The organism is Arcobacter sp. CECT 8989, from assembly GCF_004116715.1.
Lineage (GTDB): Bacteria > Campylobacterota > Campylobacteria > Campylobacterales > Arcobacteraceae > Halarcobacter.
In genome coordinates, this window is the sequence record NZ_PDKE01000006.1 from 1 (window position 1) to 115,343 (window position 115,343).

120 protein-coding genes and 1 other RNA gene (1 of these 121 running past the window's edge) are annotated in these 115,343 nt (G+C 29.5%); 59 read left to right on the plus strand and 62 right to left on the minus strand.

Annotation, left to right across the window (positions count from 1 at the left end):
* Positions 1-347 precede the first annotated feature (347 nt).
* Both CRV02_RS06965 and CRV02_RS06970 read left to right on the plus strand, forming a co-directional pair.
* Positions 348-1,040, plus strand: coding sequence for a Bax inhibitor-1/YccA family protein (locus tag CRV02_RS06965; protein ID WP_129084178.1), 693 nt, complete (start codon positions 348-350; stop codon positions 1,038-1,040).
* Between the two features lie 32 nt (positions 1,041-1,072).
* On the plus strand, positions 1,073-1,483 hold the full coding sequence (locus CRV02_RS06970; RefSeq protein ID WP_129089722.1) for a thiamine-phosphate pyrophosphorylase: 411 nt from the start codon (positions 1,073-1,075) through the stop codon (positions 1,481-1,483).
* On the opposite strand, the gene CRV02_RS06975 is transcribed toward CRV02_RS06970, so the two are convergent.
* Positions 1,435-2,127: a methyltransferase domain-containing protein gene (locus CRV02_RS06975; protein WP_129089723.1), complete on the minus strand. Its 693-nt coding sequence runs from the start codon at positions 2,125-2,127 to the stop codon at positions 1,435-1,437. The two genes, CRV02_RS06970 and CRV02_RS06975, sit on opposite strands and share 49 nt — an antisense overlap.
* 71 nt (positions 2,128-2,198) lie before the next feature.
* On the opposite strand from CRV02_RS06975, the gene secG reads away from it, so the two are divergent.
* From secG to CRV02_RS07000, 5 genes are all read left to right on the plus strand, one after another.
* Positions 2,199-2,558, plus strand: a complete 360-nt coding sequence (gene secG, locus CRV02_RS06980; protein ID WP_129084175.1) for a preprotein translocase subunit SecG — start codon at positions 2,199-2,201, stop codon at positions 2,556-2,558.
* A gap of 166 nt (positions 2,559-2,724) precedes the next feature.
* Positions 2,725-3,282, plus strand: a complete 558-nt coding sequence (gene frr / locus CRV02_RS06985; protein WP_129089724.1) for a ribosome recycling factor — start codon at positions 2,725-2,727, stop codon at positions 3,280-3,282.
* Between the two features lie 2 nt (positions 3,283-3,284).
* On the plus strand, positions 3,285-3,893 hold the full coding sequence (gene pyrE / locus CRV02_RS06990) for an orotate phosphoribosyltransferase (protein ID WP_129089725.1): 609 nt from the start codon (positions 3,285-3,287) through the stop codon (positions 3,891-3,893).
* Positions 3,894-3,898: 5 nt separating this feature from the next.
* A complete protein-coding gene (locus tag CRV02_RS06995; RefSeq protein WP_129084172.1) occupies positions 3,899-4,384 on the plus strand; it encodes an RDD family protein in 486 nt (161 codons plus the stop codon).
* A complete protein-coding gene (locus CRV02_RS07000; RefSeq protein ID WP_129084171.1) occupies positions 4,385-5,476 on the plus strand; it encodes an MFS transporter in 1,092 nt (363 codons plus the stop codon).
* Here the strand turns inward: CRV02_RS07000 and CRV02_RS07005 are convergent.
* Genes CRV02_RS07005 through ectA form a run of 7 tightly spaced genes read right to left on the minus strand, consistent with a single transcriptional unit; the run spans position 5,473 to position 10,890 of the window.
* Positions 5,473-6,339 (minus strand): tetratricopeptide repeat protein, encoded by an 867-nt coding sequence (locus CRV02_RS07005; RefSeq protein WP_129089726.1) that lies wholly within the window; start codon positions 6,337-6,339, stop codon positions 5,473-5,475. The two genes, CRV02_RS07000 and CRV02_RS07005, sit on opposite strands and share 4 nt — an antisense overlap.
* Before the next feature lie 28 nt (positions 6,340-6,367).
* Positions 6,368-7,732 carry an aspartate kinase gene (locus tag CRV02_RS07010; RefSeq protein ID WP_129089727.1) on the minus strand — a complete coding sequence of 455 codons (1,365 nt, stop codon included), beginning with the start codon at positions 7,730-7,732 and terminating at the stop codon, positions 6,368-6,370.
* Between the two features lie 20 nt (positions 7,733-7,752).
* Entirely contained in the window at positions 7,753-8,400 is a 648-nt protein-coding gene (locus tag CRV02_RS07015) for a winged helix-turn-helix domain-containing protein (protein WP_129089728.1), read from the minus strand.
* Positions 8,397-8,705, minus strand: coding sequence for a hypothetical protein (locus CRV02_RS07020; protein WP_129089729.1), 309 nt, complete (start codon positions 8,703-8,705; stop codon positions 8,397-8,399). Before CRV02_RS07020 ends, CRV02_RS07015 begins: the two co-directional genes overlap by 4 nt.
* 2 nt (positions 8,706-8,707) lie before the next feature.
* Positions 8,708-9,103 carry an ectoine synthase gene (locus CRV02_RS07025; protein WP_129084166.1) on the minus strand — a complete coding sequence of 132 codons (396 nt, stop codon included), beginning with the start codon at positions 9,101-9,103 and terminating at the stop codon, positions 8,708-8,710.
* 3 nt (positions 9,104-9,106) lie between these two features.
* The gene (gene ectB / locus CRV02_RS07030) at positions 9,107-10,387 is read right to left on the minus strand and encodes a diaminobutyrate--2-oxoglutarate transaminase (protein WP_129084165.1); all 1,281 of its coding nucleotides are present in this window, start codon (positions 10,385-10,387) and stop codon (positions 9,107-9,109) included.
* Positions 10,388-10,401: 14 nt separating this feature from the next.
* Positions 10,402-10,890 carry a diaminobutyrate acetyltransferase gene (gene ectA / locus CRV02_RS07035; protein WP_129084164.1) on the minus strand — a complete coding sequence of 163 codons (489 nt, stop codon included), beginning with the start codon at positions 10,888-10,890 and terminating at the stop codon, positions 10,402-10,404.
* Between the two features lie 242 nt (positions 10,891-11,132).
* On the opposite strand from ectA, the gene CRV02_RS07040 reads away from it, so the two are divergent.
* Together CRV02_RS07040 and CRV02_RS07045 are read left to right on the plus strand one after the other, a co-directional pair.
* A complete protein-coding gene (locus tag CRV02_RS07040; protein ID WP_129084163.1) occupies positions 11,133-11,429 on the plus strand; it encodes a c-type cytochrome in 297 nt (98 codons plus the stop codon).
* 10 nt (positions 11,430-11,439) lie between these two features.
* Positions 11,440-12,717 carry an NAD(P)/FAD-dependent oxidoreductase gene (locus tag CRV02_RS07045; RefSeq protein ID WP_129089730.1) on the plus strand — a complete coding sequence of 426 codons (1,278 nt, stop codon included), beginning with the start codon at positions 11,440-11,442 and terminating at the stop codon, positions 12,715-12,717.
* Between the two features lie 25 nt (positions 12,718-12,742).
* Here the strand turns inward: CRV02_RS07045 and CRV02_RS07050 are convergent, their stop codons facing one another.
* From CRV02_RS07050 to CRV02_RS07060, 3 genes are read right to left on the minus strand one after another with little or no spacing between them, the layout of a single operon-like run.
* Complete coding sequence (locus CRV02_RS07050) at positions 12,743-13,483, minus strand: YaaA family protein (RefSeq protein WP_129089731.1); 741 nt, start codon at positions 13,481-13,483, stop codon at positions 12,743-12,745.
* A 19-nt stretch (positions 13,484-13,502) separates the two neighbouring features.
* Positions 13,503-13,916: a YchJ family protein gene (locus tag CRV02_RS07055; protein WP_129084160.1), complete on the minus strand. Its 414-nt coding sequence runs from the start codon at positions 13,914-13,916 to the stop codon at positions 13,503-13,505.
* 58 nt (positions 13,917-13,974) lie between these two features.
* Positions 13,975-14,226: a helix-hairpin-helix domain-containing protein gene (locus tag CRV02_RS07060; protein ID WP_129089732.1), complete on the minus strand. Its 252-nt coding sequence runs from the start codon at positions 14,224-14,226 to the stop codon at positions 13,975-13,977.
* Between the two features lie 126 nt (positions 14,227-14,352).
* On the opposite strand from CRV02_RS07060, the gene CRV02_RS07065 reads away from it, so the two are divergent.
* Positions 14,353-14,742, plus strand: coding sequence for a hypothetical protein (locus CRV02_RS07065; RefSeq protein ID WP_129089733.1), 390 nt, complete (start codon positions 14,353-14,355; stop codon positions 14,740-14,742).
* Between the two features lies 1 nt (position 14,743).
* On the opposite strand, the gene CRV02_RS07070 is transcribed toward CRV02_RS07065, so the two are convergent.
* Together CRV02_RS07070 and ung are read right to left on the minus strand one after the other, a co-directional pair.
* Positions 14,744-15,142: a DUF695 domain-containing protein gene (locus tag CRV02_RS07070; RefSeq protein ID WP_129089734.1), complete on the minus strand. Its 399-nt coding sequence runs from the start codon at positions 15,140-15,142 to the stop codon at positions 14,744-14,746.
* Positions 15,136-15,786: a uracil-DNA glycosylase gene (gene ung / locus CRV02_RS07075; protein WP_129089735.1), complete on the minus strand. Its 651-nt coding sequence runs from the start codon at positions 15,784-15,786 to the stop codon at positions 15,136-15,138. The genes CRV02_RS07070 and ung overlap by 7 nt, the downstream gene beginning before the upstream one ends.
* 76 nt (positions 15,787-15,862) lie before the next feature.
* On the opposite strand from ung, the gene CRV02_RS07080 reads away from it, so the two are divergent.
* Both CRV02_RS07080 and CRV02_RS07085 read left to right on the plus strand, forming a co-directional pair.
* On the plus strand, positions 15,863-17,050 hold the full coding sequence (locus CRV02_RS07080; protein ID WP_129089736.1) for a YbfB/YjiJ family MFS transporter: 1,188 nt from the start codon (positions 15,863-15,865) through the stop codon (positions 17,048-17,050).
* Between the two features lie 16 nt (positions 17,051-17,066).
* Positions 17,067-17,720 (plus strand): HAD family hydrolase, encoded by a 654-nt coding sequence (locus CRV02_RS07085; protein ID WP_129089737.1) that lies wholly within the window; start codon positions 17,067-17,069, stop codon positions 17,718-17,720.
* A gap of 5 nt (positions 17,721-17,725) precedes the next feature.
* Here the strand turns inward: CRV02_RS07085 and CRV02_RS07090 are convergent, their stop codons facing one another.
* Both CRV02_RS07090 and CRV02_RS07095 read right to left on the minus strand, forming a co-directional pair.
* Complete coding sequence (locus tag CRV02_RS07090) at positions 17,726-18,529, minus strand: DUF4405 domain-containing protein (RefSeq protein ID WP_129089738.1); 804 nt, start codon at positions 18,527-18,529, stop codon at positions 17,726-17,728.
* Between the two features lie 88 nt (positions 18,530-18,617).
* The gene (locus CRV02_RS07095) at positions 18,618-19,001 is read right to left on the minus strand and encodes a hypothetical protein (protein ID WP_129084152.1); all 384 of its coding nucleotides are present in this window, start codon (positions 18,999-19,001) and stop codon (positions 18,618-18,620) included.
* A gap of 191 nt (positions 19,002-19,192) precedes the next feature.
* Between CRV02_RS07095 and CRV02_RS07100 the strand changes: the two genes are divergently transcribed.
* A complete protein-coding gene (locus tag CRV02_RS07100; RefSeq protein ID WP_129084151.1) occupies positions 19,193-19,714 on the plus strand; it encodes a rhodanese-like domain-containing protein in 522 nt (173 codons plus the stop codon).
* A 26-nt stretch (positions 19,715-19,740) separates the two neighbouring features.
* Here the strand turns inward: CRV02_RS07100 and CRV02_RS07105 are convergent, their stop codons facing one another.
* Both CRV02_RS07105 and dksA read right to left on the minus strand, forming a co-directional pair.
* Positions 19,741-20,781: a CNNM domain-containing protein gene (locus CRV02_RS07105; protein WP_129089739.1), complete on the minus strand. Its 1,041-nt coding sequence runs from the start codon at positions 20,779-20,781 to the stop codon at positions 19,741-19,743.
* A 271-nt stretch (positions 20,782-21,052) separates the two neighbouring features.
* Positions 21,053-21,433, minus strand: a complete 381-nt coding sequence (gene dksA / locus CRV02_RS07110; protein WP_129084149.1) for an RNA polymerase-binding protein DksA — start codon at positions 21,431-21,433, stop codon at positions 21,053-21,055.
* 141 nt (positions 21,434-21,574) lie between these two features.
* On the opposite strand from dksA, the gene CRV02_RS07115 reads away from it, so the two are divergent.
* From CRV02_RS07115 to CRV02_RS07135, 5 genes are all read left to right on the plus strand, one after another.
* Positions 21,575-21,823, plus strand: coding sequence for a hypothetical protein (locus CRV02_RS07115; RefSeq protein ID WP_129089740.1), 249 nt, complete (start codon positions 21,575-21,577; stop codon positions 21,821-21,823).
* A gap of 86 nt (positions 21,824-21,909) precedes the next feature.
* Positions 21,910-22,329, plus strand: a complete 420-nt coding sequence (locus tag CRV02_RS07120) for a MarR family winged helix-turn-helix transcriptional regulator (protein WP_129089741.1) — start codon at positions 21,910-21,912, stop codon at positions 22,327-22,329.
* A gap of 56 nt (positions 22,330-22,385) precedes the next feature.
* A complete protein-coding gene (locus tag CRV02_RS07125; protein WP_129089742.1) occupies positions 22,386-22,640 on the plus strand; it encodes a hypothetical protein in 255 nt (84 codons plus the stop codon).
* 158 nt (positions 22,641-22,798) lie between these two features.
* Positions 22,799-24,937 carry a diguanylate cyclase gene (locus CRV02_RS07130; protein WP_129089743.1) on the plus strand — a complete coding sequence of 713 codons (2,139 nt, stop codon included), beginning with the start codon at positions 22,799-22,801 and terminating at the stop codon, positions 24,935-24,937.
* Positions 24,938-25,126, plus strand: a complete 189-nt coding sequence (locus tag CRV02_RS07135) for a hypothetical protein (RefSeq protein ID WP_129089744.1) — start codon at positions 24,938-24,940, stop codon at positions 25,124-25,126.
* 611 nt (positions 25,127-25,737) lie between these two features.
* On the opposite strand, the gene CRV02_RS07140 is transcribed toward CRV02_RS07135, so the two are convergent.
* Positions 25,738-26,973, minus strand: a complete 1,236-nt coding sequence (locus tag CRV02_RS07140; RefSeq protein WP_129089745.1) for an NAD(P)/FAD-dependent oxidoreductase — start codon at positions 26,971-26,973, stop codon at positions 25,738-25,740.
* A 282-nt stretch (positions 26,974-27,255) separates the two neighbouring features.
* On the opposite strand from CRV02_RS07140, the gene CRV02_RS07145 reads away from it, so the two are divergent.
* The 9 genes from CRV02_RS07145 (at position 27,256) to CRV02_RS07185 (ending at position 36,244) form a co-directional block, all read left to right on the plus strand.
* Entirely contained in the window at positions 27,256-28,524 is a 1,269-nt protein-coding gene (locus CRV02_RS07145) for an O-acetylhomoserine aminocarboxypropyltransferase/cysteine synthase family protein (protein ID WP_129089746.1), read from the plus strand.
* An 11-nt stretch (positions 28,525-28,535) separates the two neighbouring features.
* The gene (locus CRV02_RS07150; protein WP_129084140.1) at positions 28,536-28,949 is read left to right on the plus strand and encodes an Rrf2 family transcriptional regulator; all 414 of its coding nucleotides are present in this window, start codon (positions 28,536-28,538) and stop codon (positions 28,947-28,949) included.
* A gap of 18 nt (positions 28,950-28,967) precedes the next feature.
* Entirely contained in the window at positions 28,968-29,894 is a 927-nt protein-coding gene (cysK, locus tag CRV02_RS07155; RefSeq protein ID WP_129089747.1) for a cysteine synthase A, read from the plus strand.
* A gap of 36 nt (positions 29,895-29,930) precedes the next feature.
* Complete coding sequence (locus tag CRV02_RS07160; protein ID WP_129084138.1) at positions 29,931-30,155, plus strand: DUF2061 domain-containing protein; 225 nt, start codon at positions 29,931-29,933, stop codon at positions 30,153-30,155.
* Positions 30,156-30,166: 11 nt separating this feature from the next.
* Complete coding sequence (locus CRV02_RS07165; protein WP_129084137.1) at positions 30,167-30,862, plus strand: phosphoadenylyl-sulfate reductase; 696 nt, start codon at positions 30,167-30,169, stop codon at positions 30,860-30,862.
* A 70-nt stretch (positions 30,863-30,932) separates the two neighbouring features.
* The gene (cysD, locus tag CRV02_RS07170) at positions 30,933-31,856 is read left to right on the plus strand and encodes a sulfate adenylyltransferase subunit CysD (RefSeq protein WP_258239014.1); all 924 of its coding nucleotides are present in this window, start codon (positions 30,933-30,935) and stop codon (positions 31,854-31,856) included.
* Positions 31,856-33,316 (plus strand): sulfate adenylyltransferase subunit CysN, encoded by a 1,461-nt coding sequence (gene cysN / locus CRV02_RS07175; protein ID WP_129089748.1) that lies wholly within the window; start codon positions 31,856-31,858, stop codon positions 33,314-33,316. The genes cysD and cysN overlap by 1 nt, the downstream gene beginning before the upstream one ends.
* A gap of 3 nt (positions 33,317-33,319) precedes the next feature.
* On the plus strand, positions 33,320-34,876 hold the full coding sequence (locus tag CRV02_RS07180; protein ID WP_129084135.1) for a nitrite/sulfite reductase: 1,557 nt from the start codon (positions 33,320-33,322) through the stop codon (positions 34,874-34,876).
* 66 nt (positions 34,877-34,942) lie between these two features.
* A complete protein-coding gene (locus CRV02_RS07185) occupies positions 34,943-36,244 on the plus strand; it encodes an aminotransferase class V-fold PLP-dependent enzyme (RefSeq protein WP_129089749.1) in 1,302 nt (433 codons plus the stop codon).
* Here the strand turns inward: CRV02_RS07185 and CRV02_RS07190 are convergent, their stop codons facing one another.
* The 9 genes from CRV02_RS07190 to napA are packed head-to-tail and all read right to left on the minus strand — an operon-like array spanning position 36,245 to position 43,830.
* On the minus strand, positions 36,245-36,691 hold the full coding sequence (locus CRV02_RS07190; protein ID WP_129089750.1) for a PAS domain-containing protein: 447 nt from the start codon (positions 36,689-36,691) through the stop codon (positions 36,245-36,247).
* A 5-nt stretch (positions 36,692-36,696) separates the two neighbouring features.
* On the minus strand, positions 36,697-37,074 hold the full coding sequence (locus CRV02_RS07195) for a chaperone NapD (protein WP_129084132.1): 378 nt from the start codon (positions 37,072-37,074) through the stop codon (positions 36,697-36,699).
* Positions 37,071-38,018 (minus strand): WD40 repeat domain-containing protein, encoded by a 948-nt coding sequence (locus CRV02_RS07200; RefSeq protein ID WP_129089751.1) that lies wholly within the window; start codon positions 38,016-38,018, stop codon positions 37,071-37,073. Before CRV02_RS07200 ends, CRV02_RS07195 begins: the two co-directional genes overlap by 4 nt.
* Positions 38,011-38,271, minus strand: coding sequence for a hypothetical protein (locus CRV02_RS07205; RefSeq protein WP_129084130.1), 261 nt, complete (start codon positions 38,269-38,271; stop codon positions 38,011-38,013). Before CRV02_RS07205 ends, CRV02_RS07200 begins: the two co-directional genes overlap by 8 nt.
* A complete protein-coding gene (locus CRV02_RS07210; RefSeq protein WP_129084129.1) occupies positions 38,272-38,757 on the minus strand; it encodes a ferredoxin-type protein NapF in 486 nt (161 codons plus the stop codon).
* Between the two features lies 1 nt (position 38,758).
* The gene (locus CRV02_RS07215; RefSeq protein ID WP_129084128.1) at positions 38,759-39,388 is read right to left on the minus strand and encodes a nitrate reductase cytochrome c-type subunit; all 630 of its coding nucleotides are present in this window, start codon (positions 39,386-39,388) and stop codon (positions 38,759-38,761) included.
* Position 39,389: 1 nt separating this feature from the next.
* Positions 39,390-40,205: a quinol dehydrogenase ferredoxin subunit NapH gene (gene napH / locus CRV02_RS07220; RefSeq protein WP_129084127.1), complete on the minus strand. Its 816-nt coding sequence runs from the start codon at positions 40,203-40,205 to the stop codon at positions 39,390-39,392.
* On the minus strand, positions 40,198-40,992 hold the full coding sequence (napG, locus tag CRV02_RS07225; RefSeq protein WP_129084126.1) for a ferredoxin-type protein NapG: 795 nt from the start codon (positions 40,990-40,992) through the stop codon (positions 40,198-40,200). Before napG ends, napH begins: the two co-directional genes overlap by 8 nt.
* A 27-nt stretch (positions 40,993-41,019) precedes the next feature.
* Positions 41,020-43,830, minus strand: coding sequence for a nitrate reductase catalytic subunit NapA (gene napA / locus CRV02_RS07230; RefSeq protein ID WP_129089752.1), 2,811 nt, complete (start codon positions 43,828-43,830; stop codon positions 41,020-41,022).
* Positions 43,831-44,183: 353 nt separating this feature from the next.
* Between napA and CRV02_RS07235 the strand changes: the two genes are divergently transcribed.
* Together CRV02_RS07235 and CRV02_RS07240 are read left to right on the plus strand one after the other, a co-directional pair.
* A complete protein-coding gene (locus CRV02_RS07235; RefSeq protein ID WP_129089753.1) occupies positions 44,184-44,846 on the plus strand; it encodes a Crp/Fnr family transcriptional regulator in 663 nt (220 codons plus the stop codon).
* The gene (locus CRV02_RS07240) at positions 44,847-45,824 is read left to right on the plus strand and encodes a type IV pili methyl-accepting chemotaxis transducer N-terminal domain-containing protein (RefSeq protein ID WP_129089754.1); all 978 of its coding nucleotides are present in this window, start codon (positions 44,847-44,849) and stop codon (positions 45,822-45,824) included.
* Between the two features lie 7 nt (positions 45,825-45,831).
* On the opposite strand, the gene CRV02_RS07245 is transcribed toward CRV02_RS07240, so the two are convergent.
* Positions 45,832-47,886 (minus strand): PAS domain-containing sensor histidine kinase, encoded by a 2,055-nt coding sequence (locus tag CRV02_RS07245; protein WP_164968973.1) that lies wholly within the window; start codon positions 47,884-47,886, stop codon positions 45,832-45,834.
* A 338-nt stretch (positions 47,887-48,224) separates the two neighbouring features.
* Here CRV02_RS07245 and CRV02_RS07250 point away from each other — a divergent pair, with 338 nt between their 5' ends.
* Positions 48,225-49,184, plus strand: coding sequence for a metallophosphoesterase (locus CRV02_RS07250; RefSeq protein ID WP_258239249.1), 960 nt, complete (start codon positions 48,225-48,227; stop codon positions 49,182-49,184).
* Here the strand turns inward: CRV02_RS07250 and CRV02_RS07255 are convergent.
* A complete protein-coding gene (locus CRV02_RS07255; protein WP_129089757.1) occupies positions 49,181-49,816 on the minus strand; it encodes a Crp/Fnr family transcriptional regulator in 636 nt (211 codons plus the stop codon). The genes CRV02_RS07250 and CRV02_RS07255 overlap by 4 nt on opposite strands.
* Positions 49,817-49,890: 74 nt before the next feature.
* Here CRV02_RS07255 and CRV02_RS07260 point away from each other — a divergent pair, with 74 nt between their 5' ends.
* From CRV02_RS07260 to CRV02_RS07275, 4 genes are all read left to right on the plus strand, one after another.
* On the plus strand, positions 49,891-50,331 hold the full coding sequence (locus tag CRV02_RS07260; protein WP_129089758.1) for a bacteriohemerythrin: 441 nt from the start codon (positions 49,891-49,893) through the stop codon (positions 50,329-50,331).
* Between the two features lie 5 nt (positions 50,332-50,336).
* On the plus strand, positions 50,337-50,675 hold the full coding sequence (locus tag CRV02_RS07265) for a nitrous oxide-stimulated promoter family protein (RefSeq protein ID WP_129089759.1): 339 nt from the start codon (positions 50,337-50,339) through the stop codon (positions 50,673-50,675).
* A 355-nt stretch (positions 50,676-51,030) separates the two neighbouring features.
* Positions 51,031-53,325: a cache domain-containing protein gene (locus tag CRV02_RS07270; protein ID WP_129089760.1), complete on the plus strand. Its 2,295-nt coding sequence runs from the start codon at positions 51,031-51,033 to the stop codon at positions 53,323-53,325.
* Positions 53,326-53,339: 14 nt separating this feature from the next.
* Complete coding sequence (locus CRV02_RS07275; RefSeq protein WP_129089761.1) at positions 53,340-53,705, plus strand: response regulator; 366 nt, start codon at positions 53,340-53,342, stop codon at positions 53,703-53,705.
* 30 nt (positions 53,706-53,735) lie between these two features.
* On the opposite strand, the gene CRV02_RS07280 is transcribed toward CRV02_RS07275, so the two are convergent.
* Both CRV02_RS07280 and typA read right to left on the minus strand, forming a co-directional pair.
* Positions 53,736-54,152: an Hsp20/alpha crystallin family protein gene (locus CRV02_RS07280; RefSeq protein WP_129089762.1), complete on the minus strand. Its 417-nt coding sequence runs from the start codon at positions 54,150-54,152 to the stop codon at positions 53,736-53,738.
* Positions 54,153-54,555: 403 nt separating this feature from the next.
* Positions 54,556-56,376 (minus strand): translational GTPase TypA, encoded by a 1,821-nt coding sequence (typA, locus tag CRV02_RS07285; RefSeq protein ID WP_129089763.1) that lies wholly within the window; start codon positions 56,374-56,376, stop codon positions 54,556-54,558.
* A gap of 146 nt (positions 56,377-56,522) precedes the next feature.
* Here typA and CRV02_RS07290 point away from each other — a divergent pair, with 146 nt between their 5' ends.
* Positions 56,523-57,440 (plus strand): glutaminase, encoded by a 918-nt coding sequence (locus tag CRV02_RS07290; RefSeq protein WP_129089764.1) that lies wholly within the window; start codon positions 56,523-56,525, stop codon positions 57,438-57,440.
* 47 nt (positions 57,441-57,487) lie between these two features.
* Here CRV02_RS07290 and CRV02_RS14810 read toward each other — a convergent pair whose 3' ends face one another.
* The 6 genes from CRV02_RS14810 to CRV02_RS07315 form a co-directional block, all read right to left on the minus strand.
* Entirely contained in the window at positions 57,488-57,640 is a 153-nt protein-coding gene (locus CRV02_RS14810) for a hypothetical protein (RefSeq protein ID WP_164968974.1), read from the minus strand.
* A 102-nt stretch (positions 57,641-57,742) separates the two neighbouring features.
* On the minus strand, positions 57,743-59,317 hold the full coding sequence (locus tag CRV02_RS07295; protein WP_129089765.1) for a PepSY domain-containing protein: 1,575 nt from the start codon (positions 59,315-59,317) through the stop codon (positions 57,743-57,745).
* A 1-nt stretch (position 59,318) separates the two neighbouring features.
* Positions 59,319-59,630, minus strand: a complete 312-nt coding sequence (locus tag CRV02_RS07300) for a hypothetical protein (protein ID WP_129089766.1) — start codon at positions 59,628-59,630, stop codon at positions 59,319-59,321.
* 101 nt (positions 59,631-59,731) lie between these two features.
* The gene (locus CRV02_RS07305; RefSeq protein ID WP_129089767.1) at positions 59,732-62,080 is read right to left on the minus strand and encodes a TonB-dependent receptor domain-containing protein; all 2,349 of its coding nucleotides are present in this window, start codon (positions 62,078-62,080) and stop codon (positions 59,732-59,734) included.
* 75 nt (positions 62,081-62,155) lie between these two features.
* Complete coding sequence (locus CRV02_RS07310) at positions 62,156-63,004, minus strand: FecR family protein (protein ID WP_129089768.1); 849 nt, start codon at positions 63,002-63,004, stop codon at positions 62,156-62,158.
* On the minus strand, positions 62,997-63,470 hold the full coding sequence (locus CRV02_RS07315; RefSeq protein ID WP_129089769.1) for an RNA polymerase sigma factor: 474 nt from the start codon (positions 63,468-63,470) through the stop codon (positions 62,997-62,999). The genes CRV02_RS07310 and CRV02_RS07315 overlap by 8 nt, the downstream gene beginning before the upstream one ends.
* A 344-nt stretch (positions 63,471-63,814) precedes the next feature.
* Here CRV02_RS07315 and yedE point away from each other — a divergent pair, with 344 nt between their 5' ends.
* Complete coding sequence (gene yedE, locus CRV02_RS07320) at positions 63,815-65,011, plus strand: selenium metabolism membrane protein YedE/FdhT (RefSeq protein WP_129089770.1); 1,197 nt, start codon at positions 63,815-63,817, stop codon at positions 65,009-65,011.
* A gap of 9 nt (positions 65,012-65,020) precedes the next feature.
* Positions 65,021-65,260 carry a sulfurtransferase-like selenium metabolism protein YedF gene (yedF, locus tag CRV02_RS07325; protein ID WP_114840391.1) on the plus strand — a complete coding sequence of 80 codons (240 nt, stop codon included), beginning with the start codon at positions 65,021-65,023 and terminating at the stop codon, positions 65,258-65,260.
* Between the two features lie 75 nt (positions 65,261-65,335).
* On the opposite strand, the gene CRV02_RS07330 is transcribed toward yedF, so the two are convergent.
* From CRV02_RS07330 to CRV02_RS07340, 3 genes are all read right to left on the minus strand, one after another.
* Positions 65,336-67,693, minus strand: coding sequence for a TonB-dependent siderophore receptor (locus tag CRV02_RS07330; RefSeq protein ID WP_129089771.1), 2,358 nt, complete (start codon positions 67,691-67,693; stop codon positions 65,336-65,338).
* An 83-nt stretch (positions 67,694-67,776) separates the two neighbouring features.
* Positions 67,777-68,769 carry a FecR family protein gene (locus tag CRV02_RS07335; RefSeq protein ID WP_129089772.1) on the minus strand — a complete coding sequence of 331 codons (993 nt, stop codon included), beginning with the start codon at positions 68,767-68,769 and terminating at the stop codon, positions 67,777-67,779.
* Positions 68,766-69,239, minus strand: coding sequence for an RNA polymerase sigma factor (locus CRV02_RS07340; protein WP_129089773.1), 474 nt, complete (start codon positions 69,237-69,239; stop codon positions 68,766-68,768). The genes CRV02_RS07335 and CRV02_RS07340 overlap by 4 nt, the downstream gene beginning before the upstream one ends.
* Before the next feature lie 174 nt (positions 69,240-69,413).
* Here CRV02_RS07340 and CRV02_RS07345 point away from each other — a divergent pair, with 174 nt between their 5' ends.
* On the plus strand, positions 69,414-70,019 hold the full coding sequence (locus CRV02_RS07345; protein WP_129089774.1) for a trimeric intracellular cation channel family protein: 606 nt from the start codon (positions 69,414-69,416) through the stop codon (positions 70,017-70,019).
* Here CRV02_RS07345 and CRV02_RS07350 read toward each other — a convergent pair.
* The 6 genes from CRV02_RS07350 to ruvC are packed head-to-tail and all read right to left on the minus strand — an operon-like array spanning position 70,014 to position 73,928.
* Positions 70,014-70,931, minus strand: a complete 918-nt coding sequence (locus tag CRV02_RS07350) for a diguanylate cyclase (protein WP_129089775.1) — start codon at positions 70,929-70,931, stop codon at positions 70,014-70,016. The two genes, CRV02_RS07345 and CRV02_RS07350, sit on opposite strands and share 6 nt — an antisense overlap.
* Position 70,932: 1 nt before the next feature.
* The gene (locus tag CRV02_RS07355) at positions 70,933-71,553 is read right to left on the minus strand and encodes a chemotaxis protein CheX (protein WP_129089776.1); all 621 of its coding nucleotides are present in this window, start codon (positions 71,551-71,553) and stop codon (positions 70,933-70,935) included.
* Positions 71,546-71,917, minus strand: a complete 372-nt coding sequence (locus tag CRV02_RS07360; protein WP_129089777.1) for a response regulator — start codon at positions 71,915-71,917, stop codon at positions 71,546-71,548. Before CRV02_RS07360 ends, CRV02_RS07355 begins: the two co-directional genes overlap by 8 nt.
* 52 nt (positions 71,918-71,969) lie before the next feature.
* A complete protein-coding gene (purN, locus tag CRV02_RS07365; RefSeq protein ID WP_129089778.1) occupies positions 71,970-72,545 on the minus strand; it encodes a phosphoribosylglycinamide formyltransferase in 576 nt (191 codons plus the stop codon).
* Positions 72,546-72,578: 33 nt separating this feature from the next.
* Positions 72,579-73,457, minus strand: coding sequence for a DMT family transporter (locus CRV02_RS07370; protein WP_129089779.1), 879 nt, complete (start codon positions 73,455-73,457; stop codon positions 72,579-72,581).
* Between the two features lie 3 nt (positions 73,458-73,460).
* On the minus strand, positions 73,461-73,928 hold the full coding sequence (ruvC, locus tag CRV02_RS07375; RefSeq protein ID WP_129089780.1) for a crossover junction endodeoxyribonuclease RuvC: 468 nt from the start codon (positions 73,926-73,928) through the stop codon (positions 73,461-73,463).
* 191 nt (positions 73,929-74,119) lie between these two features.
* On the opposite strand from ruvC, the gene dnaA reads away from it, so the two are divergent.
* From dnaA to CRV02_RS07400, 5 genes are all read left to right on the plus strand, one after another.
* On the plus strand, positions 74,120-75,427 hold the full coding sequence (dnaA, locus tag CRV02_RS07380) for a chromosomal replication initiator protein DnaA (protein WP_129089781.1): 1,308 nt from the start codon (positions 74,120-74,122) through the stop codon (positions 75,425-75,427).
* A 166-nt stretch (positions 75,428-75,593) separates the two neighbouring features.
* A complete protein-coding gene (gene dnaN, locus CRV02_RS07385) occupies positions 75,594-76,664 on the plus strand; it encodes a DNA polymerase III subunit beta (RefSeq protein WP_129089782.1) in 1,071 nt (356 codons plus the stop codon).
* A gap of 20 nt (positions 76,665-76,684) precedes the next feature.
* Positions 76,685-79,006, plus strand: coding sequence for a DNA topoisomerase (ATP-hydrolyzing) subunit B (gene gyrB, locus CRV02_RS07390; RefSeq protein WP_129089783.1), 2,322 nt, complete (start codon positions 76,685-76,687; stop codon positions 79,004-79,006).
* A gap of 60 nt (positions 79,007-79,066) precedes the next feature.
* Complete coding sequence (locus CRV02_RS07395) at positions 79,067-79,600, plus strand: hypothetical protein (protein ID WP_129089784.1); 534 nt, start codon at positions 79,067-79,069, stop codon at positions 79,598-79,600.
* Between the two features lie 62 nt (positions 79,601-79,662).
* A complete protein-coding gene (locus CRV02_RS07400) occupies positions 79,663-80,058 on the plus strand; it encodes a DUF3010 family protein (protein WP_129089785.1) in 396 nt (131 codons plus the stop codon).
* Here the strand turns inward: CRV02_RS07400 and zupT are convergent.
* The 4 genes from zupT to CRV02_RS07420 are packed head-to-tail and all read right to left on the minus strand — an operon-like array spanning position 80,055 to position 83,303.
* Positions 80,055-80,894 (minus strand): zinc transporter ZupT, encoded by an 840-nt coding sequence (gene zupT, locus CRV02_RS07405; RefSeq protein ID WP_129084088.1) that lies wholly within the window; start codon positions 80,892-80,894, stop codon positions 80,055-80,057. The genes CRV02_RS07400 and zupT overlap by 4 nt on opposite strands.
* 2 nt (positions 80,895-80,896) lie before the next feature.
* Positions 80,897-81,748, minus strand: a complete 852-nt coding sequence (locus CRV02_RS07410; protein WP_129089786.1) for an NAD(P)-dependent oxidoreductase — start codon at positions 81,746-81,748, stop codon at positions 80,897-80,899.
* A 38-nt stretch (positions 81,749-81,786) separates the two neighbouring features.
* Complete coding sequence (locus CRV02_RS07415) at positions 81,787-82,416, minus strand: LysE family translocator (protein ID WP_129089787.1); 630 nt, start codon at positions 82,414-82,416, stop codon at positions 81,787-81,789.
* 59 nt (positions 82,417-82,475) lie between these two features.
* Positions 82,476-83,303 carry an AraC family transcriptional regulator gene (locus CRV02_RS07420; protein ID WP_309109250.1) on the minus strand — a complete coding sequence of 276 codons (828 nt, stop codon included), beginning with the start codon at positions 83,301-83,303 and terminating at the stop codon, positions 82,476-82,478.
* A 281-nt stretch (positions 83,304-83,584) separates the two neighbouring features.
* Here CRV02_RS07420 and CRV02_RS07425 point away from each other — a divergent pair, with 281 nt between their 5' ends.
* Both CRV02_RS07425 and CRV02_RS07430 read left to right on the plus strand, forming a co-directional pair.
* Positions 83,585-83,917: a hypothetical protein gene (locus tag CRV02_RS07425; RefSeq protein WP_129084084.1), complete on the plus strand. Its 333-nt coding sequence runs from the start codon at positions 83,585-83,587 to the stop codon at positions 83,915-83,917.
* Between the two features lie 134 nt (positions 83,918-84,051).
* Complete coding sequence (locus CRV02_RS07430; protein WP_129084083.1) at positions 84,052-84,381, plus strand: hypothetical protein; 330 nt, start codon at positions 84,052-84,054, stop codon at positions 84,379-84,381.
* Here CRV02_RS07430 and CRV02_RS07435 read toward each other — a convergent pair.
* Both CRV02_RS07435 and CRV02_RS07440 read right to left on the minus strand, forming a co-directional pair.
* A complete protein-coding gene (locus tag CRV02_RS07435; protein WP_129089789.1) occupies positions 84,370-85,233 on the minus strand; it encodes a DMT family transporter in 864 nt (287 codons plus the stop codon). The two genes, CRV02_RS07430 and CRV02_RS07435, sit on opposite strands and share 12 nt — an antisense overlap.
* A gap of 2 nt (positions 85,234-85,235) precedes the next feature.
* The gene (locus tag CRV02_RS07440; protein WP_129089790.1) at positions 85,236-86,255 is read right to left on the minus strand and encodes an NAD(P)-binding domain-containing protein; all 1,020 of its coding nucleotides are present in this window, start codon (positions 86,253-86,255) and stop codon (positions 85,236-85,238) included.
* Between the two features lie 151 nt (positions 86,256-86,406).
* On the opposite strand from CRV02_RS07440, the gene queF reads away from it, so the two are divergent.
* Together queF and CRV02_RS07450 are read left to right on the plus strand one after the other, a co-directional pair.
* Positions 86,407-86,784: a preQ(1) synthase gene (queF, locus tag CRV02_RS07445; protein WP_129084080.1), complete on the plus strand. Its 378-nt coding sequence runs from the start codon at positions 86,407-86,409 to the stop codon at positions 86,782-86,784.
* An 11-nt stretch (positions 86,785-86,795) separates the two neighbouring features.
* Positions 86,796-87,413 (plus strand): DNA-binding protein, encoded by a 618-nt coding sequence (locus tag CRV02_RS07450; RefSeq protein ID WP_129089791.1) that lies wholly within the window; start codon positions 86,796-86,798, stop codon positions 87,411-87,413.
* A gap of 21 nt (positions 87,414-87,434) precedes the next feature.
* On the opposite strand, the gene ffs is transcribed toward CRV02_RS07450, so the two are convergent.
* Positions 87,435-87,531: signal recognition particle sRNA small type (ffs, locus tag CRV02_RS07455), an RNA gene on the minus strand.
* Positions 87,532-87,686: 155 nt separating this feature from the next.
* On the opposite strand from ffs, the gene CRV02_RS07460 reads away from it, so the two are divergent.
* Both CRV02_RS07460 and CRV02_RS07465 read left to right on the plus strand, forming a co-directional pair.
* Positions 87,687-88,589: a DMT family transporter gene (locus CRV02_RS07460; protein WP_258239250.1), complete on the plus strand. Its 903-nt coding sequence runs from the start codon at positions 87,687-87,689 to the stop codon at positions 88,587-88,589.
* On the plus strand, positions 88,586-89,008 hold the full coding sequence (locus CRV02_RS07465; RefSeq protein ID WP_129089793.1) for a YqaA family protein: 423 nt from the start codon (positions 88,586-88,588) through the stop codon (positions 89,006-89,008). The genes CRV02_RS07460 and CRV02_RS07465 overlap by 4 nt, the downstream gene beginning before the upstream one ends.
* On the opposite strand, the gene CRV02_RS07470 is transcribed toward CRV02_RS07465, so the two are convergent.
* From CRV02_RS07470 to CRV02_RS07485, 4 genes are read right to left on the minus strand one after another with little or no spacing between them, the layout of a single operon-like run.
* Positions 89,001-89,594, minus strand: a complete 594-nt coding sequence (locus tag CRV02_RS07470) for a TetR/AcrR family transcriptional regulator (protein ID WP_129089794.1) — start codon at positions 89,592-89,594, stop codon at positions 89,001-89,003. The two genes, CRV02_RS07465 and CRV02_RS07470, sit on opposite strands and share 8 nt — an antisense overlap.
* Positions 89,595-92,702, minus strand: coding sequence for an efflux RND transporter permease subunit (locus CRV02_RS07475; RefSeq protein WP_129089795.1), 3,108 nt, complete (start codon positions 92,700-92,702; stop codon positions 89,595-89,597).
* Positions 92,703-92,704: 2 nt separating this feature from the next.
* Complete coding sequence (locus CRV02_RS07480) at positions 92,705-93,790, minus strand: efflux RND transporter periplasmic adaptor subunit (protein ID WP_129089796.1); 1,086 nt, start codon at positions 93,788-93,790, stop codon at positions 92,705-92,707.
* On the minus strand, positions 93,787-95,010 hold the full coding sequence (locus CRV02_RS07485; RefSeq protein WP_129084073.1) for a TolC family protein: 1,224 nt from the start codon (positions 95,008-95,010) through the stop codon (positions 93,787-93,789). The genes CRV02_RS07480 and CRV02_RS07485 overlap by 4 nt, the downstream gene beginning before the upstream one ends.
* Positions 95,011-95,112: 102 nt before the next feature.
* Between CRV02_RS07485 and CRV02_RS07490 the strand changes: the two genes are divergently transcribed.
* The 4 genes from CRV02_RS07490 (at position 95,113) to CRV02_RS07505 (ending at position 101,565) form a co-directional block, all read left to right on the plus strand.
* The gene (locus CRV02_RS07490) at positions 95,113-95,589 is read left to right on the plus strand and encodes a MarR family winged helix-turn-helix transcriptional regulator (protein ID WP_129084072.1); all 477 of its coding nucleotides are present in this window, start codon (positions 95,113-95,115) and stop codon (positions 95,587-95,589) included.
* Positions 95,590-95,695: 106 nt separating this feature from the next.
* Positions 95,696-98,353, plus strand: coding sequence for a transporter substrate-binding domain-containing protein (locus CRV02_RS07495; RefSeq protein ID WP_129089797.1), 2,658 nt, complete (start codon positions 95,696-95,698; stop codon positions 98,351-98,353).
* Between the two features lie 73 nt (positions 98,354-98,426).
* A complete protein-coding gene (locus CRV02_RS07500) occupies positions 98,427-99,377 on the plus strand; it encodes a substrate-binding domain-containing protein (RefSeq protein WP_129089798.1) in 951 nt (316 codons plus the stop codon).
* Positions 99,364-101,565: a PAS domain S-box protein gene (locus CRV02_RS07505; protein WP_129089799.1), complete on the plus strand. Its 2,202-nt coding sequence runs from the start codon at positions 99,364-99,366 to the stop codon at positions 101,563-101,565. Before CRV02_RS07500 ends, CRV02_RS07505 begins: the two co-directional genes overlap by 14 nt.
* Here the strand turns inward: CRV02_RS07505 and CRV02_RS07510 are convergent.
* Positions 101,562-102,284, minus strand: coding sequence for an RluA family pseudouridine synthase (locus CRV02_RS07510; protein ID WP_258239251.1), 723 nt, complete (start codon positions 102,282-102,284; stop codon positions 101,562-101,564). The genes CRV02_RS07505 and CRV02_RS07510 overlap by 4 nt on opposite strands.
* A gap of 329 nt (positions 102,285-102,613) precedes the next feature.
* Between CRV02_RS07510 and purB the strand changes: the two genes are divergently transcribed.
* The 3 genes from purB to CRV02_RS07525 all read left to right on the plus strand — a co-directional run bounded on the left by purB (position 102,614) and on the right by CRV02_RS07525 (position 107,455).
* Positions 102,614-103,945: an adenylosuccinate lyase gene (purB, locus tag CRV02_RS07515; RefSeq protein WP_129084068.1), complete on the plus strand. Its 1,332-nt coding sequence runs from the start codon at positions 102,614-102,616 to the stop codon at positions 103,943-103,945.
* A 29-nt stretch (positions 103,946-103,974) separates the two neighbouring features.
* Positions 103,975-106,359, plus strand: a complete 2,385-nt coding sequence (locus CRV02_RS07520) for a ribonucleoside-diphosphate reductase subunit alpha (RefSeq protein WP_129089801.1) — start codon at positions 103,975-103,977, stop codon at positions 106,357-106,359.
* Positions 106,360-106,435: 76 nt separating this feature from the next.
* Positions 106,436-107,455 (plus strand): ribonucleotide-diphosphate reductase subunit beta, encoded by a 1,020-nt coding sequence (locus CRV02_RS07525; RefSeq protein WP_129089802.1) that lies wholly within the window; start codon positions 106,436-106,438, stop codon positions 107,453-107,455.
* 145 nt (positions 107,456-107,600) lie between these two features.
* Here CRV02_RS07525 and CRV02_RS07530 read toward each other — a convergent pair whose 3' ends face one another.
* From CRV02_RS07530 to CRV02_RS07545, 4 genes are all read right to left on the minus strand, one after another.
* The gene (locus CRV02_RS07530; RefSeq protein ID WP_129089803.1) at positions 107,601-108,434 is read right to left on the minus strand and encodes a hypothetical protein; all 834 of its coding nucleotides are present in this window, start codon (positions 108,432-108,434) and stop codon (positions 107,601-107,603) included.
* A 446-nt stretch (positions 108,435-108,880) separates the two neighbouring features.
* Positions 108,881-111,205, minus strand: coding sequence for an EAL domain-containing protein (locus CRV02_RS07535; protein ID WP_164968975.1), 2,325 nt, complete (start codon positions 111,203-111,205; stop codon positions 108,881-108,883).
* Between the two features lie 50 nt (positions 111,206-111,255).
* Complete coding sequence (locus CRV02_RS07540; RefSeq protein WP_129089805.1) at positions 111,256-112,110, minus strand: sulfurtransferase; 855 nt, start codon at positions 112,108-112,110, stop codon at positions 111,256-111,258.
* A gap of 91 nt (positions 112,111-112,201) precedes the next feature.
* Positions 112,202-112,861 carry a response regulator transcription factor gene (locus CRV02_RS07545; protein ID WP_129089806.1) on the minus strand — a complete coding sequence of 220 codons (660 nt, stop codon included), beginning with the start codon at positions 112,859-112,861 and terminating at the stop codon, positions 112,202-112,204.
* 45 nt (positions 112,862-112,906) lie between these two features.
* On the opposite strand from CRV02_RS07545, the gene CRV02_RS07550 reads away from it, so the two are divergent.
* The 3 genes from CRV02_RS07550 to CRV02_RS07560 form a co-directional block, all read left to right on the plus strand.
* The gene (locus tag CRV02_RS07550) at positions 112,907-114,094 is read left to right on the plus strand and encodes a HAMP domain-containing sensor histidine kinase (RefSeq protein WP_258239252.1); all 1,188 of its coding nucleotides are present in this window, start codon (positions 112,907-112,909) and stop codon (positions 114,092-114,094) included.
* 62 nt (positions 114,095-114,156) lie between these two features.
* Positions 114,157-114,537, plus strand: coding sequence for a FixH family protein (locus CRV02_RS07555; RefSeq protein WP_129089807.1), 381 nt, complete (start codon positions 114,157-114,159; stop codon positions 114,535-114,537).
* A gap of 41 nt (positions 114,538-114,578) precedes the next feature.
* A protein-coding gene (locus CRV02_RS07560; RefSeq protein WP_164968976.1) for a TolC family protein crosses the window boundary here: on the plus strand, positions 114,579-115,343 show its 5' portion. Its footprint extends 408 nt past the window's final position; only the first 765 of its 1,173 coding nucleotides appear in the window; its start codon is at positions 114,579-114,581; the stop codon falls past the right edge of the window.

Consider the following 115,343-nt stretch of genomic DNA (forward strand, 5'->3'; position numbering starts at 1 on the left):
TATTTACAAACCTTCTAAATTTTAAAAGATCTCCCATTCCTTCGCAACTCTTTCAACCATTTTTGATGTCGTTCCTCTGAAATTGGACGGGAATTATAATAGATTTTTCTCCTCTTGTCAAGGGTTTCTTCTTAATTGAAGCTTAAATTTTGAAAGTTTTTTACTTTTGCTCTTTTTTATGTCTTTTTTTCTATTCATATATATATGTATCCATAATATATACACATAAAATGATTTAAAATATAGTATGTGAACAATTATTCATTATAATGTAACATTAGTATTAAATATTAAAGTAAATATTAAGACTAACATTATAAAATATCAAAAAATTAGAAAGGATTGAAATGTATAACAGAGATTATCTTTCACAAGAATCATCTCAATACAACTCGCAAGATGCATCAAAAGCTTCGTTAATGAGCTTCTTAAAAGCAACTTACCAGTTATTTGCTGGTTCATTATTAGCTGCTACAGCGGGAGCTTATATCGGTCTTGATATGGTTTCTATTATTGCAAGCTGGTATTGGGGACTAGTAATATTAGAATTTATATTACTATTTGCACTTTATGCAGTAAAAAATAAGCCAGGTATTAACCTAGCTGTATTATTTGGATTTACTTTCTTAAGTGGTTTAACTATTACTCCACTATTAAGTAAAATTTTAATGATGCCTGCTGGTGCGTCAATTGTTGCTCAAGCATTTTTAATGACATCAGTTGCATTTGGTGGAATCTCAATGTTTGCAATGACAACAAAAAGAGATTTTTCTTCAATGGGTAAAATGTTATTCATTGCATTAATTATCCTTATTGTTGGTTCTATTTCAAACATCTTCTTCCAATCTCCACTATTACAATTAGGGATTGCAGGTGTTGGTGCATTACTATTTTCTGCTTTCATTCTTTATGATACACAACAAATCATCAAAGGTGGATTTGAAACTCCAATTGAAGCAGCAATTGCACTTTATTTAGATTTCTTCAACTTATTTGTATCTTTATTACAAATATTTGGAATCTTAAACAACGACGACTAATAAACTAGCCTTTTAGGCTAGTTTTACTACACATGACTGACAATAACAAAACTCTTAGATTAATTGATGCAAACCTTAATAGACTTAAAGAAGGTATTAGAGTAGTTGAGGATATCTTTAGATATAACTATGATAATAAAGAAATAGCATTAAAACTTAAATCACTTAGACATCTTTGTAGAGTTAATAACTATATTGAAGTATTAAGTACTAGAGATGTAAATAATGATGTATTAAGAGAATCTATTAAAAGTGAACAAAATAGAAGTGATTTGAACTCTATTTTAATAGCTAACTTTAAAAGAGCTCAAGAAAGCTCAAGAGTTCTAGAAGAGATTACAAAGCTAACATCTATTGAAGATAGTGAAAACTTCAAATATATAAGATATGAACTTTATAATTTGGAAACAGTCTTAATAAATATAACTTCAAACTCTAAATAGTTTAAATTATACTCTTTATAAAGTCTTTTAGCCTCTTTAAAAGATAAAGAAGCATTAGGACTAACTCCTGATTTTTTAATATAATCAAATAAATCTTTTTTATTGTTAAATTCCAATTTATAAAGAATTGTTTCAAACTCACATTCAAAATATTTTGAAAATGCTTCTTTTATAGAGTCTTCATCTAATATTGGTGATTTTGTATTTGTAATACTTTGAATTGTTTTAAAAGTGTTTGAAGTAAACAATACTGCATTTATTTCATCGGTAATGTTACTTAGGGTTTTTATAATCTTTGATAAGTCTTTTGACCACTGTAAAGCAGAAGAAGATAAAACGATATCATATTTATCATTTTTGATTTCATTTAAAAACTCATCTGTATCAAAATCAAAACACTTTACTTCTATATTCTTAGATTTTGGATGAAGTTCACACATTGATTTTGAAGCATCAATTGCTTTATAAAAATCTAATTCCCAATTGATATGATTAAATACTTGTCCAGACCCACAGCCTAATTCTAGCACTCTTTTAGGTTGAAACTTTAATTCACGTACAAGTGATTTTGCAACAATTTGTTGAATAATATTATGATTTTTATATTCGTTTGCGTATTTTGAAAATTGGTTTTTAGTAGACATATTTATATTTTAACTTTTTCTTAATAAGTTTTAGGTAAAATACCTACCATTTTTTTAAAAGGGAATTTAAAATGACATCTACACTTTTAATAGTTCAGTTTGTATTAGCAATTATCATAACTATAACTATTTTATTACAAAAAAGTTCTAGTATCGGACTTGGAGCATACAGTGGAAGCAATGACTCTGTATTTGGTGCTAAAGGACCAGGAAACTTCTTAAGCAAAGCGACTATGACGTTAGGACTTCTTTTTGTTATTAATACAATTGCATTAGGATATATTTACAATCAACAAAAAATGGAAAGTGCTGTGGACAGTGTTAAAACAGACACACTTATTCCAAGCGTACCAACAGAAAATAAAACAACTGCACCTGCTGCACCAACTAATGCTGCACCTGTAGTTCCTACAATTCCTGAAAGTAAATAATTTGTTTTAAAATGGAGTATCTTTTACTTCTAAAAAACAAACCTTTAACTACTAACTTTTTTAAGTTAGTAGCTTTCAAATTTGACTCAATAAATCAATATATAAAAGGTTATAATGGTATAATCTTTTACAAATTTCAATTAGATAAACAATCAAGGAGAATACAATGTTAGAAGAAATCTATGAAGAAACTAAAGATCATATGGAAAAGTCTATTGAGGCTTTAAAAAGAGATTATAAAACTTTAAGAACTGGAAAAGTTAACACAAATATCCTAGAAGGGATTTCAATTGATTATTATGGAAACCCTACTCCACTTAACCAAGTTGGTTCAGTAACTGCAACTGATGCTACAACAATTGTTGTTAACCCTTGGGAAAAGAATCTTCTAGGTGAAGTTGAGCAAGCAATCAATGCTGCAAACATTGGTGTAAACCCAAATAATGATGGTGATGTAATTAAATTATTCTTCCCTCCAATGACTGTAGAGCAAAGACAAGAGAGTGCTAAACAAGCTAAGGGTATGACTGATAATGCAAAAGTTGCTATTAGAAATGTAAGAAAACACTCAAATGATAAAGTAAAAGCTTTACATAAAGATAAAGAGATTACTGACGATGAAAACAAAAAAGCATTAGACGAAATTCAAAAAATTACTGATTCTTATGTTGTAAAAGCTGATGAGACTTTAAAAGCAAAAGAACAAGAAATTTTAACGGTATAATTATGAACGTAGAACAAATTTATAGAGATGCTAATGCCCTTTTAGAAGGACATTTTAAATTAAGTAGTGGTAACCACTCACAGTTTTATTTACAATCAGCAAAAGTTTTAGAAGACCCTAAAACGGCAAAGCTTCTAGCTGAAGCTTTAGCTGAACAAGTTAAAAACTCTGGAATCAAAGTAGATGCTGTATGTTCTCCTGCACTTGGTGGACTAGTTGCTGGTTTTGCACTTGCAACTGCACTTGATGTAAGATTTATCTTTGCTGAAAGAGTTGATGGTGAAATGACTATTAGAAGAGGTTTTGAAGTACAAGAAGGTGAAAACTATGTTATTTGTGAAGATATTATCACAACTGGTGGTTCAGCTCTTGAAGCAGCAAAACAAGTAGAAAATGATGGTGGAAATATTGTTGCTTATGCAGCTTTAGCAAATAGAGGTTTCTGTTCTAGAGAGGGTTCTGATTCTGAACCTAAAGATAACTGTAAACTACCATTAGATAAGCCACTTTTTGCATTAGATGACTTTACTTTTGAAATGTATTCTCCAGAAGATTGTCCTTTATGTAAAGATGGAAGTGAAGCATATAAACCAGGAAGTAGAGGAAACTAATCTTCATGGCAAACAGATGGCGAGATATAAAACAAGGAAATGTTTCTAAAGAGTCTTCTTCAACTACAGAAGAGATAAAAGACTCTTTCGCCTCTGCACCAATTGGCAATAGAATCAAAGCATTTATCGTTGATATGTTTATGATAATGATGCCAATTATGTATATAACTACTTATTTAATCATGGATGGAAAAGATGATTTCCAAGGAAGTGATGAAGCAAGATGGATTACAGCTTTAGTTTTTGGTCTTATAATTGTTCTTTTTTGGATAGTTAAAGGGCAAACTCCTGGTTTTAAAGCTTATTCAATCAAACTAATTGATGATAATACTAAAGAAAAAATATCATTACCAAAAGCAATTCTTAGATATATAATATTTCTAGTTTCTGCAACTACGATACTTTTAGCATTTTTACCTTTTTTCAGAAAAGATAAAAAGACTATACAAGATTTACTTACCAAAACAACTGTTATAGAAACAAAAGAATAAATGCTTTTCTTTAAACTCTCTGCATTTTATTTTTTCTATTTTGCAGCGGTTGGAGTATACGTAATATTCTTACCAAAAGTTTTACATGATATTGGCTATTCAGCTTTTGAGATTGGTGTAGTATTTGCAATTGCACCACTAATGAAGTTTATTACTCCATTTTTATTTTTAAAACATATTACATTAAATCAAAATGTATTTAAAACAGCTCTACTCTTATCTGTAGCTTGTTCTTTAATGCTTTATGTAACTTTAGAGAATCTTTATTTACTAATGATAAATAATGCTGTTTTAGCAGCTTGTTTATCTATGATATTGCCTTACTTAGAAGTTACAGCAGTGAAAGTACTAGGAAAAGGAAGATATGGTAAATCAAGGCTTTATGGCTCAATTGGTTTTATGATTATATCACTTGTACTAGCACAGTTTCTTACAAACCCATATGTTGCTCTTCATTACTATTTAACAGTGAATGTACTAACTGTACTATTTGCCTTCTTATTGCTTAGATATGATGATGTAAGCCATGATGAATCAAAGTCTAATAGTGAATTCTCTTTCTTTAAATATTGGCCTTTTTGGATAAGTCTATTTTTTATGCAATTAAGTTTTGGTGCTTTTTATAACTTCTTTACTATTTACGAAACAGAACATGGTATTAGTCTTGAAATGACTTCTTATCTTTGGTCTTTTGGTGTTATATGTGAAATATTTATTCTTTATTTTCAAGGACCACTTTTAAAGAAAAATCTACTTGCTTTAATCAAGTTTTCTGTAGCAGTGACAGCACTTAGATGGTTTATTGTTTATATGTATCCAGATAATCTGACACTTACTTTTATAAGTCAAGGTATCCATGCCTTTTCATTTGGATTATTCCATAGTGCAGTAGTGATTTATCTATACTCACTATATGAAAATAAAAAACTTGCTCAGCAGTTTATGTTTGGGGTAGCTTATGGTTTAGGTGGTTTTTTAGGAGCTTTACTTGCAGGTTGGCTTTATGGTGAGAATTTATTCCTTTACTCAACTATTTTTGCTTTATTTTCTTTACTGTTTTTATACAGTAAAAGACTTCCTAAAGAAGTCTAAACTGTTGCTTTTAATTTAAGTATATCTTGAACTTTTTCATTGCTAAGTAGAGTTTCAAACTCTTCATCATTTTCTATTTCTTCAACATACTGTTCATTTAAGTCAATTGCTTTTTCTAAATCTAAAATTGCATTCTCTTCTTGTCCTAGAACAGCATAGATTTTAGATCTTTGATAATAAGCATTTGCATATGAATTGTCTATCTCTAAAGCTTGGTTTGTAAGGTTTAATGCCCAATTTGCTTCACCCATATCTAAAACAGCATCTGCTTTGTAAGTTAAGGCTTCTACTTCATCAGGTCTAATATTTAAAATCTCATCATAGATTTCAACCTTACCTGCAGGAGTTGACTCCTGACTTGATCTAAGCCATAAAGAGTGAATTGTATTGGTTACCTCAATCTCATGTTGATTACGTTTTACTTGTTTAGACCTATTTTCTAAATCTCTTTCAAAATTTAAAAGTCTCTCTTCATACTCTTCAATAATCTTTGATGTCTTTTCATCAATCATATTTTTTACTTTTTCATTTGTATCTTTAATTGATGTCCATCCAACAATTACAAGTAAAGACGTAGCAGCGGCAATAATATAGAACATATTATTAATAGTTGAAGTTGCATAATTAACTACATTGTTAGACATAGTAATCTCTTTTTTTGCTAAAGTTTCATGTAATTCAACTTTTAGATTTCTGTTCTCTTCTCTTAACTGCTTAATTTCATGTAAAATATAGTTCTCTACAAATGGGTTATACAAAGGCTTTTCTAAATTATTTATCCTATCTTGAACTTTTTCTTCTTTTGTTGTTGTAGCAAAAGTTACACTAACTATGACAAATAATAGCAAAAATACTTTTCTCATCTAAATCCTTTGTGGGGTAAATTTTCCCCTAAGATAACATTTTTTTATATAAAGTTTCCAAAGCTATGTCAGAAATATTTTGAGATACACCAATATGGAATGAAATTTTTGAAGGACTCATATCAAACATCTCAAAAGACATGTTCTCTTCTTTTAATGCTGTAATTGCATCTACTATTGCAAATGCGTTCTCTCTTAAACCAATTCCTACAAGAGTAATGATTGCTAAGTTGTATGTAACATAGATATTATCAGTTTTTAGTCTTCTTTCAATCTCTCTTCTTAGATTGTTAATATTACCTTTTAAATCTTCTTGGTCAACTAAAATAGAGATATCATCTCTATCTGTAGGATAGTGATAAGTATTTATTCCAAACTCACTAAAGATTTTAAGAAGTTCTGCTGTAAAACCTATTTCATCAGCTAACATATCTTTTTGTAAATGAATTGCAGCCATATTATCAAGTTTTGCAATACCTACTAAGTCTTCCATAGGTACTCTTTCATTTAAAATAAGTGTACCTTCATGTTCTGGATTATTTGTATTTCTAATATTAATTGGTATTTTACTTTTTTTACAATTTAACATTGCATTAAAATGGAATACGTTAAAACCTTTAGAGCTTAATAGTCTTAACTCTTTAAAAGTAAGTCTAGGAATAACATTTGCCCCTTTAATCACTCTAGGGTCAACTTCATAAACTCCATTTGTATCAGTCCAATTCTCATAAATATCTGCATCTAAAGCATAAGCTAATTCTCCACCAGTAAGATCACTTCCACCTCTACTCATAACAGAGATTTCTTTATCTTCATTTATTCCATAAAAACCAGGCACTAAATAGTAATCAGCCTTTTCAAAATTGAAGTACTCACTAATATTTTTGTGAGTTTTCTTAGAAACTTTTCCATCACAATATTCAGATGTTAAGATAAAACCAAAATCTTCAGGAAGCATTAGTTTTATATTTAAACCATTTTTTCGCATAAACTCAGTTATAAGTTTTGCATTATAGTGCTCTCCTCTTGATAGAAAAAAGGCATTTCTTTTTTCACCTTTTAAAGAGTTATTATTTAAATCTTTTACTAGGGAATCAATAATAGGCTTACTATCTACTTTTAAATCTTTACAAAGTTGCTCAAACTTATTGATAATTGCATCAAAACTATCTTTTGCAGATACTTCTATTTTTTGTTCACAAAAATGATTTCCATCAGTTGAAAGGTTTAGTAAGTGGTCAGTTATTTTTTCATTGTGAGTGTCATCTCTACCAGGTGCAGAAACTACTATTACTTTTCTTTTTTCGTCGCTTTTAATAATATTAAAAACTTTTTTTATCTGGGAGGCATCTTTTACTGAACTTCCTCCAAATTTACATACTTTTACATTCATTTTTCTTATTTCCTTATAAGTTAAATACTTACCTTATAGCCTCTATGTCTAACTGTTTCAATAAAGTTCTCATCAAACTCTTTTTTTAGACTATTTCTAATTGAGTTAATATTAACCTCAATCACATTATCTGATACCATCTCTGGTTCATCCCAGTTTGCTTGTAGTAGTTCATCTTTTGAGATTGGTGCTCTATATCTATTTTTTATTAGATAACTCAAAATAGAAAAAGACTTTCCTTTAAATACAACTTTTTTGTCATCACTTACTAAGGCTTTTTCCTCTAAGTTAGCTTTATAGTTGTCTTTATAAAAAAGTTCTTTTTTAAAGTTATCCCTATGGATTGACTCCATTTTTGCTAAGATATATTCATTGGAAGTTGGCTTTTTTAATACTGAAATTGCACCTTTTTTTAATAGACTTAACTCTAATTGTTTAGTGTAATCATCTACTAAAAATACTACTGCTGTTACTCTATTATCTATATTTCTTAATATCTTTTTACAGTCAAAGTAATTATTACAATCTACAATTACTAAATTGTAATATCTTACTTCACTGTGATATATTGCATCACTTATATCTTCTGCAATATCTACTATATATAATTGCTCTTCATCTATATAATCTAATAGTTTTTCATCCAAGTTATATGTTAATAGTCTCATTTAATATATACACTCCTAACCACTTCATCATCTCTTTTTAAAATTAGAGTATTATCTTCTTCTATGGCTAATGAGTCAATAAAAAATGTTTCAATATAGTCATAATCTTGAAAAAATTTATCTATTAGAGTTTTAGCAATATCAAAAGAAGAGTCTTTGCTTAGCTCGATAATTAAGGCATTGTCATTTAAAACGATTTTTTGATTAATCACTTTAAACTCTTCAAAGCTATAGATGAACTTTATAAATTCAAATTTCTTTTCCCTTGATATATTTAAATAGTTTTTAATATAGATAAATCTCACAATTAGTCCTCTAAAGGATATACTCCATTTTCATCATGGTGCTCAGTTCCTTTAATAGGAGGATTGAATACACAAATAAGTCTCATGTCTTCACTTCCACCATAAAGGTTATGGTCATCATGATTGTTTAAAGCATACATAACACCATCATAGATGTCATGTACTTCACCTGTTGCTAAATCTTCAATTTTTCCATTTCCAGCTACACAATAAACTGCTTCTAAATGGTTTTGGTAATGGATATGTGTTTTTGTATTTGCTTTAATAATTGTTTCGTGAAATGAGAATCCCATGCCTTCATCTTTTAAAAGCATTCTTCTACTAACCCATTGTCCACCTTCAGCAAATACTTCTCTTTCAGTTCCCATTACATCTTTTTTAATATCTTTAACAATCATCTCTTAAAACTCCCCTGTTAATTTTTCTTTCTTTTCTTTTACTAATCTTCCAACTGCTTTATCAAATCTTTTTAGACCTTCAAGAAGAGTCTCTTCATCAATAATTAATGGTGGTAAGAACTTAACAATTTGGTCTTCACTACCACAAGTTTCTACAATAAGCTTCTCTTCAAATGCTAAAGAAGAAAGTTCTCCTGCAACTGAGTTATCATTTTTAATATCAAATGCATATGCTAAACCTCTACCTCTAACAACTACTTCTAAATCATCTTTATATTTATCAGCTATTTTTTGAAGCTCATCTTTAATCACTTTTTCTTTGTACTTAACAGCATTTGATAAGTCATCATTTTGCCAATATTGCTCAATTGCAACTTTTGCAGCAACGAATGCTAAGTTGTTTCCTCTAAATGTACCAGTATGCTCACCAGGTTTCCATTGGTCTAAATCAGGCTTTAATAATACAAGTGCCATTGGTAAACCACCACCAATAGATTTTGACATAGTTACGATATCTGGGTTAATTCCTGCAAATTCAAATGAGAAGAATTCACCACTTCTACCATTACCAACTTGAATATCATCAATAATTAATAAAATGTCATACTCTCTACAAATTGACTCAAGCTCTTGTAACCACTCTTTAGATGCAACATTAATTCCACCCTCACCTTGAATAGTTTCAACAATAACAGCTGCTGGAATATCAACACCACTACTGCTATCTTCTAAAAACTTTCTAAAGTATGCCATTGTATTCATATCTCCAAAGTAACCATCAAAAGGCATAAATGTAGCATTTGTTCTACTAATATAACTCTCATCTCTATAGTCGTTGTTTCCAGTAACAGAAGATGAACCTTGAGTTAATCCGTGGAAACCATTTGTAAATGAAACTACGTTTGATCTTCCCTTTACAAGTCTTGCAAGTTTTAAAGCTGTTTCAACTGAGTTTGTACCAGTTGGCCCAGTAAATTGAACTTTATAATCAAGGTTTCTTGGTACTAAGATTGTGTCTTGGAAAGTTTGTAAAAACTCTTTTTTTGCACTTGTTGCCATATCAAGTCCATGAACAACACCATCTTTTTGAATATACTCAATTAATGCAGAACTAATGTGGTCATTATTGTGTCCATAGTTTAATGTTCCAGCTCCTGCAAAAAAGTCAATAAAGTCTTCACCTTGTTCATTTGTTAAAATAGCTCCCTTTGATTTTTCAAAAATTGTTGGGAAACTCCTAATATAACCTCTTACCTCTGATTCTAAGTTTTCAAAAATTCTCATCTTCTCTTTTTCCTTTATTTTTTAAACGGTCCTATTTTATATAGAACCTCTTCTTCATGTTGATTAGTAAAATCACTAGCTTCGAAAAACTCCATACTATTCATTTGAGTTTCATAATGATTTGCAACTTTTTCAAATACCCTAATAGATGAATTATTACTAGGAGATACTGTTGTATGTAAATAGTTTACATTTAAATCCTCTCTTTGAATTATGTCCATAATTAATCTTCTTGCTAAATCATTTCCTCTAAAGTCTGAGTCAACTGCAACCTGCCATATAAACAGAGTATTTGGCTCATTTGGAATCATATATCCTGATACAAAGCCAATTACTTTATCTTCATATGTTGCAACTGAACAAATATCACGAAAATGTGTAGTTTGTAACAAATAAAGGTATTCAGAATTTACATCTAACACCTTAGTACTTTTCACAAGTTCGTAAATTTTCTGTGCATCTTTCTTGGAAGGTTTACAAATATTTATTTCACTTTTTGACATTTGTCTTTCCTTAAAATATTTTATTGACATAAAAAATTTTACATATAATATGTATTTTTTTTACATCTTATGTGTAAATTTATAACATATAAACCTTAGATAAAACTTAGACGAATGGTAACACCTCAAAATATATCAATATTTATAGCCTAAAATTAATTTTTGCTTAAGAAAAAATAAATATTATTATTTAAGAGCTTTATTTTTGAGGTTCACTAAATCACACACTAAAAGGGGCACAAATGAAAAAGTTATTCATAGCACTATTTTGTCTATGTAGCTTCACTTACGCTGTAGAGTACGATGCTTTACAAGGAAAGATGTTATCTCTATCATGTGCATCATGTCATGGGACTGATGGAAAATCTACAACTATAACACCATATATAGCTGGTATGAGTAAAACAGTTATGTATCAAACGTTACTTGCTTATAAAAATGGGGAAAAGACAGGAACAATGATGCAAAAACATGCAAAAGGTTTTACTGATGCTGAGTTAGAACAAATCTCTTATTACTTTTCTAAAGTAGAAAGATAAAGGATTGAACATGATGAATAGAAGACATTTTAATAAAGTACTTGTAGGATCAGTTGCACTTTCATTTGCTGCTTGTAGTAGTATCACTAGTGTTTCTTTACCTAAAGATAAAAAAAGAGTTGTTGTAGTAGGAGGTGGTTTCGGTGGAGCTACTGCTGCTAAATATCTAAAAAAATTCTCTCCTGAAACAGAAGTAATCTTAATTGAACAAAACAAAGAGTATTACACTTGTCCATTTGGAAATACTGTAATTGCAGGACTTAATGATATTGATTATATTAGACATGATTACAAAACTTTAGAATCTAAATATAAAGTACAAGTTATCCATGAAAAAGTAAAAAAAGTTGATGGAGCTACTAATTCTGTAATCTTAGAAAATGGTGATGTTATTCCTTACCACAGAGCAATCGTATCACCAGGGATTGATTTCAAATATGAAAAAGGTTATGTAGAAGGTTCTGAAATGTATGCTCCTCATGCATATAAAGCAGGTGCTCAAACTACACTTTTAAGAGAACAACTTGAAGGAATGAATGATGGAGGAACATATGTAATGGTTGCCCCAGCTAATCCATTTAGATGTCCTCCTGGTCCATATGAAAGAATCTCTTTAGTTGCACACTATTTAAAAACTCATAAACCAAACTCTAAAATCATCATCTTAGACCAAAAGAATAAATTCTCTAAACAAGGTCTATTCCAAGAGGGTTGGGAAAACCTTTATGGTGATATGATTGAATGGAGAAGTGCAGAGTTTGGAGGAAAAGTTATCTCTGTTGATCCTAAAAAATTAGAGATTACAACTGAAGATGAAGTTGTAAAAGCAGATGTTCTTAACTATATTCCTTCACAAAAAGCTGGACAACTTGCATTTGATTCAGGACTTACAAAAGGTGATTGGTGTCCAGTTAACACTAAAACTTTTGAGTCAAGACTTGTTGAAAATGTACATGTAATTGGAGATGCGTCAATTGCAACAAAGATGCCAAAATCTGGTTTCTCTGCAAATTCACAAGCTAAAATTGCAGCACTTCAAATCACAAGATTATTGAAAAATAAACCTGTAGTAAACCCACCAAAACTTGCAAATACTTGTTATAGTTTAATTGCACCAAATTATGGTATCACAGTTGCTGCTGTTTATGAAGCTCACGAAGATGGAATTAAAACTGTTCCAGGAGCGGGAGGACTAAGTCCTATGGGTGCTGATGATTCATTTAGAGCATTAGAAGCAGAATATGCTGTAGGTTGGTATCAAAACCAAACTGCTGATATATTTAAATAATAAGAAGTACTCATAGGAGTACTTCTTAATCCTCGATACTCATTATAAGTAGTTTCACGTTTTTCTTTTCTTGAATCTCTTCAAGCTTTAATCCAGGAATTTGCATTTGCATAAACTCACTATGATTTTTTATATCATTTTTTGCTATTTCTTGTAAAAGTTTTCCTCTATAAAACTTAGCCCAGTGAGAAACAACTTTCCCATCTTTTATAAATTTAAATGTCAAAACATTTGCTTTTTTTACTTTATAAAACTTCTCATAAAAACCTGCTCGTAAATCAATCACTTCTTCACCAACAAACTCATCTAAACTATCTGAAAAGTTCTCTAAATAAAATTTCTCAACATTTATATTAGGAAGTTTTGAACCTTGCTTATATTTATAGTCAGGTATTAAATCATTTGCTTTTATTGGACCAAAAAGATTTGAGAATAATAATACATTTTCATCTATATACTTTTGCGTTTTTTCATCTAAGTTTTTATAATCTAAAGCATCAAAAGCAACACCTTCATATCTATTGATAGCTTTCATAGTTGGCTTATTTTTTAAACTCTCTTTGTATTTTTCCACTTCTTCTAGCTTTTTTAAACCAAACCATTTAGATAGTTCTTCTATTGTTAAACTAGAAACATACTCTTCGTAAGTATTAAAAATCTCTTCTCTTTTTTCAAATAACTCTTCTAAAAAAAAGTTCTCTTTACAAAAAGGTTTGTTTTCTCCACCACTATTTTTTGTCTCTGCTGGAGCTAATAAAATCTTCATATATCTTTACCTTTATAATTTATTGTACAAATTCTCCACTATGATACAACCATCTTCCATCTACTTTTAGGAATTTACTTTTTTCCACAAAAGAAGAATCAATCGCACCTTGAAATATAGTGGCTTTAAAAGTCACATAAGATACCTCTTGACCATCAATAAAGTCTAATATCTCTAACTTTCTAAAGTCACTATACTTTGAAAAATTGTTTATTGAGTCTTTCCAACCTTGAATATCAGTTGTATATTCTGCATTATCTCTATGAGTAGTTGAAATAATATAGTCTTGATTGTTTGCAACATAAGCACTATATCTTGATTTCATAAGCTCTAATGCAGTTAAAGGAGTTTCACCAAAGTGAAATAGTCTACAGCATTTTTTATACTTTTTTAAGCTCCCACATGGGCAAAAAGAATTCCCAGAAATTTTCATACCAAACTCCTTTTTAGATAGTATTTTAGCAGAAAATTTCCTAGGTTTTAATATATAGCTACTTTTTAGCTTCTTTAACTTTTACATCTTTTTCAATATTTTTAATCAAACCTTTTCCAAAACCTTTTAAAACTAATAAATCTTTAGGATTATTAATTTTTTGTTTTTTTCTAAAGTCAATTATCATTGAAGCCTTTTTCTCTCCAATTCCTTTTATCTGCATCAACTCCTCTTTACTTGCGCTATTTAAGTCAATTGATGCAAATAACAATGCACAACTCAACATTAGTCCTAAGAATATTTTTTTCATTTCTTGCTCCTTTAATATAATAAATTAAATTATATATAAATAATATTTAATTTTATTTAAACTGCTCATTAGTAAAGTATAAACTCAAATATAATAAAATCTTTTAAATCAAAGGGGAAAGACACAATGGGACAAATACCACTAGAGTTAATATCTAACTTCATATCAATGGTTATACTAATCATGATATTTGTAAAATATTATCAATACAAACAAAAGTTAGATGTATTAAAAGGTTTAGATGACCTAAAAAACAAGAAAAAACTTACAGCAGATGACAAATCTTTTATAAGTTCAAATCTAAAAGATTATCAAATTCTTTTTGCAAGGGATGAGCAAAGAGTTAAACTAGCATATCCAATTTTTATCTTAGTTGCTGGTATTGTTTTAGCATTTTTAGAGTTCAAAGAAGCGATGATTCACTTAAATGTTATTGTTGTTGCATTTATTTTTATGCAAGTAAACAAAATTCATAATAGAAATTTCGTTAACTTACTAACTAAACTAAACAAATAAGCTAGATTAAATTTTTTAATCTAGCCCCTTTATCTTCAATACTTACTTCAAATTCACATTCATATAAACTGTTTGTTTTTAAGAACTCAATTAGTTGCTCAATAGTTTGCTCATAGTTTTTACAATAGATATAAAACTTCATGACTCCCTCTTTTATATCAACTGCACAAAGCTTTAAAAAGCTTTCTTCTTCAAGTTTTTCTAAATGATTTTTTTCAAAGGCTGTAAAAAATGCTAAACATGCAGGGTCTGGAAACATAATATCATCTGCCACATGGAAGTTATGTTTTACTATGACTAAGGTCTCAAAACCTTCTAAATCAATATCTTTTTTAACTCTTAATAACTGATTTATACTATCAGTTGTCACTAATTCCCAAGTATCTTCATTTATTACCATTGTATTTGCTCTTTATTGTTTTGTTTTAAAATCTCATTTGTTTTTGAAAAATGTTTACATCCAAAAAATCCTCTATAAGAAGATAAAGGACTTGGATGAGGCGCAGTTAAAATATGATGTTTTGTTTCATCAATTAGTTTTCTTTTTTTAATAGCAGGAGCTCCCCAAAGTATGAAAACTATATTTTCACATGATGATGAGATATATTTAATAATATTGTCAGTGAAAGTTTCCCAACCCATTTTGTGGTGGGATTTTGGTTTTGCTTCTTCAACTGTTAGAATTGCATTTAATAAAAGAACTCCTTGTTTTGCCCAAGGAGTCAAGTCTCCATCTAAACAAATAGAGTCATTTCCTAAATCCTCTTTTATCTCTTTTAAAATATTTTGCATAGAAGGAGGGTTTTTAATATCACTTGGTGTTGAGAAAGAGAAACCTTGTGCTTGTCCTTCTCCATGATAAGGGTCTTGTCCTAAAATAACTACCTTTAAATCCTTTAAAGGCGTTTTCTCAAAAGCATTAAAAATTAACTCTTTTGGTGGAAAAATCTTTTTTGTTGCATACTCTTTTTCTAAAGAGCTTTCTAAACTTTTATAATAATCTTTATTTTTTTCAATATTTAAAATATCATCCCATGTGTTCATAATCTACCTTTAGTTATAAAAGAGTATTATTGCAGATTAAATTTAAAAAAGCCTATTAGAGAAGATAAAAAATAGAATGAAACCATATATAAAATCAATTATCGCATCATTTTTAGTAATTTTAGCCTGTTTAGGTTTTGGAAGATTCTCTTTTGGAATGGTTCTACCAAACTTGCAAGAAAGTCTACTTCTTAGTTCTTCACAAGTAGGTTTTATAGGAACTGCAAATTTTATTGGATATTTTATTGGAATATTCTTTGCAACCTTTTTATATAGAAAATTTTCTACTCATAGATTAATCTTTACAACTATTTTATTACAAGCCTTTTCCATGTTCTTAATGACCCTTACAAATGACTACAAACTTGTATCGTTTTTTTATTCTTTTAGTGGCTTCTTTTCTGCTATTTCAAATATTGCTATTATGGCTTATATTTCAAATGTTATTCCTAAAAATATTAGGGGAAAAGCTTTAGGGATAATTGTAAGTGCAAGTGGTTTAGCCATAGTATTAAGTGGTCAAATAGTTCCTTTTACGCAAGATATTGTAAAAGATGTTCCTTGGGAAACAGCATGGATGATTTTTTGTTTAATCCTTGTAGTTGTTGCTTTTATGTCTCAACCTGGAATAAAGAAACATGCTGCACACAATATAAGTGATATCACCTTTAAAACTAAAGAGTTTATTACTACAACAAGCTTTTGGAAGATTGCATTTGTTTATATAGTGTTTGGTTTTACTTACTCTATTTATGTAACCTTTTTTGTAAGCGCTGTAATGCAAAAGTATGAATTATCAACACATATTTCAGGGAACTTTTGGACTTTACTTGGATTTATGAGTATCTTCTCTGGCTTTTTATTTGGAACACTTGCTGATAAAATAGGAGCATACAAAACATTGATTTTTGTATTTGCTTTACAAACAATAGCTCATGGAAGTTTAGCTTTTAGCCTTCCTTCTTTTTCTATTTGGGTTTCAGTAATTTTATTTGGTATCTCTGTTTGGAGTATTCCTTCTTTGGTAACTTTACTTTGTTCAATAGAGTTTCATGGAAGTAAAACAGCAAAAGTCTTTTCCCTTGTAACTATTCTTTTTGCAGTATTTCAAGCCTTTGGACCATTTGTTGCGGGAGTAGTTCACGATATCACAAAAGACTATTCTGATATATTTATGATTACTTCACTTTTAGCATTAATTACAGTTTTTATCTCTTTTATATTTTCAAAAGATAAAATATCTTCTAATATAATAGAAAAATAAACTATGAGGAACTACTTTGAAAAATAATGGATTTATATTTGACTTAGATGGAACACTAATAGATTCTTTAACAGATATTGCACTTTGTTCAAATATTGTTTTAAAAGAGTTTAATCTACCAACCCATGAAATAGCAGCTTACAAATATTTTGTTGGTGGAGGTGCAGAAGTTTTAGTTAATAATGCTGTACCAAAAGATTCTACTGAAGAATTAAACAGAAAAGTTCTAGAAAGATTTAAAGAAGTATATGACCAAGAGTTACACGATAACACAAAGCCTTATGATGGAATTTATGATTTACTAGACCTTTTACATGAAAATGAGATAAAAGTAGCTGTTTTATCAAATAAACCCCATGAGTTTACAATCAAATATGTTGATGAGTTTTTTCCAAAATATTCAAATATCTTAGAGGTACATGGTTCAAAAGAGCATGTTCCTAAAAAACCCCACCCAAGTGCAGCTATAGAAATTGCAAATGCTTTAAATTTAGAGTGTGAAAATATCTATTTTGTGGGAGATAGTGATGTGGATATGCAAACTGCAAAAAACTCAAATATGAAAGCAGTTGGTGTATCTTGGGGATTTAGAGGTCCAAAAGAGTTGATTGAAAATGGAGCCGACCATATAGTTGAAACTCCAATTGATATCTTTAAACTACTGAAATAGAAGAGTTAAAACCCTAACTCTTCTATTACTTCTTTTGGTGTTTTTCCTATACTTTCACATAAGCTTTTAAACTTATCCTCACCTTTTGCATCTATTCCTAAAACTTTTAATTTAGCTATTAACTCTTCTGTCTCAATACCTAAATCATTTGCTATTTGTGAAATATTTTTTCTTCCTAAGCCAGAAAGTGAATCAGACTTTTTAACACTAACTTTTTGTTTTTCACTTAATATTGAGAAAACTTTTTGAGCACTTATGTTATTGTTTTTAGCAATATCTTTTAAAGTATCCATTTCATTAGCTTCAATATTTTTTGATTTTAAAATAGCCAAACTTTTTTCTAAATCAAAGTCTACTTTTAAAGCAAACTCTTCTAAAGTATCAAGTTCTGCATGGGAATATGGAGCTTTTTCATACTTTTGCTCCCATGAGTTTTTTATATCTTCACCAAAATCTATAAATGTAGAAAACGGTGATACTTCATTTAAAGTTCCTACTAAAAAAACAAGTGTAATCACAAAAGCTACAGCCATCTCTTTTGTAAATACAACTACTACTTTTGCTTTATTTTTCATATAACTAAGCATAGGTTTCCAGTTATAATATATATGTAAAATAGTAGCTACAATAAATAGAACCATAAAAGTTGAGTGTACTTGTGCATACTCTTCTTTTCCTAATCCTAATATTTCCCAGTTAGACCATTTTGCAACTCTTCCAGGAGGAGAGATAAACAACATGATTCCAGTGTAAGTCATAAGAATCATTGACAATAACATTGTTAAAGATGTGATTTTTTTAAGACTCATAATAAACTCCTTCATACTATAAGTTTATTATATTCCAATCTATTTAAATAAGTGAAATTTTTATGTAAGTTTTTGCTTGAGCTAGATGTTAAACATCTAACTCAAAGAAAGTTTCATCAATCTTTTTATACTCAGCAACTGAGCAAGTGATTTTAATTGCATTGTCATAGTCTTCAAAGTACTCTTTGAAAAGCTTCTTAAGCTCTGTAATGTTTGCAGTTCTAAAAACGAAGTAACCTACAATATTTTTACCTCTTTTTCCTGCTTTTTCTATTCCAAAACTATCGAATTTCCACTCTACACCTCTTGAATAAAAAAATACCTCTTCAAGTCTTTTCTCTAATTCACTTCTAACGTGATCATTATACTCTTTTAGGTGAACATAAAAAGCTACATTCACATTGAATGCATCCTGTACAAGCTTCTTTTCAAACTTTGTTTCAGGTGTTTTTGTTAAATCTGTATTATCCATTTTGTTCCCTATGTCATAAAATAAAATATGTAATTATAGTACATCTGAATAAAGAACAAATAAAAAGAAACTCTTTTTTATAGATATATAACTACAGTTAATAATTATCATAATTCATGTTAAGTTTTTTTTAAGCATAAGATAAATAACTATAGATTATAATTCTATAAATAAAATCATAAGGAAAACTAATGAAATTAAAAGCACTTTTATTAACTTTAGCCCTTGCAACAAGTTCAATGTTTGCAGCAGAGTTTGTAGATTACAACAAATTAAGCTCAATGCTTAAAAAAGAGAATAAAGCAAACGGTACATATGCAACAACAGAAGATGTAAAAAAAGCTTTAAAAGCAAAAGATTGGTTAGTAGCAGATGTAAGAACAATGGAAGAGTGGGCAGCTGCACATATCAAAGGTTCAGTTAGAATTGGAAGACAAGCACCAGAAAAAGGTTTAGCTTTACACGCTTTAGATATGGATGATAACTTTATCAAACAAAATGTGATTATCGTTTGTAACTCAGCAGCTAGAGCTTCAATTGAAGCAGAAACAATCAGAAAAATGGGATTTAAACAAGTTAAAGTTTATGATTTATACTCTTGGATTGATGAGTGTAATCCTGTAGTTACAAAATATACAGTAAAAAAAGACAAAGGTGGAACTGGTCTTAAATTTGGTAACTTCTTTGCAGAACACTGTAAAGAGAAGAAATAATATCTAAAGGAATTTTCTCCTTTAGATTACACTCCTATTTTTCTAGCATTTTTCATTTGCATTTTTGCAACTTCTCGTAAATCAACATTACTATCAAGTTCATCTACAATCTCAGCCCCAAGTAAAGACTCTAAGGCATCTTCTAAAGTTACAACACCTTCAGTTTGCTCATAATTGTCTGTTACAATAAATAGATGCTCTTTTTTTAATAAGAACATATCAATAAGTTTAGAAATAGAGATATTTTCATTTACTCGAAGAACTGGCTTTATTAAGTCTTCTTTAGTTTCATAATTGTCTTCAAGCATTTCATGGAAATACTCTTTTGAAATAACTATTCCTACAATATCATCAATATCTTCATCATAAACAGGAACCCTTGAATACTCTTTGAACTTTTCTAAATCAACTTTTGTTCTATCATTAAAGCTATCTAAAAAATCATTTCTTTGTACAGAAAAAACTACAGACCTTGGAGTAAAGACATCTTTTACCTTTATCTCATTTAGATTTAAAAGGTTTTCAATCATAACTGTCTCTTTTACTCTTAATACACCTTTTTTCTCTGCGATTGTAGCTGTTGCTAAAATCTCATCTTTTGTCATAGTCTCTTTTTTTGAAGGAGTTATAAAAGTAGTGATTTTGTTCATAACGATTAAAATAGGATAAGTAATAAATACTAAGCCTTTAATAGTTCTAGTTGCAAAACCTGCTAAACCTTTCCAATAATATGCACCTAAAGTTTTAGGAATAATCTCTGAAAATACTAAAATCAAAATCGTTAAAACAGCAGAGATATAAAACATATACTCTTCACCAAACATTTTTGCAGCCTCAGCACCAACACCTGCTGCACCTAAAGTATGAGCAAAAGTGTTTAAAGTAAGAATTGCTGCGATTGAAAAGTCTATATTCTTTTTTTGATACTCCATTAAAGAACCAAGCTTCTTTTTCTCTTTTTTTACTACCTCGATATGAGAATCAGTTATTGAAAGAAGTACAGCCTCTAAAATCGAACAAAGAAAAGAGACTCCAACTGCTATCAAAAAATATATTGTCATCAACATCTGTTAAATATCCTAATTGTTTTAATATTTTTGCTAATTATATACTATTTTTTAGAAAAATAAATTTTTTCTTCAATATTGTAATGATAAATTAAGTGGAAAATCATTTTTATAAGGAAAGTCAATAATATTTTGACTAAATAAGAATAAGGAAATTCATCACGAACTCATCTGGAAGCTAAATAAATGAGTTCGTGAAAAACTCCCATTAAAGAAGTCCTTATCCAAGAGAATAGAAAACTAAGCCCTTGGATATGAGAAGTTTGAGTAATTAAACTGCTTTTTTAACTTTCTCTTTTTCAATATAGTCTCTACAATCTATACAATACATTGCATGAGGCTTAACTCTTAATCTTCTAATAGTAATTTCAGAGTCACACATTTCACAAAGTCCAGTGTACTTTCCTTCTTCAATCTTTCTAAGAGCATGATTTATTAAATTTAACTCTTTTAATTGTTGATTCTTGATATGTACATCTGTAGAGTAGTCTCTACTTGCTGCTGCGAAATCACCTTCATCGTTTAAATCCATTTCACTTAAATTTAAATGTTCATTAGACAGATTATTAAGTGTTGACTCGATTGTCATCTTGTTTTGTAATAAAAGACTTTTAATCTCTTCTATTTGTTTTTTATTTAAACTTTTTGGCATGTTTTTCCCTAAAAATATTTTTCTTAATTGTACCGCAACACAGTTGCAAATAAATAGCATTGTTATATTTTTTTGCTTTATTTATCATAAAATATAAGATTGTGTATAATATCAAATAAAAATAATCTTTAAAGAGTTAATATGGATAAAAAATATACACCTGTACCTTGTGCATTTTATGATGAGTTTGAGGTAGCCGCTGTTAAAGGGCAAATTTGTGAAATTGTTTATTTAGAAAATGATGTAGAAAAAATAATCAAATCAAAAATAATTAATCTACAAACAAAAGACAAAGAAGAGTTTGTGATTCTTGAAAATAATCAAAAAATTAGATTAGATTTTATACAACTCTTTAATGGAGAATCTCCAAAAAATAAAAAATATTGTTAAAAGATTTGATACTTTTCCTTAAACTTGCTTAAGCTTCAAAAAAGGTTGCATATGCAATAATTGTATATGCAACTAAAAGGAGCCTTATGAATTATGCATTAAAAGACTCTATTGCTTATCGACTTATCAGAAGTTCGAATAGCGTTGTTAATAGTTTAAATAAAATACTTTCAGCTTATGATATTACTATTGAACAACGTGCGACGCTAGAAATCATTAAATATGAACCAAACGTTAATCAAACGAAAATAGCGCAACTTCTTGGTAAAGATAAAACAACGATAAGTCGTTCATTAAACTCTTTAGAAAAAAAAGAGTTGATCACTAGAGAAAGTGATACCCAAAATGACAAAAGAAGCAATAAGATAAAGCTAACAAAAAAAGGTGAACGAATTTTAGAAGAAACTCTTCCTTATGTAACCGATTTCAGGGAAGGACTTAATTCTAAAATCAGCGAAAAAGAGCATGAACTTTTTTTTGAAATATTAGATAAACTCGAACTCTAATAAATGTATATTTATAAAAGTCCTTTTGAGTGTGCTAAAAATTGTAAGGAGTAGATATGAATAATTATGTACAGGTTTCATGCGATTTATATGACATGTTTGAGGAAGCGGCAAGTAATAGCGTTAATTGTGAGATAACATTTTTAAAAGAAAAAGAAGAAGTGACTGTTACTTCTAAAATAGTGGACATAAGAAATGTAAGTAACAGTGAGTTTATGGAAACTGCAGATGGTACTGTAATTAGACTTGATAAAATTGTGGAGTTTAATGGTAGAGCAACTGCTGATATTAATTACTATCAACACGCATAAATTTTTTTACCTAATTCCTTGACTATATAGTCAAAGAATTAGATTTTTGTACCCGTCAAAATAAACAACCTACTCTTCCTTGTGAGTAGGTATGTTTTCTCTTCTAAGCATCTTCATGTATAATACCTAATATCATTTTTTAAAATCTAAGGTCACCTATGAAGACACTATTTTTTTGTATTCTATTTTTTATTTCTATTCAAGCTGTTGCAAAACCTATAGTATTTACTGAGGAAGAAAAAGAGTTTATAAAAAACACTCCCCTAGTAAAAGTTGGGATGATGCCTGATTTTACGCCTTTTTCATACTATATAAAAAATACACCTGTAGGCTTTGAACATGAATTACTAAATATCTTATCTCAAAGAACTGGACTAGTATTTGAAAAAGAGTATGCTAAATGGACAACTATTTATACAGCCTTTAAAAACAAAGAAGTAGATGTAATAACAAGTATTTCACATAAAAAATATAGAGAACCTTTCACTACTTTTACAAGCTCTTATTATGATATTCCTATTATGATTTTTGTTAGAGATGATTTTGGTGAATATCTTGGAATAAAAAGTTTAGAAGGTAAAAAAGTTGGTGTTTTAAAAGATGTATTTTATATAAAAGAGCTTCAAAAAATTGACAATATAAATTTAGTATATTATGACACCTATGAAGAACTAACAAAAGATTTAGTCTTTGGGAAGATTGATGCTTTAATGCAAAATCTTACAAATATAAACTATCTAATCAAAAAAAACCTATACTCTAACCTAAAACTTGCCAGTGAACTTATCTTACCAAATACAAAAAAAGAAGACCTAAGACTAGGTGTAATTCCTGAAAAACCAATTTTGAGTTCAATTTTACAAAAGGGATTAAACTCTATTACAAAAAAAGAGAAAGAAGCTTTAGTAAATAAATGGATTGGTTCTATAAAAGAGTATAAAGGTGGACATATTGAGCTTAACAAAGATGAAAGAGCTTATTTAAATACAAAGACTATCAAGTATTGTATAAACCCTGATGGTTTACCTTTTGAAGGTCTAAATGAAAAAAATGAACACTCAGGGATTAGCTCTGATTATTATAGTTTATTTGAAAATATTTTATCTGCAAAGTTTGAGCTTGTAAGAACAGAAAACTGGAATCAGTCAATAACTTTTATCAAAGAAAAAAAGTGCGATATGTTGGCTCTTGGGATGGAAACATACGAAAGAAAAAAATATCTAAACTTCACAAGCAACTATTTAAATGTACCACTTGTAGTAGCTACAAAAGTTGATGTACCCTTTATAAACCATATCCTTGATTTAGAAGGAGAGAAAGTTGGTATCATAAAAGGTGATGCTTTTGTGAAAATTTTAAGACAGAAGTATCCATCCCTTGATTTAGTAGAAGTTGAAGATATAAATGAAGGTCTTGACAAAGTTAAAAGTGGAAAGCTTTTTGGCTTTATTGATACCCTTGCTAGTATTGGATATGAGTTTCAGCACAAGTATTTTGGGGAACTTAAAATTGCAGGAAAGATAAATGAAACTTTAGAACTATCTATGGCAGTTGTAAAAGAGGATGAAGTTTTATTAAACATCTTACAAAAAGCTATAAATAGTATGACAAATGATATGCACAGAGAAATCTTTAGCAAATGGATTCCAATAAAATATGAAAAAGGTGTAAACTATGAACTTGTATGGAAGATTGCTATTGGTTCTTTGATAGTTATTCTTTTAGTTGTTTATTGGAATAGAAAAATCATAAAAACAAATAGGCTTTTAGAAGAAGCTCAAAAAGATATAGAAGAGAAAAACAAAGAGCTAAAAAAACTTGCAACGACAGATAAACTAACAAACCTATACAATAGAAGAAAGATAGAAGAGCTTTTAGAGTTTGAGATAAATAGAAGTGAAAGGTTTAATCACAACTTTGGTTTAGCAATAGTTGATATAGATAAGTTCAAAGAAGTAAATGACACATATGGTCACCAAGTTGGTGATAAAGTATTAAAAGAGCTTGCAAATATTCTAAATACAAATAGAAGAAAAACAGACTTTGTAGGACGATATGGTGGAGAAGAGTTTGTAATCATCTGCCCAGAATCAGATGTACAAGGAGTGATTAAACTAATGGAAACCTTTAAAGAAAAGATTTGCAACTATAAGTTTTCTAAAGTAGAAAATAAAACTGCAAGTTTTGGGGTAACCATGTCTCAAAGGGGTGATACTATTGAGTCAATTCTAAAAAGAGCAGATGATGCACTTTATCAAGCCAAAGACAATGGTAGAAATAAAATTGAGTACAAATAAATGACTATAGAACAAAGATTTTTACAAAAAGCTGTTAAAGATAAAAACTATGTTAGCTTTTCATATGAGAGTAAATCATATAAGAAAGTTAAACCTTTAAAAATAGAAGAAAATATTTTACATAGTGACTCTGGAAAGTTTGAGATTGCTAAACTTTCTAGAGTGCAGGTTTTGAAAGATAGGTTTTAGGGCATACTATTTTCTTTTTATAAAGAAAAAGTATCAAAAAGAAAAGCGTTCGCAAAGATGAAAAATGATGCTATAAAATCTACAAAACCCTAAAAATGAAAAACTCGGCTAAAGCCTCAAACAGTTTCATTTTTTGACGGCTTTTTTAATATTTTACTTAACGCCATTTTTCAAATGCTCACACTTGAACATATCAATTTATATTTGTTAAAAGTTAAGATTCTTGAATTTTTGAAATATTTTTTTAATCACTTTATTATTTCTCAAAATACTTATTAAGTTTATAATAATTACATAATTATCTATTTCAATAACTCCTTCTAAATAGCTCATAAAGAATAAGATGCATACTAATTTCATTCTATTTTCCTTTTTTATTGCTATTTTATAAAGATTTTTTATTCTGTATGTGAAGTTAAAACTAATAAAAAGAAATTCAGAAATAGATATTGAAACTAGTTCTATAATATATTTATTTATAAGTAAAGTTTAGTCCCTAAAATAGTAAATTTTTGTAAAGGTCAAGGCAAGCAGTAAAAAATATTGTAGGAGTTTAGTAAACTAAATGACTATAATATTTTTTACAATAACGTAGAGATTTGCAAAAAGAACTATTTTCCCTTCGCTAAACTTTTTCCAGCAAGGTAACCTGAAGCCCAAGCAAACTGAAGATTATACCCTCCACGGTTACCTACAATATCAAGCACCTCTCCAGCTAAATAAAGCCCCCTACACTTCTTACTCTCAAAAGTTTTATCATCAACTTCATCAGTTCTAACTCCACCGCCACTAGCTTCTGCATGTTTGAAACCTTGAGTATCAATAACTTTCATTCTAAGATTTATAAGAGTGTTTACTATAGCTCTAATATGTTTTGCATTTACATCAATAGCTTTTATTTCACTATCTACTTTTATCATATCAAGGATTACTGGAACTAGTTTATTTGAAACTACTCCACTAAGGATATTTCCTAGTTTTTCATTTGGTAAAGACTTCACTAAAGACTCTATCATTCCTAAAACTTCATTTCTAGTTTGTTTTGGGAAAAGATTTATAGCTATTTGTACATCTTGATATAAAGACATTGGATAAACAGCATATTGAGAGATATCTAAAATAGCAAAGCCAGAAACCCCATACTTAGTAAATAAAACATCTCCTAGGATTTCATTCTCTTTTTGCCCATCTATATATAAAGTAACTTGTGACTCTTTTTTTACCCCTTGAAGTCTAGCTTTATGTTCAAAGTCTGTTTGTAGTCCCACAAGTGAAGGATAAGTTATATTTGAAGAGTGTCCAAAGCTAGTTGCAATATCCATTCCTATTTCCGTAGAGTTTAACTGTGGAGCTGCAGCAAGTCCAGAACTAATCAAAACTTTATCATAATCTTTAAACTCTTCATCCTCTGAATTAAGTATAAATTTCTCTTGCTCTTTTCTAATCTTTACTATTTTAGTATTGCCAATAAAATTTAAACCCAAGCTTTCTAGTTTAGATTGTAAAAGAGTAGTTACAGATTTTGCTTCATTTGACAAAGGATATACTTTACCATCTTCTTTAACATCAAGTAAAAGCCCAAGTGATTTACTAAACTTTTTAAAATGGTTAAAATCAAACTGCTTTAAACAGTAGCTAGTAAAAGAAGGATTTTCTCCTATATAGTTAGAAACTTGTGCATTTATATTTGAAATATTACATCTTCCATTTCCACTTGCAAGTATCTTTTTTCCTATGGCATTATTAATATCAAATAGGTCAATTTCAAGACTTGGATTTTCACTTTTTGCTGTAATTGAAGCTATTAAACCTGCTGCTCCTGCACCTATTATTGCAATCTTACTCATTTAGTACTCTTTTTTTTCAAATTTTTTTTATTATGATAAATATTATTTATTACAAAATGATTTTTATATCTTGATAGATACTTATAACTTTGATATAATGGGGATTATATCAAATATTTTCTTAACATCTTAATCAATCCATACTAAGTTAATCAACTATAATTCACAGCCCAGATATAAAGCCTATTTGATTAATCACTATTAAAACACTTGACTTTAATTTAAAAATATTATACAATTTCACTACAAAATAAAAAAAGACAATTTTATAAAGGAAAAAAAATGCAAAAAGAAACAATTGCAGTTCATGGAGGTTACAACAACAAAGAAGGTTGGGGTACGATGTCTGTGCCAATCGCACAAACAACTGCTTATGCATTTAGGGATGCAGAACACGCAGCAAACTTATTTGCATTAAAAGAGTTAGGTTCTATTTATACTAGACTTACGAACCCTACTACTGATGTATTAGAACAAAGATTTGCACAACTTGAAGGTGGAGCAGCTGCTATTTGTACAGCAAGTGGTCAATCTGCAATCTTCTATGCTATTGCAAATGTTGCTGAAGCAGGTGATAATATTTTAATCTCAGACAAACTATATGGTGGTGCAGTTACTTTATTAACTCACACTATCAAAAGATTTGGGATTACTGCAAAAGTATTTAAAAGTGCTGATGCTAGTGATTTAGAAGAGCAAATTGATGATAAAACAAAAGCTATCTTCTTTGAATCATTATCAAACCCACAAATTGCTATTGCAGACGTAGAAAAAATTGTTGAAATCGCTAAAAGAAATGGTGTTTTAACAGTTTGTGATAATACAGTTGCAAGTGCAGCTTTATTTAACCCAATTTCATGGGGAGTAGATGTAGTTGTTCACTCAACTTCTAAATATACAAACGGTCAAGGTACTGCTGTTGGTGGTATTGTTGTTGAAAGAGATGGTTTAGCAGAATTTTTCAAAGAAAATGCAAAAAGATATTCACACTTTGTTGAGCCAGATGAATCATATCATGGATTAGTTTATGTTGATGTTCCTCTTCCAAACTTTTGTTTAAGAATTAGATTAAACCTTTTAAGAGATATTGGAGCTGCACAGTCACCACATAACTCATGGTTACTATTACAAGCAATTGAAACTTTAGATATTAGAATGGAAAAACATTCAAACAGTGCTTTAGAAGTAGCTAAATTCTTAGAGTCTCATCTAAAAGTTAAAGCTGTTAACTACCCTGGATTAGAGTCAAATGCAGACTATGACAAAGCACAAAAATATTTCAAAGATGGTAAGTCTTCTGGTCTTATCTCTTTTGAAGCTGAATCTTATGAAGCAGCAAAAACAATAATTGACCAAGCTAAGTTATTTAGTGTTGTTGTAAACATTGGTGATTCTAAGTCGTTAATTGTACACCCAGCTTCAACAACTCACTCACAAATGAGTGAAGAAGAGTTATTAAAAGCAGGTGTAAATCCTACTACTGTTAGGTTATCTATTGGATTAGAAAATCCAAAAGATTTAATTGAAGACTTAGAGCAAGCATTAGCGTAAGGATAACAGTAATGCCTCTAATTTCAACAAAAGGTGTATATGGTCTAACAGCCATGTATGAATTAAGTAAGCACGAAGATGAATCTCCCATGCAAATCAAGGAGATTTCATCAAATGCTAATATTCCACAAAACTACCTTGAGCAGTTACTAGGAAAGCTTAGACGAGCTGAACTAGTAAAAAGTATCAGAGGAGCAAAAGGTGGATATGTATTAGCTCAGAAGCCTGAAGATATTTCAGTAAAGGATATTTTAGTTGCCCTTGAAGGTGATTTAAAAATCATCGATAGCAAAGCTGATAACCCGATTTTAAATATCTTCTTTGATGATGCTAAGAAAAGCACAAAAGAACTGTTTGATATCTCACTAGCAAAACTAGATGAATATCAAGACAAATATAACGAATTTTTACATTACAGTATATAAATAGAAAGGATATAAAAAATGAAATTTGCAAACAATGTTACAGAATTAATTGGAAATACACCTCTTGTAAAGTTACAAGCAGCGAGTGAAAAAAGTGGAGCTACAGTTTTAGGAAAATGTGAGTTTATGAACCCAACTCATTCAGTAAAAGATAGAATTGGTACAAACATGATTAAAGCTGCTTTAGAGCAAAACTTAATCAACGAAAACACAACAGTTATTGAGCCAACATCAGGAAATACTGGTATTGCTTTAGCTTCTGTTTGTGCAGGACTTGGAATTAAATTAATCCTTACTATGCCTTCATCAATGAGTATTGAAAGAAGAAAATTATTAAAAGCTTTAGGTGCTGAATTAGTACTTACTGAGCCAGAAAAAGGAATGAAAGGTGCTGTTGAAAAAGCAAATGAATTAGCTGAAAAAACTGAAAACTCATTTGTTCCTCAACAATTTGCAAATGGTGCAAACCCAGATATTCACAGAAAAACAACTGCAAAAGAGATTTTAGATGACACTGACGGAAAAGTTGATATTTTAGTTGCAGCTATTGGTACAGGTGGTTCTATCACTGGTATTGGTGAAGTATTAAAACAACACAACCCTGATATTCAAGTAATTGCAGTTGAGCCAGAAGCTTCTCCTGTATTAAGTGGTGGTAAACCAGGACCACACAGAATTCAAGGTATTGGTGCTGGATTTGTTCCAGATGTATTAAATACTACTGTTTATGATGAAGTAGTACAAGTTTCAAATGAAGATGCAATTGCAGCTTCTAGAAATTTAGCTAGCAGTGAAGGTCTATTAGTTGGTATCTCAGCTGGAGCAAATGCATTCATTGCAGAGCAAGTTGCAGCAAGACCAGAAAACAAAGGTAAAGTAGTTGTTACTATTCTTTGTGATACAGGAGAGAGATACTTAAGTGTTGGTCTATATGACGAAGAGTAAAACTCTCGTCATATACAATAATTCTATGGGGTAAATATGGCAGAAAAAGCTTACAGATCAGTTGTAAAAACTGTCTCTTGGCGTACAGTTGGAACGCTAGATACAATCATCATCTCTTATTTTATTACAGGTAATTTAGGAATGGCAGCTTCAATTGGTTCAATTGAACTTGTTACTAAAATGATATTGTATTACTTCCATGAAAGAGCATGGAATAAAATTTCCTTTGGAAAAACTAAAGAACCTGATTATCAAATTTAAAAAAGGCAATTATGGACATCAATGATTTAAACCAAAAGTTTCAAAACTCAACTGCACAAGAGATTACAGAATACTTCATAAAGGAGTATGGACAAGATGCTGCTTTATCAAGTAGCTTAGGTGCAGAAGACCAAGTTTTAACAGACATGGTTCTAAAAGTAGATAAAAGTGCAAATATCTTTACACTAGATACGGGAAGATTACATCCTGAAACATATGATGTTATGGATGCTACAAACCTAAAATATGGTGTTAAGTTAAATGTTTTTTTCCCTTTAAATGAAAAGGTAGAAGAGCTTTATCAAAAACAAGGTATCAACGGACACTTTGAGAGTATTGAGAATAGAAAAAATTGCTGTAACATTAGAAAAATGGAGCCTCTTAGACGAGCACTTAAACCTTTAAAGGTTTGGATTACAGGTCTTAGAGCAGCACAAAGTGTTACAAGAACAGATATGCCAGTAGTTGAATATGATGAAAACTTTGAAGTAATCAAAGTTAATCCTCTAATCAACTGGAGTGAAGAAGATGTATGGAACTACATTAAACAAAACAATGTTCCATATAACAAACTTCATGACCAAGGTTTCCCTAGTATTGGATGTGCACCCTGTACCAGAGCCATTAAGGATGGTGAAGATATTAGAGCTGGAAGATGGTGGTGGGAAAACCCTGAGCATAAAGAGTGCGGATTACACGCAAAGTAGTTAAATGTAGATGAATTCAAACTTTTAATTTGAGGGAATCTAAAACAAAAAATTAATGGGACGAGATATAATGAGTGAAATAAATATAAGTACTGAAAGACTTACACATTTAAAACAATTAGAAGCTGAATCAATGCATATTATGAGAGAAGTAATAGCTGAATTTTCAAATCCAGCAATGCTTTACTCAGTAGGAAAAGACTCTTCTGTAATGCTACACATTTTACAAAAGGCTTTCTATCCAGCACCGCCACCACTTCCTTTAGTACACGTAGATACTAAATGGAAATTTAAAGAGATGATTGAATTTAGAGACAGACGAGCAAAAGAAGTAGGAATGGAATTAATCGTTTACTCTAATCCAAAGGGAATCGAAATGGATATTTCTCCATTTGAACATGGTTCTGCTTTACATACTGATATTATGAAGACTCAAGGTCTAAAACAAATGCTAGATATTCAAAAGTTTGATGCAGTATTTGGTGGGGCTAGAAGAGATGAAGAAAAATCAAGAGCTAAAGAGAGAATTTACTCATTTAGAGATGAAAACCACAGATGGGACCCAAAAAACCAAAGACCAGAGTTATGGAATATCTATAACGGTAGACACACAAAAGGTGAGTCTATTAGAGTATTCCCATTATCAAACTGGACTGAGCTTGATATTTGGCAATATATCTATTTAGAGCAAATACCTATTCCTGACTTATACTTCTCAAAAGAAAGAGAAGTAGTTGAATACATGGGTACAAAAATCATGGTAGATGATGAAAGAATGCCAGAAGAGTTAAGAAAGACTGCTAAGAAAGAGAAAGTGAGATTTAGAACACTTGGATGTTATCCACTAACAGGAGCAGTTGAAAGTGAAGCAACTACTTTACCTGAGATTATTCAAGAGATGTTAGTTTGTACAACATCTGAAAGACAAGGTAGATTAATTGATAGTGATGGTGACGCATCAATGGAGAAGAAAAAACAAGAGGGGTATTTTTAATGGCACACCAATCAGATTTAATTGCTGAAAATATTGAACAATATTTAAAAGAGCATGAACACAAAGAGATTCTTAGATTTATTACTTGTGGGTCAGTTGATGATGGTAAAAGTACTTTAATTGGAAGACTTCTTTATGATTCAAAAATGATTTTTGAAGACCAATTAGCATCTATTGAAAAAGACTCTAAAAAAAGTGGTACAACTGGGGATAAAATTGACCTTGCACTTTTAGTTGATGGACTAGCAAGTGAGCGAGAACAAGGTATTACTATTGATGTTGCTTATAGATTCTTCTCAACTGATAAAAGAAAGTTTATTATTGCAGACACTCCAGGTCATGAGCAATATACAAGAAACATGGCTACAGGAGCTTCAACAGCAGACTTAGCGATTATTCTTATTGATGCTAGACAAGGTGTTTTAACTCAAACTAAAAGACACTCTTATATCGCTTCATTATTAGGAATTAAAAACCTAATTGTTGCTATTAATAAAATGGATTTAGTTGACTTTAGCAAAGAGAGATTTGAAGAGATTAAAAAAGATTATGAAGAGATTATTCCAAATCTTCCTCATAATGAAGATATCAACTTTAACTATATTCCAATCTCTGCATTAGATGGAGATAATATTGTTTCAATTTCTCCAAAATGTTCTTGGTATAAAGGTCTTCCATTAATGGGATTACTTGATAGTGTAGAGATTCACCATGATGAAAATGATGACTTTAGATTACCAGTTCAATATGTTTCTAGACCTCACTTAAACTTTAGAGGTTTTTCTGGAACTATTGCAAGTGGTAAAATATCTGTTGGTGATGAGATTACAGTTTTACCATCAAGAAAAACATCAGTTGTTAAATCAATTGTTTCAAATGATGTAAAAGACTTAAGACCAATTGGAAAAGATGAAACTGTTGAGACTATTGAAACAGCATATGCACCAATGGCTACAACAATTACATTAAAAGATGAAATTGATATTTCAAGAGGAGACATGATTGTAAAATCAAACTCTATTCCTCAAGTTTCAAACAAACTAAATGTAATGGTAGTTTGGATGGATGAAAAACCAATGGAGTTAAATAATAGCTATATTATTAAAAGAGCTACTTCTGTTATAAATGGTTCATTTAAAGCAATTGAATTCAAAAAAGATATCAATAGCTTTAAAGAGATTTCAACAGATAGCCTTGAATTAAATGATATTGCAAAATGTTCATTATCTTTAGATAGACAAATTGCTGTTGATTCATACTATGAAAATAGACACACTGGAAGTTTTATTATCATTGATAGATATACAAACTCAACAGTTGGTGCTGGTATGATTGTAGATGCAGTAGAGACTCAAGGTAAAGAAGAAGAGTTAAGAGAGTATACAAAAGCTGAAATAGCTTTAAACCAATACATTAGAGATAACTTCCCTGAGTGGGGATGTAAAGAGATTTTAGGATAACTCATGGCAAAAGAAACTAAAGCACAAAGAGTAGAGCGTATAAAAAAAGAGAAAGATGGTCTTGATGTACTTCAAGACATCTATCTTTATGCAGTTACAGGTGAAGAAGTAGACCCAGAAGATATTGATAGATTTAAATGGTACGGAATGTACACACAAAACAAAAATCTACAAGCAGATGATGATAACACTTTATATTTCATGCTTAGAGTTAAACTTGAAGGTGGTCAATTAACACTTCCTCAACTAAAAGTTGTATCTGAGATATCTGAAAAATATGCAAGGGGAACTGCTGATTTTACAACAAGACAAGATTTACAGTTTCACTTTATCAAAGTAGTTGATTTACCAGAAATCTTTAGACTACTAGATACAGTAGGATTATCATCTATTTTTGCAGCAGGAGATGTTCCACGAAACGTTGTATCATGTCCTATTAATGGTATTGACCATGAAGAAATCGCTGATGTAAGAGAAACAGTTGATAAACTAAATGAAGCATTTAAAGGAAATAGAGTATTCTCTAACCTTCCTAGAAAATATAAAGTTGGTGTAAATGGATGTTCTAAAAACTGTATGCACCATGAAATCCAAGATGTTAGTTTCAATGCTGTAAAACAAGAGAATGGAAGAATCCAATTTGCAGTAAGTGTTGGTGGTGGTTTAGCTTCAAATAAAAGAGTTGCTAATCACATTGGATATGTTACACCATCACAAGTTGTTCCAGCAGCAAAAGCTATTACTAAAATCTATAGAGACCATGGATTAAGAGAAAAAAGAAATAAAGCTAGACTTGGACACTTAATTGAAGAGTGGGGAATTGAAAAGTTTGTTGAAGAGTTACAAGCTTCTTTAACATTTAAAATCAAAGAACCAAATGAGATTGAATATACAAACTCAAGATTTAGAGAGCACTTTGGAATTCACCAAAGTAAGCAAAAAGGTAAAAGCTATATTGGGTGTGCATTAAACTCTGGACATATTGGGGTTGAGGGATTAAATGACCTAATTGAACTATTTGAAAAATATGGAGCAACTGCACTTAAATCTACAGTTACTCAAAATATTATCATCTTAGATGCAAATAGCGATACTGCTGAAGAGTTTGCTAAAGAGTTAGAGAAAGTTAATATTTATCCATACCCATCTAACTTTAGAGCAAGAGTTCAAGCATGTACAGGTATTGACTTCTGTAAATTTGCAATTTCGGAAACAAAAGGTGTTGCAAAAAGATTAGTTGACCACTTAGAAAACAAATTTCCTGATTTTGGAGAAAGAGTTTCTATTTCTGTAAATGGTTGTCCTAACTCTTGTGCTCACCCACATATTGTTGACCTTGGTTTTATGGGAACAAAAGTTAAAAAAGATGGAAAAACTGTTACTGGTTTTGAACTTCTTGTTGGTGGTTTCCTTGAAGGTGACAAGTCTCAATTTAACCAAAAAACTGGAATTAAATTTGCAGTTGAAGATGTAAATGAAAATGTTGAAGAGATTATAAATGAATATATAGCTTCTGAACATTCTTCATTCCATGATTTCATCATTACAAAAGCGAAATAGTAGAAAAGATTAAATTCTTTTCTATTATTAATTAAACATATAATCTAAATAAGTTAAAATTATTTAATGAAAAAAGATATCTACAGACCATTTTTTGATAAAAATACCAATACATTAGATTTTATTAGATACAACACTATAGGTAAGAACAAAAGCGATTACTTTGACTATACAGCTTCTGGACTTGCGTTTAGACAAATAGAGAACCGTATCAGAGATGTGCTTGAAACATATGCTAATACACACTCTAAAGAGTCTTTAAATGCAAATATTACAAACCAATATTATAATGAAGCAATAGAAAGCCTAAGCAATAGTTTAGAGCTAAATGAAGAGTTTGCTATTATTCCTTCTGGATGTGGAGCAACATCTGCAATAAAGAAGTTCCAAGAACTACTTGGTGTTTATATTCCACCAGCAACTTTAAAAAGATTTAAAATAGCTGTTGCAAAAAAGAAATTACCTCTTATTATAGTTGGGCCTTATGAGCATCACTCAAATGAAGTAAGTTATAGAGAAGCCCTTTGTGAAGTTCAAAGAATAAGACTTACTGATGAAGGTTTAATTGACCTTAGACAACTAAAAGAGATTTTACAAGAGAATCGACATAGAGAGATTATTGGATGTTTTTGTATAGCTTCAAATGTTACAGGAATCATAACACCATATGAAGAGATTTCAAGACTATTAAGACTTTATGGAGCAACGGTATGTTTTGATGCAGCAGCTAGTTCTTCATATATGAATATCCCTTGTGAATTATATGATGCCCTTGTAATGTCTCCCCATAAACTTCTTGGAGGTCCATCAAGTTGTGGAGTTCTTGCTATTAGAAAATCATTAGTTGATGAAACTTTAGCTCCAACTTTTGCAGGTGGTGGAACTGTAGCTTATGTAAATGCTCAAGTACAAGAGTATGAAAAAGATATTAGTGCTAGAGAAACAGCAGGAACTCCTGGGATTTTACAACTTATCCGTGCAGCACTTGCATATCAACTTAGAAATGAAATAGGCTTTGAGTTTATAAAAGAGCAAAAGAAACAACTTCTTTCTCACTTACTAGAAGGTTTAGAAAAGATTGAAGGAATTACAATCTATGGTAATAAAGAAGAAGAGAATATAGGAATTGTCTCTTTTAATATTGCCAATTTAAACCCATATAAAATATGTGAAAAACTATCTTCAAATAGTGGCGTTCAAACAAGAGCGGGATGTTCTTGTGCAGGACCATATGGACATGATTTATTAGGTAAAACTTCTAAAGAAGAGTTAGAAGAAAAACCAGGATGGCTTAGAATTTCTGTTCACTATTCACAAACAAAAGAGGATATTGATAGATTAATAGAGGCTATTAAAAGCTCTCTTTAATTAAGAGATATATTTAATAATTCGAATATTATCTCTATCAATATTTCTATATTCATCATATAGACTTTGATATTTTAGTTTTTCTTTGAAAGTAATTGGTGTTCTAATTGATTTATACTCAACTAGTTTATCATCTTTATAAACACCACTAATTGTGGCGTGAACCCAATAAAAACCTTTGTCTTTTCTAAGGTTTTTTATTACGCCTTCCCATTTTTGTTCAGTTTTTAGAGTATCCCATAAGTTTTTAAAAACTCTTTTAGGCATATCTGGATGTCTAAGTATATTATGAGATTGTCCTATTAACTCATTTATTTCATAGCCAGAGATATTTGCAAAAGCTTCATTTGCATATGTTATCTTCCCTTTTAAATCAGTTCGAGAAATAATTAATTCATCTTCTGGGATTTCTGTTTCAATTAAAAACTCACTCTCTAAAAACTCCATGATTTCTACCTTTTATCAAACTCTTTTGCAAAGCCTTCAAGATCTTTTTTCTTTAAATCACCTCTATACACAATTTGGTCAGCAGGAATATCTTCATTTAACATTTTTGGAACAACATCTGCATCATTTAATACATCCATATGTTCATCTAACTCATCCTCACTATAAGCCATTTGCATATCTGCACTTACAATATGAGGAATAGCTTCTATAACTCTTAGTTTTTCAAGCTCTTCTTGTACACCATTTCCTTCTATTGTAACGATAACTCTTCCTACCTCATCATGAAGATGATATTCACACACTTCACATTTCTTTAATGCTTCTACAACCTCATCTAAATACTCTGGTCTTGTTTGAACTACGATACTTGAAATATTCATTTTAATCTCCAAAAATTTATTGTTTGACTATCACTACTTGCAAAAATCTCTTTATCTGATATGAATAGAATCTGCGTCAAAGTAGCATCTTGTCCAATTAGTTTATATAAATACTTTTTACTGCTTGTATTAAACACTAAAATTTCATTCTCCTCATTATATGCAATTGCACCATACTTAGCATTTTTACTTAAAGCGCAACTATAAAGAAGAAAATCAAAATTTAGTGCATATGAGCTAAAACTATCATAGAAAACTGCTTTTCTATCTTGTCCTGCTGTTAATACTTTTCCTTTTTTGAAATCTAATTGATAAACCCTATCTAGATTTAAAGCCTTTAATCTCTTCTCAACTACCAAATCACTTGTTTTTAATACTCTTATTACTCCACTTTCATCTGTAGTAATTAACTTACTTCTATTCTCATTTAATGCAAAATGGGAAAAAGAGGATTGACTAACTTGTGTTAGAACTGTTACCTCATTTTTTTCTATATCAAAGATTCCAAGCTGATTACTTAGTAATGCAAATACTACTCTTGTATCACTTATAAAAGATGCCTTTTGAATAAAAAACTTTTTCTCTATTCCTATTAGCTTCTTTAACTCTTCATTTTCATATATCCAAAGATTTCTATATCCTTTCATACCTTGAGTTACTATTAGTATTTTATCTTCTATTAAATCTATAGAATAAACCTTTGCAGGAATTGTATCTCCCATAAAGTCTTTTATCTTTGGAAGATTTATTGTCTTAATTATCTTTTTCTCTTTAGTATCAAAGATTTCTACAGTTCCATTAGCTGTCCCTGTATATAAAAGTTCATCTTTATACACTATTCCTTGAACTGCACCTGTTGCTTTTAAAGAGTATGTAGGAGTTACTTCCTCTAAAGCAAAAGATGACACTACTAAGATAAAAAAAGATAAAAAAAGTTTACTCATCTAAATCCAAGTCCTCTTTTATTTTTGCCATTTGTTGATGTAGTTCATAAAAGTGTTCATCTGTTACATCATCATCTTTTGACCATTGAACTTCTATATCTGAACCATAATCTTCACTCATAAGAGCTAACTGTTTTGAGAAGTCTTCCATATCTTGACAGATAACTTGTCTTGTATCTTCTGTATCAGTTAATCTAATAACCCAAGTATCATTATCTGACTCTTCTACATTTGCTGTAAATATTGCTGGCATTTACACTCCTTTTAATATTATTGCATCACTAGGGCATACATTCAAACAAAAACCACAGCTTGTACACTTATCCTCTACAATAGAAGGTCTAAACATTCCTAGAAACTCTATTGCATCATCTAAGCAAGGGTCTTTACATGAAAAACACATTGTATTGTGCCAACTTAAACACTTAATCATATCAATCTCTACTTTTACAGGTATCTTCTCTTTTGAGTCTTCTAATAAAACTCCATACTCACAGGCTTTTGCACATTCGCCACAGTAAGTACAACCACCTTTAGAAAAATCAATATGAGGTGTTTTATCTTCACCCATTACAATTATATCTTCTTCGCACAAAGTAACACAAGGTGCATCACAACTTGGGCACTCTTTGAGAAAAAGACTCTTGTCTTCATTGTATGGTAATCTTATAACTTGCTCTTGTTCTTCTTTTTTATTAAAAGAAGAAGCAAGAGAGCTAAATAACTCTCTTCTTCTCATATTACTCTACTAAAGTATCTAAACCTTCAGTTAGACTAGTTCCAGTCCATGAAGATTTTTTTGCTCCGTCTTTACTTGTATAATCAGGAGTAAATGTATTACCTACTAATTCTCCCTCACTTTGAGGAGCATGACATTGAGAACAGTTGAATCTTGAATTTGATAACTGATGCATCTCATTAATAGTCACATAGTCCATTTTCTCTGTTGAAGTATTTTCAACAAGTTTACCATTTTTAACGATATCACCATTTTTAGTTAATGACGTATCAGGTCTAAAATTAATCATGTGTGATTTTGGATACGGTAAAGCTCCAAAAGACTCTGCCACACCTGGAGTATGACAAGAGATACATTGATTATTATTAACTGTAATTGGAAGCATTCCATCTACATCATGGGGAATCATTGGCGGAGCATCTTGGAATGCTCTATCAATAGTTTTTGACGTACTTGGAGCTGCTTTACTATATTTTGTTTCATCTGGCGTTACTTTGTCTTCACTATAAAGGTCAACTTTTCTAAGCCCTAAAGACTCTTCACTAATTGTAGGTTGAGCTGTACTACACCCTACAAAGATTAAAAAGGAAGAAGTTGCAAGACCAATACTAATTTTTGTGATTAGTTTCATTTTATTTCTCCTTGTTTTTTTGCTCTATTAAATTTCTTATTGAGAAGTTTAGTGCATCATCATCACAAACTTCTACACATCTAGCACAATTTGTACACTCGCCTGAAAGAACTTGTTCACTTGATTTTCCAACCATAAAAAGTACTTGGCTTTCTGGACAAACCTCTTTACATTTCATACATAAAGTACATTTACTTTCGTTATGTTCAACACGAACTAGACTATATTTACCCACTATTGAGTAGAAGGCTCCTAATGGACAAACATGTCCACACCATCCATTTTTTAAAACAAAAAGGTCAAAAAGAAAAATTATAAGTACCGCTGCCCATCCAAGGCCCATACCAAATATTATTCCTCTGTGTAACATAGAGATTGGAGAGATAAACTCAAAAGCAGGAACTGCTAAAATAAAAGATATCACTAAACTAAGGCCTAATACCCAATATCTAATCGTTCTACTTGCAGGCTGTCTTTTTTGAATTTGATTAAACCCTAATCTTCTTCTTAAGAAGTTAGATAAATCAGTTACAATATTCATTGGACAAACCCATGAGCAAAATACTCTTCCACCAACTAAAGCATAGAAAATAAAAATTATCAATGCTCCTATAAATATATCAGAGGCAACCACTGCTCCTGAGAAAAACATCTGTAATACAGCATAAGGGTCACTCAATGGAACCTTATCAAATAATACAGAAGTACTTAGATTACCAGTTAAAACACTCCATCCCCAAATGTTTGCTGCTACATAAAGGAATAGAATCGATACTTGAACTACTCTTCTTTGGATTAAATATTTATTCTTAATCATCTAGTAATCCTTCCATATCATTTAAAGAATCAACTGCTTTACGCTCACTAATGTCAGTTTTTGTAATTTCACTAGTAACGTTTTCTAATCTTTTCTCATCTGCTTTATCCCAACCTTTAATATAATAATCCCCTACTTTTCCTAAAGCAACTTCTCTAGGAAGAACAAATATGGCTGCTTTCTCTGTAACACAAGCTTTTTCACAAAGACCACATCCAGTACAATAATCACTATTCACAACAGGTTTCATAAAAGCATGTTTTCCTGTTCTTTCATTTTTAGTGTACTCAATAGTAATTGCTTCACCTAAAATAGGACAAGCTCGATAACAGGCATCACACTGAATTCCCCAAAAGGCAATGCAGTTTTTAGAGTCAACAACTGCAACTCCCATATCTGCCATATTTATATCTAGTTTATTATTCTTACTAACCTTAGTTATATCTAAGGCATCAGTTGGACAAACTGGAACACATGGTATATCTGGACACATATAACATGGTATATCTCTTGGAGTAAAATATGGTGTACCTAAAGGCTTATTATCACCTGGCTTTGCCAACTTTAATGTATCATAAGGACAGGCTTCAACACACATACCACACTTAATACATGTTTTTAAAAAGTCCTCTTCATCTAAAGCAGCAGGAGGTCTTAGTGTTAACTGAGATGCTGTCACCTCATCAACATAAGCACTCCAAGTTAAAGCACCTAAAGTTGCTAATCCAAAGGCTCTTGCTATATTTAGAAAGAATCTTCGTCTATCACTTACAACTTCTTTTTTCATTTTTTACTCTTTTTGTTTCTTTTGTTTTTATACTTTATATACGTTTACTGCACATTTTTTAAAGTCTGTCTGTTTTGACTGCGGACAAGTGTAGTCTGCACAAACTTTATTAATAAATACTTTTTCATCAAACCATGGAACATAAACAAGTCCTCTTGAAGGTCTGTTTCTTCCTCTTGTTTCAACTCTAGCTTTAACTTTTCCTCTTCTAGACTCAACCCATGCTAACTCACCTTGTTTAACACCAAATTTCTTAGCGTCTTCTGGGTGAATATAACAAAGTGCTTCTGGAACTGCTCTATATAGTTCAGGAACTCTCATAGTCATTGTTCCACTATGCCAGTGTTCTAACACTCTACCTGTACTCATCCATAATGGGTAAGTTTCATCTGGAACTTCTGGTGGATCCATATATGGTCTAGCAAAGATTTTTGCTTTATTTTTTAAAGCTTTTTTAGTTTTGTCTTTAATACCATTTAAGTCACCTTGAGGTAACGCTTTTGCTAATTTACCATAGAATGCAAACTCAGTGTGTCCTGTTTCTTTACCATATTTTTTAGCATATGGGTCATATTTAGCATTAAATCTCCATTGAGTCTCTTTACCATCAACAACTGGCCATTTAAGACCTCTTACTCTGTGATAAGTATCAAAGTCTGCTAAATCGTGCGCATGTCCTCTACCAAACCATGCATACTCTTCAAATAGATATTTTTGAATAAAGAATCCATAACCTTCCCAAACTTTTCCATCACTACCTTTAACATTTCTGCTATCACCTAGTGCTTCTGAGTTATCAAAACCTTTTTGGATAGGATCTTCTAAATCAACTTTATATGATTTTGCTTCTTTATTAGCAAATAGGATTTCATACATTGTAGTATCTTCGTTATATCCCATTTTTTTAGCTTCTGCAATTACATTTGGAAGTTTTTTACCATTTCTTAGAGTATATTCACCCCAAACATCTTTTACAGTAAATCTTTTTGAAAGCTCAACCCATTGCCATGTATCAGACATTGCATCACCAATTGGTAATACTTGTTGTCTCCAATGCTGAGTTCTTCTTTCAGCATTTCCATATGCTCCCCATTTTTCATAAATCATAGCAGACGGTAAAATAAGGTCAGAAACTTTTGCAGAGATACCAGGGTATCCATCTGAAGTTACAATGAAGTTATCCATTTGTCTTGCTGCTTTAATCCAGTGAGATGCACTTGCTGTATCTTGATAAGGATTACATACATTCACCCATGCAAATTTAACAACACCATCTTCAATATCTCTATGGATTTTCATAATGTGTTGATTTCCAACAGGGTTTAATGTATTAGCAGGAATTTTCCATTTGTTTTCAACAATTTTTCTATGTTTACCATTTTTTACCATCATATCAGCTGGTAATCTGTGAGTAAATGTTCCAACTTCTCTTGCAGTACCACAAGCAGATGGTTGACCTGTAAGTGAGAATGCACCAGAACCTGGCTTAGCTTGTTTATTTAATAAGAAGTGAACATTATATGCTAAAGTATTTACCCAAGTACCTCTTGTATGTTGGTTCATACCCATAGTCCAGAATGATACTACTTTTCTATTTTTTTCAATATATAAGTTTGCTAATTTTTGAAGTTTTTCTTTGAACTGCTCAATTGGCTCATCAGGATTACCTTTTGAGATTTTTGCTACATAATCTACATCATATGGCTCTAAGAATTTTTTATACTCTTCAAAAGAGATTTCCCAGTGTTTTAAACCAGCTGGTTTATTAACCATTTTATCTCCAGCTTTATACCCATAAGGTTGAAGTGCAGGAGCTTCTGTTTCAGATACAACTTTTTCCATCTCTTTTGAGATAGTTTCCATCTCTTTATCTGAATATTTACCCTCTTTGATAGACTTTTCATCTGATCTTCTCATACCATAACCCATATTTACTGGGCTAGCTGCAAATACAATATGCTTTTTAACAAAATCCCAGTCAATAGCTTCTGGATTATTATATACAATCTCTCTTGCTATATAATTCCAAATTGCTAAGTCTGTATTAGGAGTGAAAATGATTTCTATATCAGCTAAGTCAGAAGTTCTATGTCTATAAGTAGATAAGTTTACAACTTGAACTTTATCTGGATTTGAAAGTTTTCTATCAGTTACCCTTGACCATAAAATTGGGTGCATCTCTGCCATATTTGAACCCCAAGATACAACTGTATCAGTAAGCTCAATATCATCATAACATCCCGAAGGCTCATCAATACCAAAAGTTTGATAAAAACCAACAACCGCAGATGCCATACAGTGTCTTGCATTTGGATCAATAGCATTTGATCTAAATCCACCTTTCATCATCTTTTGAGCTGCATACCCTTCCATAATAGTATACTGACCAGAAGCAAACACGCCAACTCCCTCTGGACCACTCTGTTTTAAAGCTTTTTTGATATGAACTTCCATCTCATCAAAAGCTCTTTCCCATGATACAGGAGCAAATTTTCCATTTTTGTCAAACTCACCCTTTGCATTCATTCTAAGTAATGGTTGCTTTAATCTATCTGCACCATACATGATTTTTGCATTAAAGTAACCTTTAATACAGTTAAGTCCTCTGTTAACTGGTGCTGCAGGATCACCTTTTACGGCTACAATTTTTCCATTCTTAGTTGCAAGCATAATTCCACAACCTGTACCACAGAATCTACATGCTGCTTTATCCCATCGCCAACCTTTTTCAGCATTTGTTGCTGATGCTTGAAGCTGCGAAGGAACATTCATACCTACAGCTGCTGCTGCTGAAGCTGCTGCGGAACTCTTAAGGAAATCTCTTCTTGAAAGTGCCATACTCTCCTCCTTTGAATTTTGTTTTAATTTCTAAACATTTCAATTCTAGCACTAAGAAAAACATAGTTCATTGACTTGTGTCAATTTATTTTACATTTTTCTTAATACAATTACTAAGTTATAAATTTTATTTATTTTTAATATTATCAACTTGCTAATTTTTAAATTATTTTGTAAAATATATATAACTTTAGGCTGTATTTACTGGTGTTTAAAAAATTATTTTTGTAATAAGTTTGTGATTTCAGCTCTTATTTTAGGGACTTACAGACTATTTTTTTGATTAATATCAATTATATTATAAAAAAGTTTTTATATACTAATAGGGTTGAAAATAATCAGGTGTATTAAATATGATAAATTCGAAAGAAATTTTTAAGAACATTAATCTGTTTTCTCATTTAGAAGATAATGAAATAGAGAGTTTGATAGAAATATCCTCTATCTCCAAATATGACAAGAACTCTATTTTATATTATGAGACAGAAAATATGGATAAACTTTTGTTCCTAATAGAAGGACAATTAAAAGTTTATAAAATTGACAAATATGATAATGAAATCTTTTTATACTATATCTATCCAAATAGTATGATTTCAGAGTTATCTAATTTAAATGAAAATAAAATTCAATGTTTTTCAAATGCTGAGTTTGTGGATGATAGTTTAATATTATCTATAGACTATGAAAAGTTTAAAAAAATGTTCTTATATGAAAATGAGTTTATTTTAAAATTTATTGAAGAGCTTATATATAAAAACCAACAATTACAATGTATTGTAAATAGAGAGTTGGTTTTTGATGCTACTTCAAAGGTTGCATTTATGTTGATTAACGATTTAAAAATGTTTAACCAGTTGAAAAGAACAGAGGTTTCTCTTTTGTTACACATACAGCCAGAAACTCTATCAAGAGTACTAAAAAAGCTAAGTAGAAGTGAAATAATAACAATTGAAAAAGGGAAAATAATCATTAACAATGAAGAAGAGTTAAGAAGTATTTACTTAGGAATTTAAATGAAACAAGTTAGTGTAAGTCAAAAAATCAAAATTATTGGTGCACTATTAATTTTATCAATCTTTACAGTTATCGTTGTAACTATATTTTTAAATCAAAAAAATGTAAAAGATGCAACAATAGTTAATATTGCGGGTAAACAAAGAATGTTAACCCAAAGAATCACTAAAAATATCTACTTTTTATATCAAAATAAAGAAGATAATTTTACTGAAATAGACAATGCCGTAGAGCAGTTCAATTATGGCTTAGGTACTTTAATAAGTGGTGACAAACTTTTAGGTATATCTGCTGCTCCAACAGAAGAGCTTAAAGCTCAGATGACAAAAGTAGTAATACTATGGACAAGCTTCGAAAAAAACGTTAGAGAGTTCAAAGAAGCCCTACTTAAAAATGATATTCAAAAGTTAAATTCAACAATAAAGTTTATAAATAATAACAACAATAAACTACTACAAGAAGTAGACCAAGTGGTTACTCTTTATACTAAATATATTGAAGAGAAAACTGCCTTTATTAAAAAGTTTCAGTACTTAGCATTTACCCTATTACTTTTGCTTGCAATTTATTCAATAATTCAATTAAGACAGATTGAACAAAATGCAAGGGAGTTTATTGAGAAATCTAAAAAAATCTCTTCTGGGGATATTAATGAATTAACGCCAATAAATATCAATACAGAAAAAGAGTTTGTAGAAGTTGCTGATAATATGAATAATTTTATTAACAAAGTATCTTCTGCAATGAACTACTCTCAAACAGCCTTAGAACAATCTAAAAAAGCTTCTCAAAAACTAGAGAGTTTAACAGAAGAGTTTGATGACTTAATTAATGAGTTTGAAAATAAATCTGATGTTATAAAAGGTTTAGATAGAAGTGAAGATATTATGATTGAATCAACGGAAGATTTAATTAAAACAACAAAAAGATTACAGTCTTTAAAAACTCAACTAGATAGTCTTATTAAAAAGCTTTAGTCTTCTTCTAAAGCTTTTTAAATTTAATAGTAAACTTAGCACCCTTATACTTTTGACCTTCATGCTCAAACTCTTCATTCATAACATCAATTTGTGCTTTATGATGATTTACTAAAATATCGTGAGATAAAGAAAGACCTATTCCTGTACCAACACTTTGATGTTTTGTAGTAAAGTATGGTTCAAAAATTCTTGGAAGAATTGATTTATCAATTCCCCCTGCATTATCTTTGATTTCTACACTTAAACCATCTTTACTCTTTCTTGTAGAAATTAAAATTATTCTAGTAGTATCACTTACTAAACGCTCTTTGATAGCATCTGTAGCATTGTTTATGATGTTTAAAAAAGATTGAACTAATTCATTTTTATAACCATATACTTTTAAATCTGATTTAAAATCTGTTAGCACTTCAATATGATTGTTTTTTAAACTTGCTTCATTTAAAGAAAGAGTTTTATTTAAAATATAAATTATTGTTGTCTCTTCTCTTTGTTTATCATCTTTAATATAAGCTCTAAAATCATCTATTGTTTCTGATAGATATTTTGATTGACTGATAATTGAATCCATTGCTTTATTGAAAGTTTTATCATCAAGTAAATCTAACTCTTTTTGAAGTTTAACTCCACTTGCATTTGTAGTTATTACAGTTAAAGGTTGTCTCCATTGGTGAGCAATATTTCCTATCATTTCACCCATTGAAGCTAGTTTTTCTTGGGACTGTAAGTTTTTTACTTGTGTAATATCCCTTGATGTTAAAATTAATCTTTTTTTATCAGACATAAGTGCTATATTCATACTTGATAATAAAGTTTTCCCACCTTTTACAATACATCTTTTCTCAAAGTTTTCTATATGTCCATTTGCAAAAACTTCTGCTAAAGCTTGCTCTGTAGCTTCAATATCTTCTTCAAAGGTTAACTCTAAACAACTCTTTTGAAGAAGTTCTTCTTTTGTATAACCTGTCATTAATAAATATGCATCATTAAAGTTTAAGAAGTTTGTATCTAAATCAACAATTGCAATTGCATCATTAGAGTTTGAGAAAATCTTTTCAAACTCATCTTTTTGTTCTTCTATTTTTTTCTCTGCTTCTTTTTGTGAGCTAATATCTGTATGAAAACCTATCATTCTTATTGGTTTATTATTTTCATCAAATACAGTTTTACCACGGTCTAAAATCCAAACCCAGTGACCATCTTTATGTCTCATTCTATGAATATTTTCATAATACTCAGTTACTCCATTTAGATGCTCGTGTAAATCTTTTTCTGCTTTAGGGAAGTCATCTTTATGAACTCTTGAGGCCCATGATTCAAAACAATTTTCTAACTCATCTTCTTTAAAGCCTAACATCTCTTTCCAAGTTTTAGAAAAAATCACTTCATCTGTTTTAATATCCCAATCCCACAAACCATCTTTTGTGGTATCCATTGCTAACTCAAATCTTTCATTTGTTTCATGGAGTTTTTTATTCATATTCTGAAGTTTTATAGTTAAGAGTTTTTTCTGCTTTAAAAAATAGATTAGGATAAATACCCAAATGATTAGCAAAACTAAACAGGCTAAGAAAATATTTGTAATATTTTGCTTTGATTCTTCTATTTGTGCAGTTTGAAGTTTTACTTGCTCTTCTAAATTTTCATTAAAGTAATCAACTGCATATTTATCTTTGTACTTATTAATTATTGAAAAAAGTAGTTCCTGATTTTGGTAAACAATAGGAAAAGAGTAAACCTCTACTTTCTCTACTTTTTCATCCGCAACTTTATGTTTAAAGATAAAATAATTTCTATTCTCTTCTTTAGCTTTTTGCATCTCTTCTTGTACTTGCTCTTTAGAAAAAGCATTTATATCTTTAATATTTAATGATTTTAGTTTTGAAAGGCTTAGTCCATAAAACTTAGCAGCAAACTCATTTGCCTCAATAATCTCTCCATTTTTTGGATTGATTATAAGTATTACTGTATTATTATTTTTCAAAAAAGAGTCTAGACTTACATGCTTAGAAAATAGTATGCTCATACAAAGGAATAAAGATAATAATATTTTTTTCACAGCTTTCCCTTTCATTGAGTGTTTATAAATTATAGTTAATAAAAACTAAAAATTTGTTTCTTTTTTTGAGAAAGAAAATCAAATATCTAAAATTTTGTAATAAAAAAGTATTATTTTTATACTTTAAAACCTTTAGTTTTATTAATTGAGTATTAAAAAAACATTTGTATAATCCTGCTATGAGATTTATTATATTTGCAACAATTTTTATAAGTGTTATGACCCTTTTAACACTTCTAATTTCAAGAAGGTTTATTAAAAAACTACACTTTTCAAAAAAGACAAAACTCTACTTAAATATCTTTTTAGCTATTAATCTTTTAGGGGTAGTAGCCTATATGTTTGTACGATATAACCCAAGTGTTCCAAACTGGGCATATTTTCTTCTATCTTTACCAATTGGTATTATTTTTCTTCTTTTTATAGCAACTATTTTTTATGAAGTTTTTGCTCTTTTAATTAATAAATCAATTAAAGATGAAAGCAGAAGAGACTTCTTTAAAAGAGGTTTAGATTTTACAGCTGTAGCAGTTGCTGGTGGAGTAAATGCAAAAGCAATGTACAATGCTAAACATATAGAACTAGAAAAGGTTGAAGTTAAAATAAAAAACCTAAAACAAGAGTATAAAATAGTTCAATTAAGTGATATTCATATTGGAGGCTTAGTAGATAAAACTTTTATAGCAAACCTTGTAAAAAGAGTCAATAGTTTAGATGCTGATATTATTGCTATAACAGGTGATTTAGTTGATACAAAAATAAAATATGCAAAACCTGCACTTGATGAACTAAAAAATTTAAAATCAAAATATGGAACATATTTTATTATTGGTAACCATGAATATTTCCATGATGTTGCAGCAATTATAAAGTATGTAAACTCTTTAGGAATAAAAACTTTAGAGAATGAAAATATTTATATTGGAGAAGAAAATAGAGGTTTTTATTTAGCTGGAGTATATGATATCTTTGGAAATAGAGTTAATGCTTATATGCCTGATTTAAAAAAGGCTTTACAAAGAACTGAGAATTTCCCTAAAGTACTATTAGCTCACCAACCAAGATATATAAAAGAGATAGATGAAAAAGTTGATTTAGTATTAAGTGGTCATACCCATGGAGGACAAATAGCACCTTTTAATTTATTAGTAAAACTTCAACAACCTTATGTAAAAGGTTTAAATAAACACAACGAAGATACACAAATTTATGTAAACAAAGGAACTGGTTTCTGGGGACCTCCAATGAGATTAGGAGCTAGTTCAGAAATAAGCGAGATAAGAATTATCCCCGCTTAAAAAAGAGCTCTAAGAGCTCTTTCATCTTTAATTTCAATTTTACCTTTTTTGTTTTCTAGTACTTCATCTTTTTTTAGTTTTGCTAATTTTCTTGATAAAGTCTCTTGTCTTATATTTAAAAGTTCTGCTATTTTTATCTGCTTTAAACTACTTATTTCAGTTTTATTATCATAAATAAACTTTGCAATTTTTGCATCAACATCTTCTATCATATTTGTGCTAATAAATAGTTCTAAGGCTTTGATTTTTTTAGTTAGGGATTTTATAAAAATAAGAAGAAATTCATTTTTTTGTAAAAAGTACTCTTCAAACTTTTTATAATCTATAAATATTATTTTTGAGTCCATTTCACATCTACAGTTTGCTGGATAAGGAATATTTTCATAGTTTGCAAGCTCTGCTATAAAAGATGCAGCTTTTATATTATGAATGGTTACCTCATTGTCTTTAAAGTCATGTCTATAAATCTTTACACAACCACTTATTAATAGTAAAAGATATTTTGATTCATCACCTTTATAAAATACTAACTCATCTTCAGTAAACTTCTTTTCAAAACTAATACTCTCTAGTAGTTCTAGATCTTTTTTATCTAAACTATTAAATAAATAAAACTCTTTTAATTTGCTCATTTCTCTTGATTCCAATCAATGATTTATTTACTATTTTATGCAAATATTTTGAAAATAAATTTAAAGAGGCTTTTATGCTAATAAATAAAGATAATTTACCCCTAGTTGCAGAAGATTTTATGAATGATGTGCATTATGAAGATGTTGATATTATAAATGATTTATATGAAAAACTTTTAAACTATATTGATGCAGAAACAAAAGAGAATAAAAATATTGTTATAGATGCTTACCAAAATTGGTATGACCATACTGTTTCACACTTTAAAGGCGAAGAAGACAAAATGATTGAACTTAACTTTCCTCCTTACATGATGCACAAAGGAGAGCATGAAAAGTGTTTAGAACAAATGAGACAAGTGTTAGATTACTTTATTAAAAATGATGATAAAGAGTTTTTAAAAAGCTATTTAGAACTTGATTTAATAAACTGGTTAGTAAACCATATTCAAACTATGGATACAGTTACAGCTATGTTTTTTAAAACTGGAATGAGCCCTTGTAGCGCACACTAAATATTATGACCACTGAGAAATTTGATTCTGAAATAAGAACATTAAAAAAGTTCTTTGAATATTATTGTGAAAATAAACATGAACAAAGCAAACTATATATAAAAAGTGTTGTCTATAAAGAACACACTTTTGTATATGAATTTAATGTTTGCGAAGAGTGTGCAAAAGATATTAGCTATAGTATAAACAGGTTAGAGGGGTGTATCCACGAAGAGAAACCAAGATGTAGAAAGTGCCCAAATCCTTGCTATGAAAAACCTATGTGGAAAAAACTTGCAAAAGTAATGAAATATGGTGGAATACATTTTAAACTTGACTCTATTAAAAAATCACTTTTCTCATGATCTGTCTTTACTTCTTAAATAAGAAAAACCTTCAATAACTACTAAAGATATTATAACTGCAACTGTTAAGTTGAAAAATAAATCTAATGTAAAAAAATCAAACATAATAAATACCTTAATTGATTATTTTCTTAATTTTAGCATAACACTGTCTCAAAAATGTCTCATTCAAATAATTTATTTATTTTTTTTCATTATTTAATAAACTTCTGGTTTATTTTCTTCTTTTTATATTATTTTTTTATACAATTGTTCAAAATTAAGGTTTTTCTCAACTAGGCTTTAAATTTTTTTAGTAGAATTATTAGTTATTAGTAACTTTATTATAAATTCTATTAATTGACTAGGAGTATGCATGAAAAATCTGACAATAAAAAACAAGTTACTCATAATAGTAATCTCTACTATTATAACGGTATCGGTTATCTTAGCTATTAAAGCTATTTATTCGATTAATCACATAAGTAAGCAAAATATTGAAAAATATACAAAAGATGCTTACAAAAATAAAGAGCTAAATCTAAAAAATTATGTCTCTTTAGCTATGAATACCCTTCAAGATGAATATAATAATATGGAATCTGAGGGAATTAGTGAAGAAGAGGCAAAACAAAATGCCCTTAAAGCCATTGAAAAAATCAGATATGGTAAAGAAGGGTACTTTTGGATTAATGACCTTGAGTTAAATATGCTAATGCATCCAGTTTCAAAATCTCTAGTAGGAAGAAATGTTTCTGATGTAAAAGACCCTGAAGGTAAATACTTTTTTAAAGATATTAAAAAACTAGCTAAATCTCAAGGTTCTGGTCTTATTACTTATGTATGGGATAAACCAGGTTTTGATAAACCGCAACCAAAATATACTTATATAGAAGTATTTAAACCTTGGGGATGGGTTATTGCAACAGGAAGCTATCTTGATGATGTAGAAAAGAGTGTAGCTCAAATGCAAGCTTCATCAGAAGAAGATACAGCAGATGCTATTTTACTTATTTTTGTTGGAGTACTTATCCTTACTATTGTTATTTCTACAATTGTAGTATTTATTGCAAATAGAATGATTGTTAAGCCTCTTTCAAAATTAACAGGAACAGTTAAAGCTCTTACAAAATTCTCAAGTGCAGACCAAAAAATCAATATTGATTCAAAAGATGAAATTGGTGATTTAGCTAGATACTTTAATGAATACCTAGAGTCAATTAGAAGAGTTACAGCGCAAGATCAAAAAATTGTAGAAGAGAGTGAAAAAGCAATAGAAATGGTTAGAGCTGGTTTCTTTGCTTATAAAGTTGAAAGTGATTCAGAGAATAGATCAACTAATGATTTAAAAAATACAATTAATGTTTTAATTGATGAATTTAAAGACCACTTAGGTGAAATAAATAAGGCTTTAAATGAGTACTCTAAAGGTAACTTTGAGTATGACTTTGATGTTAAAAATGTAAGTGGTAACCTAGGTTCAGTTGTTAGAGGAACAAAGTCAATTGGTGATAATGTATCTGAAATCTTAGCTACTATTATGACAAGTGGTGAAAAACTTGCAAATAATATTGAGATATTAACTTCTTCAGCTACTTCTTTATCAGACTCAGCAAATGCACAAGCAGCTTCACTTGAAGAGACTGCTGCTGCTGTTGAAGAGATTAATAGTAATATTCAAAATAGTACTCAAAACATGGATAAAATGAAAGAGCTTGATGATGTAGTTATGAACTCAGCTCAAAAAGGTCAACAACTAGCTCACCAAACTGCAACTTCTATGGATGAGATTAACACAGAAGTTGAATCAATTGCAGAAGCAATTACTGTTATTGACCAAATTGCATTCCAAACAAATATTCTTTCACTAAATGCAGCAGTTGAAGCAGCTACGGCAGGTGAAGCAGGAAAAGGTTTTGCTGTTGTTGCAGGTGAGGTAAGAAACTTAGCAAGTAGATCAGCAGAAGCAGCAAAAGAGATTAAAGACTTAGTTGAAAAAGCTACTTCAAAAGCAAACAATGGTAAAAATATTGCAGATACAATGATTAAAGGTTATGATGAACTTCAAGGTGCCATTGTTCAAACTAAAGAGATTATTGATAATGTAGCAAATGCTTCAAAAGAACAAGGTTTAGGAATAGCACAAATTAACGATGCAATTACTATCTTAGATAAAAACACTCAAGAAAATGCAAGTGACGCCACTAGCATTGCTTCATTAGCCTCAGAAGTTAAAAACTTATCAAACAACCTAATCTCTGTTGCTAAAAATGCTAAATTTAAAGATTCTGCTAGAAAACAGATTGCAGATATAAATTTAGTACATGAATTAAATAACTTAAAATTACAACATATTTTATTCAAAGAAAATAACTTTGCAAGAATTTCTGAAAATGCTAAAATTACTGTAGTTGATGAAACTCAATGTAATTTAGGTAAATGGATTATTCAAGCAGAAAGAGATGCTAAGTCATTTACTAAAACTGCCAACTGGCAAGCACTAAAAGATGCCCATAAAAGAGTTCACGGTGGAGTTCAATGCTTCTTAGACAAAAACTTAGAGCATGCACCAAATGATCAATTAATTGAGATTGGAAATGGTGTTGAAACGGCAACAGCAGAAGTATTCCAAACACTTGATACTGTAAAAGTAGAAAATGCTAATTTATAAAAAGAAGGATTAATATGAAAAAAATAGCAATTATAGATGATGAAACTTCAATTTTAGATATTTTAGAAAGATTTTTATCAAGAAAAAACCTTTTTGAGATTGACACTTTTGAAAACCCACTTACTGCACTTGATTCTATTCAAAAGAAAAATTATGATTTAATCCTTTGTGATATCATGATGCCTCAAATGAATGGAATTGAGCTTGTAAAGAAGATTAAAAAAATTAGACCAACTCAAAAAATCATTATGATTACTGCTTTCTCAACAGAAGACAAGATGATTGAGTGTGATGGAATTGGAGTAGATGATTATTTAACTAAGCCATTTATTTCAATGAGAGATGTAGAAAATAAGGTGCTTGACGCAGTAAACTTATAATAAGTATATAAGAGGAAGAGACTCTTCCTCTTATTTTATTTCAATTGATTTTTTACTATTTAGTTCCTCTTTTTTAGGAATGATAACTTCTAAAACACCATTATCACTTCTTGCCTCAATATTTTCAATATCTATATTTTCTGGAAGTGTGAAACTTCTTGTAAACTTACCAAATGATGTTTCAACTTTATAATAATCTTCTTCTTTTACTTCATCTTTTGTTTTTCTTTCCCCAGAGATAGTTAACACATCTTTATTAATGTCAACTTTTATATCTTCTTTTATTACCCCTGGTAAATCCACATCTATATGATAAGCACTTTCACCTTCTCTTGTATTAACAATAGGAACAAAACCATTTACCGACTCATTATTACTTGGGTAATTATAAAAATTTCTTTCTAAATCTTTAAATTGTTTAAATGGATCAAACTTTGTAAGTAGCATTTTTGACTCCTTTTTAATATATTTATTAAGATTCTTGATAATTATCTTATCAAGTTAATGAAATTATATCAAATATTTTTAGCACTTGTCAAGAGCTAGTGCCAATATTTTTAGCAATTTATATTTTTAAGTGCTAATTTGCTACTGCTATAAATGTTGTAAATATTGTTAATACATAGATAGTTACAACTATTACATAATCTTTTTTATTTGTATTAATATTGTTCATTTTTTCTCCCTTTCAATAGGAGAAAAAAATCCCCCTATTAATTTATTTTATTTTTATAAGCTAGTTTCCACATATCATCGGATGACATATATATTTTTCCTTTTGGTTTTTTAGACATAAAAAAAGGGGAAGAAGCAAAAGCCTCTTCCCCTTTGAAATAAAAGTTTTAAACTTCTATTCGTCTGCGTACTTAGCTTTCTTTGCCGCTCTTTTTCTAACTGTTGGGTCTAACTCTCTTTTTCTAACTCTAATGCTTAAAGGAGTTACTTCAACAAGCTCATCATCTTCAATCCACTCTAATGCATTTTCTAATGACATCACTCTTGGTGGAACTAATTTGATAGCATCATCAGCACCCGAAGATCTAACGTTTGTTAATTGCTTACCTTTAATTGGGTTAACATCTAAGTCGTTAGATTTTGCATGCTCACCGATTACCATTCCGTTATAAACTTTATCTTGAGGTTTAATATACATTACACCTCTATCTTGTAAGTTAAAGATTGAGTAACCTAATGCTTCACCATTTTCCATAGAAACTAGTGCTCCATATTTTCTAGATTCAACTGTTCCAGAATGTGGTCTAAACTCTAAGAATGAGTGGTTCATAACACCCTCACCTTTTGTATCAGTTAAGAACTCAGTTCTAATACCAATAAGTCCTCTTGCAGGAATTTCAAATTCTAATCTTGTAAATCCAGCACCCATTGGTACCATGTTTGTCATATTAGCTTTTCTTTTTCCAAGTTTTTCAATAATTGTTCCAGAGTAATCATCTGGAGTATCAATTACTAGGTGCTCAAATGGCTCCATAGTTACACCATTTTCTTCTCTTGTAATAACTTCTGGTCTACCAATTGAGAACTCAAAACCTTCTCTTCTCATGTTCTCTGCTAAAATAGTAATTTGAAGCTCACCTCTTCCGTTTACTTTAAATTTACCTTCACCAATTTGCTCATAATTCATAGCAATATTAGTGTTCATTTCAGCTGCAAGTCTTTCATCAATTTTATTTGAAGTTACAAACTTACCTTCTGTTCCTGCTAATGGAGAATCATTTACCGCAAAAGTTACAGAAAGAGTTGGCTCTTCAATGTGCATTGGGTCAAGTGGCATTGGGTTAGCTGGGTCGCAAAGTGAATCACCTACATCAATTGTTTCAAATCCAGCAACAGCACAGATATCACCTGCACCAGCTTTTTCTACTTCAATTCTCTCTAAACCTTTAAATCCAATAAGTTTAGTTACTCTACCTTTAACTTTTTCACCATCTGCTTTACATAAAAGAACTGTTTCACCTTGTGAGATAGTTCCATTAAAGATTCTAGCAATACCAATTTTTCCAATGAAGTTATCATAATCAAGAGTAAATACTTGAAGTTGTAAACCTTCTTCTTCACTTCCATTTGGTTTAGGAACTTCTGAAAGAATAGTTTGAAATAATGGTTGTAAATCTTTCTTTTCATCTTCTAAAGCATGCATTGCATAACCATCTCTAGCTGCTGCATAGATTACTGGGAATTCTAGTTGCTCTTCAGTAGCACCCATTTGATCAAATAGGTCAAATACTTCATCAACAACTCTATCTGGCTCACCAGCTGGTTTATCAATTTTGTTTACAACAACGATTGGTCTATGACCTAATTGAAGTGCTTTTTTTACAACGAATTTTGTTTGAGGCATAACCCCTTCTTGTGCGTCAACTAGTAATAATACTGAGTCAACCATCTTAAGAACCCTCTCAACTTCTCCACCAAAGTCAGCGTGCCCTGGAGTGTCAATAATATTGATTCTTACACCTTCGTAATCAATAGCAGTATTTTTAGAAAGAATCGTAATTCCTCTCTCTTTTTCAATATCATTGCTATCCATTACTCTTTCGTCAACTTCTTGGTGAGCTGCGAAAGTTCCTGATTGTTTTAGTAACTCATCAACAAGCGTCGTTTTTCCGTGGTCAACGTGTGCAATTACAGCAATATTTCTAATGTCTCTCATTTACTCTCTTTATGATAATTTTTCGCGATTATACTAAAAGTTTGCTTAAATTTTTGATAAGTTATAAAATTAGTTACAATTACACCACAAAGAGACACCTTTTATACTCTAAAATATTATACTATTTTGTAAAAACAGGAAGAATAATGAACTATCAAACTGTTCTTGAAGAGATTAAAGAAGAAATCAGACCCTATTTAAATAAAGGAACTGTTGCTAATTATATACCTGCATTAGCAAATGTTGCAGAAGATGACTTTGCTATGAGTATTATTGAAATAGATGGAAGTGAACACCATATAGGTTCATATAAAAAGCCTTTTTCAATACAAAGTATCTCTAAAGTTTTCACTTTTACCTTGGCTTTAGATATTTATGGAAAAGATTTATATAAAAGAGTTGGTCATGAACCATCTGGAAACCCATTTAATTCACTGATTCAACTTGAGTATGAAAAAGGAATTCCAAGAAACCCTTTTATAAATGCAGGTGCAATTGTTACAACAGACTCTTTAGTTTCAAAATATAAAGAAAATACATTTTCAACTCTTTTAGAGTTTATTAAAAAAGTTTCAAATGATGAGAATATAGCTTTTAATAAAGAGATTTTTAAATCAGAACTTGAAAGCGGTTATAGAAACTTTGCTTTGATTAATATGATGAAAAGTTTTAATAACATTGAAAATCATACACAAGAAGTAATAGAGACTTATTTTAAACAATGCTCAATAATGATGAATACAAAACAACTTACAAAATCAATGTTATATCTTGCAAATCATGGAGTTATTCCAAATACAAACTCTGAAATTATCACCCAAGCACAAGCAAAAAGAATAAATGCAGTAATGCTAACTTGTGGACATTATGATGCTTCAGGAGATTTTGCTTTTCATGTGGGACTTCCTGGAAAAAGTGGTGTTGGAGGAGGAATTGTTGCTGTAGTTCCACAAAAAATGGCAATATGTGTTTATTCCCCAAGACTAAATAAACATGGGAACTCACTAGTAGGAACAAAAGCTTTAGAACTATTTACAACAAAGACTCGTTTATCTATTTTTTAATTTTGATAAAGAAGAGATTTTTCTCTTCTTTTATTTATGATTTTTGATTAACTTTTAATTGCACCCTCTTTTGGAATATCTACAGTAATTTCACTCTTTTCAGAAAGTCTTTTTTTATATAAAACATCTCCTCTTACAAGTGATTCTAGTCTTACTTGAGCTCCTACAGTTTTTTCACAGGTATTAAACTCCCCTAACAATTGTCATAGTTCTATCTTCATTGTCCATTACATTCATTAAAATTGAGTGTACACTTAAGTTTAGTGCCATAAATAAAAAAGCTATTATAAATTTAATTTTCATTACTTGTCTTTTTGGTTATTTTTATTATTAGAAAAAATTAGTTTAGATTCATCTCTGTTTTTTGGTATTTTAAAACTTATAAATAGAAGTATTGCTCCAAATAAAAATAGTGTTAAATCCACATTAAAAATGATATACATATTATTTGCAAGTAACTCAAAAGGAGTAAATCCTGTTGCATATAAGTGTACAAATGGAACTATCATAAATAAAATACCTCCTAAGGCAAAGAACTCCCTTGCTGCTTTATATGAACAAATTCTATAAAAAGCCCAAGTTAAAGTTGCTAACCAAGATACAAAAAATAAACCTTTTTGCCAAAATAGTCTATCTTGCATATCAAAAGGAAGAACATATTGTAGAATAAAAATAAACCCAGTTGCTGGTAAAACACCTAAAAATACTGCTAATGAAACTTTTGAGAACCAGTGATAAAATGGAATATTGTTATCAAACTTTTTAGCTCTTTTTTCAAGCCAAAGCATCACACCAAAACCAATTCCAACTCCACAAATAGCCATTAAAATAGCAATGACTATTCTAACAAATAAATCAACACCAAAAAGAAGGTGTAGGAAATATAAACTATCTGCAAACATGGCTCCCCATGTTGCATCAAGTACTCTTTGATGAGCAATTAAAGAGCCATCTACTCCACTTAATACTACTGTTGGGTCATTATAAACACCATTTAAAAATGGATAGTTTGAGTTATAACCTTTTATTTCAAACTGTGCTGAACTATCTTTCCAATTAATTAGTTTTATCACTTGGAATTTAATATCAGGATTTACATCTTGGGCTTTTTTAATTAATTCACTAATTTGCATCATCCTTGTTGCTTGACTATTTAGTTTTACAACTTCTCTTTTTGGTTTTAAAACAGAACCTACTGCTTGCCAAGTATTTGAAATTTCACCTTTTGAAGAAAGGTAAGTCATTAAATGAGAACTTTTGTACCCTATATTCATATATGCACCAGTTAAAATAACTATGACAAAAGGGGCAAAGAACCAAATAAATATTTTTCTATGATATTTTGAAAACTTTCCTTGCTGATTTTTGGCGGTATTTTTATATTTCAAGGTCATTACTTGAATTATTCCCCCAATAATTAAAAACATAACTGCAACGGCTACAAAGCCAAAAAAGATAATTCCTGGAAGCATAAAAGGTTTTCCATAGTGCATATAATTTAAAAAACTTGCTAACTCAGAGTTCCCCTCATCTTCAATTTCTTCCATAGTTCTTGGATTAAAAACAACTGATTTTACAAATTGGTGTTTTATTCTTAAAGCTGGGTCTTCCCAATATCCTGGAAGCCTAATTTGAATATTATTAGTTGGGAAATCAGGATTAGAGATAACAGAGTCTACCATTTTTGAGTAATCAATTTTAATAATATCTGCTACTTCAAAATGCCTTGAAGGCTTTTCCCATGTTTTTATATATGGTAAAAAAATTGCAAAAAGACCAAAAAATACTGATATATACATAAAAAGTGAAATGGAAATACCAACGGCTACGTGAACTCTTTGTAATCTTTGTTTAAATAGTTTTGATACACTTTCCATCTTAGACCCCTAACATATGAATAATAATTACAATTGCAAAAATTGAACTTGGAATAAGTACTCTTTTTAATGCAATTAATTTTGTATAAGATAAAGAAATCCAAAAAGCTACTATTGACCAAATAAATGTTCCTAAATATAAAGGAACTAGCATTGAGTCACCTAATGGTAATGGAGTAACAATCACAAGAAAAGTCATAGCTAAATAAGTAAGAACTAAGCCACCTAAGATAGAACAAACTGTTCTAAATAGACCAATTTTTTTCCCACTATCTTCTGGAGTGGAAAGATAGTTATACAACTTTGAATACAAACCTAAAAATCCTTTTATTAATTTGAGTAATAAGAGTTATTCTTAATAAGTAAAATAAAACTAGAAAAACTGTTGTTTTCTAGTTTCAATTATTACAAATTTTAAAATTTAAATGAATAACCTAAAGTGATAGTTCTTCCTCTACCTGCTGCATATCTATCATCATGATTCACTGCACTTTGAGAGTAATAAGTTACATACTGTTTATCAAATAAATTTGCAATACCAAGACTTATTGTAGTATCTTTAGTTAGGTTATAACTTGCAGCTGCATCAACTAATGTATAACCGTTAAACTCTTTTTTAGAATCCTCAAATGTTCTATCAAAATTATGATTTATTTGAACATGAGTTGAAAGTTTATTATTTACTTTTGAAGACCATTTTGCTAACAACCTATTAGGAGCAATATCTAAAGCACCTAGTTTTGCATCTAAAGAGTTATCTCCATCACTATCATATTTCCCTTTACTATATGAATATAAGAAGTTTAAGTTATTTGCTTCATTTAACTTAAGACCTAAACCTAAATCTAAACCTCTAATTTCTGTTTTTTGTCTTGATAAAAGATATTGTCCATCTGCATTTGGATATACCCTAGATCCAAAGTTAGAGCTTGATTGAAATACAGAAGCTTCAAAATCAAACATACCTTTTTTTGCTCTAAGACCAATTTCATAATTATCAGTAATAATTGGTTTTAAATTTTCAAAAGAAGATAATGAAACTCCAGGAGTATTAATAGATCTTAGGGCTCTTCCTACATCTGGAAGTGAAAAACCTTCAGAGTAACTAGCAAATACATTTATACCATTTTGAAAGTCATATACAAGCCCAGCATTATATAAAAGTTCATCTACTTCTATTTCTCCACCCTGAACAGCTACATTGTTGTATCTATGTACTGTTTTATAAGATTCTACTTCAATCTCACCCTTTTCATATCTAGTTCCAGCATGAAGTGTTAAGTTATCAATAAGCTCATACGAAACCATTAAAAATGGTGAAATAGAGTTATAGTCAGATTTTGGAACATAAGTTCTTCCTGTTTGGTATAAATCTTGTAAAGTCTCATCAAACAAAGTATCAAATCCAAAAGTAAGTCTTAGTTTATCATCTAATAAACCATCTTTATTAAGTGTTAATTTTGAACCATATTTTGTTGATTTTACTCTTGATTGATCATAGATAGTTCCATGAGGTCCTAGACTTGGGTCTTGAAAAGAGCTACTATTTGTTGCACCAAATAGACCTTCATATCTTTGATTAAAAACCATCGTAGAAAGATTCATTCCAAAAAAATCACCATTGTTATAAGATAATTTTGTAGTAAGAGCATCATTATAAGGAGCATCACCTTCTGGTGTATCTTTCCTTGATGTTGTTAAAATATTGTTATCCTTATCTCCTGAAACAGTTACATAATTATGTTTGTTTTTAATATTGTATTTATTAATTAAGAACTTTACATTTTGGTCATCATCTATCCAGTAACCAAGTTTTGCCATAATATCATAAGATTTTGAATTCATTAGGTCACCTTGAGTATTATCAACACCTACTGGGTCACCATTTCCATCTAAATATAAACCTTGGTCTTCATATGAACCACTTAAGAAGTAATCGAAACTATCTTTTTGACCACCTAGAGAGTATCCTACTCTATAACTTGCCGTTTCACTTTTTACTTTTGAAGTTGGAATTACTGTTTGAATATCAATTCTTTGAGTAAAAGAGTCTTTTTCAGGCTTTTTTGTAACAATATTGATAACACCCCCAACTCCTGCTATACCGTTTGTGGCAGTTGCTCCATTTATAATTTCAATACTTTCAACCATTTTAAAATCAATAGTATGAACCTCTCTTCCTGTTGGTCTTAAAGGGTTTGATTGAGGTACTCCATCAATTAGAATTAAAGGGGCTCTTCCTCTTATTGTCTCTCCATTTCCATTCATTTTTTGTCTACTTGGACTATATGAAGAGATTAAACTTCCTAAAATATCAGAAGAGTTACTTGTAATTGCTAATTGTTCCTCAATTTGCTTTTTATTTAATACTTTAATACTTGCAGGTGATTCATCAATAGAAAGATTAGTTCTTCCTGCTTCAATTACATCAATTTCACCTAAGTCATTTAAAGATATGTTATTACTTAAAGCTTTTTTTCTAATAACAATAGTGTTATTTTTTATAACTGCTTCTAAACCTGAGCCTTTTAAAAGCTCTTTTAAAGCTTTTTCTACACCTTCAATATTTTGAATAGAGTTAGATTTTTTTCCCTCTAAAACTCTTTCATCTACAAAATAAGGCATCTTTGAGATTTTTGAGACTTTTTTTATGGCATCTTCTAATGAATTAGTTTTTATAGTATAAACTTCACTAGAAAAAAGTGAACTTGCAAGTATCATTGATAGTGATGATACTATAAGAGCTTTTTTACTAAAATTCATGTTTTTCCTTAGTTTTAATTCTGAGAATCATTCTCTTATATGGAAGTCGTAAAAGAGAAAAAAACAGGACACTTTTTATGAGAAATTTTTTAAAATTATTCTTTGTTTTTTGATCTTTTCTATTTTTATGGGATAAATAAGAGGTAAAAGTTCAAGAAACTTATTAAACTCTTCAGTAGTAAAATCTCCAGTAATAGGGTAGGTATCATTTGTATTTAATTTTAATTCAATCTTTTCTTCTACATATTTTGAAAATGTATTAATTACTTCATTTAAAGGAGTTTTTCTAAATTTTAATTTTTTGTCTTTCCATAGAGCAATTATTTGAGTATCTTTTTTATATAACTTATTAACTTTTCCTTTTTTTGAAATTTCTAAAACATCTCCTTTTTCTAAAAGTGCCAAAATAGTTGAGTCTTTAGAACCATACTGAATTTTAACTTTTCCTTCTAATACTGAAACTTCTGTTTTATCTTTCATTTTATTAACTTCAAATTTTGTTCCAACTACTTGAACTATTAGCTTATCACTTCTTACAAAAAATGGTCTTTGTTTATTTGATTGAACATCAAAAAGAGCTTTACCCTCTTTTAAAATAATTTCACGACTATTTGAATTATATAAAACATCTATTTTTGATTTTGCATCTAAACTTATTTTAGAATTATCTGGCATTTGGATATTTTGTACAACTTTATAGTTTGAACCAAAGGAGTTTATATATTTTTTCGAATCTTCATTAATTGAGAACATGAAAAAAAGTAAAAGAAAACATGCTACAAGTGGAGCAAGAATTTTCAATTTTTTAATACTTTTTTCCCTTTTTAAATCAGCTAAAATCTCTTTTTCTGCATTATCTATATATGAAGCTGGGATATTATCTAATAAAGCTTTGAACCTTTTATTTTTGTCTATATTATTCACAATTTCCCTCTTTTAATTCATCTTTTAGTTGAATAGTTGCTCTTGTAATGTGTTTTTCAACGGCACTTAAAGATAAATCCATTAAGTCTGCAACTTCTTTTTTAGAGTATCCTTTTAAAACATGTAAAATAAAAGCTTGTTTTCTTTTTTTTGCCAGATTATCTATTTTAGACATTAATTGTTGTGTTTGATTATCAAGGATTATTTTCTCTTCAGTTTTATTCTCATCTTGAACAAACTCTTCTTCATTAAAACATACTTCATTTATATTTTTATTTTTTCTAATTTGATCAATAATTACGTTTTTTGCAACTCTATATAAAAATGCTCTCTCATTTTTTATTGCATTTGCATTTGAACTTTGTATGACTCTAGTAAATGTTTCTTGAGTAATATCTTCAGCTATTTGTTTTGAAGAAACCTTCTTTTTAACAAATGAAAATATCTCTTTGTAGTATCCTATCATAATTTATTTTGCTACATTCCTTAAACAATAATGAGAATTATAATTATAAATAACAGAAGGAAAGCTTAAAGGGAAATAAATTTTTCAGTTATATTATTTTAAAAAATATATTTACTCTTTACAATCTCTTTTTTAATAGTATCTTCATAAATTAAATTGGTAAATTATTTTTTACCATTTTATTTTGAACTAAAGTTACATTTGCTAATATTACATTTCAGGTTTGTGGTACAAACTGACATCTTGATGCAACTCCTTCAAGTACTGTCTTACTTTTATATGGTTAGAAACTTTTACTTTAAACCATACATTTCAAAATTATTTTTTCATTGTTAGGAGAATACATGAACTTTTGGCAAGGTTTCAAAAGAGATTTTTTAGTTAAATTTTGGGCTCCAATTCCTGCAGTAATCACACTTGGAATTTTATCAGCTTATTATTTTGGACTTACAGGAACTTACTGGGCTGTAACTGGTGAGTTTACTAGATGGGGTGGACATGCATTAGAAGCCTTTGGTGTAGATTTATCTACTTGGGGATATTACAAAATCATGAATATGGATGGTAATATTTTTACAAGAATAGATGGTGTAATGATTATTGGTATGTTTGCAGGTTGTATAGCAGCAGCATTTTGGGGAAATAATGTAAAACTTAGAATGCCAGCAAGTAATATTAGAATCTTTCAAGCACTAATTGGTGGTATTATTGCAGGATTTGGTGCAAGACTTGGTATGGGTTGTAACCTTGCAAGTTTCTTTACTGGTATTCCTCAATTTACATTCCATGCTTGGATGTTTACTATTGCTATGATTGTAGGTGTTTATTTAGGTGCAAAGTTTTCTTTACTACCTTTTTTCCAATCTAAAATCAGACTTCAAAAAGTGTCTTGTACTAAACCTTTAGAAAAAAATGAGTCTAAAGTAAAAAGTCTATTTACTCTTGGTTCTTTTGTTTTTATTGCAATTATTATTTGGGCTTTATATCTAATCTTTGCACAAGGAAGTACAAAACTTGGTATGGCAATGTTATTTGGTAGTGCCTTTGGCCTAGCAATTGCAAAAGCTCAAATTTGTTTCACATCTGCATTTAGAGATATCTTTACAACAGGAAGAAGTGAATTAGCTAAAGCAATTATTATTGGTATGGCAGTTGCAACACTTGGAGTATTTTCATATATTATGATTGGTCAACCTCCTAAAATCATGTGGTCAGGACCAAATGCTATTATTGGTGGTATTCTTTTTGGTTTTGGTATCGTTTTAGCTGGTGGTTGTGAATGTGGTTGGATGTATAGAGCAGTTGAAGGTCAAGTTCATTTTTGGGTAGTTGGTATTGGAAATGTTATTGGTGCAACTTTACTTGCATTCGTTTGGGATGACTTATCTTTAGAGTTAGCTACAAGCTGGCCAAAAATCAACTTACTTGAAGTATTTGGAAATTATGGTGGTCTATTCTTAAACTATGGATTACTAATTTTACTTTTCGCACTTATTTTAGTGTTAGAAAAAAGATATTTAAATAAATCAAAAAACAGATAAGGATAAAAAATGAATAGTGAAGAAATTATTCCTGATTACAGACTTGATATGCAAGGGGAACCTTGCCCATATCCTGCTGTAAATGCTTTAGAAACTATGAAAGAACTAAAAGAAGGTGAAATCCTTGAGATAATCAGTGATTGTCCACAAAGTATTAATAATATCCCTGCTGATGCAAGGAATCATGGGTACAAAGTACTAAATGTAGATAGTAGTGGTCCTACTATTCGATACATTATTCAAAAATAATTTTGAATATATTAAAACATATAAGCCACGAGTTTTGTAAATCATAAAAGAAGAGAATTTTTCTCTTCTTTTATATTAAAATTTATAGTTTAAAGAAGCTGTGATTTTTCTAGGTTCTCCATATACATATTGAGTACCATATGGAAAATTAATATAATATTTTTTGTCAAAAAGATTTTTTACATTTAATTGTGCACTCAAATCTTTTGAGAAATCATATTTTAACATAGCATCAACTGTTACGACATTTCCTTCTTCTAATTTAGGTAGTGTAGCTGTTTGTGCATATATATCACTTTTCCATTTAACTGTTCCAGCTATAGTAATATCATCTATTTTATATTTTGTAGCTATTTTAGCTTCTGTTCTAGGAGCTATTGTATTTACATCTCTCCCATTTGCATCTACAGCATTAAAGTGAGAAAAAGCAAAATTTATATCAATATTATCAGTTGCTTTTCCAAGTAATTCAAACTCAATTCCCTTACTTACCACCCCTTCTGCAGCGGTATATGAATCTATAGTTGTTCCTCTTACTTTATTTCCATCTACTTGGGCAAGATTATCTTGCTCAATTCTAAAAAATGTTAAAGAAGAAATTAATCTTTTATCTAAGTATTCACCTTTTAAGCCAATTTCAAAATTTTTTCCCTCAATTGGATCTAACTGATTTCCACTTTGATCCATCTCATCTTGTGGTTTAAAAATATCTGTATAACTAATATAAAGGGAATGATTATTATCAAAATCATATACTAGTCCTAAATAAGGAGTTAAAATATTATTATGTTTATAAGAAATTGCTGCATTATATTTTCTTTCTCCTTTTGAATATTCTCCATTTGTTAATCTTACACCTGTAATAAGTTTAATATCATTACTTAAAGAGAATTTACCTGCTAGATAAAGAGCTTCTTCTTTTGAATTAGTATGATACATTACATAAGGTTCACCTGTTGCAATATATTTTGGAATATTTGGATTAAAATTATGAACATTAGCTGATAGGTTATTTGCTTTTGATCTATTTGAATTATAGTAACCTCTTTTATTTTGAGAGATACCTGTAATTATTTCATGCTCTTTGTTAAAAAGTTCAAAAGGTATAGAAGTGTTTAAATCAATATTAGATGATTTGTTTTTTATCTCTCCAATCCAGCCATAATATGGTGCTATTCCAGTATTACTATCTGGTAAGAGAGTATAGTAATAACCTAAAAGAGCCATCATTGCATCAGTATATGACTCTGAATGTGAATAACTTAAATTTAGTTCTATATCATTATCAAATATATGGTTAATGTCTGCAAAATAAGTCTTTGTAGTTGTTGGCATACTAGCCCATTTTGGTGCAAAAGAAGTAGATCTATCAAAGTTTGTTTTCTTATAGCTATCTTTATAAAAAGCAACTATTCCACCATAAGTTGCAGCTGTTGCCTTATCCTTTTGATAAGATGCACCTACAGAGAAAGTAGTATTATCAGTAATATCAGCATTAACTACCGTATATAAAACTTCTCTTTCCTTTTCATAATTATCTCTAAATGACTCTTTATCTTCTTTTGCTGCAATGAATCTTCCTCTAATAGAGCCATCATCAACTAAAGGAAAACTCAAATCTAGAGCAGTTCTTTTTAAATCCCAAGAGCCATACTTTAAGTTCAGGTTACCTTTAAACTCCTCTGAGTTTGCTCTCTTTCTAACAAGGTTAATACTTGCAGCAGGACTTCCTGAACCAGACATTAGTCCGTTTGCTCCTTTTACAACTTCAACTCTATCATAAATTATCATATCTTGTTGCATTTCACCTTCATGATTTGTTGCAACACCATCAGTTTGATAATAATCAACTTTAAACCCTCTACTTGTAATCCATACTCTTTCACTATCTTCTGTTTCAACATTTAAACCAACTACACTTTTTGCAATATCATCAAATGAATTAATATCATTATCTAGCATGTTCTGTTTCGTTACAACTGTAATACTTTGTGGTGTATCTTTAATTGATAAATCAAGTTTTGTTGCAGTTTTCATAGAATTAAATATATATGAGTCTGTTCCCTCAGTAGTATTTATAGCACTTTCTACAATATCAACTTCTCCAAGGCTGTTATCTATATTATTGTTGTTTTCACTTGTTTCTTCTATAATAACAATTGCATCTTTTTTAATAACTGCCTTTATTCTAGTACCTTTGAAAAGCTCTTCTAAGGCATTTTCTAAACCTTCAACGTTTTTTATGTTATTTGTTTTTTTGACTTCTAATAATTTATCACTTGCGAGATATGATAAATTTGATTTTTTTGATATAATTTCCAAAGCCTCTTTTAGAGTTTTGTTTTGAATAGTATATACTTCTTGGGCAAATAAGTGCGTACTAAGGACAAAAACTAAACTTGAGGCGACTATTGCGCTTTTTTTGAAATACATTTCCTTTTTTCCTTTTATTGATGTTGAGAATGATTATCTCTACTAATAATACGAAAAAAGTTAAGTTTTGTGACATCAATTTTTTAATTTTTTGAAATTTTTACTAAATTTCCTTCTTTTAGTACTTTTAAATTGTAAATCAACTCTATTGCTTCAAAAAAACTATTATAATGTAAAGTAGAAAATTTTCCTGAAATTTTAAGTTGAGAAAGCTCATAATTTTCAAACTTTATATCTAGGTTTGCATATCTTTGAAAAATTAAAGAGGCTTCTTTTAAAGTAGATTTATTAAAGTTAATAATGTCATTTTTCCATGAGGCAATTATATTTGTTTCAATTTTCTTGAAACTTAATACTTTTCCTAAATTATTAATTATTAAACTATCATTTTTTGTAAGTTGTAAAATTGCTTTTTTATCTCCATTGGAATTATAGATATGATTAACTCTTACTAATCCTTCTAAAACATTTACTTTTGTTAAATTGTTCTCTTTTACTACTTCAAACTTTGTTCCAAGGACTTCTATTAAAGTATTATTTGATTTAATTAAAAAGGCTCTTTTTTTATCTTTTGCCACATCAAAAAAGGCTTTTCCACTTAAAAGTTCTACTGTTCTTTCACCTTTATAGTATACTACTTCTATTTGAGATTTTATATCTAAGTCAATAGAAGAGCTATCTGGAAGTGCAATATTAATGATTTTGTTATCCACACTTACATATGTTTTTGTAAAAGTTGGTTTGTAGTATGAATTTACTTCAAAGGCTGAAAATGCTAAAGCACAGCTTACTATAAATGAAGCTACCATATATTTATATTTAGAAAAAAAGCTTTGCTTTTTCTCTTTTTTAAAAGAGTCTAACTCATCTTTTATCTCTTCATCCATCTCTTTTAAGAACTCATCATCTAAGCTCATAAAATTAGAAACAAGCTCTTTATTTTTTTCATAGGCTTTTTTGTGATTTTTATTTTCTAACCATAGATTTAATTGCTCTTTTTCTTTAGAACTTAGACCTTCGTTTTCTTTAATTATCCAGAAGTTTGCTGTTTTATCTATTTCATTTTGTAAATTCATTGGTACTCTTTTTGCATATCTTCTTTAATTTTCAAAGTAGCTCTTGTTATATTTTTTCCAGCAGCATTTACTGTAATGTTCATTATACTTGCAATCTCTTTTCTAGAAAAGCCTTTATAATAGTGTAAAATAAAAGTCTTTTTCATTTGAGTAGGAAGTTTTCTAATAGAGTCTTTTAATCTTTCTTGCTCTTTTTCATTGTAAATAATCCATTCTGTACTCTCTTTTTCACAAGATGAATGCTCTTCATCCTCATAAGTGGTTTGTATTAAACCTTTCTCTTTTCTAGCTTTATCAATAACAAGATTTTGTGCAGTTCTATATAAATAGGCTTTAGGTATATTAGTAGTGTTATTGCCATTTAACTCTAATACTTTTGTATAGGTTTCTTGGGTTAAATCTTTGGCTAAAGTTTTATCACCCGTAAGTTTTAACAAATAATAAGATATCTCATCATAGTATTCAATCATAGAAAATACAAACCTAAGTTTTAATTTTGATAATCAATCTTATAAAATATTTTGCCTTTAAAACTAATTAAATGTAACAGTAATATACAAAGAGACTTAAAAAAGAATTTTAAATTTACTGTAATTTCTTTAAAAGAGCACATTGAGTATAATACCTTTTAAAAAAGAAGAAGTATGACTCCTTTAGAAATTGCTGACATAATTGGTATTATCTCATTTGCTCTGAGTGGTTTTTTAATTGCTGTACACTATAAGCTTGATATTTTAGGTGTATTTATCTCTGCATTTTTAACTGCCCTTGGTGGAGGAATGATAAGAGATGTAATTGCCAATAAAACACCTTATGTTTTAAGTGATAATCTCCCTATTATCTTAGTTAGTTCAACTCTATTTTTATCATTTATATTTAAACTTCACAAAACAACTGACCTTGAAGGTAAAACTTGGTTTATTATCTCTGATGCTATTGGATTAGTATCTTTTGCTATTACAGGAGCACTTATAGGTATAAATGCAGACTTCAACTTCTTAGGTGTATTGATGCTTGCATTTTTAACAGCTGTTGGTGGTGGTACGATTAGGGATATTTTAATAAATAAAGTTCCATCTATTTTAGTTTCAGAATTTTATGGAACTGTGGCAATTATAGTTGGTCTTATAACTTATTTCTTATATTTAGGTGGTATTTCATCAATTATTACTCTAACCATTACATTTATTTTTGGAGTAACACTAAGACTTCTTGCATATTACAAGAAGTGGAGTTTGCCTAAACTATAAAGAGTTTACAACCTCATTTCTTCCATGTTTTTTTGCAATATAAAGTAAGTCATCGGCTCTTTTAAGTGTTGTTTCAATTGTTTCATTATTTTTTTGATTTACAGTTGCAACACCAAAACTAGCAGTAATATCAACTTCTTTATTCTCTACCTTGATAATTGTATCTTCAATTTTTACTCTCATCTTTTCTGCAATAGTTGTGGCTTCATCTAGCTTAGCATTTATAAGTAAAATAATAAACTCTTCCCCACCAAATCTAGCTACAATATCGCTTTTTCTAATACTGCTTCTAAAGATATTTGCAACTTCAATTAAAACCTCATCACCAACATTATGTCCATAGGTATCATTGATTTTTTTAAATCTATCAATATCAATTGCTATAATACTAATATCTTGTTTATTCCTTTTTGCCAACTCTAAAGCTTTTTCAGAGTATTCATTAAAATATCTTCTATTATAAACTTTTGTTAGATAGTCTTTATTTGTTAAGTCAATCAACTCTTTATTAGCTCTTTCAAGTTTTAAGTTAATTTCACGTAAAGCTGTTTTATCATAGATATATAAACAAACTATTTCTTTATCTAAGTCATAAGGAACTATAGTTACATCTTGTTGCATAAAGTCATAATTTGCATTAATAGAGTTAATTTTTATTTTTATTAAGTGTTTATGTGGATCAACATTAAAATATGAAGGATTTTTAGTTACAAGGGCTGCTTTTACTTTTCTTTTTAGCTTTTTTTCATCTATATATGGAAACTCTTTACAAATATTTTTATTTTCAATTTCATCTTTTAAAATATTTGTTCTTATCTCTAGCCATCTATTCCAAGCTAATATATTTAGGTTTTTATCAAGAATTATAATTCCATTGTCGATTGTATTAAATACGGTATCATTAAATTTCATATTAAAACTCTTCTAATACTTTATTTAAAGCTTCTTTTAAAAAGATAGTAGCTTCATCTTTTGAAAGAATTAATAACTCTCCACTAATATTTTGTTCTTTAAAAATTATATCTGTTGAGATGATAATGATATGGTCATACTCATTTATATAACTTCTATAAAATGATTCAGAATTTTTCACTATCTCTACTTGAGGTGGCGAAAATGATATACTAGTCTCTATAAGTCCTGCTAACTTACTTAACGTAGTAGAAGTTATGATATTTGAAATCTCTAAAATCACATCTTTTAACTCATCATCATCTTTAACTTCTTCTTCATCCAAATCAAACTCTAAAGCTAAGTTTTCAGTTGATTTTCTATCAATAACAAACATTGTTTCACCACAAAAAGAACCACTAATAAGCTGGTTTGTAATGAAATACTCTTTTTGAATATTTAGTTTTTCTTTTAAATAATCTTTAAACTCTTTAGTTGTTACTGTTTTGATATTAGGAATAGATAAAGTTGCTTCTTTATTTATAATATCAGCAATAGCTGCTGTTGCTGAACCATATGAAATATTCATTAGTTCTTGTAAACAATCTTTCTCTTCTTCATTAAATTGAGCAAAATTAGACATTTATTAATCCTAGCTTTTTTAACATTGATTCTAAATTATCTTGGTTAATTGGTTTTTTGATAAAACCTTTAGCTCCATTTTGTTTAGACTTTTCCATTGAACTCTCTTGGATATCTGCACTTACAATAATAATTTTTGCATTTGCATCATATTTAATAATTGATTGTGTTGCTTCAAATCCATCCATAACTGGCATTGTTAAATCCATCAAACATAAACTGGGTTGATGTTCTTTATAAAACGCTATTGCTTCTTGTCCATTTTCTGCTTGAATTACTTCATCTTCTTCATTAATTAAACTTTTTAATGACTTTATTGTCATTCTTCTAGCCATCTTAGAATCATCTACAACCAAATACTTCATGTCTTCTCCAAAAAATAAAAAGATAAGTTACTATACTATAATTATAATAATTTCACTTTATAACAGTTTTAATTGCTTCAATTATTGTAATAGTTTCAAGTTTTTTAATCTTCTCTTCCAAACTTTCTACTGTTTCATTCTCTTCTAAAGTAATTTCATTTTGTAAAATGAACTTACCTTCATCATAGTTTTCATTTACAAAATGAACAGTACAACCAGACTTTTTTTCACCATTTTCTATTACAGCTTTATGAACATTTGTTCCATACATACCTTTACCACCAAACTTTGGTAAAAGTGCAGGATGTGAATTTATAATTCTATTTTCAAATGTTTTTACTAATTTTTCTTCAATTTTTTTCATATATCCTGATAAAAATATATAGTCAACTTTGAACTCACTCATCATATCAGTTATTTTTTTATCTAAATTTTCGTCAGGAAATCTTTTAGCATTTACAATGAAATTTGGTATATTTTTTAATTGGGCTTTTTGTAAAACTTGTGCAGTTGAATTATTTGATATTACAAGAACCACTTGAGCATCTAATTCATTGTTTTCACAAGCTTTTTGGATAGCATCAAAACCACTACCATTATGAGAGGATAAAATTCCTATTCTTTTCATTAATTTTCCTATAATTTTCTATTACAATTATAACTAAGCTTTTCTTTTATTAATTAAAAAGACTCCAAGGAATATTAGCGCTGTTGCAAAGAAATCTGAGGTTTTAATCTCTTCATCCACAATGAAAAATCCTATTACTAAAGCTACAACTGGGGGAAGGTAAGTTATTGATGAAGCTAATAAAGCTCCAAATTTTTTAATTGCATAATAATACATAATATAAGCAAAGCCTGTTCCAAAAATTCCCAATCCTAGAACCATCCCAAGTGAACTATGAGTATCTTGCCAAATATCATTTATTCCTTCATAATCTACTATTATTAGCATTATAAGTAGTGCAAAACTTAATTGATAAGTTGTAAGTGCAGCAGGATTTAAATTTAAAGGCATAATAAACTTTTTTGCATAGATAAATGAAGCTCCAACACTTAGTGCTCCAACTATTATTGCAAGACTTCCTTCTATGTTTGTACTCTTTAAATCCTCACTAAAAACTCCACTAATAATCACTACACCTAAAAAGCCTAAAACAAGTCCAAATATTGCTACTTTTGTTATTTTTTCTTCTTTTAAAAATAGTGCTGCTAATAAAAATGAAAAGACGGGAATTAGCCCACTTAAAGCCCCTGCAATTCCAGAAAGAAGAAGAGATGAACCTTTTACAAAACCATAATAATAAATTACAGCAGCCAATAAAGACATCATAAAAAAATGAATAGAATATTTTAAATCTTCGAGCTTCAAAGCTTTTTTATAAATTGCATAGATTAAGACAGGAAGAAGTCCAAAAACAACCCTGTAAAAAGTTACTTGCATAGGGTCTAAATAGACTGCTGCCATTTTCATATAAATAAAATTACTACCCCAGATTATTCCAAGGGCTAAAACAATCAAAATTGAACTATTTTTCATGTTTTATTTTAATCTTTGAGAGTGAGTTAATGCAATTGCAATTGCATCTGTGATATCAAGTGGTTTAATCTCTTTTTTTATTCCTAATAATCTTTTCACCATAAAGGCAACTTGTTCTTTTTGGGCTTTTCCATTTCCTGTAACAGCCTGTTTTACTTGCAGCGGAGTATATTCAGCAAAATGTCCAAACTCCTGTAAAACTTTTAATGAAATTGCACCTCTAAATTGAGCTAATTTTATAACTGTTTTTGGGTTGAAAGCATAAAACATGTCTTCTATTGCAACTTCGTTTAAATCGTATTTTCTAAAGATCATTTCAAGACCTTCACACATCTCTACAATTTGCTCTTGAAGTATTTTTGTTTTGATTTTTATAAGACCTGCTTCAATAAGCTTAATTTCTCTTCCATTTTTTTCAATTACTGCATATCCACAATTTCTTGTTCCCGGATCTATTCCCAATATTTTCAAATTATTCACATTTCCTATTATTTTAATTATTCACATAGTAAATTGCCTATATATTGGTAAATTATATATAAATATTCACTTAAAAGAAACTAATTTTTCACTTATTATTCAATTTTCATTCACCTGTGAAAAACTTTTAATCTAATTTTAGTTATAATCTAAACAATTTATATATAAAGAGCGTTTTTTTAATGACAAGCAAAGAGTTTTTATCGATAATCGAACAAGAAGCAAACCCTACTGACTATAAAAAATATTTAAAGCAGCTTTCTTACAAAAAAATATCTTCAGATGACAAGATTGCCGTATTTGAAGTATCTAATAAATATATTGCTTCATGGATAAAAAGTAAATATAGTTCACTTATCCAACACTGTTTCGAAAAATACGATGGTACAAAGCCAGATATTGAAATAAAAATTGCAGGTGAAAAAAAGAGTAAAAAAGAGATTATCTCTGAAAAAGCTAAAAATGAAACTGCAGAAAGTACTATCTTAAATCCATCATATACATTCGATTCTTTCGTTGTTGGAAGCTCAAACCAAATGGCATATAATGCCTCTTTAGCTGTTTCTGAAAAACCAGGAATCCAATATAACCCACTATTTATCTATGGTGGAACAGGACTTGGTAAAACTCACCTTTTACAAGCAATTGGTAATGATGCAATTGAAAAAGGTAAAACAGTAATTTACGTAACAATTGAACAGTTTATGAATGATTTTACATTCTCAATTAAAAATAAAAATATGGAACATTTTAGAGGTAAATACCGAAAATGCGATGTTTTATTAATTGATGATATACAATTCTTATCTGGAAAAGAACAAACTCAAGAAGAGTTTTTCCATACATTCAATGAACTTCATAACGCAAAAAAACAGATTGTTATGACTTCTGATAGACTACCTTCACAAATTGCAGGTTTAGTTGACAGATTAAAATCAAGATTCGAATGGGGATTAACAGCAGACATCCAAATTCCAGGACTTGAAACAAAAATTGCAATTATAGAAAAGAAAAGCGAACTTAATGGAATTGCTTTAAGTAGAGAAATTATCAACTATATTGCTACAAACCTTGATAACTCAATTAGAGAAATCGAAGGTGTTCTTATTAGAATCAATGCAAGTGCTTCTTTACTTAACCAAGAGATTAATTTAGAACTTGCACAAAGTCTATTAAAAGAGCAAATACAAGAGAAAAAGGATAATATCAAGTTACCAGATATTATTTCACTTGTTGCAAATGAATTAAATATAAAACCAAGTGATATCAAATCTAAGAAAAGAACAGCAACTGTTGCAAATGCAAGAAGAGTTGTAATCTACCTAGCTAGAGACCTTACACACAATTCTATGCCAGATATTGCTAAGTTTTTAGGAATGAAAGATCACAGTTCTATTTCAAAAAATATTCAAAAAACAAATGAATTAATTGAAACAGATGAAAACTTTAAATTAATCATTCAAAATTTAAAAAATAAGATAATAAATTAAGGAGTAGTAAAAAAAGTTTTAGAGCAAAGTGTGAAAAGGTGTGAACTATTATCAAAATGTTTTCACTATATGAAAGTCCGTATTTTTAGAGTCCGGTTTAATGTTTTCATCTTTTCACACTGTCTACTACTTCCACTACTTAATATAAATAAATAGGAGCTAATAAATGAAGTTCATAATTACAAAAAGTGTATTTGAGAATGTTATCTCATCAATGCAGCCATTTTTAGAAAAAAAAGATGCTAGTTCAATTACTTCACACATCTATTTAGAAGTAAATGACTCTAAACTAATATTAAAAGCTACAGACTATGAAATTGGACTAGAGTCTCAAATTGATTCAATAAGTGAAGCAATATATGGAAAAGCTACAGTTAATGGATCTAACTTACTAGGAATTATCAAAAGATTAAAAGATGCAGATATTATTATTGAAACTACTGATAATAATCTAATCATCAAACAAAACAAATCTACATTTAAACTTCCTATGTATGATGCTGATGAATATCCAAATTTAATATTAAATGAAAATCTAAAAGATTTAAGTATTTCAACTATTAATTTTATTAACTCTATTAGAAAAATTACTCCATCTATAGATAACAATAATCCTAAGTTTGAATTAAATGGAGCATTAATTGATATTAAAAACTCTAAAATCAATTTTGTATCTACTGATACTAGAAGATTAGCTATTTCATTTTTAGAAAACATTTCAAATGCTGAAGATCAAATTATAATTCCTAAAAAAGCAATTATTGAAATTCAAAAACTATTTTTAGATGATGCAAAAATTTCATTTGATGAAAACAATCTAGTAGTAACTTCTAACAACATGAAGTTCTTTACTAAACTAATAAATGGAAAGTTCCCAGACTATGAAAGAATTATTCCTCAAAGTTTAAAACATAATTTATCTATTCCTAAAAATATTTTAGTAGAATCAATTAAATTAGTAACATCATTATTTTCAAATATCAAAGTTACATTTAAACCAAACTCTATAATATTTGAATCTTTAGATGAGGATACAGAATCTAAAACTCAAATTGATATTGAATTAAATATCGACCAAGAGTTTTATCTTGCAGTAAATGCAAAATATCTACTTGACTATTTAAGTCAAACAAACAACGAAAATGTAAAGATTGGATTTAACGAATCAAATTTACCATTCTATTTAGAAGATGAAAAATTCTATACAATCGTAATGCCAATCGTTTTAGAAAAATAATTTAAAGAAGGAAACCTATAATGAGTCAACCAGAATATGGCGCTAGTAATATTAAAGTTCTAAAAGGTTTAGAAGCTGTAAGAAAAAGACCAGGTATGTATATTGGTGATACAAACATCAATGGACTTCACCACATGGTTTATGAAGTAGTTGATAACTCTATTGATGAAGCAATGGCTGGCTTCTGTAGAAACATCAAAATTACTATGACTAAAGATCACTGGATTAGAGTAGAAGATGATGGTAGAGGTATTCCTACTGCTATGCACCCTACTGAAAAAATGAGTGCTGCAACTGTTGTTTTAACAGTACTTCATGCTGGTGGTAAATTTGATAAAGATACTTATAAAGTTTCAGGTGGTTTACACGGGGTTGGTGTATCTGTTGTAAATGCTCTATCAAAAGATCTTAAAATGACTATTTATAGAGAAGGAAAAATTCATTACCAAGAGTTTTCTTGCGGTATTCCAAAAGCTCCTTTAGAAATAATTGGTGATAGTCCAAGAAAAACTGGTACTACAATTGAATTTTTAGCTGATGATTCTATTTTTGAAGTAAATACTTATGATTTTGCAACTCTTTCAAAAAGATTTAGAGAAGTTGCTTATTTAAATCCATTTATTTCAATTACTTTAGAAGATGAAATTCATAAAGTAAAAGAAGTTTACCACTTTGAAGGTGGGTTAAAACAGTTTGCTGAAGACTTAAATAAAGAAACTCCTGTTTCAGAAGCAGTTGCTTTTAGTGATAGAGTTGATGATGTTGAAGTAGATATTGCAGTAATGTATAACACAACTTTTACTGAAAAAACTCTTTCTTTTGTGAATAACATTAGAACAATAGATGGTGGTACACATGAAGCTGGTTTTAAAGCTGGTCTTACAAGAAGTATCGTTAAATATGTAAATAATAATGCAAATGCAAGAGAAAAAGATACAAAAATTACAGGTGATGATGTAAGAGAAGGTCTTATTGCAATTGTTTCTGTAAAAGTTCCAGAACCACAATTTGAAGGTCAAACAAAAGGAAAACTTGGTTCTTCTTATGTAAAACCAATTTGTCAAAAATTAACTTCTGAAGTATTAGATAAATATTTTGAAGAAAATCCTACTCAAGCAAAAGCTATTATGGAAAAAGCTTTAATGGCTGCAAGAGGTAGAGAAGCAGCTAAAAAAGCTAGAGATTTAACTAGAAAAAAAGATGCTATGACAGTTGGAACACTTCCAGGGAAATTAGCTGAATGTCAAAGTAAAGACCCAGAAATTAGAGAATTATACCTGGTGGAAGGGGATTCTGCCGGTGGTTCTGCTAAGCAAGGTAGAGATAGAGTGTATCAAGCAATTTTACCACTTAAAGGTAAGATTTTAAATGTTGAAAAATCAAGACTTGATAAAATTTTAAAATCTGATGAAATTAGAAACATGATTACAGCCCTTGGTTGTGGTATTGGTGAAGATTTTGATGAAGAGAAAATTAGATATCACAAAGTTATTATTATGACGGATGCCGATGTTGATGGTTCTCACATTCAAACTCTATTATTAACATTCTTTTTTAGATTCTTAAGACCAATCGTTGATAAAGGATATTTATACATCGCTCAACCACCTTTATACAGATACAAAAAAGGTAAACATGAGAGATATTTAAAAGATGATACAGCATTATCTAATTTCTTAATTGAAAATGGTGTAGATAACTTTGATTTTGATGCATTAGGTAAAAATGATTTAGTTGATTTATTTAAAACAGTATCTAGGTATAGAGGTATGCTAAACCAATTAGAAAAAAGATACTCTTTAATCTCTGTACTTAAGCACTTAATTGAGAAACCAGAATTAGTAAAATTAGAGCAAGCAGAGCTTTATGAGGAAGTTAAAAACTTCTTAGAAGATAAAGGTTATAACATTCTTTCTAAAAACATTTCTGAAGAAAGAATTCAATTATTTGTTCAAACAACTGAAGGTTTAGAAGAGCTTGTAATTGATGATGAACTATTTGCATCTCCATACTTCTCAGAAGCAACTTATATCTACAATAGATTAGTTGAAAGAGATATCACTATGTTTGATGGAAGAGATTTAGTAGAAGTTCTTGAAGAGATTGAAGGATTAGCTAAAAAAGGTGCATATATCCAAAGATATAAAGGTCTTGGTGAGATGAACCCTGAGCAATTATGGGAAACTACAATGACTCCTGAAGATAGAAGACTATTAAGAGTAACAGTAGAAGATGCAGAAGTTGCTTCTGATACATTTACACTATTCATGGGTGATGAAGTAGAACCTAGAAGAAACTATATCGAAGAACACGCAAAAGACGTAGAACACTTAGACGTATAAAAAGAGGGCTTTCGCCCTTTTTTATCTCCCCTATTTTTATATTTTTTATTTGGAGTTTTAATGAGAAAAAAGAGCTTTTTATCTTACGAAGCTAAACTTATCATTGCTATTGTAGCTATTTTATTACTTGTATTTTTACCTATTCCTTTACTAGATAACGTTTTAGGATTTAAAAATAGTTTAGTTTTATTTTATGAAGAAAATTTAGCTCACTATCCAATTTGGCTTCAAGTTGTGCCTTTTGTTTTACCTATTATTTTAATGGTTGCAATAAAACTTATTAGAAAAAATAGATCAAAATATGTGGAAGATAATTTCTATAATATTAATTGGACATGGACTTGGCACAAAAATGATATTGCTAATTTAGAGTGTTTTTGCCCTACTTGTGGGGAAAGTTTGTATTATGATGATACAACTTCAAAGTTCACTTTAGAAGTTAGTAAGATAGATTTTATTTGTGATAAGTGCCAGAAAGTAATGGGTTCAATAGCAAATGAAAACAACAAACTAAACTCTTCTCAACTTGTAAAAAAAGAGATACAAAGATTAATCTATAGAAAACTAGCAGAAGATAAAAATCTTACAAATTGAAATAAAATCAAAACTTAGTAAAAAAAAACTCTATACTTACACAAATTTAAAAAAGGTATTAAATGAAAATTTGTGGTATAGAATTAAAAGCTAATAATATTATCCTATCAGTTATTGAAAATAAACAGTTCCAAGATATTAAAACAAAAAAACTAACACTAGAAGATGACGAAAAACAAGAAGATATAAGAAAGTTTTGTAATGAGTTTTTACTATTTTTAGAGCAAGAAAATATAGAAAAAATAGTTATTAAAAAAAGAGCAAAAAAAGGTAATTTTGCAGGTGGTGCGGTTACTTTTAAATTAGAAGGCTTAATTCAGCTAAATCCTCTTTGTGAAGTTGAACTTATATCTGCTCAAGCTATCTCATCTTTTGAAAAGAAAAATGAAATTGAATATCCAAGTTCATTAAAAAAATATCAAGAACAAGCATATTTATGTGCTTTATATGCAAGTTAAACTAGTTTAAAAATTAGTAAACTACTTGCCATAATAAACATTCCAAAAACTAAACCAGCAATAGTAGTGTGAGCATTTCCATATACTCTAGCTGCTGGTAATAATTCATCAAATGAAATATATATCATTATTCCTGCTACTACTGCAAAAGTAATCCCAAGTGTTGCATCACCCATAAGAGGTAATAATAAAAAATATCCTAAAACAGCACCAACAGGTTCAGCAAGCCCAGAAAGAGTTGCATACCAAAAAGCTTTTTTTCTCTCTCCTGTTGCATGATAAATAGGTAAACTAACAGCCATACCCTCTGGAATATTATGTATTGCAATAGCTAAAGCAATAGTTACACCAAGGGTTAAACTATCAAGTGCAGAGATAAATGTAGCAAAACCTTCTGGAAAGTTGTGAATACCAATAGCTAAAGCCGTAAAAAGACCTGTTCTTTTTAAAGCATTTGTATTTAGCATCTTATGGTCAGTTTTTAACTCTTTTAATTCTTGGTTAGATTTTGGTTCATGGGGGTTTACATCTTCAGGAATTAGTTTATCAATTATTGCACTTAAGGCAATTCCTAAAAAGAAGAAAACTAAAGTTAGTAGTTCGGCATATGTAGCGTTTGAAAGAACTTGTGTAAATGAATCTTGAGCTTTCTTTAGGATTTCCATAAAAGATACATATATCATAACACCAGCAGAAAATCCCATACCAAGAGAAAGAATAGTATAGTTTTTCTCTTTTGAAAAAAATGCAAGGACTGCTCCTATACTAGTAGACAGTCCTGCAAATAGTGTTAATGAAAATGCAATTAAGTAATCCGTAAACTCAAGATTTTCCATTTTTAGTCTTTAAAAAGTTGTACTATTGAACAAAAGTCTTCTTCACCTTTTCCATCTTTTTTCATTTTTCCAAATAGTTCTTTTGGAACAGCTGCTGTATATAAAGGTTGATTTATACTATAAGCTAAATCTTGTAAAGTATGTAAGTCTTTATAAATTGCATTATTTGAAAAATGAGGAGAGTAATCCTCTTCTAATAGTTTTTGTGTTTTTGCTTTAAGTACTAGTGATTGTCCACCACCAACTCCTAATATTTCTAGAAGTGTACTTCTTGATATGTCACAAGCATCACCTAAAGCACTACATTCTGCAATTGTAGCCATAAATGACCCTAGACATAGATTATTGATTAGTTTCATCTTAGAAGCCTTCCCTGGCTCTTTTAAATAGAATATTTCTTTACCAATTTTCTCTAAAACTACTTTACAAGATTCATACGTCTCTTTTTTACCTGAAGTAACAATTGTTACTAAACCTTGTAATGCAGGAGCAACACTACCAAAAATAGGCGATTCTAAATACTCTCCACCTTTTTCATCAATTACTTTATGGAAATTTAGAACTTGCTCAAAATGATTTGTTGTTAAATCAATAACAGTTTTGCCCTCTAAGTCAGCCTCTAAAAGTCCATTTTCCATATTGAAAATATTTTCTACTGCATCTGATTCAAAAAGACACAAAATTACAATATCGCATTTTTCTATTAAGTCTTTTGGTGATTTTGCTATTTTATATCCTAAATCTTCTACTTTTGAACGTGTTCTGTTGTAAACTACCAGCTCTTCATTCATGTCTGTTAATCTTTTAGCAACAGCAGTTCCAAGGTTTCCTAATCCTATAAATCCTAAGGCCATAAAAACTCCTCTTTTTTAGATGATTATAATAAAAAAAATTAAAAACTATCTATAATTATGAAGCTAGCTATAAATAAAAGAATCAGCCCACATATTTTTTCTACTTTGTTTGAGTATTTCTCAAGAAAGGCTTTACTTTTTTTGCTAGTAACCAAGTAGACTATAAAAATATCCCAAAGTAGTACAGCTATAAACATCCAAAGAGCATAAAAAGTTTGAACAAACAGTGGTGTAGTACTATTTATAGAGATAGAAAACATTGTAAAATAAAAGATTGAGTTTTTTGGGTTTAAAATAGCTGATAAAAAGCCTATAGAAAAGTATTTGATTAGATTTTTTTGTTTTTTACTTTTTATCTCTTCTTTTGAAAAAAGTTCTCTTTTTTTTGTTTTTAAAAGCATAAAGGCTATATAAATTAAATACAAAGAACCAAGTAGTTTTATCACTAAAAAAATATTTTCATTCTCTTTGATTAAAGAGATTCCTAAAAGTGCTAAAAGTATATATACTAAGTTGGCAATTGCAATTCCAAATGAAGTTACAATCCCTGAGAGCTTTCCATATTTTGAAGAGTTTGAAAGAATGATAAAAAAATCAACACCAGGACTTAGCAGAGCAACAAAATGTGCAAGGGCTAAAGTTATAAAACCACTTAAATATATTTCCATTTACTTCCTTTTTTGCAATTATAAAAAGAAGTTAGAAATAAATCTTGTATAAAATTGAGTCAGATAAAGTTTTTTCTATATTCGTGTGGCGTAGTTGCAACTATATTAAAAAAGTTTCTATGAAAGTGGCTTTGGTCAACAAAACCACACTCCAATGCCGTATTTATAATACTAACACCCTTTTTTAATAGCTCTTTAGAGTAGTTGATTTTGATATTTAAAAGATATTTATGGGGAGTCATGTTCATATTTGCTTTAAAAAGTCTAATTATATAAAAAGGGTTTAGACTAAATTTTTTTTCTAACTCTTCTAAGGATATATTCTCTTTGAAATTCTTTTTTAAATACTCACATATTAGTTCAAAGTTTTTATCTTCTATTTTTTCTTTACTACAAGAGATATCATCTTCAAACAGTTTTGTAAAAACTTCTATTAACTCGTTTTCTTTTTCTTGAACTGTTATTTTTGAAAAAAGTAGTTCGCATAGATTTTTAAACTCATCATAAAAAGAAGTGCTATTTAATAAAGACTTAGGATAGTTTTGAAAAGAAGTTATTTGTTCAGAGATAGTTTTTTGTATCTCATAACACCATTGTTTATCTAAATAGAGCATATAGTACTCATGGTTTTGTTTTGATAAGGCATTACAAGAGTGGATTTCATTTGGATTTACAATAGCTATAAGACCTTTTTCAAAATCATATTTCTTTTCTTTATTTGTATAAATACTTTTTCCTTTGATATTTATACCTATTGAAAAGCTTTCATGTATATGTTCTTTGTAATGATTGCCACTATTTGAGTGACGTAATTCTAAAAATGGTAATTTATCATCAATAAAAATTTTTGTGAATTTTTTTTCTTCTTTTATCTTTTTGCCTTTTATTTAGTAAGCTAGTTATATCAAAAAAATATTTAGAAAAAAAGTAAGTATTTTTACAAAAAATAAAATTGATTATTTTTTATACTTTTTACTCCTTGTAATCATTTTGTAATCGTTATATATTATATTAATTTTCCAAAAAATCACTAAAAATATATAAAAATAGCATGAACGTAGCATTTTATGGGCTATTTGGCTATTTTTTATAACACTAGTTTTTATTTTTAATTTTTTCTTAAAATTACATTAATATAATCTTTAATATTACTTAAAAAGGATAAAGCATGAGTTTATTACGAAGACCTTTAGAAGAACAACTAGAGTTGGCAAATAGTACCTCTTGTGAAGACTTATTATGGGAATTACATAGATCTCCATATATGAATGTTAGAAGAGCAGTTGCTAGAAATAGTCATATAAATTCTAAAATTGCAGATAGACTTATAGCTGATCCAGTTTTAAATGTTAGCTATATGGCAAAACTTAGTTCAAAAGCAAGTACTGATAGAGAGTTTAAAACAACACTAACTAAATGTGTATTATGCGAGAAAAGCGAACTAAATCTTAATTGTACTGAGTGTGACAATTTTTGCAATAAAATGTATGAAAGTAACTAAAAGAGTGCTTTTTTACTTACATTGATTACAATTTAGATATATATTTAAAAAAAAACTTAAAAAGTGACCTATCTTTAAAATAGCTTTAAAAATAAGAGTACTATAATTATTTATATTTTTTAAAAGGCTAAAAGATGGGAGCACTTCAAAAACCAGTAGAAGAACAGATTGAACTTGCAATAAATTGTGATGATTTTAATACTCTATGGGAACTACATAGATCTCCATATATGAATGTTAGAAGAGCAGTTGCTAGAAATAGTCATATTGATTCTAAAATTGCAGATAATTTAATAGCTGACCCAGTTTTAAATGTTAGCTATATGGCAAAACTTAGTTCAAAAGCAAGTACAAATAGAGAGTTTAAAGCAGCACTTACTGATTGTGTAGTTTGCGAAAAATGTGAGCTTGGTATTGATTGTTTAGAGTGTGAACGAGAAAAAAACAAAATGCTAAACTACTGATTTTTTAATTGTTAAGTATATACCTATAAGTATTAATGCTGTTGATACTAAAAGTGTTATAGTTATTGGTTCATTTAGTAATATAATACTTAGAAATATAGCTACAATAGGAACTATTAGCTGGATTACTCCAGCGGTTAAAATAGAGATATTATCTAAAACCTTATACCAAATTACATATCCTATTGCAGAAGTAATTGCACCAGATAGGAAACTTAAAATAAGACCATCTATATTTATCTCTATATTTATTGGAAAAATCAATAGGTAAATAAGTAAAAAAGGAATGGTTTTTAGGAAGTTTTCATTTGTATCCTTTAAAGCATTTTTTGATTTTTTCCCTAAAATTGTATAAACTCCCCAACTAATACCTGCAAGGCTTATTAGAATAAATCCTTCCATAGAAATAGTAAAATTATCCCTTGGATAAAAAAGATATAAAAGTCCTAATAAAGCAGTTAGTATTCCAAAAGTTTGTTTGAAACAGATTTTTTCTTTATTCATAACAGCATAAAAGGTTATTGTTAGTTGAACAAAAGCAAAAAGAATTAGAGTCCCAAGTCCTGCATCAAGGTTTATATAGGCATATGAAAAGGTAATTGCATATAAAAAAAGAAAAAAGGCACTAGTCCAGTTTTTATTTAGAGTTATATCAATAGCTCTTTCTTTTAGGGATACTATAAAAAATAGAGTCAATGCTGCGAAAACAAGTCTTAAAAAGGTAAAAGAGTAAGCATCAGCATAGTGATTTACTATTGCTAGCTTACACAAAATAGAGTTTGAAGCTAAAAATACTAGTGCTATGATATTAAGTAATATGATACTTGGGGTTTTTGTTAAATCTTTACTCATAACTAATACTTAAATGTTGGATTATTTTTAAAAAATAGTTCAGTTGAACCGTTTTGCTCACCTCTTTTTATAAGTAAGGATCTTGTGATTCTAAACCCATGATTTAATGCAGTAGCAATAGAACCTCCTGTATTAAAGGCAACATCTCCTGCTACATACATACAAGGAACATTGGTTTCATTATATTCATCATAAATAGGTTTGCCTTCTTCATCCATTTCTATTCCTACTTTTTTTAAAAAATCAACAGGGGCAGTACCACCAATAGCATAAATAACTCTATCATAAATAGTATGGTAACCATCATTGAAATTTACTTTTACACTACCATCATCATTTTCTATTGATTCAATATCTGTATTTAGTCTAAGTCTTAGTTTTTCTTGACCATTGTATTTAAATAAAGTCTCTTCATTCTCTGGATTTAGTCTTGTAAACTTCTCTTTTCTATAAACTAAAGTAACGGTGTTACCTTCTTCAGATAAACTACAAGCATACTCTACAGCAGAGTTTCCACCACCTACTACAAGTAGTTTTTCATTTTTGCTACATTTATCTAGATTGAAATTTACATACTCTTTTAGTGAAAAAGGAATTTTATATTCTGGTTTATTGGGTTTACCCATCTTACCAATAGTTACTACAACACATTTTGCTATAAAAACTTTTGTTGAAGTTTGTATAGTAAAAGTGTTAGTATTTTCATCTTTAGTTATGTTTTCTACTTCTGTATTAAAAGCAGTATCAATTTTATCTTCATCAAGTAGTTGATCAAAAAAGTCTAAAGTAGTCTCTTTAGTTCCATCCATAAAAGGAATACTTCCTTCTATATCAACAACTTGCCCCTTCCAGTTTCTATCAACTCTTTTGTTTTTTTTGTAAAATCTTCTTATGGTGCTTGAATGATTATCAGCTTTATCTAAAAGTAAGATATTTTCTATACCATGAACAGCAGCTTCTACTGCTGTACCTATTCCACCTGGACCACCACCTACAATAGCTACTTCATATATTTTTTCCATAAGTAAACCTTTGATGTGAAATAAATAATATATATCTTAACATAACTTATACTATCAGTGTATAATTTTGATATCTTTTATATAAAAAAATTTGTAAGTATAGTTTGGATAAAATATCTTTTAATATAAAAAAATTTAAAAGGTATATTTAATGAAATATGGTGAAAAAGAGATTGTAGAATTTGACATTAACAATGAAGAACATTATTGGCCAAATAAAAACAAAAAAAACTATATCATTGATATTGAACTTCCAGAGTTCATGGCAAAATGTCCAAGAAGTGGATATCCTGATTTTGCAACAATCAAACTTCAATATACTCCAAATGAAAAAGTTATTGAGTTAAAAGCATTAAAACTTTATATCAACTCTTTCATGCTTAGAGAAGTATCTCATGAAAACTCTGCAAATGAGATTTTTGATACTCTATATGAAAAGTTACAACCAAGATGGATGAAAGTTATTGCAGACTTTAAACCAAGAGGTAATGTACACACTGTTATTGAAATTGATAGTGACAAAATGTAAGGAAAAATTCTTTGGAGAGATTAGTTACAACAGCTCAAGCTGCGCAAATACTTGGACTATCACTTCAAGGAGTTCATTATAGAATTAAGAAAAATCAACTTAAATCTATAAAAAAGTCTGGTAAAACATATGTTTATATTCCGGAACATATTCCAGACCAGACTAGTTATGAAGAACCAAAAGTAGAATTGAAACAAGAGACTTTTAATGGCTATGAAGAAGTTATTAAAGTAAAAGATGAGCAAATTGACCTTCTAAAAAAGTCAGTTAAATGGATGAAAAAACAGTACTCATCTGAAATATATAGACTAGAAAAAAATCAAAAAAGAATTATCACAGTATTTAATAGAGAAATTGAGCTTTTACAAAGTGCATTTAATGAGATGCGTTCTATCTATAAGCAACCTCAGATTGAAACAGTTCAGCAAACACAAAATAATGAGGAAGAAAAAGAGAGATTTATCTCTTTATTAGAGTTTACTCTATATTTAAAAAAGCACAATAAAAGCGAAAAAGATATAAAACTTATTATTTTAAAAGCTATACAACAAAAAGATTCAAGATTTATTTATAATCGAAAAGATAAAAAACTGTTGATTTTAAATGAAGATTTTTCTGATTTGATTTAAAAAAGAAGTGCTAAAAAGCACTCTTCTCCAGATACCCAAACACACCATAGATAAAGGTGCCTTGCTGTGTTCCCACCCTGGGGCATTGTCTTTAAAAACGATTGTAAAGGTCTAAAGAAGAGCATCAAAAGTACCTAGATACTCTTTGTGCTCATCTTTGAAGACTGCAATTATATCTTTACAAAACTTAAAACTTCTGTAAATATTTAAGTTACTAGGAAAGTTTCTAGGAGTATAATTCCGCTTTTAAAAATTATGTGAAAGAGAATAGAGTTGACAAAAGATTTTAATTTAGTTGGATTAGTATCCATCATCTTCGCCATGTTTATTTGGGGAAGTTCATTTATTGCACTAAAAGTAGCAATGGTAGATTTAGGTGAATATACTGTTATTTTTATAAGAATGGCTGCTGCATCATTGTGTTTTATATTTTTTATAAAAAGGTTTTTAAAATACGATTTTACAAAACGGGATATTCAATTAATCCTATTACTTGGATTTTTTGAGCCATGTTTATATTTTGTATTTGAAGCAAAGGCTTTATTATATACTTCTGCTTCACAAGCAGGGATGATTACATCGCTTATGCCTTTAATGACAGCTATGGCAGCAGGTTACTTCTTAAAAGAGATTATCTCTAGGCAGTTGTTGTTTGGTTCGGTTGTAGCTATGATAGGTGTTGTTTGGTTAAGTGTTCAAGCAACTACAACTGAGTCTGCACCAAATCCTATGCTTGGAAACTTTTTAGAGTTTTGTGCAATGGCTTGTGCCACAGGATACACTTTGGTTGCAAGATATTTAAGTGAGAAGTTTTCTGCACTGTTTATAACAGCAATTCAAGCATTTATTGGTTTTGTATTTTTCTTACCATTTTTTATTTTTGAGCTAAGTACAAAGGAGATGACTTTCTCTGTTGAAGCTGTTTCTTGGTCTATTTATTTAGGTATAGTGGTTACCTTATTAGGGTATGGACTTTTTAACTTTGCTTTAACTAAAATAGAAGCGTCAAGAGCTGCTATGTTTGTAAATTTAATACCAATTTTTACATTGATTTTAGCTTTTTTAATTTTAGGAGAGAAGTTAACAACTACAGAGTTAGTAGCAAGTGCTACAATTTTATTTGGAGTTATAATCTCACAAATCACAGTAAAAAGATTTAAAAGAAGAAAGATTTGATTTATCTAACACTATTTATTTCAGCCTTTATTTCAGCAACTTTATTTCCTTTAGGAAGTGAGGCTTTGCTGGTTTATAATATCAATGAAGGCTATAATTTAGTGTATCTTCTAGCATTTGCAACTGTAGGAAATGTTCTTGGGTCTTTACTTAACTATTTTATAGGATTAAAAGGCGAAGAGTATTTAGAAAAGAAATCATATTTAAAGCAAGAGAAGATAAAGAGATATAAAGAGTTTTTTGATAAATATGGAGCTTACTCTTTGCTTCTTTCTTGGGCACCTGTTATTGGTGACCCTTTGACTTTAATAGCAGGTGTTTTTAAATATGATTTAAAAAAGTTTTTATTCTTAGTTTTTATTGCTAAGTTTTTTAGGTATCTATTTTTAGCAATAGCAACTCTGTATTTTGTTAGTTAGTTTTTTCTATTGTTAGAAAAAAGTTCTTTAGAAAGCTTCTAATTTCCTCTATAGAGGTTGTCTCTTTCTCATTTAATAGTGAGATATGGAAAAAGCCTATAAATGAGTTTAATAATCCTCTAGTTAAGTTTCTAGCCTCTTTTATAAAGAGTTCTTGTTTAATCCCCTCTTCTACAAGAGAGTTTATAACTTCAAGGTGTTCTTCATATATCTTTTTTAAAAAGTTTTTAAAAGTCTCCTCTTCTTCATAATGGCTAAGTCCTGCAAAAATATTTAAAATAGTTCTATAGTTTTTAAACTCTTTTGTATAAACCATTGTAAAAAAACACTCAAACTTATCTTTTAATTTCTCTTTTTGCTTTACTTCTTTTTCGGTTTTCTCTTTCCATTGCTCATAAAGACCTTCTGTTAACTCTAAAATAATATCTTCTTTATTTTTGAAGTATTCATATAAAGTTCCTTTAGCAATATTTGATTGTTTTGCTAAAGAAGTTACAGTAAGGTTTTGATAGTTTGTATTTAAAAAGGCATCAAGGCACGACAGTGCCATGCACCGTCGTTTTTCTTGTTTTTCTTCTTTTGTCATTTATGACTCTTCACTCTTTTTTTTAGATAGCTTTGAAATAAGAATAAAGAACAGAGGAATAAATACAATTGCAATAAATGTTGCAGCTAACATTCCCCCAATAACTCCTGTACCAATTGAGTGTTTACTAGCAGCACCTGCTCCATTACTAATAGCTAATGGTAAAACACCTACTGTAAAGGCTAAAGAAGTCATAATAATTGGTCTTAATCTTACTTTTGCAGCTTCTAAAGCAGCATCAATTAAGTTGAAACCTTCTTTTTGTTTTTGAATAGCAAACTCTACAATTAAGATGGCATTTTTAGCTGCAAGTCCGGCAAGAACTAAAAGTCCAATCTGGAAGTAGATATTGTTATCAAGTGCTCTTAAATTTGTTGCTAAAATTGCCCCAAATACTGCAAATGGAACAGCTAAAACAACTGAAATAGGAAGTAACCATCTTTCATATAAAGCACATAAAATTAAGAATAAGAAAACAAGTCCAAATACAAATGCCATAGCAGAACTTCCACCTACTTGTTTCTCTTGATAAGCTGAACCTGTCCAACTAATAGTATATCCTGATGGTAATACTTCATTTGCTACTTCTTCAATAGCTTTTAATGCATCCCCAGAACTATATCCAGCTGCTGGTTGTCCTGATACTTTTGCTGCTTGGAAAAGGTTAAATCTTTCAACAATATCAGCACCAACTACTTTTTTATAAGAGATAAATGAGTTAATAGGAAGTAGTTCGCCATTGTTTGCTCTTACAAAAATCTCTTTAAAGTCTTCAATATTGTTTCTATATTCAGAATCAGCTTGTAAATTTACTCTATATGTTCTTCCATAAAGTGAGAAGTCATTTACATAAAAACTTCCATATGTAGAAGTAATAGTGCTATAAATATCATTTAGGTTTACACCTTTTGCTTTTGCTTTTTCCACATCTACATCAACTTTATATTGAGGAATTGTTGCAGATAAAGATGTTCTAACACCAATTAACTCGGGTCTAGTTTTTGCTTTTTCAAGTATTTGATTAACTACTTTTCCTAAATCTTCAACACTACCACCAGTTCTATCTTGAACATACATATCAAATCCACCAGTAATACTCATCCCCATAATTGGAGGTGGAACAACGGCAAATGAGAAACCTTCACTTGTACCCATAAGTTGTTTAGAGAATTTTCCTAGAAGTGCTTGGGCACCCTGCTCTTCATTTGGTCTTTCACTCCAGTCTTTTAGTTTAATAATTGTTGCAACTGTATGTGTTCTTTGAGCTGATGTTGTAAAGTCGTATCCTGCAAGAGTAATGATATTTGCAACATTCTCATCTTGTGAAACAATAGCATTTGTCTCTTCTGATAACTCTAAAGATTTTGATAAAGAGTAACCAGGAGGGTTAAATCCAAATACAAAAATAGTACCTTGGTCTTCTTGCGGAACAAGTCCAGTTTTCATAGATTTAAACATATCATATGAAACAAAAATAAGACCAGCATAAAGTAAAATAGATATTAAAGAGAATCTAATAGTTTTTTTAACTAAGTATGAATAACCTTCAGTTGCTTTATCAAACATGTTGTTAAACCATTTAAAAAAACCTTTTGGTTCATGTTTTCTATTTTTTAATATCTTTACACATAATGTTGGAGTTAATGTTAAAGCAACAAAACCAGAAATCATTACGGAAATAACAATAGTAATAGCAAACTGTCTATACATCTCTCCACTTAAACCACCCATAAAGGCAACAGGAATAAAGATAGCACCAAGAACTAAAATAATAGCAATTAAGGCTCCTGTAACTTCTTGCATGGCAATAAAGGCAGCTTCTTTAGGGGTTTTACCCTCTTCCATATGCCGTTCAATATTTTCAATTACAATAATGGCATCATCAACAACAATACCAATAGCTAATACAAGTCCAAATAGTGTTAGTAAGTTGATACTAAAACCTAAAACATACATACCAGCAAAAGCACCTACAATTGAAATAGGAACTGCAATAAATGGAATTACCGTAGCTCTCCAGTTTTGTAAGAATAAATACATAATTAAAATAACTAGAATTAAAGCTTCAATAAAAGTTTTTACAACCTCTTCAATAGAAGCAGAAATAAAGTCTGTACTATCGTATGGAATGCTATAAGTCATATCTTGTGGGAAGTTCTTTTGAGCTTCTTCTAAAGATCTTTTAATAGCATCTGCTGTTTCAAGTGCATTTGCACCACTTTGTAAGAAAATACCAATAGGAATAGATGCTGCATTGTTTAATCTTGTTTCAACACTATAATCAGCTGCTCCAAGTTCAATAGAAGCTACATCTTTTAGTTTTAAACTACTTCCATCTTCATTTGCTCTAATAACAATATCACCAAATTGATTTGCATTTTCAAATCTTTTTGGAGTTTGAATTGTATATGTGTACATCTGTTTATTTGCAATTGGTTCTGCTGCGATTTTACCTGCTGCATATTGGTTGTTTTGTTCTTTAATTGCGGCAATTACATCAGTTGTAGCAAGTGAGTATTTAGATAACTTACTTGGGTCCATCCAGATTCTAATAGAGTAATCTTTTGCACCAAAGATGATAGCATCCCCTACTCCATTTACCCTTTTTAATGATTCAACCATATTTAAAAGAGCATAGTTTGATAAGTATACTGAGTCATAAGTATCATTTGGAGATTGAAGCATAATAAACATAAGAATACTTGGACTTCTTTCCCCTACAACAACACCTTGTCTTTGTACTTGTTCTGGCATTTTTGCTAAAGCTGCTTGAACTCTATTGTTTACGTCAATCTTTGCAGAATCAGGGTCAGTTCCAACTTCAAAAAATACATTAATATTTAATCTTCCACTATCTTCTGCAACTGAGTTCATATAAAGCATGTTTTTTGCACCATTGATTTTCTCTTCTAAAGGTGCAGCAACAGTTTTTGCAATAGTATCAGCACTTGCTCCTGGATATGAAGTACTTACAATAATCTGAGGTGGTAAAACTCTTGGGTATTGTTCAATTGGTAGATTGAACATAGAGATTAACCCAGTAAGGAATATTACAATAGATAACACACCTGCAAATACTGGTTTTTTTATAAAAAATGAAGAAATCATAACTATTTCTCTTTATTTACAATTTGAACTTTTGTATTAGGTCTTAGTTTTGCAAGGTTACTAATTACAATTTGTTCATTTACTTTTAAACCATCTTTTATAACTATTCCTTTTTCAACTAAACTTCCAGTTTTTACAGGTCTAACTTTTGCAATATTATTTTCATCAAGTACATAAACCATACTTGTTTTTGCAGTTTTTAATACGGCATTTTCAGGAATAATAAAAACCTCACCTAAAGAAAGATTTGTAAGCTCAACTTTTGTAAAGTTACCTACAACAAGCTCATTATTAGGGTTTTTAAACTTAGCTCTTAAAAGTAAAGTATCAGTATTTGAATCAATAGTTGCAGCTATGAAATCTATCTCGCCACTATTATAAGTTTTGCCATTAGCAAGTAAGTTAACTTTTACTTTATTAGCTCTAATTTGACCAAGGAAACTATCCATATCATCTTTTGGTAAAGAGAACTCAGCATGAATAGGATTTGTGTTAGTGATAGTTATTAAGTGTGAATTTGCAGCACTTGAACCTACTAAATCTCCAATACTGTGATTTTTAAGACCTACAATTCCATCAATAGGAGCTTTTACATTTGTATAGTTTAAATTAATTTGTGCTTCTTTTAATGCAGCCTTTGAACTTTCATATTGAAATGTATAGTCATCAAAAGTTTGATTACTAATAGATTTTGATTTAAATAAAGCCTTAGCTCTTTCATAATCTTTTTTTGCTTTTGTAAAGTTTGCTTTTTTCATATTTAGGTTTGCTAAATAGATATCTGGCTCAATTTTATAAAGCAGTGTTCCTTTTTTTACAAAATCACCTTCATTGAAGTACTTCTTTTCTAATGCCCCAGAAACTCTAGCCATAATATTTACTTGCTCATAAGCTTTTAAAATAGTTGGATAAGTTTTGTTTGTTGTATTATTCTCTTTATTTACTTTAAAAACTTGAACAGGTAAGGCAGGTTTCTGAGGTGAAGTTTGTTGTTTTGTGTCCTTTGCTTCCCCTTGAAAACATCCTGTAAAAGCTACAACAGCAATAGTTGTAAGTAGTAATATTTTTTTACTCGTTGATTTTATCATCTAATATAATCCTTTAAATTTTCTCCACTGTGGTAGATAATATTTGCTTTTTTTATTTCTAAGTCATATTTTGCAAACTCTAATAGACTCATCGCATCGTATTTTTCACTTAAAGCTTCAAGATATGCAACATTTTCAATTAAACCATTTTCATATTTTGATTTAATTACTTCATAGGCACTTGTTGCAGCTTTTAAACTCGCATTTGCTGATTTTACTTTTAGTTTTGCAATATTAAATGCTCTTTGAGCTAATTGTAAATCAGTGTTTGCTCTATTTCTTTCATACTCATATCTTGATTTTAGACTTAAGTATTTTTTGTATTGTGCTTCATATCTATTTTTTGTTTCTCCAAAAGAGAAAAGGTTCCACTTCATATTTACAGAAAATATGTTTTGGTCTTCAATAGATTCATAGGCAGAATTATCGTAGTTGTAGTCATAGTCTGTATATGTGTTGTCTAAAGTGATAGTAGGAAGGTAACCACTTTTTTCAACTTTTGCATTATCAAACTGTGCTTTTACATCATACTCTAAAGCTTTGATATCTGCTCTTTGAGAGTCTTGTGTCACTTGATAATCTTTTATCATAGAACCTTCTGAGATAGATATCTTTTTCCCAGTTATATACTCAAGGTTAGATAAAATAGTTTGTAAATCAAGTTCAATTGAGTGTAGGTTTACATTTTCACTCTCTACTCTTGAAATGATTTTTTCTACTTCATCTTTAGTTGTACTTCCAACAGCTAAAAACTTAGATAGTCTCTCCTCTTGTGCTTTTAATTGGTCTATTTGCTTTAATTTTGCTTCTTTTTGAGCTAATAAAGCAAGATAGTTAAAGTAATAAGATGAAACATCTAAAGCAATTTGGTTTTTTGATGAATTTAAACTCTCTTGAGAGCTTTTGATGTTACTTCTGTATTTGCTAAAAGTATTCGATCTTTTATTTCCATCATATAAAACAAAATTTATGCTTGCTGAACTTCTTATTCCATCATTTGGAACACTTGGTGTTTCTTCATTTGTATTTGAATAAGTGGCACTTACATCTAGTTTTGGGTAGTAAGAACTCTTTACACTTTCGTACTCTTTTTTTATTGAGTCTGTATCATATTCATAAGAGTTGATAAGTTGATTCTTTAATGATAACTCAACTAACTCATCTAGGTTTTGACCTAATAAAATAAGAGGTAAAAACATTGCTAATATTGATTTTTTCAAATAGCCTCCTTTTATCTTTCCAGAAAGATATCATATAAAAACTTAAAACTGTCTTTCTAGAAAGATAAAAGATTTTAATTAACTTTGTGTTAAAATTCTTTCATGGATAAACAATATATAGAAAAATTTTTTGAAAATATGAAGCAAAAAGAGGGTTATGATGTGTTTAATATCTCATTGCCTATTACTTTAATTTACAAACATAACTTTAATAAGAATGAGCAAATGTTTAAACAAAAGTATAATTTGATTCATTCAGATGTGGATGTTTTGGCTTCTTTATACTTTAATGGTAAAGAGTTATCACCAACAGAGTTATACTCAGCTATTATCTTTTCTTCAGGAGGAATGACAAAGGTTCTTAAAAAGTTAGAGTCTTTAGGTTATATCTCTAGACAAGCAAACCCAAATGACAAAAGAAGTATGCTTGTTAAGTTAGAAGAGAAAGGTGAAAAGGTTTTACTTGATTGTTTAGATGATTTAATAGAGTTAAAAAAAGAGACCTATGAAGCATTAACTGAACAGGATAAAGAGGATTTAAAAAGAATTTTACAGAAAGTTACTCTAAGTCTTTCATAAAATGTATACAAAGTATACTACTAACTTATAATATAAGCAGATTTCTTAAGGAGGCTTTTAAAGAAGTTATAATAAATTTTAATACTAAATTTACTTAGGAATTAAAATGTGCTTTAAAAGAGTTTTTCTATTTTTTTTACTTTTCCTTTCAACTCTTTATGCACAAGCTTTTAATAAAGCAGAAAAACAATGGATTTCCGAAAATCCAGTTGTCTCAATCTCTATGCTTAATAACTTTGAACCTTTCTCTTATGAAACTAGAGGTGTCCACAAAGGCTTTACGCTTGATATTTTAAAAAGAGTAGAAAAAATAAGTGGACTAAAGTTTGATATAAAAACTTCAAAATGGTCTGAGGCAATTAGTAGTTTTAAAGAAAAAAGAGTTGATGTTATTTCAGAGATTTCTTACACTAAAGAACGTTCAAAATATGCTCTTTTTACAACTACTTATTATGAAATACCTACTTTTATTTTTGGACTTAAATCAGATACAAACTTTAAAAGTGCAAAGAACCTAAAAGGTAAAGTAGTTGCTGTTAGTAGGGGATTGTTTTATATAAAACTATTAAAGGAACTTGGAATAAAAGTAATAGAACTTGATTCAAGTTTTGAAAAAGCTCAAGCTGTGGTTACAGGAAAAGCTGACTATTTCTTAGCTTCATATACAACAGGACAAAAAGCAATAAGTGCTAATACTTTTTATACATTACAAGTACTTGGAGAGTTTACTGCTATTAAAAAAGAAGACCTAAGATTTGCAACCCACAAAGAGAACTCTATTTTAAGAGATATTCTAGAAAAGTCTTTAAAAAGAATAGAACCAGAGGAGTTCTCTTATTTAGCAAAAAAATGGATAAACAATAATAGATTTGATAGCCAAATAGATTTTACAGCAGAGGAAGTAGCTTTTATAAGAGATAATCCAATAGTAAAATATAGTGAAGTAAACTGGAAGCCTTTGTCAATTATTGAAGATAATAAGATGAAAGGTATTATGGGAGAGTATTTAGAACTTGTTGCAAAAAGAACAGGTTTAAAGTTTGAGTTTGTCCCTTCAAAATCTTGGCCCCATGTTTTAGAACAGTTCAAAGAAGGAAAAATTGACTTAGTTCCTGGAGTTGGTTCAAGTCCCCAAGAAAAACAGTTAGGATTAATCTCAAATAGATACGCAAAATATCCTTTTGTAATTGTAACCGATGATAGATATACTTATTTAGAGAATTTAATGGATTTAAAAGATGCAGTAATTGCTGTTCCTAAATCCTATACAAGTTACAACTTTATAGTAAAGAACTATCCTGAGATGAATCTTTTAATAACAGAGGATATTCCAGAAGCTCTAATTGCAGTGGAAAATGGAAAAGCAGATGCTTTTGTAGGTCATATTGCAACTTCTTTATATTATGTTTCTGAACTACACTTAAAAAATTTAAAGGTTGCAGGAACTACAATCTTTGACATAGAACATCACTATTTAATACAAAAAGATATGCCTTTGTTACTTTCTATAATCAATAAAGCTTTTAATTCTATTTCACTACAGGAAAAAAAAGATATAAATGCAAATTGGATTCAAACAACTGTTGTTGAAAAAAAGATTGATTATAAGTTAGTATTTTTAGTTTTCTTTACTTTTGTGATTATTTTAGCTGTTTTTGTTTATAGACAAAATATTTTAAAAAAATATAATGAAAGATTAAAAGACTCATATGCAGATATAGAAAGTATTATGAATTCAACTATGGAAGCTATTTTAATTACTGAAAATAGAAAGTGTATTGAAGTAAATGATTCTGCTGTTAAGCTATTTGGTTACTCATCTAAAGAAGAGATGATAGGGCAGGATTTATTAAATTTTATAGCAAAAGATTATAGAAAACTTGTAAGAAGTAAAATTACTGCAACTGTAAAAGAGCCATATGAGTTAGAGATTTTAACTGCAAAAGGAAAAAATATCCAAACACTAGGAAAGGGTGCAAACCTAAAGCTTAGTGGTAAAAATGTAAGAATTTCTTCAATCATTGATATTACCGATATAAAAAGTAAAGAAAGACTTTTAATAGAGCAGTCAAAAATGGCAGCTTTAGGTGAGATGATAGGGCATATTGCCCATCAATGGAGGCAACCTTTAAGTGTGATTACTGTAGTTACTACAAGCTGGGAAGTTTATGATGAATTAGGAACCTTAGATAAGAAAAAAGTTTTAGAAGAGGGGAAACTTATCTTATCAAATGCTAAATATTTATCTCAGACAATTGATGATTTTAGGCAGTTTATAAAAGGTGAAAACTCATCATCTAAATTTAATGTAAAAGATTTAATTGATAATTTATCAAGACTAGTAAATTCTTCTATTCAGAATGAACAAATAACTTTAGTTTTAAATAATAGTATAGATAGAGAATTATTAGGTGGACAAAATAATCTTCTTCAAGCTTTAATAAATATTATTAATAATTCTATTGATGCTTTAAAACAACAACAAAAAGAAAAATTTATATTTTTAGATGTAAAAGAAAATGAAGATAAAAAAGTTCAAATAATTATAAAAGATAATGCAGGTGGAATTGATAAAAATATAATAGATAAAATATTTGAACCTTATTTTACAACTAAGCATCAGTCCCAAGGCACAGGGCTTGGACTCTATATGACTTATAGTATATTAGAAAAAGCAAATGCTTCAATAAAAGTTGAAAATTGTGATTATACTTATAATAAAAAACAATATAAAGGTGTTATCTTTTCTATTACATTTCAGTAACAAAAAACTTATTTTTATTTAACTCACAATCATAATTTGATAAAATTAATTACTTTAGATCAAGGACTGACTCTTGAAAATTAAAATATTACTATTAATAGCCCTTTTAGCAACTTTTCTTTTTGCTAATAATCAAAAAAAAATTATTTATTTAACACCAGATATTTCAATTCCATTTTGGCAAATAATAGCTAAGGGAGTAAAAGAGAGTAGTACTAATTTAACTTATGATCTTGAAGTATTTAGTTCAGATAATAGTTCAAAAAAAGAGTTACAAAATACAATCAAAGCAATCAAAGCAAAACCTGTAGGAATTGTAATCTCTCCTACAAATTCTTCAAATTGCGTAACAGTTTTAAAACTTATCAAAAAAGCAAATATTCCTGTCGTTATTGCGGATATTGGTACGGATGGTGGTGAATATTTATCGTACATCTCTTCAGATAACTTTGAAGGGGCATATAAACTTGGTAAATATTTAACTAATTTTATGAAACAAAAAAATATTACTGAAAGTAGTGTTGGAATAATAGCAATTCCTCAAAAAAGAGAAAATGGAAAGCTAAGGACTGCAGGTTTCATGAAAGCTTTAAAAGAAGATAGTATTAAAAGTGCTGACATGAGACAGCAAGTAGACTTTTCTTCAAAAGAGACATATTTTCATACAAAAGATTTACTTTCATCATATCCTAATATGAAAGTTATTTGGCTACAAGGTTCAGATAAATACAAAAGTGCTTTAAAGGCTATAAAAGAGTCAAAAAGAAAAGTTTATTTACTTACATTTGATGCAGAGCCAGAGTTTTTAGAGCTTATTCCTAATGGTACAATTATTTTAGCAGGTATGCAACAACCTTTTTTAATTGGTGAAAGAGCAGTTAAAACTCTTGATTCTCATTTAAATAAACAATATGTTCAAAAAAACATACAATTATCAGTGTTAGCTATTTCAAGTGAAAATATTGATATTAAACTAGAAGAAATAAAAAGAAATGTTTTGGGAATAAGCAATGAAGCAAAATAGGGTTTCAATCTATGTAATACTCTTTTTTATAATTACATTTACAGTTGTATTTGTAGTTGGTTTATACTCAACTTATAAATATATAACAACAAAACATGATATGATTAATGATGTTAAATATAACTCTTCACTTACTCTTTCAAAGCTAAATAACAATATTAAAGATTTTATTCTTTCATATTCTGCCCATGAATATAGTAATGTTATTTTTAATGAAATGAATAATCCAAATGTTATTGCTATTATCATAAATGATTATAAAATGGCAGAAATTGTTGGAGAAAAGAGTTTTTACTCTGGAAAAATAAGAGATTCAAATAGTTTGATTGTTGATTATGCAAGTGATAGTAAAATTCATAGAGAATTACTTTCAGCTAGTTCATATAGTAGTGAGCTCAATGTTTTAGATGATAGTGGCAAGGTTATCGGTAAAATGTATATGTACAGTTCTGATAAAGAGATAAATAAAAGGCTTGATGAAATTATTCAAGATAATGTTAGTAATGTGATTTTTTTATCTATTTTTATGACAATCTTTTTATTTATTGCCATAAGATACTTCCTTTTAAACTATATTTTTAATATTATAAAAAATATTGAAAATAGAGATAAAGATGGTATCCCTGTAAAGTTTTTATCAACTGATGCTCCTAAGGAGATTTCAAATCTTAGCTCAACAATAAATGGAATGATTGAAGCAGTAAGAGCTTCAAGTAGTCAATTAAATGAATTAAAAGAGAGACTTCAACTTGCATGGGATGGAGTAAATGATGGTATTTGGGATTGGCATATTAAAAATGATGAAGCCTATTTTTCAAAGAATTGGAAAAAAATACTTGATTATGAAGAGAATGAACTAGAAAACAGTCCTAAAACTTTTTTTAATCTTTTACATGAAGATGATAGAGAACTTGTTAAAAATCACTTAGAAAAGCACTTTTACAATCCTGAACATACTCCTTATGCCCTTGAAGTTAGGATGAAAGCTAAAGATGGCTCTTATAGATGGGTGTTAACAAGAGGGAAAGCAAGTTTAGATGAAAATTCAGAACCGCTTAGAATGGTAGGTTCTCATACTGATATTACAGCTAGAAAAGAGTTTGAAAGAATATTACAAGAACAAAAAGAGGAGTTTGAAACTATCTTTAACTACTCAAAAGATGGTCTTGCAATGTTAGACTTAGAGAGTAATTTCTTAGATTTTAATGACTCATATTTAAAAATGACAGGTTTTACAAGAAAAGAACTTCTTACAAAATCTTGTATTGGTTTATCTATGCCAGAAGATAAAGAATCAGCAAAAAAAGTAATGGAAGATACTTTAAAGTATGGCTCTGTAGAAAACTTTGAGAAAGCCTGCATTGTAAAAGATGAAAAGGTTATTGTTACAAATATGTCTATTGCTTTATTACCTGATAAAAAAAGAGTTATTATTAGTGCTAAAGATGTTACAGACAAAAAACTAATAGAGTCTCAATCAAAACTAGCTTCTATGGGGGAGATGATAGGAAATATAGCTCACCAATGGCGACAGCCTTTAAGTGCGATTTCTACGGTTGCAAGTGGTATTAAAGTAAGAAATGAGTTTGGTATTATAGAGAGTCAAGATGAGGTTTTACAAGATATGGATGTGATTATTGAACAAACTCAATACCTATCAAAAACTATTGATGATTTTAGAAACTTTATTAGAGAAGGGGATAAAAAAAGTGATATTTTTATCTCTTCTGTTATAGATAAGACTTTCTCGATTTTAAATTCAACAATTGTAAACAACAATATCAATGTAATTATCAATAAAGTAGATGATATCAAAATTGATGGTTATGAAAATGAGTTAATTCAAGCACTAATAAATATCATAAACAATGCAAAAGATGCTCTAAAAGACCTTGAAAATGATGATGATAAACTTCTATTTATAGATACAAGAGTTATTGATGATGATTTTGTTCTTAGTATTAAAGATAGCGGAGGTGGTATTAAAGAAGATAGCATGGATAAAATCTTTGAACCATACTTTACAACAAAACATAAAAGTGTTGGAACTGGAATAGGGCTTTCTATGGTTTACCAAATACTTACAGACCATCATAATGCAAAGATAAAAGCTTTTAATGAGTCATATAAGTATAATGGAAAGGTTTATAGAGGAGCAAGGTTTGATATAGTCTTTAAAATAGACTAGTTATCAAACTCTTTATAGATATCCTTATTCTTTGAGTAAATCTTATAAATCACACCTTTGTAGCTAAACTCTAAATAGTTTGCCTGTAACCATAATCTATATGAACCACTATGTTCAACCCTTGTTTCATCTTTTATAGTCTTATTTAAATACTCTTCTGCCACTTCATCACAAACTCCATAAATAGGATCACCTAAAATAGTATGCCCAATTGAGTTAAGGTGTATTCTTATTTGATGTTGTCTTCCTGTAATAGGATTTACTTCTACAAGAGTTATATCTTTTTCTTTATTGTATTTTAGAGGTTTCACATTTGTAATTGACTCTTTCCCCTCTTCTTTTGAGCAAGTAGCCATTCTAACTCCAATAGCTTTTCCCTCTTTTTTTAGGTTTTTATCAATAGTTAACTCTTCTTCAAGTTTTCCTTTTACAATAGCTAAGTAAGCTTTTTTATACTCTTTTTTCTCAAACATTGTAGCAAGAGCATTTGTTGTTTTGTTGTTTCGTCCTACTAAAACTAAACCAGAAGTTTCTGCATCAATTCTATGAGCTTGATTTGCTTTGTCTCCAAAGTGATATCTTATTTCATCAAGTAAAGAGTATTCAGTATTTTTAGAAATAGGGTGAATCATTAAGTTTGAAGGCTTATCAAATATGGCAAAATCAGAAAAAGTAACAAGAGGTTTAAGCCCCCTTGTATGTCCCTCAAAAACAGCCATATATATAAAATCTTCTTCTATAATTTGTGATATTTTATAAGGTACTTTGTTACTATTGAATATCCTGTTCTTACTAAGCATACGGCTCGATATTTTGGGGCTTAGTGTTAAATCCTGCAGTAAAGCAATTTGGATTGTTTTTCCCTTAGTAACTGAAAATTTTTTTAAAGTGAATGGCAATATTGTGTCCTAGAAATTAAGTAAAATTTTAGGCAAAAAATATACAAAAATTAATATAAAATTTTGGCTAATTTAGATAACATATCATACTAAAAAAATGAGAAGTTTTTAATAAAATTTAACAAATATAGATAATAAGGGATTTGCAAATGGTTGAAAGATATGCCAGAGAAGAAATGAAAAAACATTGGACACAACATGCAAGATATGCTGCATGGCTTGAAGTAGAAAAAGCTGCAGTTAAAGCATGGAACAAATTAGGGCTTATCCCTGATGAAGATTGTAAAAAAATCGTTGAAAATGCTACTTTCTCTGTAGAGAGAATTGAAGAGATTGAAGCTGTTACAAAACACGATTTAATTGCATTTAATACAAGTGTTGCTGAGTCACTTGGTGAAGAGTCAAGATGGTTCCACTATGGAATGACTTCTTCAGATGCAGTTGATACAGGTGTTGCACTACAAATGAGAGACTCTTTAAAAATCGTTATTGATGATGTAAAGATGTTAATGGAGTCTATTAAAAAAAGAGCTGAAGAACACAAATTCACTTTAATGGTAGGAAGAAGTCATGGTATTCATGGTGAGCCTATTACATTTGGTCTTACTCTTGCAGTATGGTATGACGAAATGGCTAGACACCTTCAAAACCTTGAAGAGACTATGGAAGTTATTTCTGTAGGTCAAATCTCTGGTGCTATGGGTAACTTTGCTCACGCTCCTTTAGAGCTTGAAGAGTATGCAATGGCTGAATTAGGATTAAAACCTGAGCCTTGTTCAAACCAAGTTGTTCATAGGGACAGATATGCAAGACTTGCAACAGCATTAGCTACAATGGCTTCTTCAATTGAAAAATTCGCAGTTCAAGTAAGACACTTACAAAGAACAGAAGTTTATGAAGCAGAAGAGTATTTTGCAAAAGGACAAAAAGGTTCTTCAGCAATGCCTCACAAAAGAAATCCTATCTTAACTGAAAATATCACTGGTCTTGCAAGATCAATTAGAGCTCACGCTATTCCTGCAATGGAAAACGTTGCATTATGGCATGAAAGAGATATTTCTCACTCATCAAGTGAAAGATTCTGGTTACCAGATGCATTTATTACAACTGACTTCATGCTTCACAGAATGAACAATGTAATCGCAAACTTAACAGTAATGCCAGAAAACATGATGAAAAACCTAAACCAAACTGGTGGATTAGTATTCTCTCAAAGAGTATTATTAGAACTTCCAAAAGCTGGTGTTTCAAGAGAAGATGCATATAAAATCGTTCAAAGAAATGCAATGAAAGTTTGGGAAGAAATCCAACAAGGAAAACCAACTCTAAATGAAAATGGTGAATCACTATACTTAGGACACCTATTAGCTGATGAAGATTTAAGAGCTAAATTAAGTGAAGAGCAAATTAGAGAGTGTTTCAACTACGAATACTACACTAAAAATGTAGATGCAATTTTCAACAGAGTTTTTAAAAAATAAATAATTTATAATCGAAAAAGGCAAGCAATATGGCAATTATGATTGAAAAAAGAAATGGGAGAAAAGAGGTTTTAGATATTACTAAAATCCAGAAAATGACAATCGATGCAACAAAAGATTTAGATGGAGTATCTCAATCTGAGTTGGAACTTGACGCACAAATTAAGTTTGTTGATGGGATGAGTTCTGCAGATATCCAAGATGCGCTAATTAAGACAGCAGTAGAGAAAATAGACATAGATGTTCCAAACTGGACATTTGTTGCTGCAAGACTGTTTTTATTTGACCTTTATCATAGAGTTGGGAAATCAACTCATGGTATTAAAGGTGAGCCATATTGCCATTTAAAAGAGTATCTAAAGTATGGAAAAGAAGCAGGAAGATTAATCCCTAATCTTGGTGAAGGCTATGACTTAGATGATTTAAATGACTATATTGATTCAGATAGAGATTTACTATTTAACTATCTTGGAATTAAAACTTTATATGACAGATATTTAATCAAGAACAAAGAAGGAAACCCAATAGAGCTTCCTCAACATATGTTTATGGCTATTGCTATGTTCTTAGCTCAAAATGAAGAGAATAAGCAACAAAGAGCAAAAGAGTTCTATGATGTAGTATCTAAATTTGAAGTAATGCTTGCAACTCCTACATTATCAAATGCTAGAACAAATAGACATCAATTAAGTTCTTGTTATATCGGTTCATCTCCTGATAACATCGAAGGTATTTTTGATGGATATAAAGAGATGGCTCTACTATCTAAGTATGGTGGAGGTATTGGTTGGGATTGGAACCAAATCAGAGCTTTAGGTGGGATGATTGATGACCATAAAAGTGCAGCTGGTGGTACTGTACCATTCCTTAAAATCACAAATGATATTGCAATTGCAGTTGACCAATTAGGTACAAGAAAAGGTGCAATTGCAGTATATGTAGAGCCATGGCATATGGATATTACAGACTTTATTGACTTAAAGAAAAACTCTGGTGAAGAAAGAAGAAGAGCACACGACTTATTCCCTTCATTATGGATTACTGACCTATTTATGGAAAGAATCTTAGAGGATTCTCATTGGACTTTATTTGACCCACATGAAGTAAAAGATTTATCAGAACTTCACGGTGATGAGTTCAAGAAAAGATATGAAGAGTATGAAAATGATGAGTCTATTACAAAAGATAGAATCAAAGCAAAAGATTTATGGAAGAAGATATTAACTTCTTACTTTGAATCAGGAAGCCCATTCTTATGCTTTAAAGACAATGCAAATAGAGCTAATCCAAATGCACACGTAGGTCATATTAGATCTTCAAACCTTTGTACAGAGATTTTCCAAAATACAAACCCTAACCACTATAAGATTAGATTAGAGTTTGAAGATGGAACAATTGAAACATACGAAGAAGGAGATATTGTTTTAGTAGATGGTGGACAAGAGAAGAAAGCAAACAAAGTAACTGCACTTGACTCTATCAACGGTAAAAAAGTATTTATAGTTGAAAAAGAGAAGATTGATGGAGATACAGCAGTTTGTAACTTAGCTTCAGTAAATCTATCTAGAATCTTTACAAAAGAGGATATTGAAAGAGTTGTTCCAATTGCAGTTAGAATGCTTGACAATGTAATTGACTTAAACTTCTATCCTCTAAGAAAAGTAAAAGCAACAAACCTAAAATCAAGATCTATTGGTCTTGGTGTTATGGGTGAGTCTCAAATGCTTGCAGAGCAAAAGCTTGTATGGGGAAGTGAAGACCACTTTAAAAAGATTGATACAATTATGGAAGCGATTTCATATAATGCAATTAAATCTTCATCTGAGTTAGCAGTAGAGAAGGGTACTTATCCTACATTTGATGGTTCAAATTGGTCTAAAGGTATTATGCCTCATGACCACGCTCCACAAGCTGTAAATGCACTTGTAGACAAAGATTTATTTGATGCAGGATATGATTGGGATGCATTAAGAGAGCAAGTAAAAGCAAATGGTATGAGAAATGGTTACCTAATGGCTATTGCTCCTACATCATCTATTTCAATTCTTGTAGGAACAACACAAGCTATTGAGCCAGTTTATAAAAGAAAGTGGTTTGAAGAGAACTTATCAGGACTTATTCCTGTAGTTGTACCAAACCTAAGCCCAGAAACTTGGGTTTACTATACACCAGCATATGAAGTAGATCAAATAGATATTATTAAAGCTGCTGCTGTTAGACAAAAATGGATTGACCAAGGGCAAAGTACAAATATCTTTATGAGTTTAGAAAAAGCAAGTGGTAAATATCTACATGAGATTTATACTACAGCTTGGAAGCTAGGTCTTAAATCAACTTATTATTTAAGATCTCAATCTCCTGAGGCTTCTAATGATGTTGAGGACAGAAGTATGGAGTGTGCAGGTTGTCAATAAGATAACCTTACACTTTTTACATACAAAAGTCTAAAATTAAAATATATAATGTCAAAAAAACAGAGGTAAAACAAACGTGGGTAGAAAAACGATATATAATCCAGATTCTAAAGAGACTTTCAACGAAAGAAGAATCTTCGGTGGAAATCCAGATGGAATGATTAACTTCACAAAGATGAAGTATCAATGGGCTTTAAATCTTTGGGATACAATGGAAGCAAATACATGGTTCCCTAAAGAAGTACAAATGACTGGTGATGCTAAGGATTATAAGTATCTAAGTCCAGCAGAAAAAAGAATGTATGATTTAGTACTTTCTCAATTAATCTTTATGGATTCATTACAAACAAATAACCTAATGGATAATATCAATCCATATATCACTGTTCCTGAGATTAATGCTTGTTTATCAAGACAATCTTATGAAGAGGCAAATCACTCAAAATCATACGCAGTTATGGTTGAGTCTATTTCTGATAATACAGATGAGATTTATGAGAAGTGGAAAACAGATGAAAAGCTAAGAGAAAAAAACAACTATATTGCAGATGTTTATCATAACTTAGCAGGAGATATTACTGATGAAAAGATGGTTTTAGCAATGTTTGCTAACCAAATCTTAGAAGGTCTATATTTCTACGCTGGATTTGCTGCTATGTATGCCCTTGGAAAATCAGGGAAAATGCTTGGTTCTTCACAGATGATTAGATTTATTCAAAGGGATGAAGTAACTCACTTACTTCTTTTCCAAAACATGATTAACTCTACTAGAAAAGAGAGACCTGAACTATTTACAGCTGAGTTAGAGCAAACTGTAAGAGGTATGTTTAGAAAGGCTGTAGAGCTTGAAGCTTCTTGGGGTGCATATATTACTCAAGGACAGATTTTAGGGTTTACAGACGCTATTATCACTCAATATATCCAATATCTTGCAGATAGAAGACTTGAAGCTGTTGGTTATGCTCCTGAGTATAATGTGAAGCATCCTATTCCTTGGGTTGATGGATATGCAAGTTTTAATGATCAGAGAACTAACTTCTTTGAAGGGAACGTAGTTAACTACTCGAAAGGTAGTATCGACTTCGACGACTTCTAAAAAAGAGTTTTTATAAAGCTCTTTTGGGAAATTTCTGCGTTATCGCAGAAACTTTTCCAGTCATTTACTACAGTAAACTCCTACAAAAGTTTCCACTCTCGCCTTGAACTTCTTCCAAAATATCAATTATAAAAACTCTTTTAAATTAAAATGGTATATAATCACCATTATTAACGTAAGCTTTTCTTCCTTCTTTAGTTAATTTATATGAGAAAGTTCCATCTTCATAGCCTTTTACTTTTTCAACAAGATTTTTTTCAATTAATCCATCAATTAAGTGTTCGAGAGTGATTAGGCTCATCTGTGATGTTTTTGATAATTGAGTAGTATGGTTTTTAGGGTCATTACCTATATAATACATGATTTTACTTTCATTAGGAGATAAGTCATAGCTAGTATTATTAGTTGAAATAGAGTTATTAGCGATGCTATTTATAGTATTATTTAGTTCATTAATCTCTTTTTTGTATTTATTATGCAATTCTTCAATTTGCTTTATATGTAAGTCTTTCGTTTGATTATTTAACTCTTCTTTTTTATCAATTGATTTTTTAAGATTTATTATCTCATTGTCTTTTTTACTAAATGTTTCATCAAAGCTTAGTTCTAATTCAGTAAATCTACGCTGTAAATCTCCATATTCTTCATATGTAAGAACTCTTTTATTACTAATTTTCTTTAATTCGTTTTGATGCTCAATCCATTTTTCATGAATTTTATTTGATATTTTTGGAAAGTATAGAATATAAAGAAGTGTTGCGATAATTGGTAAAGCTAATCCACATCCATATTGTTCTATCCATGAAGGATAAACATTTGAAGAGATTTCGTTAAATTTTTCAATAGGTTTTAAATCAGAGAATAAAACAATTAGGAACTTATAATTGAATATAATCCAATAAAAAATAAATGCTCCCAATAGTGGGCTAGAAGTTCTTTCATACATGTGTGCTTTAAATGAGTTAACAATATCTTTCATATCTTCTCCATAAAAATAATGATTTATTTTATCTAAAAACTATTTAATAGGCTGTTATTCTCCACATCTGCAAAAGCTGAGGATTTGTAAAGTATTTGCGAAATATGTGAGGACTGTTTGAAGAAATAAAAGTGACTAACTCACTTTTATTTATGAGTTCCGCAACATAGCAAATAGTTTTCAAATACGAAGGCACTTGCTTTAGCAAGCTTTGAAGCCGTGGTTGCTTTTGGAGATACCTTTTTCAATAAAAAGGTATCATACTTTTTCTTCTTTTTTCAACAAAAAAGTATTACCCACTTGTAATCCAAATGAAACCAACCCTTAATAAAATAATCTTATCAAATATAAAAAAGGGGAAGTTATGACACTAAAATATGAGAGCGGATTTTTATTTCTAAGTATGAGTATTAGCTATTTCACAACAGCATACTTAAGCTATTTTTTTATTTACTAATACTATCTATTTCTTCTATCTTTACAGGTTTTGCAAAATAGTAACCTTGGAATAGCTTACAACCTAAGCTAACTAAGAAGTCATATTGCTCTTTAGTTTCAATTCCTTCTGCAACAACTTGCAAGTCTAAAGCCTCAGCAAATAGAAGTATACTTTTAACAATAGCTTCATCAGCTTTGTTTTCTAAGATATTGTTTACAAAAGACCTATCTATCTTGATTTGATTTAAAGGTAGTTCTCTTAGGTATTGTAAAGATGAGTATCCAGTTCCAAAGTCATCTAAAGAGACTTGAACCCCTAACTCTTTTATTTTAAGCATCTTATCTTTTACCTCTTCAAGACTTTTTGCAAGTATGGATTCTGTTAGTTCCACTTTTAGAAGATTTGATTTTACATTGTATTGTTTTAGATACTTTTCAATAACAGATACAAAATCTTCCTCTAGGAACTGTTTTGCACTAATATTAATAGCAATGACCCAATTTGATGTTTCTTTGCTTTTTTGCCATGTTTCTAGCTGTTTACAAGCTGTTTTTATAACCCATGAACCAATAGGAATAATCAAACCAGTCTTTTCAGCAGTAGGAATAAAAGTATCAGGGGGAATCATTCCTTCTTCTGGATGTATCCATCTGATTAAAGCTTCTGCTCCATATACACGATTTTCATCATCATATTGTAGTTGATAATAAAGCTTGAAATGCTCCTCTTTTATAGCTTTGATTAGTTGTGAATAAGTATCAAGATGATTTTGTGCCATACTCTGTGCTTGTTTATCAAAATATGAGAAGCTCTTTTCCTCTTTCTTTGCTTGATGTAAAGCTGTATCTGCTTGTTTTAGTAGTTTATTTGCATTGTTGCAGTTTTTGTTATAAATAGATAGTCCTGCGTAGATTATAGGGTTTATTGTTTTGTCTTCTATTTTTATTTGCTCAGATAAAGTAGATATTAAAAACTCTGTTAAAAGTTTGGCTTCAATAGAGGCTTGGTTTTTATGTTCGTGAATATGTGGAAACCAAACAGCGAACTCATCGGCTGCTATTCTAGCTATGATTGAAGCATCGTTAAATATCTTCTTTATTTTTGAAGTGATTACCTCAAGTACTTTATCTCCTACACTATAACCATAAGCATCGTTAATCATCTTAAAATCTTTTAAATCAAAACAAAGAAGTACTCCCCATCTAAACTGCTCTTTTTTGTCTAGGTGAGTTTGTATTTCATTTAAAAGCATCTCTTTATTTGCTAATCCAGTCAAAGAATCATACTGTTTTAGGTATTCAACCTTTGCTTCTGTTTCTTTTTGAATAGTTAAATCAATAAATGAAGCAACATAATAAATCACATTTAAATCATCATCTAAAACAGCTTGGATAGTTAGGTGTTCTGGAAAGATTGTTCCATCTTTGTGTTTATTATATATTTCACCACTCCAGTGATTATACTTATTTAGTTTTTCTTTCATCTCTTTATAGAAGTTTTCATCTTGATATCCAGATCTTAAAACACTAGGAGTTTTTCCTATAACTTCCTCTTTTTCATATCCAGAGATTTTAGTAAAGGCTTTATTTACTTGAAGAATTCTTTCCTTTGCATCAGTAATCATCATACCACTTCTAGTTTCAAAAGCAGCAGCGGCTATCTTTTCAGCTTTTTGAGAGTTTTCAATTCTTTGAAGCATGTAGTTGATTTCATCATAAAGTTTGCCTATTTCATTATCTTCATTTGTATGGGCTCTATTTTTTAAAGAATCGATAATATCAATCTTGCTTAAAAAAGATACTAGTTTTAAAATAGGTTTTGTAAATCGTTTAGCAAAGAAGTTTGCAAGGGCAAAAGATAAAAGTAAAAGGATTATAGAAATAGAGATTAAAATAGGAATATCTCTTTTTACTACATCCCCTAGAGTTTTTACTTTAAAGTTTAGTTCAACAACTCCTAGTTTTGTGCCTTGATATGTGGCATCAACATAGAGTTTTAAAAGGTTGTTTTTAATACTGCTTATTCTTTCAAAATCATCTTTTAGAGGTTTTGCTTCAAAGTTTTTATTGTCTTTACTATATTGGAAAACAGCTTTTTTATCTGTTTTATATAGAACCATTGAGTCAATATTATCAAAAGACTTTAGCTTACTTGTAATATCTGCTGCAACAGCTACTTTCTTTAGTAAGATAAGTTTTGCAATATCTTGACTTAATACCTTTGCAACAGTACGAGATAGCTCAATTGTTTTGTCATACTGAGATTTCATATTCCAGTAAACAAAACCAGAATATCCTACTGTACCAGTTATCAAAGTAACCAGTAAAATCATTAAAGTAAGTCTTCTTTTTATTGAACCTCTGTACTGTTTTTGTGTCATAACTATAATGAAGGATTTTCTATAGGAACTGCTTCGTCATTTCCCCACTCTGCCCATGAACCATCATATACACTAGCTTTATATCCTAGTTCTTGAAGCACAATATAGTTTAATGCAGCATCAGCTCCACCGTCACAATAAAGGATTATTTCTTTATCTTTTGGAATATCTTTATATACAGTTTTTAACTCATCAAGATTTTTAATCTTATTCCCTGTACTAGTAACTTGGTAGTTTTGTGTACAAGCATAGTTTTGTGCTGTAGGAATATGTCCAAATCTTTTTGCAATAGACTCTTTACCTAAGTAGTGAGACTCTTTTCTTCCATCAATAATTGTCTTTTTACCAATAGAAAGTAGGGTACTTAGTTTAGTTTGAACTTTTGTATTGTCAACTCTTGGAGTAAAGTTACTTTTTTTAGGAATAAAAGGTTTAGAGCTAAGAGTTAGGGTATTTTCTTCCCAGTTTTTATAGCCTACATTTAAAACACCAACGTTGTTGTGTCCTAGAATTTCAAGTATCCAATAAAGTCTTGCTGACCAGATAAAACTTCCATCATCATATGCAACAACTAAAGAGTCGTTTTTGATTCCAGCATTAGAGAAAAGTTCTTGGAGTTGTTCAATATTTGGCATAAAGAATTTTTCAGCAAAAAGATTCTCTAAAGCAGGGATATTAACTGCATTTTTTATATGGTCTTTTTCATAAAGCTCTTTTTTTCTTAAGTCCAATAATACAAGATTTGAATTTGAGATATTTTGTTTTAACCAAGTTAGGTCAACTATTGAGGGCATATTTTTTTCATTAGCAAAAACACAGATGCTAAAAATAAAGATTAACAGTAGTTTCTTTACCATTTTGTGGCCTTTATAGCAAATTAAATAATAAGTATAGCCACTATTTTCTTAAGTTTATAGAGTTAGTTATAAAAATTTATCTAAATTTAAGTTAGAACTCTAGTTTATAGCCAACACCCTTGATATTTATAATTGAATCTTTGCCAAGTATCTTTCTTAGGTTTTTAATATATGTTCTAACTGTAGTATCCGTTGGGGCTTCATCATAAACCCAATTGTTAAGGGCTATCTCTTCTATAGAAACTGCTTTATTTGAGTGTTTTAAAAGGTATTCAAAAACCTTTGCTTCTGTCTTTGATAGTTGAAACTTTTCATCTTTTAAAAGAATGGCTTTTAAATCATAGTTGTAAGAGATTTCATCATTTATCTTCTGCTCTTCCTTTGATTCTATTTTTCTTAGTCTTTTGATATTGTCAATTCTAAGTTTTAACTCACTTAGGTGAAAAGGCTTTCTTATATAATCATCGGCTCCTGCATTAAAACCTGTTTCCATATCTTTTGTAGTGTGAAGTGAAGTTATAAAAATAGTTGGTATATCTATTGAGTTTGCTTTAAGGTTTTTTAATAAATCAAAGCCATTTATAGAAGGTACATTTACATCTAGAATAAGTAAATCAAAGTGTTGCTCAAAGATAAGCTCATAGGCTTCTTGCCCATCATAAGTAGAAACTGTTTCATACTCTAACTCTTCTAAAAACTCTTCAATAATTTCATGTAAAAGGGTATCATCTTCTAGTAATAATATTTTCATTTTTAAACTCCATAATAAAGTATATAAACTACACGTGGAAGTTATGTGGAAAATGCTATAATCAATTTTCAAAAGGAGTATACCATAGATTTAACTAGAAGTGAAAAAGTAACCTTTATAAGATTTCTGTCTTTATATTTAGGGGCTTCATTTATTTTATTACTGTTATTATCATTGTTATATTACCAAAATGAAAAGACACTACATCTTGATTTAGCAAAAACAAAAATGGAGAATATCTCTTCTCAATTATCTTCAAGAATCATCTTTTCACATATGATGGACTCAAAACTGGATATTGATGATTATTTAAATATGAAGCAATATGAAATCGCTTTTTATGATAGAGAAGGTAAAAAAATCCTTGGAAATTTTAATGACAAAATAAAACTAGAAAATGGCTTTTATCAAAAAGATAGCAACTATATATTAGTAGATAACTCTACCTTTGGACATCTAGGTATTTTTCATACTGTAATAAAAGATAAACTCTTCCACTCTTTAGTTCATACTACTAGAAACAAAGTCTTAGTAGTATTTTTAATCACTTACTCTTTTATTGCTCTTATTGGTTTCTTTTTAGCAAAACTATTTATAAAACCTATCAAAGATGAAAGAGAAAAACTAAACAACTTTATCAAAGACACAACCCATGAATTAAATACTCCAATAAGTGCTATTTTGATGTCATCAGAAAGTGATAATCTCACAAAAAAACAGCTTGAAAGAGTAAAACTAGCAGTTCATAGAATCTCTGAAATCTATAGTGATTTAACCTATATTTTTTTAGAAGAGAAAGATGAAAATAGGGTAGTTCATGAACTTGAACTAAAAGCTTTAATAGAAGAGCAACTAAAATATTTTGAAGTAATAGCCTTAAAAAGAAAGATAACTATTCACCTAGATTTAGAAGAGTTTTCTTATAAAATAGATAAAAATGACTTTATAAGATTGTTTAACAATATCCTTTCAAATGCAATTAAATACAATAAAAAAGAGGGTGAAGTTTTTATTACTTTAAAGAATTCAACACTTAGTATAAAAGATACAGGAATAGGGATTGAAAAGAAAAAACTAAATGATATCTTCAACAGATACTATAGAGCCACAAAAGAGCAGGGTGGTTTTGGTATTGGGCTTAATATTGTTCAAAATATCTGTAAAGAGTATGATATAAGTTTTGATGTAAAATCTCAAGAGAGAAAAGAGACTACTTTCACTTTTAAATTTTAATTTTCCACACACTTTCCATATTTAACAACTACACTTCTTAGAATAAAATCTAAGGAGACAAAATGAAACTATTGAAAATCTTTTCAATGATTGCACTTTTTATAGGTGTTTTAAATGCAGACCCAATTGATTTAAATGGGAGCAAAAACGGATATGACGTGACTTTAAAGTCTGAAAAGTCATTAGTAGTTGGAGATAACAACTTTTATGTAACATTAGCAAAAGATGGTAAGCCTGTAACAGATGCAAAGGTAAAAGCAAAATTCTTTATGCCAGAAATGCCTGGTATGCCATATATGGAATATGTTGGAAAAGCAAAGTTAGTTGATGGTAAATATAAAATGTTAATCAACTTCTCAATGAGTGGTACATGGCAGTATCATTTAATGTTTAAAACTGCTGATGGAAAAGTACACAAACTTAGATCTAGCGTGAATTTATAATGTTAAAGCAATCTCTTACTCTCATCTTGTTGTCAAGTCTATTGACAAGTTCTATTTATGCAAAGGAAGTAAAGCAAGTAGTAAATGAAGCTATTAATACAAATAGTTCACTACAAGCTTTAGAACAATCAATTCTTTTAGCAAAAGAACAAATTGACCTTGCAGGAAAATGGCAAAATCCGATTTTGAATTTTGGTGCAAATGATATTCAATTTGATGATATTTCTAAAAGAGATTTAGAGCCTATGCAAGCGCAGTTTATTGGTCTTAATCAAATGATACCAATAGGAGATAAAAAAGAGTTAGAAGAAGAGATTGCAAGAGATGACTATGAGCTTTCGAAGTTAGTATTAGCTGATAAAAAGCTTGAACTAGAATCAAAAATATATGAGTATATATACAATATAAAATTAGTTGAAGAAAGAGTTGCTCTTTTTTCTAAGTTAAAACAAAATATTGCAGAACTACAAAAACTTTTAGAAGAGTTTTATAAGTACAATAAAGCAAGCCAAATTGACATATTAAAGGTGCAAACTTTATATGATGAGCTTGATATAAGCGAACAAAAACTAAACAATAATCTTAGGGTTTTTAAACTTCAGTTAGAACAACTAACATACACAAAGTTTAAAGATATAGATATCAGTACTGAGTTAGAAAAACTTACTTTAGTAAATAATATTGATTCACACCCTAAGATTTTGCAAATTGAAAAAAATATTGAGAAGTTTAATACTACTTCAAAATTTGAAGAGGAAAAGAAAAACTCAGATATAAACTTTGGAGTTAAATATTTCCAAAGAGAT

Bases quoted from the DNA above. Each gene is read 5' to 3' on its own strand.
- CRV02_RS06965 (WP_129084178.1), top strand. From the start codon at position 348: ATGTATAACAGAGATTATCTTTCACAAGAATCATCTCAATACAACTCG.
- CRV02_RS06970 (WP_129089722.1), top strand. From the start codon at position 1,073: ATGACTGACAATAACAAAACTCTTAGATTAATTGATGCAAACCTTAAT.
- CRV02_RS06975 (WP_129089723.1), bottom strand. From the start codon at position 2,127: ATGTCTACTAAAAACCAATTTTCAAAATACGCAAACGAATATAAAAAT.
- secG (WP_129084175.1), top strand. From the start codon at position 2,199: ATGACATCTACACTTTTAATAGTTCAGTTTGTATTAGCAATTATCATA.
- frr (WP_129089724.1), top strand. From the start codon at position 2,725: ATGTTAGAAGAAATCTATGAAGAAACTAAAGATCATATGGAAAAGTCT.
- pyrE (WP_129089725.1), top strand. From the start codon at position 3,285: ATGAACGTAGAACAAATTTATAGAGATGCTAATGCCCTTTTAGAAGGA.
- CRV02_RS06995 (WP_129084172.1), top strand. From the start codon at position 3,899: ATGGCAAACAGATGGCGAGATATAAAACAAGGAAATGTTTCTAAAGAG.
- CRV02_RS07000 (WP_129084171.1), top strand. From the start codon at position 4,385: ATGCTTTTCTTTAAACTCTCTGCATTTTATTTTTTCTATTTTGCAGCG.
- CRV02_RS07005 (WP_129089726.1), bottom strand. From the start codon at position 6,339: ATGAGAAAAGTATTTTTGCTATTATTTGTCATAGTTAGTGTAACTTTT.
- CRV02_RS07010 (WP_129089727.1), bottom strand. From the start codon at position 7,732: ATGAATGTAAAAGTATGTAAATTTGGAGGAAGTTCAGTAAAAGATGCC.
- CRV02_RS07015 (WP_129089728.1), bottom strand. From the start codon at position 8,400: ATGAGACTATTAACATATAACTTGGATGAAAAACTATTAGATTATATA.
- CRV02_RS07025 (WP_129084166.1), bottom strand. From the start codon at position 9,103: ATGATTGTTAAAGATATTAAAAAAGATGTAATGGGAACTGAAAGAGAA.
- ectB (WP_129084165.1), bottom strand. From the start codon at position 10,387: ATGAGAATTTTTGAAAACTTAGAATCAGAGGTAAGAGGTTATATTAGG.
- ectA (WP_129084164.1), bottom strand. From the start codon at position 10,890: ATGTCAAAAAGTGAAATAAATATTTGTAAACCTTCCAAGAAAGATGCA.
- CRV02_RS07040 (WP_129084163.1), top strand. From the start codon at position 11,133: ATGAAAAAGTTATTCATAGCACTATTTTGTCTATGTAGCTTCACTTAC.
- CRV02_RS07045 (WP_129089730.1), top strand. From the start codon at position 11,440: ATGATGAATAGAAGACATTTTAATAAAGTACTTGTAGGATCAGTTGCA.
- CRV02_RS07050 (WP_129089731.1), bottom strand. From the start codon at position 13,483: ATGAAGATTTTATTAGCTCCAGCAGAGACAAAAAATAGTGGTGGAGAA.
- CRV02_RS07055 (WP_129084160.1), bottom strand. From the start codon at position 13,916: ATGAAAATTTCTGGGAATTCTTTTTGCCCATGTGGGAGCTTAAAAAAG.
- CRV02_RS07060 (WP_129089732.1), bottom strand. From the start codon at position 14,226: ATGAAAAAAATATTCTTAGGACTAATGTTGAGTTGTGCATTGTTATTT.
- CRV02_RS07065 (WP_129089733.1), top strand. From the start codon at position 14,353: ATGGGACAAATACCACTAGAGTTAATATCTAACTTCATATCAATGGTT.
- CRV02_RS07070 (WP_129089734.1), bottom strand. From the start codon at position 15,142: ATGGTAATAAATGAAGATACTTGGGAATTAGTGACAACTGATAGTATA.
- ung (WP_129089735.1), bottom strand. From the start codon at position 15,786: ATGAACACATGGGATGATATTTTAAATATTGAAAAAAATAAAGATTAT.
- CRV02_RS07080 (WP_129089736.1), top strand. From the start codon at position 15,863: ATGAAACCATATATAAAATCAATTATCGCATCATTTTTAGTAATTTTA.
- CRV02_RS07090 (WP_129089738.1), bottom strand. From the start codon at position 18,529: ATGAGTCTTAAAAAAATCACATCTTTAACAATGTTATTGTCAATGATT.
- CRV02_RS07095 (WP_129084152.1), bottom strand. From the start codon at position 19,001: ATGGATAATACAGATTTAACAAAAACACCTGAAACAAAGTTTGAAAAG.
- CRV02_RS07100 (WP_129084151.1), top strand. From the start codon at position 19,193: ATGAAATTAAAAGCACTTTTATTAACTTTAGCCCTTGCAACAAGTTCA.
- CRV02_RS07105 (WP_129089739.1), bottom strand. From the start codon at position 20,781: ATGTTGATGACAATATATTTTTTGATAGCAGTTGGAGTCTCTTTTCTT.
- dksA (WP_129084149.1), bottom strand. From the start codon at position 21,433: ATGCCAAAAAGTTTAAATAAAAAACAAATAGAAGAGATTAAAAGTCTT.
- CRV02_RS07115 (WP_129089740.1), top strand. From the start codon at position 21,575: ATGGATAAAAAATATACACCTGTACCTTGTGCATTTTATGATGAGTTT.
- CRV02_RS07120 (WP_129089741.1), top strand. From the start codon at position 21,910: ATGAATTATGCATTAAAAGACTCTATTGCTTATCGACTTATCAGAAGT.
- CRV02_RS07125 (WP_129089742.1), top strand. From the start codon at position 22,386: ATGAATAATTATGTACAGGTTTCATGCGATTTATATGACATGTTTGAG.
- CRV02_RS07130 (WP_129089743.1), top strand. From the start codon at position 22,799: ATGAAGACACTATTTTTTTGTATTCTATTTTTTATTTCTATTCAAGCT.
- CRV02_RS07135 (WP_129089744.1), top strand. From the start codon at position 24,938: ATGACTATAGAACAAAGATTTTTACAAAAAGCTGTTAAAGATAAAAAC.
- CRV02_RS07140 (WP_129089745.1), bottom strand. From the start codon at position 26,973: ATGAGTAAGATTGCAATAATAGGTGCAGGAGCAGCAGGTTTAATAGCT.
- CRV02_RS07145 (WP_129089746.1), top strand. From the start codon at position 27,256: ATGCAAAAAGAAACAATTGCAGTTCATGGAGGTTACAACAACAAAGAA.
- CRV02_RS07150 (WP_129084140.1), top strand. From the start codon at position 28,536: ATGCCTCTAATTTCAACAAAAGGTGTATATGGTCTAACAGCCATGTAT.
- cysK (WP_129089747.1), top strand. From the start codon at position 28,968: ATGAAATTTGCAAACAATGTTACAGAATTAATTGGAAATACACCTCTT.
- CRV02_RS07160 (WP_129084138.1), top strand. From the start codon at position 29,931: ATGGCAGAAAAAGCTTACAGATCAGTTGTAAAAACTGTCTCTTGGCGT.
- CRV02_RS07165 (WP_129084137.1), top strand. From the start codon at position 30,167: ATGGACATCAATGATTTAAACCAAAAGTTTCAAAACTCAACTGCACAA.
- cysD (WP_258239014.1), top strand. From the start codon at position 30,933: ATGAGTGAAATAAATATAAGTACTGAAAGACTTACACATTTAAAACAA.
- cysN (WP_129089748.1), top strand. From the start codon at position 31,856: ATGGCACACCAATCAGATTTAATTGCTGAAAATATTGAACAATATTTA.
- CRV02_RS07180 (WP_129084135.1), top strand. From the start codon at position 33,320: ATGGCAAAAGAAACTAAAGCACAAAGAGTAGAGCGTATAAAAAAAGAG.
- CRV02_RS07185 (WP_129089749.1), top strand. From the start codon at position 34,943: ATGAAAAAAGATATCTACAGACCATTTTTTGATAAAAATACCAATACA.
- CRV02_RS07190 (WP_129089750.1), bottom strand. From the start codon at position 36,691: ATGGAGTTTTTAGAGAGTGAGTTTTTAATTGAAACAGAAATCCCAGAA.
- CRV02_RS07195 (WP_129084132.1), bottom strand. From the start codon at position 37,074: ATGAATATTTCAAGTATCGTAGTTCAAACAAGACCAGAGTATTTAGAT.
- CRV02_RS07200 (WP_129089751.1), bottom strand. From the start codon at position 38,018: ATGAGTAAACTTTTTTTATCTTTTTTTATCTTAGTAGTGTCATCTTTT.
- CRV02_RS07205 (WP_129084130.1), bottom strand. From the start codon at position 38,271: ATGCCAGCAATATTTACAGCAAATGTAGAAGAGTCAGATAATGATACT.
- CRV02_RS07210 (WP_129084129.1), bottom strand. From the start codon at position 38,757: ATGAGAAGAAGAGAGTTATTTAGCTCTCTTGCTTCTTCTTTTAATAAA.
- CRV02_RS07215 (WP_129084128.1), bottom strand. From the start codon at position 39,388: ATGAAACTAATCACAAAAATTAGTATTGGTCTTGCAACTTCTTCCTTT.
- napH (WP_129084127.1), bottom strand. From the start codon at position 40,205: ATGATTAAGAATAAATATTTAATCCAAAGAAGAGTAGTTCAAGTATCG.
- napG (WP_129084126.1), bottom strand. From the start codon at position 40,992: ATGAAAAAAGAAGTTGTAAGTGATAGACGAAGATTCTTTCTAAATATA.
- napA (WP_129089752.1), bottom strand. From the start codon at position 43,830: ATGGCACTTTCAAGAAGAGATTTCCTTAAGAGTTCCGCAGCAGCTTCA.
- CRV02_RS07235 (WP_129089753.1), top strand. From the start codon at position 44,184: ATGATAAATTCGAAAGAAATTTTTAAGAACATTAATCTGTTTTCTCAT.
- CRV02_RS07240 (WP_129089754.1), top strand. From the start codon at position 44,847: ATGAAACAAGTTAGTGTAAGTCAAAAAATCAAAATTATTGGTGCACTA.
- CRV02_RS07250 (WP_258239249.1), top strand. From the start codon at position 48,225: ATGTTTGTACGATATAACCCAAGTGTTCCAAACTGGGCATATTTTCTT.
- CRV02_RS07255 (WP_129089757.1), bottom strand. From the start codon at position 49,816: ATGAGCAAATTAAAAGAGTTTTATTTATTTAATAGTTTAGATAAAAAA.
- CRV02_RS07260 (WP_129089758.1), top strand. From the start codon at position 49,891: ATGCTAATAAATAAAGATAATTTACCCCTAGTTGCAGAAGATTTTATG.
- CRV02_RS07265 (WP_129089759.1), top strand. From the start codon at position 50,337: ATGACCACTGAGAAATTTGATTCTGAAATAAGAACATTAAAAAAGTTC.
- CRV02_RS07270 (WP_129089760.1), top strand. From the start codon at position 51,031: ATGAAAAATCTGACAATAAAAAACAAGTTACTCATAATAGTAATCTCT.
- CRV02_RS07275 (WP_129089761.1), top strand. From the start codon at position 53,340: ATGAAAAAAATAGCAATTATAGATGATGAAACTTCAATTTTAGATATT.
- CRV02_RS07280 (WP_129089762.1), bottom strand. From the start codon at position 54,152: ATGCTACTTACAAAGTTTGATCCATTTAAACAATTTAAAGATTTAGAA.
- typA (WP_129089763.1), bottom strand. From the start codon at position 56,376: ATGAGAGACATTAGAAATATTGCTGTAATTGCACACGTTGACCACGGA.
- CRV02_RS07290 (WP_129089764.1), top strand. From the start codon at position 56,523: ATGAACTATCAAACTGTTCTTGAAGAGATTAAAGAAGAAATCAGACCC.
- CRV02_RS07295 (WP_129089765.1), bottom strand. From the start codon at position 59,317: ATGGAAAGTGTATCAAAACTATTTAAACAAAGATTACAAAGAGTTCAC.
- CRV02_RS07305 (WP_129089767.1), bottom strand. From the start codon at position 62,080: ATGAATTTTAGTAAAAAAGCTCTTATAGTATCATCACTATCAATGATA.
- CRV02_RS07315 (WP_129089769.1), bottom strand. From the start codon at position 63,470: ATGATAGGATACTACAAAGAGATATTTTCATTTGTTAAAAAGAAGGTT.
- yedE (WP_129089770.1), top strand. From the start codon at position 63,815: ATGAACTTTTGGCAAGGTTTCAAAAGAGATTTTTTAGTTAAATTTTGG.
- yedF (WP_114840391.1), top strand. From the start codon at position 65,021: ATGAATAGTGAAGAAATTATTCCTGATTACAGACTTGATATGCAAGGG.
- CRV02_RS07330 (WP_129089771.1), bottom strand. From the start codon at position 67,693: ATGTATTTCAAAAAAAGCGCAATAGTCGCCTCAAGTTTAGTTTTTGTC.
- CRV02_RS07335 (WP_129089772.1), bottom strand. From the start codon at position 68,769: ATGAATTTACAAAATGAAATAGATAAAACAGCAAACTTCTGGATAATT.
- CRV02_RS07340 (WP_129089773.1), bottom strand. From the start codon at position 69,239: ATGATTGAATACTATGATGAGATATCTTATTATTTGTTAAAACTTACG.
- CRV02_RS07345 (WP_129089774.1), top strand. From the start codon at position 69,414: ATGACTCCTTTAGAAATTGCTGACATAATTGGTATTATCTCATTTGCT.
- CRV02_RS07350 (WP_129089775.1), bottom strand. From the start codon at position 70,931: ATGAAATTTAATGATACCGTATTTAATACAATCGACAATGGAATTATA.
- CRV02_RS07355 (WP_129089776.1), bottom strand. From the start codon at position 71,553: ATGTCTAATTTTGCTCAATTTAATGAAGAAGAGAAAGATTGTTTACAA.
- CRV02_RS07360 (WP_129089777.1), bottom strand. From the start codon at position 71,917: ATGAAGTATTTGGTTGTAGATGATTCTAAGATGGCTAGAAGAATGACA.
- purN (WP_129089778.1), bottom strand. From the start codon at position 72,545: ATGAAAAGAATAGGAATTTTATCCTCTCATAATGGTAGTGGTTTTGAT.
- CRV02_RS07370 (WP_129089779.1), bottom strand. From the start codon at position 73,457: ATGAAAAATAGTTCAATTTTGATTGTTTTAGCCCTTGGAATAATCTGG.
- dnaA (WP_129089781.1), top strand. From the start codon at position 74,120: ATGACAAGCAAAGAGTTTTTATCGATAATCGAACAAGAAGCAAACCCT.
- dnaN (WP_129089782.1), top strand. From the start codon at position 75,594: ATGAAGTTCATAATTACAAAAAGTGTATTTGAGAATGTTATCTCATCA.
- gyrB (WP_129089783.1), top strand. From the start codon at position 76,685: ATGAGTCAACCAGAATATGGCGCTAGTAATATTAAAGTTCTAAAAGGT.
- CRV02_RS07395 (WP_129089784.1), top strand. From the start codon at position 79,067: ATGAGAAAAAAGAGCTTTTTATCTTACGAAGCTAAACTTATCATTGCT.
- CRV02_RS07400 (WP_129089785.1), top strand. From the start codon at position 79,663: ATGAAAATTTGTGGTATAGAATTAAAAGCTAATAATATTATCCTATCA.
- zupT (WP_129084088.1), bottom strand. From the start codon at position 80,894: ATGGAAAATCTTGAGTTTACGGATTACTTAATTGCATTTTCATTAACA.
- CRV02_RS07410 (WP_129089786.1), bottom strand. From the start codon at position 81,748: ATGGCCTTAGGATTTATAGGATTAGGAAACCTTGGAACTGCTGTTGCT.
- CRV02_RS07415 (WP_129089787.1), bottom strand. From the start codon at position 82,416: ATGGAAATATATTTAAGTGGTTTTATAACTTTAGCCCTTGCACATTTT.
- CRV02_RS07425 (WP_129084084.1), top strand. From the start codon at position 83,585: ATGAGTTTATTACGAAGACCTTTAGAAGAACAACTAGAGTTGGCAAAT.
- CRV02_RS07430 (WP_129084083.1), top strand. From the start codon at position 84,052: ATGGGAGCACTTCAAAAACCAGTAGAAGAACAGATTGAACTTGCAATA.
- CRV02_RS07435 (WP_129089789.1), bottom strand. From the start codon at position 85,233: ATGAGTAAAGATTTAACAAAAACCCCAAGTATCATATTACTTAATATC.
- CRV02_RS07440 (WP_129089790.1), bottom strand. From the start codon at position 86,255: ATGGAAAAAATATATGAAGTAGCTATTGTAGGTGGTGGTCCAGGTGGA.
- queF (WP_129084080.1), top strand. From the start codon at position 86,407: ATGAAATATGGTGAAAAAGAGATTGTAGAATTTGACATTAACAATGAA.
- CRV02_RS07470 (WP_129089794.1), bottom strand. From the start codon at position 89,594: ATGACAAAAGAAGAAAAACAAGAAAAACGACGGTGCATGGCACTGTCG.
- CRV02_RS07475 (WP_129089795.1), bottom strand. From the start codon at position 92,702: ATGATTTCTTCATTTTTTATAAAAAAACCAGTATTTGCAGGTGTGTTA.
- CRV02_RS07480 (WP_129089796.1), bottom strand. From the start codon at position 93,790: ATGATAAAATCAACGAGTAAAAAAATATTACTACTTACAACTATTGCT.
- CRV02_RS07490 (WP_129084072.1), top strand. From the start codon at position 95,113: ATGGATAAACAATATATAGAAAAATTTTTTGAAAATATGAAGCAAAAA.
- CRV02_RS07495 (WP_129089797.1), top strand. From the start codon at position 95,696: ATGTGCTTTAAAAGAGTTTTTCTATTTTTTTTACTTTTCCTTTCAACT.
- CRV02_RS07505 (WP_129089799.1), top strand. From the start codon at position 99,364: ATGAAGCAAAATAGGGTTTCAATCTATGTAATACTCTTTTTTATAATT.
- CRV02_RS07510 (WP_258239251.1), bottom strand. From the start codon at position 102,284: ATGGCTGTTTTTGAGGGACATACAAGGGGGCTTAAACCTCTTGTTACT.
- purB (WP_129084068.1), top strand. From the start codon at position 102,614: ATGGTTGAAAGATATGCCAGAGAAGAAATGAAAAAACATTGGACACAA.
- CRV02_RS07520 (WP_129089801.1), top strand. From the start codon at position 103,975: ATGGCAATTATGATTGAAAAAAGAAATGGGAGAAAAGAGGTTTTAGAT.
- CRV02_RS07530 (WP_129089803.1), bottom strand. From the start codon at position 108,434: ATGAAAGATATTGTTAACTCATTTAAAGCACACATGTATGAAAGAACT.
- CRV02_RS07535 (WP_164968975.1), bottom strand. From the start codon at position 111,205: ATGATTTTACTGGTTACTTTGATAACTGGTACAGTAGGATATTCTGGT.
- CRV02_RS07540 (WP_129089805.1), bottom strand. From the start codon at position 112,110: ATGGTAAAGAAACTACTGTTAATCTTTATTTTTAGCATCTGTGTTTTT.
- CRV02_RS07545 (WP_129089806.1), bottom strand. From the start codon at position 112,861: ATGAAAATATTATTACTAGAAGATGATACCCTTTTACATGAAATTATT.
- CRV02_RS07555 (WP_129089807.1), top strand. From the start codon at position 114,157: ATGAAACTATTGAAAATCTTTTCAATGATTGCACTTTTTATAGGTGTT.